The sequence below is a fragment of the Achromobacter sp. Root83 genome (assembly GCF_001428845.1).
Lineage (GTDB): Bacteria > Pseudomonadota > Gammaproteobacteria > Burkholderiales > Burkholderiaceae_B > Achromobacter.
Genome location: NZ_LMIU01000006.1, coordinates 56,701 through 169,138 on the forward strand (window position 1 = coordinate 56,701; position 112,438 = coordinate 169,138).

Sequence of the window (112,438 nt, forward strand, 5' to 3'; positions counted from 1 at the left end):
TCGCGGACTTTGGGGTGGTCGTCGCCGGCGTCGTCGACCAGCGGCAGCCCGGACGGGTTGAATATGCGGGTCTCGCCACCCAGGGCCTGGAGCAACCTCGCCGCTTCCTCGGCCACCAGGCGGCTGTAGGAACGCTCCCGCAACGACCCGTACAGCACCAGGAAACGCGGCGGGTGGGTTGCCCGTTGGGGTGAGAACAACTCCGCTGCGGACGGCTGTTCCAACAATGAAGGATCAATGTTGGGGACGTCTGCCAGGGGCTTAGACACGATGGCCTTCCGCATCGATGACCGGCGCGCCGTCCTCCTTGGCGTAGGCATCGAGTTGAGGCCGGGGCAGGATGTCCAGGACCACTTCGGACGGGCGGCAAAGACGAGTGCCCACCGGGGTGACGACGATGGGCCGATTCATCAGAATAGGGTGCTCCACGATGAAGCCGATCAGCTGCTCATCCGTCCACTTCGGGTCCGACAGCTCCAGCTCGTCATACGGCGTGCCTTTCTGCCGAAGCACATCCCGCACCGGTATCCCCATGGCGGCAATCAGCGACTTCAGCGTTGCGGCATCCGGCGGGGTCTTCAGGTACTCGATGATCGTCGGCTCTTCGCCGGTATTGCGGATCAGGCCGAGCACATTGCGCGACGTGCCGCAGGCCGGGTTGTGATAAATGATGATGGAACTCATGGAATACCTCTCTAGGTGCAAAATTGAAACGTCATTGTCCGTGTGACTGGGCGCGCAGCAGCATCAGCGCGGCAAAGGCGGTCAGGCCAATGGCTCCGGACAGCCATAAAGCGTTGGCTCCCCACGCGTCCAGCGCAAGCCCGAAAAGGAGCGGGGCCAGAGCCTGCGCGATCCGCGCGGGCATCATCAGCCACCCCTGGCGCGCCCCATACCCCTGGGCGCCAAACAGCACCAGCGGCAAGGTGCCCTTCGCGATAGTCAGGATGCCGTTGCCCGTGCCATGCAGGATCGCAAATACCGGTGCCATGGCCGGACCTGCCATCAGCAGAACCACCACGCCCGCGGGGTGCGCCAACGCGGCCAGGCGTGCCGACAGCAAGGGATGGACGCGTCGCAGAAACCCGAACTCGAGCACGCGGCCGGCCACCTGCGCGGGACCAATAAGCGCGCCTACCGCGACTGCCGCCGCGAGCGTGGCCCCCGCGGCCTCCAGCATCCGCGGCAAATGCGTTGCCATGGCCGTGCTGATGAACCAAGTCGCCGCAAAAACGAAGGCGAGGAGGGCGGTTGCGAACCCCGGGCGTTCAGGCGTGGAAGCAGGGGATGGCGCAGAAACTGCCTTGGTTGGCTCCGCCAGGGCTCGCTCGTCGACTTTCGTCTGAGTCAGCGGCTTCGGAAGCCAGGCATTCAGCGGCAAGCCAATCAACAGATGCAAGCCAGCCCAGCCGAAGCATGCGCTGCGCCAGCCGAACTGGGTTTCCATCCAGGCCGACAGCGGCCAGCCGACGGTGCTGGCAAAACCCGCAATCAGGGTAATGCCCGTGATGGCGCCACGCGCGTGGTGTCCATACAGGCGGACCAGGCTGGAAAAGGCAGCTTCGTACAGGCCTGCGCCCATCGCCACGCCGATGATAAGCCACGCGGCGACCATCGAAGGAAGACCCTGGGCCAGGCCAAGCAGGGCCAGTCCAAGCGCGAAAACCAGGCTGGTGATGACCAGGACGACACGTCCGCCGTGACGGTCGATCGCTTGCCCTGCCCAGGGACCCACCAGGGCCGATATCACCATTGCGCCGGAAAAGGCCGCGTAGACCGTCGGCGCCGGTACACCCAGTTCATCGGCCATCGGCGTTGCCAACATGGCCGGCAGGTAGTAGGACGAAGCCCAGGCCAGCGTTTGAGCCGTGCCCAGGGTACCCACAACCCTGACGGGTGCCCCTGTCACCGGATAGCCCCGACAGGTTGCCGAGGAACGGGAAAGTGTTTCATGAACGGCTCCCGATCAGCGCGCAGTGCAGGGCCCGGCGTCTGAACCATCGCAGCGGGAACCTTGGCAGCAGTATTCAGTGAGATAGCCGAGCAGCCCATTCATCCGCGAGTAGTCGGCCCGGTAGATCAGATTCCGGCCGTGCTGCTCGATGCTGACCAGGCCGGCGTGCGACAACTCCTTCAGATGGAAGGACAAGGTGTTGCGGGCGACGCCGAGCTGCTCGGCCAAGACGCTGGGCGTCAGACCTTTCAGGCCAGCGACCACGAGCGCGCGAAATACGCGTAAACGTTGGGCGTGGGCAAGGGCGCCGAGGGCAAGAACAGCTTGATCTTCATCCATGGTTCGATCTTACAACGATTGTCGAACTATTTAGCAGGTTGCGTCCTGCGTTCCGCTCAGCTTCGTCCATAACCTACTTTACATAATACACATTATGCGTAATTCCGATGGTGTTGGCGACTGTCCCCACGTTCCTCATGGATGCTCCATGTCAGCCAACCCTTCGGCCGAGCCTCAGTCACCCTGCAGGCCAGACAAATTCGGGAGCCCATGACGTCGCCTACCGGTCGTTGCTGTCTTCTTGAAGACTGCTCTCAACCTCACGAATTCGTTCTGCACGCGCCAACGCCCTGGCATGCCAGATTCACGTGAAGGTCCGTACTTTGCCTTGCCCCATTCGCGCAGAACACCCGCGGGGTCAACCATACCCGCCGCACCCGTGCGCATCATCCACCTTTGGCAGGCGCGCCACGCTCTAGGGCTTCCCGTCCCCCACAAGGCAATCTGACTGTATGCCGCCAGGAACAGAAAACGTTCGGCCGTGGCGATGCGTTGCCGCCACTTGCGCGCCGTACGCCACAGTAAACGGCCCCCGCCGCGGCACAGGACGATCGCCACCGCCAGCAGCAGGACCGCGCCCGCCAGGCCGGTCAGCCATTGCCTTGCCGATAGCAGCCGCAGCCGTTCGTGCCAGGACAACGGGATTTCCCCTGCCGCACGCTTGTCCACGACCGCGTGAATCTGGCCCCCTTCCAGGTTGGCCGTCCTGAATTCCCTCGAACCCAGGTCATACCAGCGGATCGACACGTCGCCCAGTGACTGCGTTTCCTGGTCCCCCGGCGCATAGAACCAGCGCTCGGTCCTTTTTCCTCCCGTAAAGTCGCCGTAGTCGTTCAGGTCGGCGGCCTGGGATTCGCGCTGGATCGCTGCGTCTTGCCGCGGTTGCACGGCCGGGATCTGGCTTGCCGGCAAGCCCAGGGCCTGGATGGAGATTCTGCGCTCGAGCATCTGCCCGGTCTGCAGCCGCAGTTGGCTCAGCGCCTCGCGCGCCACTTCCTGCGGCGGCCGATCGCCGGACACCAGGTAGAAGTGTTGTTCGGCTTCGAGTCCAGATGCCGGTAGAAACCCGGACAGGGGGAGGGCGCCGGCCGGCAATGCCACGCGCAGCGTGACAGGCATGATCGGCAACACGGGCGAATCCGCCGCATCGGGATAGACCTTGATCGCTTCCGGACTCAGGCGCAGTTCGCCTTCCGCCAGCGGGGTCAGCAGATAGTTCTGGGTGGCGCCACGCTGCGTGGACTGCCCTCCGTCCCGCTGCACGGTTGGCGTCAGCATCAGCAACGGCAGGATGGTGGCGCCAGGCATGTCCCATTGCGGGTATCGGGGATTCCAATTGACCTGCTCCGGCATCCAGACGGTGACCTTCATCACCAGGCTCTGTTTCGGCACCAGCACAGCCGGCGGCGGCGCCGCTGCATCACCGGCAGGCCTGAGCTCCAGGCTGGCCTGCCAGTCATCGGCCTGGCCGGCCACGGCGCATGGCAGCCACAGCGCGCAGGCAGCCAGAAGGCTCCGGGCGTTCACTCTTGCTCCTGTTGTTGACGCGCCTGGGCCTGCAAGAGAAAGAGCGCCCGGAGCATATCCTTGGGCGACGTCCGCACGTTGGACATCCAGTGCTTCAGTTCCTCCGCGCTCATGGCCTGCTGTCCCGCGGGCCCGCCCTCTTCCTTGCTCCGGTTGGCGTCCAGCTCGATCCGGATCGAGCTGTAGTCGTTGTTGTCGCCGTCCTGTTTCTCGCGCGTGCCAGGCTTCCTGGCAAGCTCATCCAGCACCGCCTTCACCTTCTTGGCGTTGGCGCTGGCTTGCTCAAGGCCGGGTTCGGCCTGCAAGGCTAGTTCGTAATACTTCAGCGCGGACTGGAACTGTTGCTGCCGCGCAAGGCTGTTGGCCAGGTAGAAGTACCCTTCCGCGCTGTGAACCTGCCGGAAGGCCGCCGTGGCCGCGGCGTAGTTTCCATCCAGATAGTAGGCGCGCCCCTTGCGGTAGCCGTCGGAAAACAGCGTGGCCGCCCTTTTGTAGTCGCCCTCCTCCAGCGCCTGCTGCCCAAGCTGGTCGGGCGTCCACCACAGGTCTTGCCAGCCCGCGTGAGCGTCGGGCGAGTATGCGCCGGCAAGCAGCAGCATCAACGGCGCCAGAATGCTCAACGCGGTCACTTGCCGGTACAGCAAAAACCCCAGGGGCAGCATCGCCAGCACCAGCCAGTAGCCCGAGTCCCGCCACTGCCACCGTGGGTCTTCCTTCTGCGCCTGGACCAATGTGCCGCGCACGTGTTGCGCCAGCCAGGCGAGATCCTGGCCGTCGGGGGTGATCGTGATGACAGGCACGCCCTCATTTTTCAGCGATACGAACTCGTCCACCGGCACCTGGGTGGTCTCCGGGCTGACGCCGGCGGGTGCGAAGCGCAACCCGCCCTCGTTCCCGGAGCCCACCACCAGCACTTCCAACGCGGGGCGCTGCTCCCGGAAGCGGATCAGGTCCAGCGGATCCTGCTCGGACAGACTGTCGGTCATCACGATGACGTTTACCGGCACGCTGGCGGTGGCGGCGGTCTGTTGGGCCAGATCCAGCGCCTGCTCCAACCCGCTGCGGCCCAAGGCGCTCCGCGGCATGATGTCAGGTTCGAGCGGCGGCAGGAAAAGATCGAAGAAACCGTCGTCGCGCGTCAGCGGGATGACCAGGTGGGCGGTGTCCGCATAGGCGATCACACCGAACGAAGACTGCGGCATCAGCCGCCGCAGGGCCTGGATCTTCTCCTTGGCGGCCCGGTTCCGATTGGGGGCGATGTCGCCCGCGTACATCGAGTTGCCGTTGGCCAGTATCACGATGACCGCTGCCTCGTCCTTCAGCTCGTCTGGCAGTTGCTTGTTCCAGGATGGGCCAGACAAGGCCAGCATGCCGATCGCCAGCATCAGTCCAATGGTCTCGATGGCGCCCCATGAACCTCGACCCGCGTGTTGGCGGATCAGCGCAGGGGCAAGCTTGGGGTCTATTACCTGGCGCCAGGCAGTGCGCCCGGAAGCGCGCCTGCGAAGTGCCACGGCCATGACAAAGCACAGCACGGCGCCCAGCAGCCACCAGGGTCTCAGGAAATGCAGTTCAGCCATGCCCGCCCCGCCGTCCGGTAAGACTCAATAACAGGATGAACAGGCCGAACAGGGCAGCCGCCAATGGGTAGGGATAGAGCGGCAGTCGGTACGACCAACCCAGGCGGGTGACGTTGCGCGGCGTCAAGCGGTCGATGGTGTCGTAGATGCCCTGCAATGACGCCGTGCCTTGCGTTGCGGCATGGAAGGTGCCGCCCGTCTGCGCGGCCATTTTCTTCAGCAGATCCAGATCGATGTCTTCATTCGTCCCGCCCATGGCGATGGTGTGCAGGGTCATGTGCTCATCTTTTGCAAGCCGCAGCGCGGTTTCGGGCGGCAGCGTCGAAGAGGTATCCCTGCCGTCCGTCAGCAGCACGACCATGCGCTCCTGTTGAGTGCCCGGCACCGAGGATGGCGCCATGCCCTGCAACATCTTGATGGTGCTGCCCAGCGCATCGCCGATACTGGTCTGCGGCCCGGCCATGGCGGGCGCCAGCTCGTCGATGCGCGCCATCAGCACCTGGTGGTCGCGGCTCAATGGCGCAAAGGGATAAGCCTGGCTGCCGAATACGATGAGACCGATATTGTCTTCGTCCCGCGCCCGGATGAAGGACCTGACTGCCTCCTGCATGGCCGACAGGCGGCTGACGCTTTCACCCTGGCCGTCCCGCATGTCTTCCGTGGCCATCGAGGCCGATACGTCCAGGACCAATACCAGGTCGCGCACGGACACCTCCTGGTAGCTGGGCGGCATGGTCAACTGCGGCCGGGCGGCGGCCAGGACCAGGCAGAACCAGCTCGCGCCGAACACGATCGCCCTGATCTTGCCCCGGCCCGGCGTGCGCGCGGCCGGTTGGGCATCAGGCAACAGGTTCGGCAGATTGGGAACGTGGACACTCTGGCGATGCGCGAGCCTTGGCGGCGGCAACAGGCGCGCGGCAAGCGGCAACGGCAGCACCAGCCAGAGCCAGGCCCATTGGAACTCGATCCTGTGCAGCCAGGGCAACATGCTATCTAACATCGGGAAGCCCCTCGAGCCATTGCGCGAAGGCGCGGGCCACGGCGTCGTTCACCCCTTCCGGCAACTTGTCCTGGCGCCGATGATGTCCGTCCAACATTGCCTTGCGGGCGGGCTCGTCCAAAGCGGCCAATTGTTCGAGCAAGCTACGATCGTCCAGCGCCGCCAGCCGTTCCCTGGCCGTGTGCACCAGGGAAACCCGCTTGATCAGTTCGAACCACGCGCCGCTGCGCGCGCCCTCCTTCGCATCCGCCGCCAGCGCCATTGCCTGTCGACGCCAACGCTCGCGCACATACTTGCGATACTTCAGCAGCACCAGCACCGCCAGTGCGAGCAGCGCGGCCGCCAGCAGGAGTTTCCATGCCAAGGTTTGGGGAAACATGCTTACCCGCGCCGGCAGGTCCAGCTCCGACAGCACCGGCATATCCATACCGGGAACGCTGCTGCGCACCGGTGCGCTCATGGGCTGCCTCCGGCAATATTCAGGGCCTTGCACAATTGCTCATGCGCCGGCAGGTAGGTCGAAAACGGGGTTGCGCCCACCCCCGCTTTGGCGAGGCGGTCCTGCAGGGCCGCGAGGTTCTGCCGGGCGCGCCCTTCGACCCCCTGGCGCCGAGGCGTCGAAGGGAACGTCAGTTCCGCTTCGATGGCCCCATAGGTGGCCAGGAACTGCCCCCGCTGCGGCCAGTTGTCCATGATCCCGTCGTAGACCGGGATGGCCAGCGTCTGTGTCTTCATGGCCACTTCGCCGATCAGATGCCAGGCGTCTTCCCGCAGATTGTGGAAGTCGCTGACCAGCACGGCCAGCGTATCGCGCGTGATCAGGGCGAGCAGGCGGCGCAGCCCTTGCGGCAACCGTTCGACGGCGCGGGTTTGCTGGCGGTCGGCCGACAGCGCCTGATTGGCGCGCGCCAGGCAAGTGAAGGCATGAATCAAGTGGCCCTTGTGATGGCGCGGGGGGCAGGACACCACCCGGTCTTCCTCGACGATCACCAGGCCGTAAGGCTGCTTGCGGTGATGGGCCATCCATAACAGCAGCGCGGCGAGCCTGGCGGCCAGCACCGACTTCAGTTGCGTCCGGGTGCCGAAGAACATGTCCTTGGTCTGGTCAACCAGCAGGAGCAAGGGCCGCTGCCGTTCTTCGTGGTACATCCGGACGAACGGCGCGCCGCCCATGCGCGCGGTGACATTCCAGTCGATGTCTCGCACGTCGTCGCCGTGGAAATACGGCCGGATCTGGTCGAACGCGCCGCCGCGGCCATTGACGCGCGATGGCCGGTTTCCTTGCAGCAGGTTCGAAGTCACACGGGGGAAGCTGACCGCGATCTGCCGCGCCAGGGCTTCATACGAAACCAGCTCACTCAGGTCGACGTAGACTCCTTCCTGGGCAGGCATGGGCATCAACCTGCTATGACCAGGCTCAGGATCCTGTCGATCACCTTTTCGACCGTGACCCCCGAGGCGGCGGCCTGGAACGAGAGCACGAGCCGATGGCGCAGCACATCGTGCGCGACCGCCTGGACGTCTGACGCATCGACGTAATCACGGCCATTGAGCCAGGCGTGGGCACGTCCGGCGCGCTCGATGCCCAGGGTCGCGCGCGGGCTGCCGCCCGCGGCAAGCCATTCGGCCAACTGCGCGTCATGGCGGCCGGGGTAGCGGCTGGCCTGGACGACGGCGACGATGTAATCCTTGATCTGTTCGCTGACATGGATATCGGCGATGGCCTCCCAGGCGCGATAGATCGCTTCCTTGTCCAGCTTGACGCGCTCTTCCTCCGCCGGTTTTTCCGCGCTTTTGCGGTCGGCGTACTTTTGCCGGTGTTCTCTGCGAACGAGATCAAGAATTCCCTTTTCGCTTTCCGCCGATGGGTAATCGACCAGCACCTTCATCAGGAATCGGTCGAGCTGGGCCTCCGGCAGGTTGTACGTGCCCTCCTGCTCCACCGGATTCTGCGTCGCCAGCGCCATGAACAGCCTGGGCAGTGCGTAGGTCTTGCCCGAGACGGTGATCTGCCGCTCTTCCATGGCTTCGAGCAACGCCGACTGGACCTTGGCCGGGGCGCGGTTTATTTCGTCCACCAGGACCAGGTTGCCAAACACCGGGCCCTGGCGGAACTGAAAGGCGTCTTGTGCTGAACCGGAATCAGGCACATAGATTTCCGACCCGGTGATGTCGGCGGGCAACAGGTCCGGGGTGAACTGGATGCGCTTGAAGGTCGCATCCAGGTTCGCGGCAAGACTGCGTATGGCGCGTGTCTTGGCCAGCCCCGGCATCCCCTCCAGCAGCAGGTTCGAGTCGCACAGCAGGCAGATAATGATGCTGCGCACGACCCGTTCCTGTCCGATGATGGAGCGGCACATCCGCGATTCCAAAGACAGTATCTCGGAATGAATGTCCATTTTCGGCTGTTCCCGCCTGGTCTGGATGTCGTGGCTACTCAACCCGCTCGATATCGCCCAGCGCCCACGATTTGTCGAAGAACGCCTCGGTGGGGGCATAGAAGCGGAAATACGTGAACCAGCCTTCGCCAGGATTGGTCTGCACCCAGTTCTGCTCGAAGCCCTTGACAGGCTTGGGTCCGTAGTAGATATCCACGGACCCGTCCGCATTCGCCTTCAGCCCTTGCTTGGTGGACGACAGGTCCGGCGATTTCTCATCGTTGACGATCATCTGACGCTCTTTCTCGTCGTAGACCGTCGAGGACCAGAACTGTTTGGCGGGGACATTGGCGGGAACGTGCAGCTTGTAGGTGTGTTCACCCGTCAGCCATTTTCCGTCCTTGTCCTGGTACGTCACGATATAGCGCTGCCCCACCCCAGGCGTCTGGGTCAGCATGGCCTTGGAAATGGAAACGGCTTCGTAGAACCACGAGGCGCGCTCGTCGAACTGGTCCCAGTTGTCGGCGCGCTGGTCCACGCTCACCGTGATGGCGTGCTTCCAATGGGTGTCGTTCCAGAACGCGGGTTCGAAACGCTTCGCGTAGTTGTTGGCCTTGGCCATGGCCTGGCCGACGACCGCGCCCTTTTCAAGAACGGCTTTCTGCTGCGCTGTCGGCTTGAACGGCTTGCCTTTTTCGATGCCCAGGAAGCGCAGATGTTCCAGCATGAACCGGTCACGGTCGTTGACGGCTTCTTCCTGCACCAACTGGTTGATGGTTTGCCAATACGCCATGCCTTCGCGGGGGGTTTGGCTCCATGCTTCTTCCGCGGCGGGCATGACCTTCCAGGGGGTGCCACCCTTGCCGTCGTTATAGAGTGATGTGCTGATCTGCGGCACCAGTGTCTTGACCGCTTCCGCCTTGTCCGCACCCAGCAGGCGCACGCCGAAAAAGACGTTGTTCGATGGCGACTGCACGACGAAGTAGCCTTCGGGCGCGATCTTTTCGTGGCCGGGAGGCAGAATCAGATATTTTGCGCCTTCGCCCTTGTCGGGTCCGACCACGCCCAAGTCCGACAGCACGCGCTGGTGGACGTCCATCACCATGCCCGCCATCAACCCCTTGGGCAGGGTCAGGACCAGCGGGCCCGTCTTCGAAATATCGGCAACGGCCGCGATGTAGGGGGTTGTGTAATTGGGCGTCAGGATGCCCTGTTTCTGTTTCTGGGTGACAAACGACACCAGCTGGCCATTCGCGGACTTGAATACCTTGTCCTGGGCGTTCTTCCATTCGATCATGCCGGCGGCGGGGATACCCCACATGTACGCCTGCGTTGCGCGCATGAAATCCATTTCGTCCAGCAGATGGGACATGGTTTTTTCGGTGGGATAGCCGCCGTCGAACTCCAGCTTTCCGATCGCCGAATCCACGGTTTCCATTTTTCCCGCCAAGGCCTGTGCGGACACGGCAAAGAGCGCTCCGCTGAAAAACGATGCCAAGAGTGTTTTGCTGGTCTTCATATCTAAACTCCTCGGGTTGGTTCGTATGTTCCGCCCTTGCGACAACGCATGACCGGACGGGGCGCGCAATGTCAATTTGGAAACTGCAGATTCAATCCCATGTAGATTTGCCAATCGGGTTGGCCGGAGCCGCGGCTGGCGACCGAGAACTGCGGTTCAATGAAAAAGTTATATACGGTCCTGTTGTGCTTGATCACCTGCCCTATGCCCAGGCCCAACGGCACGCTGTAGCCATCGTTCGACAGGTTGTAGGTCCAGATGGGCGTTGACCGTAGATAGGTGCCTCCCCCCAACTGGTACATGGCGAAGGGCTGAAGCGCCACCAGGTCGGCGTCCTCGCGCCGGCTTGAACCGGCGAAACTGCTTTGCCACGAAAGCAGATAACCGTACTGGAACTTCGGCGAGCTGGCGTTGAACAGGACGTTCACCAATCCGGCGGACCACTTTTCGCTGCCGACCGATTTGTCCGTGGCCGTCGGCGCCGTGATCTGTGGACCGAAACCAAAGCTGACAGCCGGGTTGCCCGTGTCCATCAGGTAGGCGGCGAACACATTGAGATCGCCGATGCCGGTCGTGTGATGGCCTTCGACCGGGAAGGAATTGACGGGCAACGACGCGCGCATCAGCCAGTTGCTTTTGGAAATGGAGAAAGGCTGGGCGTAGCGCAGCCAGAACTGGTTGGCACTTCTGCCGGTCTCGGTCTGGCGGCCGATGTAGTAGTTCTGCATGTTGAAGGCCGTCATATTGGCCAGCGGGTTATTCGCCTGGGCCGCGGCGTCGGCCTCGGCCTGGCCGAAGGCAGGCCGCAGTGCGGTCAGCCCGGCAAAGCATAGACATGCTGTGATCACGACGTCCTGGGTTTTCATCCACCTCTCCTGGAACTTCATTCATGGATTGCACACGCGCTATGAACCCGCTTCGCTTGGCCCCGCGTTGGCGATGCCGTGGCCGCTACAACAGCGTGAAGAGAAGTTTGGACAATGTGCTTTTCACTGGCCATTGCGTGGCAACCAGTACCAACAAGGGCAACGCCGCTGGCAGTGCGATCTTGAACAGAATGGACTTGCTGATCACGGCGGGGCGCATCGCGGCCACGGCCTGATACATCGCCTGAATGTCGGCGACCGGACCAAGCTCTGGCGCATCGAGCATCGGATTTTCAGCGATCTGTTCTTTACGGATCCACCGGGCGTCCACCAGCCTTCCGTGTTCGGCAAGCAAGACGCCGTAATCCAGCAGCGCCTGCCGCTTGGCGCCCGCCATCATTCCCGAAAACACCAGCAACGGAGCCATCCCGGTCAGTATCAGCAAAAGCAGCAAGGTGGCGACCTGCAGGTAAAGCGAGGGCACGGTAACGCCGTGATAGAACACGGTATGGGCCCATGCCCCGGCGACCACGGCCGACACCGAAAACAGGAACGGCGCATACACCATCGGCAGCCGATCCAGAAAGCCCAATCCGCCCATTCGGTCGGGGTGCATCACCACGAGCTTGAGCGGCAGGCGCGCAATGCGCAGCAACAGCACGCCCACGAGCGCCAGCCGCCAGACCCAAGCCAGCAATAGGACGGCAAAGATAGGCCGGCTTACCAGCAGGAACCACCATGCGCCAAATCCCAAGCCGCCGCTGCGGGGCCCCGCCCATTGAACCTCGTCCGGGTTTGGCGAAATCAGAAAAACCGCCGTCCAGGCGGCGGCCAGCGTTCCGATGATGACCCAAGGATATGCACGCTTCTTGAGCCGGACGACGCCGTCGATGACTGCATCGAAGCGCGGAGCCAGGGCCTCATCCACCAGCCCGGACCGTTTGAATTCGAGCAGGCAGAGTGCAAGATTCTTCTGCGCTATGCCTTCGGCCAGAACCAGTAACGGAATGGCCACGAGGCAGCGGATGTGTATCCCGTAATGGCCCAGCAGCGTCTCGGTCATGCTGCCGTCGTGCACGGCGGGACTGCCGGCCAGCCAAGACGCGATGGCCAGGGGCAGCCACGCTACCAGCGCATAGACCAAGGCGCGCCGCTTGAGCCCCGCTCCCCTTGCCGGAATCAGGCCGATCTGGCATTGAAGACGCGAAAGGCCGTCGCCGTCGACCAGTAGAAAGGGCTTGTCACGGTTGGCGGGTAATGAATCCTGAGGCATGGGCATCTTGAACTGAGCGTCCCCCCTATTCTCACTAGTGACCTGCGCCGAAGTCCATGCTAATTTTGGCAAAAACTCCCTCGCCGGTTACAGAGAGATCTCATGGAATTGCAGCGATTCGAGTCGTTCGAGGAATTCCAGAATGCAGTGGTCAACGCTGACCTGAGTGTCCGCCTTCTTGGTCCGCACGACGGGAAATGGCAGCTCGGCAACCTTGACGTGGACGGCATAACCGTCCAGCGGGGCATCGAAACCGTACCAAATCTGTGCGAGGCTGCGGGCTGGCCCTCGCATCTCATGTTCCTGATATCCGAGGGCCGTCCCGGCCCCACATGGCTGAATGGCGTTCCCTTCGCGCGCGACAAGATCGGCATCATCGCGCCGGGACGGGGATTCGTTTTCCGCGCCGTCGGCCCCAACACATGGATCACCATTGCGGTGCCCACGTCGTTTCCACTGTTTCTCGCGGATGATATGGCGGGCCAGGTGTTGCGCCGTTGGTGCCGGGCGACGGCCATGCAGACCGCACCGCCCCGTGCGATCGAGGGTTTGAGAAACGCGGCGCTCATTGCAACCGACCCGCGCACGCCGCCTGCCATCGGCCGGACGCTGATAGAACACGCCCTGTTGGCGTTGCTGGGATCGCGCGAATGGCGGCCGAGGCGCGTGGTGGGACGGCCTCGCGCCTCTCCCCACGAATTGACCGACACCATGCTGAAACGTTTTCGCGCGTGGGACGCCGCGGCGCAGCAGTCGTACCAATTGGACTGCCCGCAAGTCGGCGCAAGATCCCTCAACAGCTTCTTCCATCACTGTTTTGGGCTGGGGCCCATGCAATATCTGCACCTGAGGCAGCTCCATGCGATTCGCGCCGCCCTGCTCGATTCTCGTGAAAGCGCGGCAACGATTGCCGACCTTTTCGAACGGGGCGGCTATCCGTACTCGGCGTACGCGCTGGCGAGGTATCGCGCCCTCTTCGGAGAGCCGCCGTCGGAAACGCGGGCGATGGGACCTCTCGTGCAGGGAAGCGGGACGGCCTGAATCGACCCCAGGGTCAGGAACTCACCGCCGCGCCCACGGTCTGTTCGCTGGGTCCACGCCTATCTCCTACCTGCCCCCGCCCACAGGATCCACCATCGCTTCTCTTTGCGCAGCCAGCAAGGCGTCGCTCTGATCGATGCGGATGGTGCCGATGCGTGGAAACTCGAAGTCAATGATGATGTACAGCGCGACCGTCATTACCATCGCGTAGACCACTTGATGCAGCAGCGTCTTGCGCGGCGCCGCCGCGAGGTTCAGGCCTACCAAGCAGGCGGCGACCAAGGCGAGAAAGCCCAGGAATACGTATGTCGCAATGGGCGGATGGACCTTCTGCGCCACGGTTTGCGCTGACGCGACGTCGAACATGTCGTTGACCGCGCCGGCATAGGACACTGCAAATGGCGGAACGCTGTCACGCGCGGCCCGCATCGACGTGGCCCAGATCTCTTTCTGCAGATCCCCCACTTTTGCCGCAATCGCGTCGCGGTGCGCCAGGTCTGCAACGTTGCGGTAATAGTTGATGCGTTCATCCACATAACGCCGGAACTGGGCGCGCAGCACGGGCTGGTGGCCGGCGTCGAGCATGTCGATGCGCAGCCACGCCGTCCCGATTGCGTTGACCTCCTGCACCAGCAGATCGCGGCGGTCGGCCATACGCTGTGCGGCGCCCGAGAAGGTGAAGGCGACCAGCAGCCCCAGCAATGCAAATACCGAACCTTCAATGACGGCGGAGCCCGAGCCGCTTTTTTCATCGGATCCGCGGCCCAGCCATCGCCCGATCTGCATGGCCGCCAGCAGCAGCACGAAGAATACCAAGGCAATGCTCACAAGAACGAGGGAATAGTTCATTCGATTACCCTTGGACTAGCCATGACTGGCGAAAGAAATTAAGCATGTCGGAGATTTCCCTGCGCCGCTACTGCGACGGGCCTTCATCGCCACGCCGATCCTATCTGGATATAGAAGGCATTCTGGTCTTTGCTGTGCGCCACGTCTACGCCCACCGCCAGGCCCAGCTTGCTGGCGATCAGATATCGGAAGCCGGCGCCGACGCTGACGACGGTGGTCGCCTCCGAGAACGAACGCCAGTTTCCATAGGCCTTTCCCGCTCCGGTGAAACCCAGCAAGGACCAGCGTGGCGTGAGGTTCCAACGCAATTCCGTCTCTACCGCAACTGCATCGCGGTCCTGGTAGCGCCCGCGCGACACCCCACGCAGGTCCACGTAGGGTTGGGCGTAGAACGGCACCGTGCCGCGGGTGAACTGCCCATCGGCGCGCAAGCCCAGGGTCCACCTGGGCGCCAACGGTACCCATGAGTAACCGCGCGTGCCATAGGCTTCGAACGACTGGTCGCTTCCCAGCCAACTACGCGCGAACTCGGCTTGCAACCGCGCATAGGATCCGCGGTTGGGATAAAAAATGTTGTCCCGGGTGTCGTAATCCAGCACCAACCCGGCCTTGCCGATATGACCGGACATCTGTGCCGCCGACAGCTCGCTAGCCGTCGCTCCGGTAAATCGCGTATTGGATCGGAAATAGGTATATCGCGGCCCAAGGTACCATGGACTGTCGCCAAGTTTCGCCAGCGCTTGCTGAAGCAGAAAGGTACCCTTCACCTCATAGCTGCGGCCGTGATTGAACGCGCCGTAATAATCAAGATTCGCCCGTCCCTGGGCCAAGGCGCCCAGATACCGGTAGCGATCCCCAGCCCAGCTATGAAAATGGAAAAGCGCGCCTCCGCGTGTCCCGTTCTCCGTTGCCAATCCGCCGATACCGGTGATATTGGGCGGAGCTTTGCGCTCCCCAGAGGCTTGACCCTCCCCGCCGGAATCGCCCCTGGACTCAGAAAAATACAGCAGCATCAGGCCCCCGCCGTAGCCTACGGCAGGCTCGGTAATGATGACGGGTACTGGCAGAACGCCTCTGTGTTCCAGCAGGAATTCGCTCGCGTCGAACCCGCCATCGCTCGTGTCGCGGGATGGGGTTGGCTGTGGCCAGGCGGCCCCAGGCAGCAGCAACGCCGTTAGTAGAACCAAAGCTGATCGCATCGTTGCCGCCTATTCCTCACCGTGACCATCGTGAAAACGGGCGAACACCTGGCGATGGCCGCCCAATGCTGGTGGTCAGTTTGCCTTCGAGGCCGTCCAGCAGCTTATTGAGCATCCTGGCCTGCCGGTCGTTAAGGGGCTAAGTCGCCCAGCGCTGCCAATAGCGCATCCTGACGAGCACCCCGTCCAGCAGCAGGTGGGCCTGATCCACCGCGCGATTCTGCCATTGCCGTCGTCGAAGGGATGCAGCGAGACGAACCATAAATGGGCCAGGCCCGCCTTGATCAGCGGCGGCATGGCGCGCGCGCCGGCGCTGTCCTGCGTGGCATTCAGCCATGCCAGGAACGCTGCGACGTCGGCTTCCAGGCGTGCCGCCGGAGGCGCTTCGAAACGGACCCACTGTCGGCCGATCCCCCCGGACACCACTGGCATCGGACCGTCGGCATCGTCGCGCCAGGCGCCCGCGTTGATTCTGGACAGGCCGGAATAGCCGGTCGGAAACAGCGCGGCGTGCCATCCGAACAGGCGGCCGCGCGTGACGGGAGGATCGCAGTTGGCGGTGGCGTCCAGGATCATGTCGACCACGCCTTCGGCGTGGCGGTCCATGGGCGTCAGCGTGCCGATGTCCACCGCTCACGCAAGATATTGCCCGCAGGTATTGCGGTGAAAGAGGCGCGCAAACACCGCAACCCGCAGCGCACCGGATCGGCGATCAGATGCCGACAACGCGGCTTATCCCGCCCTGCGTGACGACCTGCACTCGCTGACCCGTGGAGATAGGCACATCCGCTTCCTGCGTGATGACGCGCGTATCGCCGCTGTCCAGGCGTATGGTGATTTCAAGGCCCTGCCGGCGCGCGCTGGCGTTTTCGACCGCATTGCCGGCCATTGCCCCGCCGACCGCGCCGCCAACGGTCGTGATCCGCCGTCCCGATCCCCCGCCCACCGCGTTGCCCGCCACGGCGCCCAGCGCGCCGCCGGCAATGACGCCCAGGCCTGACGTCTGCGCCGCCTGGATGGTCACGGGGCGCACCCCGATGACATATCCCAATGTCACCGTCTGGGCGCGCTGGGCCTGATCGAAGGTATAGACGCGCGATGAGGCCGAAGGATTGGCGCAGCCTCCCAGCATGGCGGCCAGGCCAAGAATGGCCGCCACGGCGATCACGCTCAGGGGGCCCCGCTCAATTGCCTGCTGATGCTCTTGCATGATGCGTTCTCCGGTATGACGCAATGAAGGATGGATGCGGGCTCATCGCGGTTGTGCGGGCGCTGCCGCGGGCGCGGGCGCCTGCGGGGCCGGCGGCTGCGCGCCGCTGCGCATGAAATTCCCGTTCGCGTCGAAGCCGCCGATCGGGCGGCCATTGAAGAACACGACCCGCCGCGCGGTCCATTGCAGCTGGTTGGGTCCGACCTGGTCGTAGCCGGCGACCTCAAAGTCATACTGCCAGCCCGCCACGGGCTTGCCATCTTCGCCGGTGTAGGTCCCCTTCTTGACCGAGTCCGCGTACCCCTTGTCGCGATAGCTGACGTAGCGCGTGGGCGGCATGGAATCGCGCAGCGTCGACATGTACTGGTACAGATCGTCTTCGCTGGGAGGAGTCCCATACTTGGCCAGGTCGTTCTGAGTCGCGACGGAGGACGCGCAACCCGCAATCAGGCATGTGGAGACAACCAGGAATAGCCTTTTCATCGGAATCGCTCCTTGATAAGCGTTCCCGCCGGCACTCAAGCAGCCAGCGGGCGTCGACTTGCTGGAACCAGCTTCATGAGGGGGTGCGGTTGGTAGCGCCACGGAATGCGGAACGCAGCAGGCTCAGTAGAAAGCCGCCAGTGAACATTCCCAGGATATACACGCCGATGACCAGTACCGAGGCGGGCAACGTGACGGTGGAAGACCAGAGCGACAATGTGACCGCGTCGAAATTCTGGATTTTGAACGAAAGTACGATTGCAGTTAGCAACACTATTAATACGATGTAAAGGTATCGCATGATTCACCTTTCGTATTGGTTGGCTAAATCGGCCTTAAGCCAGCTGGGGCTTGTCGTGCGAAAAAACTATGCCATTCATTCGGCCGGAAAACAACAAAAAATAGGGCCACCTGTGGTGCGCATTTGTAATCCCCTGATCGCCGGGCACGCCGGCGCGCCCTGTTCCGCCCCGGGTTACAACATGCAAAACCGTTGTACCTCGCGAAAAAGCGGTCCAGAATGTACACGCCATAAATCATGGTGACGTATGGCCGGCCCTTGAATGAATAGCCGCGGCTTGCGGTCTATCTCTTGCGGGCTGCATATAGGGGATAGTTCATGGAAGCGATCAAAGATTGTTGCATGGCAAGACACCCTCAGGACCCCGGACGCCGCACCTTGTTGAAGGCAGGCATAGGCGCCGGAACGGCAGCGGCGATAGCCGCGGTATCGCTGGTGCCGCGCGGGGCCGACGCGGCGTCGCTTACTCAGGCGCAGCGCGATGCAATGACCCCGGATCAGGTCATCGATATGATGAAGCAGGGCAACGAGCGCTTTCGCGCCGGCAAGCCTCAACAGCACGACTACCTGGCCCAGAAGCGGTCCAGTGCCTCGGGACAATTCCCCGCGGCGGTAATCCTCAGCTGTATCGACTCCCGGGCCCCCGCCGAGATCATCCTGGACACAGGCATCGGCGACACATTCAACGGGCGGATCGCGGGCAACATTTCAAATAACGATTTGCTGGGCAGCATGGAATTCGCATGCGCGGCGGCCGGCGCCAAGGTCGTGCTGGTCATGGGACATACCGCATGCGGTGCGGTCGCTGGCGCCATCGACAACGTAGAGCTGGGCCACCTGACGGGCCTGCTCAAGGTGATCAAGCCCGCGGTCGAGGCAACCAAGTTCTCGGGCGAACGCAACGGCAAGAATGCGGCATTTGTCGACGCCGTCGCGAAGACGAATGTTCAACATACCGTCGACGCCATACGCAAGAACAGCCCTATCCTGGCCGGCCTGGAAAAGGAAGGAAAAATCAAGATCGTCGGATCGATGTACGACCTGAGCAACGGCATGCTCACGTTCCTGACCTGACCGCTGGCGGCTGAAAGCCGGCGGTATTGGACCCGGCAGGTTTCAGCCCTGCCGGTTTGACGCGCTCGTTCTGATTCTGGAGGTCTCCATGACTGTAAGCATACGGGTCCGGCCTTGGCATTGCGCCATGGCGATTCTCATCTCGGCTGTCGCAGCACCCTCTTGGGCGCAGTTCACCGGCCAGGGCGCTCAGGTGCTCACGCCAACCGTGGCCGAAATCCTGGCCAAACCGGTCGATGGTCAGATGGTTCGAGTGCAGGGCCATCTGCTAAGCAAGATCAGATCGGAAACCTATATGTTCTCCGACGGCACTGGCGAAATCGTGATGGAGATCGACGACGACGATTTCCCCAAGCAGCCCATCACCGAGAAAGACAAGATCGAAGTTGTCGGTGAGGTCGATACCGGACTGCGCCGCCCTCCCGAAATCGAGGCCGAATCGGTCCGCGTACTGCCTTGAATCCAGCCGCACGGCGGCGCATCGGCCCTCCCCCAAGACAGGCCGTGCGCCGCGGCGCGCTGCAAGGGTCAGGTTCCCCTGACAAAGCCGACGTTATCGCCGATCACCGTGGTTGGACCGATAGGCAGCGGTTCCGGATTGACGATGTCCAATTTCACGAACTCGATCTTCTCTTTCCAAACCTTGCGCAGAAAATCTTCGATCGCGTGGATGGTGAGCTGCTCGCCTGGGCAACGCCGGTAGCCAAAGCCGAATGGCGCGAACCCGGCGAAATCGCACACCGGCATCGCCTTGCCGTCAGCCACGCCGAACACCGTGCCGAACGCGCTATTCTGCATTTCGGCCTTGCGCCCGTCCTTCACGGCGAAGGACGCCGGCTGAAACGGACAGCCCGCCAGACCCATCTTTTCGATATGCGCCTGATTGACATCCTTGCTGGTGGGCGCCGTTTCGTAGCGTGAGGGATCGAACGCTTCGGGGTTCTTCCACTGCACCGGATCCTTGCTGGTGCTGGTGTGCGGGCTGACGATATAGCCGTGACGTTCAAAACGGGGCGGCCGGGTTTCCTCCAGGGCCGAGATGCTTCCGCCATTGGGCGAAATCGTGCGGAAAAGCTCCATCACGAATCGCTCCAGGGGCGGAAAGGTGGTCCCTTGGGCATCGTCGTAATTCCCTTCCATGGTCTTTTTGAACCATGCCTTCGTGTCGCCGTCGCCCGTGTCGCGCGCCAGCTTCAACATGACGTTGTAAAGCGTATTTCCCCACTGGCTGAACGCGACGAAATTATGGAAGCACTCGAAGACCACGTCCTTGTGGCTGAAATGCTCGCTCTCCTCGCCGTTCTTCATCCAGTACCAGGCAAAGGTCTTTTCGGGATTCGGGATCTTGCCCGATGAAATGTCGGCCAGCTTCTCATCGATCCAGGATTTCAGGAAATCCAGATGCGCGCGCACCGTCATGTAGTTCTCGTACACGATACGCTGGGTCGGGTCGCGGTAAGCCAGCACCGTATTGAAGGCCTCACCGATCTGGCGCACCCGCTGCGGAATGCCTTCGTTCTTCACACCCAGGTGCAGGTCCCAGTACAGGTCCCAATACCCTTCAAGATACGGCCGCATCAAGGGCTTTCCGGCATTGGCTGGACTCAGCAACTTGTCGAAGAACGCCGTGATCTTATCGCCGTACTGGCTTCGGTACAGGTCGGGCGTTACGGCGGACATATAGATCCGCTTGCGCAGATTGTCGGGCCCCCGCTTTTCCAGACCCTGAAGAAACACGGTGACGCCATCCTGCGGCGCGGGACGCCAAGTCTTGCTGAGCAATCCCCACAGGTCATTGGGCAAGGCGTTTTCCTTGGTCAGCGTGACGTCGATCATGGGCAGTACTGGCCGCTCGCCCTGATAAACGCTGACGAGGAAGTGCGGAATAATAACGTTCTCGATGTACGCGGGATCGAAATCCTTGAGGAACTGCGCGCGCACGCGCGCCGCCGCGGAAGCCAGATCGACGGGCGCCAGAGGCTGCCCGGGTACGGGCGGGGACTGCGAGAAAACCGGTTGAGTGGATAACGTGGCGACGGCAGTCGCACCCGTGGTCAGGAATGTTCTTCTCTTCACGATGCTCTCCGAAACGGATTGACCAGCTAGAGACAAAAAACAAACGCGCGCACTGGCGGCGGACAGAGTCCGTTTAGAAATTTAAGTCTCGCCCGGAAGAAACGCAATGAAAGCGCGCGGCGCCGCCCCAATGCAAGAATGTGTCACCGGCGATGGCGCTGTTTCCGCCTCCCGGCCAGAGGGGTCGTTCCCCTTTAAGGTGTTCTTCAGACTAGTTGCCTATAAAGGGGAGTTCAAATCCACTCACCGCCGCAACGTACCGCTTGCGGGTCATTCCCTAATGAAGCAATCGGTCGTCTCCCTTACTCGCAAAGTGAAGTTCTATCAGTTGGTCGTATTCGATCAGATCGTCACGAGCGGCTCGTTGATCAAGGCTGCCGCAGCGCTGAATCTCACTCAGCCGTCGGTGACGAAAATCGTCCAGGAACTTGAACACCATTTCAAGGCGCCGCTGCTTATCCGCGGGCCGCGTGGCGTTACCGTCACCGAAATCGGCGAACTGGTGTCGCGTCACCTGCGTTCGATTCTTGCCGACCTGCGCAGGCTGAACGATGACGTCGACGCCTATCATCGCGGCACGTCGGGCTATGTCCTGGTTGGCACATTGAACTCCGCGTCCGTATCCGTCATCCCCGGCGCGCTCGATCTACTTCGCGAAGCCGCGCCCGGGGTCATCGTCTCTGTACGCCAAGGATCGCTGAACCAGTTGCTGCCGCTGCTGAGGACGGGCGAGTTGGACCTGGTGATCGGACGCATCCCCGACGGCTGGGATTGGCATGCCGATGCGGGCGAGCTCGCCGTGACGCGGCTCTACCGAGATGCGTTCTGTGTAGTGGCCGGCGCCAAACACGTTTTTGCGGAAACGGGTGCCACCGCCTGGGCGCGGATGCACGAATTCCCCTGGATGCTCCCGCCGCGCGGCTCGTCATTCCGACATGTCGCGGAAAGCCTGTTCACCCGCGTTGGCATGGCCCCGCCGGCCGTCGTGACGGAGTCGACGTCCCTGCTTACCGACATCAGCCTTCTGCAGAACAACCGTACGCTCGCCCTGATGGTCAAGGGCGTAGCCGACCCATTCATTCGGGGTGGCATGCTGCGGGCTATCGATGTCGGCGAGGTCCTGGATTACGGCGAGATCGGCTGCTTCTTTTGCTCAGGCAGGGAACAAGGCCCTGCCCTTCAGGCATTTCTTGAATGCCTGAACAAAAGTGCAAGCCGTGTCGACGCGTCCAGGATGATTGCATTCGAGGATGGAGGCCCGCGCGGGCGGATGGAGCCCGCGGCGGGACACCTGGCATGACGCAAGCGCCAGGGCGATGAGGGCACGCGCCACGCGCGAGGAACTTTAATAATCCTCCTATATCGGTAGTGGGCGATTGCGTTCAGGCTAGTGGTTCGTACGTTTTCGAATGCGCGCAACTCCGCCAGGACGCGCCCGCGCAGATTCCATGAATCGCTCCGACGTCTCTCTCTCGCGCAAAGTGAAGTTCTATCAATTGGCCGTGTTTGGCCAAATTGTCGAAACGGGCTCCTTGGTCAAAGCGGCAGCGAGCCTGAACCTGTCCCAGTCGTCGGTCACGAAAATCGTTCAAGAGCTTGAATACTATTTCAAGGCCCCTTTGCTGATCCGCAGCCGTCGAGGGGTGAGCGTCACCGAACTGGGCGGTTTGGTCTCGCGCCGCCTGCGCCCGGTTCTTGCCGGCGTGCGCAGGCTGCATGACGACATCGATGCCTATCATGGCGGCACGTTGGGCCGCATTACCGTGGGGTCGCTGAATTCGGAATCCGCTTCGATCATTCCCTGCGCATTGGATTTGCTACGGGAACGGGCTCCCAAGTTGGTTGTCTCGGTCCGCCGGGGCCAGATGGCGCAACTGTCGTCGCAACTGAAGGCCGGAGAGCTCGATATCATCGTTGGCCGAATTCCGGAAAACTGGCAATGGCATCCGGACGCAACGGAGCTTCTCGCGGCGCCGCTTTATCGGGAAATGTTCTGCGTCGTGGCGGGCGTGAACCATCCGCTTGCAAGGGGCGGCCCGCATACATGGCCGCAAATGCACGAATTTCCGTGGCTGCTTCCGCCGCCGGACACCCCGCTTCGGCAGCTTGCCGAGAGCTTGTTTTCGCGCGTTGGCATGCCCTTGCCCACGAGCATGATGGAATCGACTTCCTTGTTGGCCAATATTGGGCTGCTTCAAAACAACAGCACCCTGGCATTGACGGTAAAAGGCATCATCGATCCATTCATACGCGCTGGCATGTTGAGGATCATCGACGCGGGCGAAGTGCTGGATTACGGTGAAATCGGATACTTTCTTGCCGCGAACCGCGAGCCTGCCCGTGGTTTGACCGTATTCATGCAGTGCCTGAAGGACAGCGCAAGCCGTGGCTACCTGAATATGAAAAATTGACGGCCAAAACCGTCGCTTCGGCAAAACCATGAAGCGGCGCAGCGCAACATAGCGCCGCGCCGATAATCCCATTCAGACAAATCTGGACTGCTCCAGGACGGTCAGCTCGCGCCGAAAACGCGCGATGTCAGCGCGGGCCCGCGCCTCGTCGGCGGGATCCCTGCCCATTCCGGCATTTCTTTCGCGCATCATGGCTGCCGTCAGCAGATCCTGCACCTTGTCCCGGTCGAGCGTTTCGAATGCCCATAGAAGGGTATGGTCCGTGCCGACCAATGCAGTCACGGCGGCGTTTACGGCGCCGCGCTCGTCACGCGCGTAGGTCAATACATTCACGATATCGCGTTGTCCAGCCACGGAGAATGCGACAAGCCAATGCGGCATGCCGTTGCGGCGAGCGGACATTGTCCGCTTGCTGCCAGGCGGCGTATAGCTTTGCGCTTGCCTGCGGCCCATGGAGCTGGAGGGACGATCCGACGCCCAGCTCGTGTGATTCATGTTCGATTCCAAAGCAATTACCCGTTCATTTAATAAATCACCCGCGTAGGACTTCATGTCGTCTGACATTTTTATGCGCGGGCGCTGGCGCGGCGGATGGCCGGCTAAGGCCGCGGGGCCAGTGCCCCTCAGAAGGCCACACCAAAATCAATGGATTGCCATTATTCCACGGGGAATCGCTCCCAACTATTCTAATCGACTATACCGAAATTCCGTAATTCGATTTATCAGAGACAGGCCGCTTGTCTATAGTGATCAGCGTCTCTCGGCACAAGCATAGATAATAAAACGCCGATCCTCAAGACAGGCAGGAGGCAAGCAGCAAACCCCAACTCCAGGGGGCCCTCAATTATGGACAAATGATGGAAAGAAATATTCTGCTGACAATGACCGAGACGGTCGGCGTCCTTGCCGACTTGATTATCAAGCAGCACCTCAAGGTTGAAGCCCTTAGAACCGCAATAATCGGAATCACATGCACGGTTTCCAGTTCACCGGCTCTGCGCGAACCCCTGAACAGGCATTTTGAGCTGTCGATGCAGGACGACGCAAAACGTAGCGATGAAATCGGCTATTCCCCGGAAATGCAGCGGCTCAGAAACGAATGGCTGTCGGTACTCATGCCCGTGGACGCCGGAAAAAAAATGCAACCGCGCACCTGAACACCCCACCCTCTTCTCCAACGCTTCGCCACAAATAATACGCGGCAACATAATCAAGGCTGATAGGTATAAATAATATGTTCAATAAACTAAGCGTCCGCACGTTCGCGGCATTGCTGTTGTGCCTGCTGGCAGGCGCAATGGTCGTATCAAACGCCGTCGCCTGGAGAAGTCTCGACACAAGCAACGAAAACCTTGCCGAAGTCAAAGAGGCATACAAGGGACAGTCGGCCGAACTGAGCGCCGCGTACCTCCAGTTGCTTCGGGCCCGCGTCAATCTGGCCAGCGCCTTCAATGACCTTCTGGCGGGCAAGGAAGGCCAGGTTGCCGCCGGCATCCAGGCCAGCGAGAGCGCACTTCAGTTACTGGAACAGAACTTCAGCGCGTTCATGAAGAACGCGCGCAAGAACGCCTCGGCGACGTCCCCTCAGATCGCGCAACTCGAAAAAGCGTACCACGCCTATATCGACGCGGTCGCTTTGCAGATGAACGCCTTGAAGGCCAAGGACACCGACCGCTACCTTGCGCTGGACGAAACGTCCCGCAAGCGCGGGCAGGTATTCAGCGCGCATAACGCCGAAGTGCTGGAAATCATCGACCAGCGCACCGAGCATATGGCCGCAACCGCATCGCGCGAGCACGCCAACGCGCGCATCGTCACCATCGCAACCCTTGTGTTGGGCCTGGCCCTGGCATTCGCCGGCTGGATATTTGTGAACCGCATCGTCCTGCGTCCCCTCGTGGAAGCCGGGCACCATTTCGACCGGATTTCCGAAGGCGACTTCACGGGACGCATCGAAAACAAGACCCAAAATGAAATCGGCCACCTCTTTGTCGCCATCCGCCAGATGCAAGAGAGCCTCACGCGCACGGTATCGTCGGTACGCCACGGCGTCGACGAAATCAACACCAGCGTGCGCGAAATCGCAGCCGGCAACATGGATCTTTCGGGCCGCACCGAACAACAGGCCGCGTCGCTGGAGCAGACTGCCGCATCAATGGAGCAACTGTCGGTGACCGTCAAGCAGAACGCAGACAACGCCCGGCAGGCCAATCAACTGGCCTCCAGCGCGGCGTCGGTCGCGGAACGCGGCGCAACCGTTGTCTCCGAGGTCGTCAGCACGATGCAGAACATTTCCGCCAGTTCGCATCGCATCGCGGAGATCGTTTCTGTCATCGATGGCATCGCGTTTCAAACCAACATCCTGGCGCTGAACGCCGCCGTGGAGGCCGCGCGCGCGGGAGACCAGGGCAAGGGATTCGCGGTGGTGGCCGGAGAAGTCCGCAGCCTTGCGCAACGCAGCGCGCAGGCGGCGAAAGAAATCAAGACCCTGATTCTGGAGTCCGTCACCGCCGTGGACGGCGGATCGCGCCATGTGGAACTTGCGGGCGTCACCATGACCGAAATCGTGACCTCCGTGTCCCGAGTGACCGACATCATGGGTGAGATCTCGGCTGCCTCGCAAGAGCAGTCCCTGGGCATTGACCAGGTCAATCGCGCCGTCACCCAGATGGACCAGATGACGCAAAAGAACGCGGCCTTGGTTGAGCAGGCGGCGGCAGCGGCCAGTTCCCTGGAAGAACAAGCCAGGGCCCTGGCCGGCGCCATGGACGTCTTCAAGACGCATTCCAGCGAAATCATCGATGTGGCCGCCAAAGACCTTCGCGTCGTGCAGCCCGGGGGCTCCCAGGAAAAGGCCCTGGCGCGGCCAAGCCTGCCGATCAATCGGGACGCCGCTGCAGGCAGCGGCAGGCACACGCGAAGCACGATGACGCCCGGACCCGCCGCAAGGCTGACAGCAGCCACCCCATCCACCGGAAGCGACGATTGGGAATCCTTCTAGACCGCAACAACGCTCGCGATGACGGGCGGGCGCCGAAACGGCGGTGATCTACGCTTCCGTTTCCGTGTGATAGCTTCTGCCGTCCAGAAAAGCCTGTAAGCCGTCCATGCAGGCGGCCCCGCCGAACATGCCGAGTCCGCCGCCAATCCGGGCGGCGGCTTCGATAGAGGGGTTGGAAATATTGGCCCTGACCGTCGCGAATCTCAGCCGGCTACCCAGGCGCTCGTTGCGCTTGGAATCCGCCGACCAGATACTGACACCTCCCGCGTCACGCAACGCGTTGGCGCGGCCCAGCACCTGGTCTTCTCCCCGAAAGCTCTCGACATACAGCACCGGACCGCAGGGTTCCATCTGAGGGTCAGCCGGAACCGCCGCCCTGACCTCAACCAGGCTGGGTTCGATGTAAGCCCCCACGGACAGGGGGCCTTCCGGGATTCGTCCCTGGATAAAGACCCGGCTAGACGCGCGCAGGCTTTCGACATGCGCCGCGATCCGGTCACGCTGGTCTTTACCGATCATGCACCCCATTTGCGACCGAGGGTCCTGCCCCGGACCCACACGCACCGCTCGGAAGGCATCGCCCAACAGCGAGACAAAAGCGTCGTAAGCGCCCTCTTCTATCAGTACGTGACCGATGGCGCTGCGCAATTGTCCACTTTGTCCCGCGCTGGTCAGACTCGCGGCCGTGACCGCGCTGACCGTGGCTTGGGTGGCTTGGTCCTGGAACACAATGGCGAGCGCCTTTTTATCCAGGTTAAGCGCAAAGGGTTTGAAATTGGCCGCTGCGCTGCTTGCCAGATTTCTGCCTGATGTCGCGCCGCCCGTAAACCAGACCAAGTCTACATTCGCGGATCTGCAAAAGGCATCCGAAAAAGAGGCGCCGGATTCGATCACCGAATTGACGATGCCCTCCGGCAGACGAGGGTCGATCGTCAGGCATTCCAGCGCCAGATTATGGGCCAAGGCGGTTTGGCAATGGGGCGAGACAACAACGGCGCAACCGCTAGCAAGCGCCTGTCCCAGCACATTGGCCAATGCGGCAATCGGCGCGTTCCAGGGCAGGATTGCGGCAACGACGCCTATCGGCTGAAAGGTCAAGACGCTGCGATATCCCTGTGCGGTGTCGATGGTGCGCCCGAAAATGTTCCGCGCCAGACCCGCGTAATACTTCAGATCGGATTCTGCTGTTTGGATCTCGGCAAGCGCCTCGCGTCTGAGGCAACCGCTGAGCGACACCATGCAATCCGCGATTTGATGCCTGCGCCGGCCTAGACAGGCGGAGAACTCCATCAGGACGTCAGCGCGCATGGCGCTGCAGTGGGCCCACTCGGTATCGAAAAAGGCGTGGCTCGCGGCATCGATGGCGGCTTCGATTTCCGCATGCTCGGCCTTCGCGTACTTTGAAAATGGTTCCGACGAGGCCGGATCATGAGCCAGGCCGTAGGCACGCTTGCCATCCAATCCGTCTATCCATCTGCCATTGATGTAGTGCTCCGCGACTCGCATTGTGTCTCCACATTCAAGTATTCGGTTGGCGTACCTGGCAAGAAACTGTAGCCCAATCGGATTGACTTACCACGGCGTGAAGGATTCGAAAAAAGAATATCAATATTGACTGACGGAATAACCTGCTTCGGAACAGGCTAAGAAACCAGGAAAACATCTGCTCGGCCCTTGAAAACCAAGGATATTCAACGGGCGGATAGCATCATTCCGTTTATGAATTGTTCACGCGCTGCGGTTATTACTAGCATAAGAACGCAAGCTGAACCTGGATCAAAAAGAACAACAACCCCGGGAAGAGCCGCCCCTACCTTGAGGCACCCATCATGAGCAGCTCGTCCGTCCGCATCGAATCCCGCAATCTGGACCGCTTTGATATTCCGGATTTTGTGTTCGAAAGCGCGCCTGCCGGCATTATCATCATGACCATCGACGGGCAGATAATCGCCCTGAATCCCGCCGGAGAAAAACTCTTCGGTTATGAATCCCAAGAGCTCTCGGGAAAGCACATATCGTTTCTGATTCCGGATCACGCCGTCCTGAAAGCGCAGGAGTTCAAGCGAAACAGGCCGGCGCGCAGCGCACGGCATGTCGTGGGCAAAAGCCGAGAACTCACCGGCAGGAACAAGGGCGATTGCGAATTCCCCCTGCACATGAGCATCGGCGAGTTCACCGTGCGGAACCAGAGCCTGCTCATGGGGATCTGCCACGACACCACCGAAGGCTACCGCGCGATTGAACGGATACGCTTTCTGTCGAGCTACGACGCTTTGACGGGCTGCGCAAACCGGACCTATCTGCACGCGCACATCGCAAGAAGCCTCAAGGAACTGACGGCAACCGGCCGGCAGTTGGTGGCCGTGCTGATCTACCTGGAAGGCATGAAAGAGGTCAACGTAGCGATCGGACACAGCATAGGCGACAAAGTCCTTTGCGAACTCGCCGACCGGCTCAAGCGCCACGCGCACGGTGGGGACATCGTGGCAAGGATCAGCGGCGCCGAGTTCGTCTATCTATCCGTCCATCCCACCAATAATCTTCGCCCGAAGGTGCTGGCCCGGCAGTTGGCCAAACGCCTCGCCGAACCCGTGCTGCTGAACGGGGCCGAATTTCACGTCAAGGCCAACATCGGATTGAGCGTGCAGGGTTGCGCCAGCTTGAATCGCACGCCGACTCCCGACGAAATCATCAGCGACGCCACGGTGGCGATGTTCCAGTCGAGCGGCAACGAGGGCAGCGCGCAGGTCTTTCACCCCACGATGCGCGAAACGCTCCAGCGGGAGCAGTCCCTGCTGGAAAACCTGCGCAAGGCGGTACAGGACGGCTCGTTCGAGCTTCATTATCAGGTGCAGGTATCGCTCACGACCGAGCGCATCACGGGCATGGAGGCCTTGCTGCGATGGCATGACGGCGATAACGGCATGATATCTCCGGACGTATTCATTCCATTGGCTGAGCGTTCGGGGCTCATGCGCATGATCAACGACTGGGTGCTGCACCGCGCCTGCGCCGACAACAAAGCGCTCATTGACGCCGGCGTGCTGGACGTGCCGGTCGCCGTGAACATAAGCGCCAGTTCATTCATGCGCGAGAACTTCGCCGATATCGTGATCGGCGCGATCAAGAATGCTTCAATTCCGCCCAACAGGCTGGAACTCGAAGTCACCGAGACGGTCGCCTTCGACGACCTCGCCAAGGCCAGGAATCACATTTCGACCCTGCAGGGCCGCGGCGTGCTGGTTTCGATCGACGATTTCGGAATTGGATACTCGTCTCCGAGAACGCTGCTTGAACTGTCGTTCAACAAGCTGAAGATCGATCGCGGTTTCATTGCTGAAGTCATCAATGATGCCAAGCACCAGGCCATCGTCAAGGGCTACCTTCTGCTTGCGAACAGCATGAACATTCCCGTCGTGGCCGAAGGCGTGGAAGACCAGGCGCAGCTTGAATATCTGCGCTCCCAGGGCTGCGACTATGGGCAAGGGTATCTGTTCTCGAAACCCCTGCCCCTGGACAGGCTGATCCGTCTGGTCCTGTCCCGCAAGGCCGTGGCGCCCACGCTCGACCCCGCCGCGGCAGCTTGAAATGAGACCGGCAAAGGACAGTCGTACACACCCTACTCTCGAAATCGCTACAGGCCCGCCCGGCGATGCCGGCTCCTTCCGGTCATTAACCCGGACTTACATCGCGTACGCCGCGGTTGTCCTGGTTTCGCTGTTGGCCATCGTATATTTTGGAATAAACGCGACCTGGCTGTCGTACGTCGACAAGGAACAAACCCGCCGTAGCCTGCGCGTCGTCGGGGCCGGCTTGCAAACCATGGAAGAGCTCACGCGCGAGGCCACATTGACCTTGGAGGCATGGGAAATCGAAGCCCGGGAACCGCTCGGGTTGGGCCTGGCGCGCTTCGAGACCGATACCGCGATTACCCATCTGGAAGAACTGCTGACGTCAGCGCAGTGCGTGTGGTGCAGAACCGGCAAGGCAAGGATGATCGAATTGGCATCCGCGCTGGCCGCCTTCCGGCTGCATGCGGACGAGTATCTGAGCATGAGCGCCCGCCCAGAAGGCGGCCGAAACATCGATTCGCTCATGCAGGCAATTACGTCGGTCCAGCCTCCCATCATGACCATTGTGGCCAACCAGATCAGCGCAGCCTGGAGCGCGCCCATCGACATCAGCGAAGAACTGGCACTGCTTGCCTACCTAGGCGAACTGTACGAACGCGCGGAACAACTCAGATCCAGTCTCATGCCCGCACTGATGGGGCGCAGGCATTTATCCGAAAGCGAATTGGTCCACGCCCACCGCGCGCTGGCCCGCACCCAAAAACTCGTGGCCATCATCGGGGCGGCCGTGCAGCACCGCCCGGACCTGCAGACGCTGGCGGATGCCTCGATCCAATCGCGCGCCTATGTCCAGGGCCAGGCATATATGGCGGGTCTGCTGGAAAGCCTGACACAATCCCCGCCGGGCGATGCCACTATCGTCGAGATGAACCGCCAGTACGCCACTACTATCGGGGCCCTGGCCACTCTCCGGAACGGCCTGCTTAGAGATACCTTGATAAAGGTGGATCAGCACGCAACGCTGCTGGAAACCCAATTCATCCTTGCCGTCGTGGCGGCCGTTGCGCTTTCGGTATGCCTGATCTGCGGATTGATCAGCTTCTGGAACAGGATCGTGCATCCATTTCGGGTTGCGAACAAGATCATCCGCGGATTTATTCGGGAAGACGCGGGCATCCAGATGCCTTCCCCCACCAACTATAACGGCGTCACCCGAGAGTTGTTCAGTACATTGTCCTCGCTGAAGGAGCACATAGACTTCAAACGAGACCTGGAAACCCGCCGAGACGAATTGATTGAAAATTTAATCAAACTGTCTGAAACCGATCATCTCACCGGCCTGTTGAACAGACGGGCATTCGAAAAATGCGTCGCGGAATTCATTGACGGCTGGCGCGACTCCAGCAAGCTGCTCGCATTCATACTTTTTGATATCGACCATTTCAAAGAGGTCAATGACAGCTATGGCCACATGGCGGGCGACAGTGCCCTGGCCGCCATAGGAGAAATATGCCGGGAAAGCTGCCGCAAGATCGACATCATGGCGCGCGTCGGCGGTGAGGAGTTCTGTGTGGTCTGCTTCGTCGGCAGCACCACCGAGGCGGACGGAATCGCGCATAGGCTGCGGCTGAATATCCAGAACCGGCAGATTATTTACAAACCCGGAAGCTCGTTCCAGATCACGGCGAGCTTCGGTGTTGCTGTTTCGCGCATACACGAAGAATGCAATACCAGCATTCTCTTTGGCAAGGCGGACCAGCTCTTATATTCGGCCAAAGCGTATGGACGCAATCGGGTGATACTCAACGAGGGCAAAAAGCCTCATCCATAGCCCGGCCTGCTTGCCGAATCTCGCAAGTCGCACAGGTTCTCTGGCTTGCCGCCCCTGCGGCACTCGCTATCCCCCACAACCCCTGACTCGGTCCTATTTCGCCTGATTGGCGGGATGCGCGCGTACGTTGGGGGTATTCCATCCACTCAACGCGTACCTACGCAGAAAATCCGCCTCGGAATGCGGGATTGGTCGGCGGTGCCCGCATCTCGTCATTGCACGATTTCCGCGGTAGTCCATCGCGTATTTTCCAGTTTTATTTTTTTGACGGGGCAATTTCAAGCCCAACGCCGCCCCAAATATTCTTATAGGGAATAGAGATATGCATTTTATCAATTAGTGGCAATGAGCCGTAAAACCTAGAATTTTCTGGACAGAAGAAAATTAGCGTAATTGGCAGCATCTTGAAATATTCAGGCACAACAAACATCGCAGCCGGTTCGAGCTTTCTGAATATCGACCCAACGGCGTTTTCCCCAACATCCCATAACAAAGAGAACGGCATGCAATCAGCCATGATCAGAAACCTAGCCGTCGATACCCATTTGAATAAATGCTGGCGTCCCATACCCCCGATCAGGTCTCGCAGTTCCCGGAAGCAATATAACGAGCGTTATTTTCTGTATTCGATTTTCTGGACTTCTACGTCATGAAACACTCGACCGTTTCGCTCGCCCGGAAGGTGAAGTTCTATCAACTGGTTGTTTTCGACCAAATCGTCGCGAGTGGTTCTCTGGTCAAGGCCGCCGGCGCCTTGAATATCACTCAGCCTTCTCTCACGAAAATCGTTCAAGAGCTTGAGTATTTTTTTCAAGCCCCCCTGCTGGTGCGCGGAAACCGCGGTGTCACCGCGACCGAACTGGGTGAACTCATATCGCGCCGCGCCCGTTCCATGCTCGCGGACCTGCGCGCGCTGAACGACGACGTCGAAGCCTATCGCCGTGGCACCTCGGGCTACATGCTGGTGGGCTCCCTGACATCCGCGTCCATGTCGGCCATTCCGCAGGCGCTGCATCTGGTCAGGCAGCGGGCCCCAAGCCTGCTCATATCGTTGCGCGTGGGGCAGATGAACCAGTTGCTGTCCGTGCTGCAAGTAGGAGAACTTGATATGGTCGTCGGACGCATCCCCGACGATTGGGGTTGGCGCGCCAATGTTGGCGATCTTACGGTCGTGCCCTTGTACCAGGAAAGGCTGTCGGTGGTGGCCGGGGCCAAGCACCCGCTGCACGCCCTGGAGACCCGGCCCTGGGACCTCATGCATGCCTATCCCTGGATCCTGCCGCCTCGGGAATCCGTGTTTCGCAACTGCGCCGAGAATGTATTCGCCAAGGCCGGAATGACACCGCCCACCGACTTCATCGAGTCCGCCTCCATCCTCACGAATATCGCCCTGATGCAGGACAACCAGACGCTCTCGTTGCTGCCGGCCGCCGTCGCGGGGCATTTCGTGCAGAGCGGGATGATCAAGGAGGTCGACGTGGGCGAGGATCTTGCCTACGGCCAGGTGGGCTGCTTCTTTGCCGCGCACCGCAAGCGCGAACCCTCACTGAGCCTGTTGCTGGAATGCCTGAAGAAAGTGACTCAGGCTGTCGAGCGTGAAGACGCCCCATTTCCTACGGCGGCATCTTTGTCGCTGATGAATCACTGAAGGCGCGGATTCACGCCGTGGCGCGGTGGCATGCGATGCGGGGAAGACGCTGACGCGCCATCTGCAAGTATGTGCTGATATCAAAATCCGATATAGCTGGATTCGCTATTTGAATTATTTTTACCGATAGAAACGCCATATTATCCCAAAAAAATGCAGCCGCTATTTTGCGGACATCCCATGGGGACATTTCTTCCAATAATGAAAAATCTCCAGCCAGCAATTCACCATCTATTATTTTGATATGTCATTTCGCCACATTTCCAAGCTTACCCTGAAATCGCGCATTATTCTTGGGTTCGCGCTTGTCCTTTTGATGATGTGCGTTTTGACGGCAATCGGGATTACCCGTGTCAATGCCATATCCAATTCACTGGCCACCATCGGCGACGTAAACAGCGTCAAACAACGCTACGCGATCAATTTCCGTGGCAGCGTCCATGACCGGGCGATCAGCCTTCGGGACGTGGTGCTGGCTGCGCCGGACAGCACGGATTCCCATGTAAAAGACATCGCAAGCCTGGCGGCCGCCTATGCCGCGTCCGCGCAACTGCTGGACAGGATGTTCGCCGAGCGCACCGATATCACAGAAGAAGAAAAACAGATCCTAGCCAGTATCAAGGACACCGAATCACGCACGCTGCCGCTGATCCAGCGCGTTATCGACCTTAGAAAGGCCGGCGCGCAAGAGGCGGCTGTCACTCTGATGCTGCAGCAAGCCCGGCCCGCATTCATTGAATGGCTGGCCAGGATAAATCAGTTCATCGACCTGCAGGAACGCATGAATCAGGCCGAGTCGTCCACCGCACGGAGCGTCGCCGCCGGCTTTCAAACGTTCATGATAGGCATCACCCTGCTCAGCGCCGCCCTGGGCATATTGATCGCCGGATTGATCATCCGTTCGCTGCGGCGCGCGCTGGGCGCCGAGCCCAATGAACTCAGCGCGATCGCCTCTAATATTGCGCGAGGCAATCTGCTGGTCGGCATAGACACCCGGCGCGCGCATTCCGGTGGCGTGATCCGTTCCATCTCGAACATGCGGGACAGCCTGGTAAGCATCGTCTCGGACGTCCGGCGCGGCACCGACCTCATCGCCAACGACGCTGCGGCGCTCGTGGCCGGCAACCGAGACCTCAGTGCAAGAACCGAGACCCAGGCAGCCTCGCTCATGCAGACCACGTCCTACATGGGTGAGCTGACGGCGATTCTGGATACGAACGAAAGCAATGTGACTCAGGCCACGCGCCTGGTGGCCTCCGCGTCGGAAGTGGCGGTAAGAGGCGGTTCCGTCGTGGCCGAAGTCGTTCTGACCATGAGCAAGATTGACGACTCGTCCCAGCGCGTCTCTGAAATCATCGGCGTCATCGACAGCATCGCATTTCAGACAAACATCCTGGCCTTGAACGCCGCCGTAGAGGCCGCGCGCGCGGGCGAACAAGGACGCGGGTTTGCGGTCGTGGCCGCCGAGGTGCGCTCGCTCGCCCAGCGCTCGGCATCCGCCGCCAAGGAAATCAAGGTCTTGATCACCGCCGCCGTAGAGAACGCCCAGGCCGGGCGCTCCTTGGCGGATCATGCCGGCGCGACGATGAAAGAGGTCGTCGCCAGCGTGAAAGAGGTGTCGGCGATCATGGGCGAAATCGCCGTGACCAGCGGAGAACAAAGCACGCGCATCGCCGGCGTGAATGAGGTCATCGGCGGGCTGGACCGCAATACTCGCGAAAACGCCAAGCTTGCCGACGACGCAACGGACCTTGCCATTGCCATGCGCGAACAGGCGTCGCATCTGCGCAAGCTGGTGGGCTTATTCAACCACATCGAAGGGCCAGTCCTGCAGCAATGAAGGCGCCTGAATTCTCCGCCCTGGACGCTTCCGCTCCAGGCGCCCTGCTGCATTCACGATCCACCCCTTTGGGAGCAAGTCCGTTGGAAAGCAATGAACAAGAATTAATGTTGACATTGGCCCAGACAGTCGAAAAGCTGGCTGAAACCCTGATGAAAACCTACGTCGAAATCGAGGCATTGAGAACCGTCGTGATCGGACTCAGTACGGTTTTGCATGACACGCCCGAACTTCAGGCCGCATTCGTGGATTCCATGTCCGGCGCCATCGAAGGCAATCTTGTTCATGGTTTGGGGTCCCCCATGACCGAGGACATGCTGAAAATTCGCGACCAATGGCTATCCAAACTGATGGCGGACCCCATTTGGCAGAAGATCCAGGCCAACAAACCCGCTTGACATCCCTGCTTGCGCACTCGCGCCTGCCCACCGTCGCAACCCACTCTAAACCATGACATGGCCACCGAAATCTATGCGGAGAGCATTGCCAACATAAGGCATGAAATCAGTATAAATTCAGTATTCCTGATGTATTTACTGGAAAGTGGCGCTGAAAATGGTGGTCGGCAGCACAAGCTCGGCAGCACCATCTACCAGATTCACGTCGCCACATTGCTGCTGGAGTCCTGGGAAGGAAAGATCGGCAACGAAGAGCCCATTATTGCCGACAACGGTGCACGTCTGCTCAGTCCTCAACTGGAAGAAATGCTGCCGATTTCAGGCATGCATCTTGCCTTCACGCGTACGTTGACCGAACGCATCGGAGAAGAAATCGCCTTGCCTCGCACGCCGATGCCCGGCATTCCGTTCACCCGCCGCGATGAAAGCGAAGCCTGCATTCCATTCAAGCTGGGCCGCATTAGACGAGTGCTGAACACGATCGGCGCGTGCGCTCAGGAGGTCATGCATTTCATCCGCAAACAGGCTGAATACAGCTTGGCCGGTTCGGAATACCTGCATCAGATGGCGCAGATTCAATCCAATGCGCGCATGCAGGATGCCCTGATGAACGATGTCATCGAACGCTTCGATCATCTTGGGAATTTCACGCAGACGTCGGAGGTTCAAGCCATCCTGCGGTCCATGAATGACGATTGTGTCCTATTCCGGAAGCACTGCATGTTAGCGGGATTCGACTTTCTTACGCTAAGTGGCAAACTGGCGGCGCAGTAAGGGTTGGGCGCGCCGCAGGTCCGCGCCCCCCAGCCCGCGGATAACAGCCCGCGACCCACAGCCCAGCGGCCGACACTGTACTGCCATGCCAGCCTCTAGACGTTATTGATCGAGATATTCAGAATTTTCCGCTTCAGGTCGGCCGCCATTTCCATGGCCTGGTACATTCTTTGGCCATAGTGCTGAAGCTTGTTGTACGCCGCAAAATGCATGTCCGACACCGCATTTATCTGGACATCGAGGTCGGCGTTATGCTGGAAGTCTGCTTCCGATTGCAGCCCATGAATGCGTAGCCGTGCTTTCTGTTCGCTCAATTCCCGCAATCGGTCATCCAATTGCCGCACCCTTTCAGCCTGTTTGCGCGCGTAGCCCTCAAGTTCGGATACCCGCCGTTCTATTTGGCGCCGCTGCTCGTTTTTCCAGCCATCTTCCCAGGACTGCACCCACAGGCTCCAGTCACGGGTTATTGCGCCCGTATAGCTGGACAGCCCGTTTCTTCGGAGATAGGGGCAGTCCAGAATGCTCAGGCCCTGGCTTGCTGCCGCAGCGCCCTCTTCTTGGATAGCCGCCAGCATTGCCGCACCCTCCAGTTTATCGATGCTCTAGTATCAACTGGCCATGGAGGGCCGCGCAACCGATTATGACCTTTATGCCAAGAAACTATAGCGTGCTAATCCCGCGCCCTGAATATCGAGAGCGGACCGCCCGGTTTGCAGCAGGGATTCGGGTTCGGGCGCGCCGGTTCAAGCGCGCCTGTGCAGCCGATATACGGATGCGGGCGGCAGATTAAGCGGAACAAACCGCTCGCGCCGGGCAAGCAAGCCGCAATCGTCGAGCACACTGGATGAAATCGGACAGCGCACCCCATAGGTGAAGAAATGCATGGACCCGCCAGGATGCATGGCCTCGAACACCGCGGTCAGCAGTTTATGGTGGAGCGCCCCGCTCATGTTGCGCAAAGGAAGTCCGCAAATGGCCGCGCCTATTCCATTCAGCTCCGGGTGGCTGTGCCGTGAGAGGTCCTGCGCCGACACCTGAAGCACTGCGGCTTCGGGGAATTGCGTGCGCAGGCTTGAACTCATCTCAGAATCCTGCTCGACCAGGACCAGGCTGGAAGGCGCCACGCCTTTACGCAGCATCTCGCGCGTGAAGACGCCCGTCCCGCAGCCGAGTTCAAGGACTTTGCCCGCTTTGGGCTGGATTGACGCGGTAATGGCGGCTGCCAGCGCCGCGCCAGAGGGGGCTACCGCGCCTATCGCCGCGGGATTGGACAGGAGCGCCCTGACGAACTGCTTGCGCTCTTGCAGCCAAGTCATCGGCGAGGTGGGCACGGATTTGTGCTGGGCACCGGTTTTGTAAGACGGCGTGGAATGCATTGGTGCTTCTATCTCCGGAATCGACATTCTCAAAGAGAAGTTACCTGGGCCAGGCGGCTCACGCCGGCAACGGTGCGTAAGCACCCTTATCAAATGGAGAGGCCCGTGCCCGGGCCTCGGGTAGCCTCGCGGCCCCATTTTGCATAGCGCCGGCCGGTGCCGATGAGAGCCGCCGGGGGCAATCGACGCAGACAGCTTGCGTTGCAAGTCCCCTGCCCCACATTGCCCGGCGAATCCCGCGCGTCCGCCAGTCTCAGACGCCGACGACGGAAACCGCCTTCGTGACGAGATAGGCCTCCAGCGCTTCCGGTCCGCCTTCGGACCCATAGCCGGAATCCTTGACGCCGCCGAACGGCAGTTCGGCCGACGGCGTGGCGGGCTGGTTTACCCACAGCATGCCGACTTCGAGGCGGCGCGAAAGCTCGTGCACGGTTTTGATCGACCGCGTGAAGCCATAGGCGGCCAGCCCGAAAGGCAGGCGATTCGCTTCACGAATTGCCTCGTCCAGGGTTTCGAAGCTGCGGATCGCGGCGATCGGGCCGAAGGGTTCCTCGTTGAAGATGTCGGCTTCGAGCGGCACATCGGTAAGGATGGTGGGCGCGAAGAAGTTGCCGGCGCCGCCCACCCGCTTACCGCCGGTGGCGAGGCGAGCGCCCTTTTCGCTGGCGTTCTTGACGATCTTGTCCATGGCCGCCAGGCGGCGGTCATTGGCCAGCGGACCGAGCGTGGTGCCTTCGGTCAGACCGTCGCCGAGCTTGAGCTTTTCGGCGTGCGCGACGAATGCCTGCTCGAACGCCGCCTTGACGTTCTTGTGCACCAGGAAGCGCGTCGGCGAAATGCAGACCTGGCCCGCGTTACGGAACTTGGCGCCGCCGGAGCATTTCACGGCCAGTTCCACGTCGGCGTCCTCGGCGATGATGACCGGGGCGTGGCCGCCAAGCTCCATCGTGACGCGCTTCATGTGGCGGCCCGCCAGCGCGGCCAGTTCCTTGCCCACCGGCGTGGAGCCGGTGAAGGTGACCTTGCGGATGACCGGATGCGGAATCAGGTAGCTGGAAATCTCGGACGGCGAACCGAATACCAGTCCGACCACGCCCTTGGGTATGCCGGCGTCCACAAAGCAATTGAGGAGGGCTGCGGGAGACGCCGGCGTCTCTTCCGGCGCCTTCACCAAGAACGAGCAGCCCGTCGCGAGCGCGGCGCCCAGCTTGCGGACGATCTGGTTGACCGGGAAGTTCCAGGGGGTGAACGCGGCGACGGGGCCGACGGGTTCCTTGATGACCAGTTGCTGCGCCGCCGGATTGCGCGATGGCACGATGCGGCCATAGACACGCAGTGCTTCGTTGCCGAACCAATCGATGATGTCGGCGCCGGCCAGGACCTCTCCGCGCGCTTCCGCCAGCGGCTTGCCCTGTTCCTGCGTCAGCAGGCGCGCGACGGAGTCCGCGCGCTCGCGCAGCAGCGCGGCCGCCTTGCGCATGACGGCGCAACGTTCATGGGCGGAGGTGTCGCGCCAGGTCTCGAAGCCACGCTGCGCCGCCGCCAGCGCAAGATCGAGGTCGTCGCGGCTGGCACTGGCGACCTGGCCGATCTTGAGGCCGGTTGCCGGGTTTACTACGTCAATACGCGCGCCGCCCCGGGCTTCGCGCCATTCATTGTCGATCAGTAAAAGGGTATCTGGGTAATCGTTCATGGGTGCTCCGTGGTAGAAATGCGGCCGTCACGTTCCAGTCGATTCGGGCGAGCGCGGCAAAAACTGCCAAGCGCCTGCCGGTATCGTAAGTGTTTGAGGAGGCTACGGGAAGTGGGGCTACAGTGCCGCCGCGCGCGAGGCCAGTTTGCGGTTGCCTTCGCTGGCGGGCTTCAAGGCCATGCGTTCCGCGGTCAGGACCTTGGCCATTGCCCGGAAACCGCCGCGCAAGGCCGCTTCCACCAGGGTCAGGGCCAGGACGTCGCGCTGCGCATGGCTGCCGCCGAAACGATGCGCGATGAGGCGCGTGTCGCGCAGCAGGTCCACGGTCAGCGAATAGTCTTCGCGCACGAAGGCGATCAGCGCGTGCGCCACGGGCAGCCCGACGTCGCGTGTCATCATCGCGTTGGTGCCGCTGTCTTGCGCCGCGGCTTCCATGGCCTCGATCAGTTGCTGCGCGGCGGCGCCATCGCCCGCGCCCAGGTACGCCATCAGCGCATGCACATCGTTGAACGCGTAATAGCCCGTACCGCCACGGTCCCGCCACACCTGCGCCAGGTCGCTCCAGCGCGCCCCCACGTCCACGCCCCGCAGCAGCAGGCGCCACAGCATGGCGGAAGCGTCGACCAGATCCAGCACCTGGCCGGTGGACGATTCCCGCAGCCGGCCGTCATAGAGCGCAAGGACCTCGGCCGTCTCCTCGCGGTCCAGGTGAAACAGGGCCAGGTGCCACCAGTTGTGGATGGACAGCATATTGTCCGCGGACCAGTCGTCGCGGCGCCCATTCAGCCATTCGATGCCTTCTTCGACCCGCCCCTGCATTTCCATGACGTGGGCCACGGCGTGGACAGCCCAGGGATCGCGGGCGTTCAACTCAAGCGCGCGCCTGCCCTGGGCCTCGGCCTGGGCATAGAAATTGGTTTCCTCCAGTCCGAAGGCATGCATGCCCAGCACATAGCCGTAGGCGGGCATCTGGCTGTTCCAGACCGGCAGAATACCGGCCACGCGGTCGCGCAGCATCGCCGAGCGGCCGAGCAGAAAGTCGCCGATATGGCCGACCTGCAGGGCCAGCGTATCGTGCGGGTGCTCGATGAGAATGTCGGCGTAGCGGCGCAGGGCATTCGAGAATTCGCCGTTCAGCCAGGCGCGGGCCGCGGCGGTGTGGCGGCGTTCACGTTCATTGGCGATGTCGTGCAGCGCCTCGGCCGCCTCGACGCTTTCGCGCAGCATGGGCTCGACGCAGCGGTCGCTGGCCGTGATCAACATGCCGGCGCGGAGGACGTGGCCCATGACAAACATGGGGTTGTCGGCCAGCGCCTGGTCGATCAGCCCTACCGGATCGCCGTAGTATCCGTGGAACAGGGATTGGGCCTGCTCGTAGGCCTCCAGGGAGGACTGCTCATCCGTGGATACGGGATTGCCGCGCATATCGCTAAGCGCCATGATGACCTCCCTGATTTGACCCGAGCCTTTTCCCGCGCCATGGCGAATCTGCCGATGTAAGCACGGATATCCACACGGCGGCAACGCGCAGGTGCGCTAGTGCAGCTATACGGCTTGCCGCAGGCCCTTGCTCATTTCCCTTTGGTCATATACGTCAGGACGGGCGAGCCGTCCGGCTTGCGGTGCAGGAACGCCATGAGGACATGGCCGGCCACCAGGCCGATCAACGTCCAGCCCAGCAGTCCATGCCAGTCATTGGCGAGCTCGACCAGGCTTTCGATCTCCTGGTCTCTGCGGCTGAAGATTTCGATGCCGAACGGGGAATATCCGCGCCCCCGGCCGTAGGCGCGCAGCAACCCAAGCGTAGGAATGGCGATCATCAGGAGGTACAGGACCACATGCCCCATGCGCGCAGCCAGACCGGTCCGAGGCCGACGGCGCGCGTTGGCCAGGGCCCACGCCCCTCGCGCCAGCACCAGCACGAACAGCAGCAGGCCCAGCGACGTATGCGGGAACCAGAAGAAGTCTTCAACCGGCGTGTCGGGCAGAAGTTGGCGGACCGCAGCGCTGGTGAACTGCCAGGCCAGGATCACCGCCATGATCCAATGCAGGGCGCGGCTGACGGCCCCGTAGCCATCCGGGCGGTCCATGATGGCGCCTCTTCGCGCATCGGGTGGCCTCGCGCCCGCCATGGCTATGGCTCGAATCCGATCGCCGCCATTGCGCGGCCCGCCGCTTGCGGCGCATACCCGGCCCAGGGTGCGTTGCCAGCATCAAGGCGAGTGTGGATATTGCTGATCGTCCAGTGCGCGCCCCCGGTCAGTTTTTCCAATTCGTCCCAAGCCACGGGGACGGAGACCCCCAGGCCGGGCCGGGCGCGGGCGGACCAGGCCGCCACGGTAGTGGCGCCAAAGCCATTGCGCAGATAGTCCGCAAAGATCTTGCCCACGCGGTTCTTCGGGCCGCTCTTCGCCACGAACAGTTGTGGCAGCGTCTTTGAAAGATGCACGACGATCGCATGGGAAAAGCCCTTGATGGCGTCCCAATCGTATTGTTTGCGCAGCGGCACCACCACGTGCAACCCCTTGCCGCCGCTGGTCTTCAGCCAGGCCTGCAAGCCGATTTCCTGGAGCAGCACACGCACGAGGTTCGCGGCCTGCTGTATCGAGGCCCATTCCACGCCCTCTCCCGGGTCCAGGTCGAACAGCATCCGGTCCGGCTTGCCGATGGAGGTCTTGACGGCATTCCAGGTGTGGAATTCCACGACGTTCATCTGGACGGCGGACATGATGGCTTCCTGGGTGGGCACCTCGAGCAAGGGCGGGTGGTCGGGATCCAGCTTGGGCGGCAGCGCCTTGACTCCGGGCATGGCCGCTTCCAGATGCTTCTGGAAGAAGAACTCCCCCTGGATCCCGCCGGGCGCGCGCAAGAACGACACCGGCCGTCCTTTCAGATGTTCGAGCAGCAGGGGCGCTATCAGCCCGTAGTACCGGGCAAGATCCAGCTTGGTGAGCTTGGTGGAGGGGTCGATCACCCGGTCCGGGTTGGTGAGCTTGCCGGTCTTTGGACGCCCGGACGCCGCCGGACGCGATGCGCGTGCGGCGGCCTTGGCGGCAGGCGCAGGATCCGGCCGCGCCGCCTCGACCTTCTCGACGGGAACCGCCCGCTCGCGCGAGATCGCCCGCACCGGCTTATCCTGACGCAGCCCGCGAAACACGGAATGGCGGATATGGCCCGAGCTTGTCCAGTCGCCGAATGAGACTTCGGCGATCAGTTCGGGCTTTACCCAGTGCACATCCCTGCCAGCGGCGCCGCCCGTCACGGGTTTCTCGCCGGTTTCAAGGCGTGCAAGCCGTTTTTGCAGGTCGGCCAGCCCCTTGTCGTCGAATCCGGTGCCGACCTTGCCGGCGTAGCGCAGTTTGCCATCGGCCTCGTGCACGGCCAGCAGCAGCGCGCCCAGCCCCACGCGGGCGCCCTTGGGCGCCGTATACCCGACGATCGCGAATTCCTGGCGCTTTGCGCACTTGACCTTGACCCAGCTATCCGTGCGGCGCGATACATAGGGCGCGGACTGGCGCTTGGCCATGATGCCTTCCAGGCCCATCTTGCAGGCGGACGCCACCAGATCGGCCGGCGGCACGTCGAAGGCCTCGCTGAACCGAAGGCGCGGGTCGCCCTCGGCGGTTTCCATCAATTGCGCCAGCAGCGCCCGGCGCACGCGCAACGGTTCCCCCCGCAGATCCCGTCCGCCGATGAAAGGCAGATCGAAGGCGTAGAAGATGATGGCCTGGGTCCGTTCGCCATCGAACGCGTTCTGCAGGGCCTGGAAGCTGGGTACGCCGCCATTGTCCAGAATGACGATTTCCCCATCGACCCAGGCCCACTTGGCAGGCAGCCCGCGGAAAGCTTCGACCAGATGCGGCAGCTTCGCGCTCCAGTCATGGCCATTGCGGGTGTAGAGGCGCACGTCGTCGCCGTCGATGCGGACCATCAGCCGATAGCCGTCGAACTTCATTTCATACAGCCAGTCTTCGGCGTGGCGCGGCACGCCATCCACCAAGGTGGCCAATTGCGGCTTGAGCAGCTTGGGCAGTTCGGCCGCCTCGCCGGGCAACACGTGCGCCTGGGGCTGCGCCTCGGACGCCTCGGGCGCCTCGGGCACCTGCCCGCCTCGGGCCTTGTTCGCGCCAGCCGCCGCGCCTCGCAGCGGCACCACACTGTCGGGCATCTCGTCCACGACGCTGAATTCGCGCTCCGCGCGCGCGTAGTCGTCCCTGTCCTTGATCAGTAGCCAAGGCGGCTGCTTTTCGGTCTCTTTTCCCTTCAGGCGGACCAGCGCCCATCGGCCCTGCATCTTGACGCCTTGCAGGTCGAATTTCAGGTGCCCTTCCCGATATCCCTTGCGCGGATCGCCGACGGGCGCCCATTTCCCTTCGTCCCAGATGATCACCTTGCCGGCGCCGTATTGCCCTTTGGGGATCTGGCCTTCGAACTGGTTGTAGGCGATGGGGTGATCCTCGACCTGGACGGCCATGCGCTTGACCGCCGGGTCGTAGCACGGGCCCTTGGGCACCGCCCAGCTTTTCATGGCGCCGTCCAGTTCCAGCCGGAAGTCGTAGTGCAGCCGGCTGGCCCAGTGCTTCTGGATCACGAAGGCGCGCGCGGCCTCGTTCGCCTCGCCGCCGCTCTCGGGTTCGGAGGTCAGCCCGAAATTGCGTTTTTCGCGGTATTTCTTGAGGGAGTCCGCCATTGTCACGCCGCCTTGCGCGTCTTGCCCGACGCGTTGGTGGCCTTGGTGGCCTTGGTGGCTTTAGCGCTCTTGGCGGGGCTCTTGGCGGCGCCCTTGGCAGGAGCCTTTTTGGCGGCCGTCTTGCGTGGAGCGGCCTTTTTCGCGCTGCCGGCGTCGGCCGGGGCGCTTGCGGGAGCGGCCTTCCCGGCCGCCTTGCCCCCCTTCAGGCTGCGCTGCAGCAATTCGGTGAGGTCAATGACGTTGTCGGCATAGGCCGGAGCGTCTTCCTGGGGAGCGATGACGGTCTCGGTTTTGCCCGCCCGCGCCTTCTTTTCCACCAGTTCCATCACCGCGGCCTTGAATTCGTCCTTGTACTGTTCGGGATCCCAGTCGCCGGACATGTCATCCACCAGCATCTTGGCCATCTTCAATTCACTGGCGCTGGGACTCATGCCCTTGGCGCCGGCCTTGGGCAGATCCAGGCCGTCCGCCGGCCTGACCTCGTCTCCCCAGCGCATCAGGTTGAGCACCAGCGCGTCGCCGGATGGAATGAGCGCCGCCAGATGCTGCTTGGTCTGGATCACCACCCGCGCGATGCCGATCTTGCCGGTCTTGGCCAACGTGTCGCGAAGCAAGGCGTACACCTTATGGCCTTTGTTGATGGGAGCCACGTAGTACGGCCGCTCAAGATAGACGAACGGCACGCCCGCCGCATCCACGAACTGCTGGATCTCGATGGTCTGCGTCGTCCGCGGGTAGGCATCGGCAATCTCTTCGGGCGACACGATGACGTACTGCCCGTCTTCATATTCCACGCCCTTGACGATATTGTCCTTGTCGATCTCTTTGCCGGTGCGCTTGTTGATGCGCTTGTAGCCGACGGGATCCATCGAGCGTTTGTCCAGCCAGTCGAAGTCAACGCCCGACTCTGTCGTGGCGGTATGCAGCCCCACTGGTATGTGGACCAGGCCAAAGGAAATCGCCCCTTTCCAAATTGTTCTTGACGCCATGACAGCCTCCGTTGCGCGGATCGATCAGCCCAGCCGCTTGACCACGCGGGCGACTTTCGCGATTCCGCCCGTACCGCTGGCAGCGCGGCCCACCAACGCGGTCCCCGCCGCCGTGATTACCGCGCGGCGCAGGACGGTGCGGCTTCGCATCCCGGCCAGCATGAGCAGCACGCCCACACCGAATACGATCAGATGCTCGCCCGGAAAGTCCGGACGGGCATCGTCGATTTCCTTCAACCGGCTTGCCAGCGACCGGGACCCGGATCGCGTCCGGGACGCGGACCGCGAGTCGGAATAGGGAAGATCGGCAGTGGTATCTGTCTGCATGGAAGCTCCAGTGTCGGTGATATTTATCCTTGCGCGGCGGCAGGCACGGGTGCCTGGCGGCTATTTCGAGTACTTGAACTCGGGCAACGCTTTTAACGTCTCTTTGGTTGCGTCGGGCAATTGAAACTGGTCACCCGCCACCTGCATGTTGGCCAGGGGGACCGTGACAAGATGGTTGCCCACGCCAAGCAGGCCGCCCACCGACAGCACGGCGTACGGCGCCCAGTCGGGCGGCCCCAGGATCAGGTCATCGATCGTGCCGATCTTTTCCTTCTTGCTGTTGTAGACGGTAGCCCCGTTGATTTTCGAGGCGCGGTAGCCGGCTTCGACCTTGGCGACATCCACGCGCACCTCGGTCACCGACTGCGGCGCGCCCTGGGCCGACACCGTCGCTACGTTCGACATCACGCCCAGCAAGACGGCCCATCCCAGTGTTGCGGTCTTTTCCATCATGGCTGATCTCCTTGATGACCTCGGGAATCCGCCTTCCCGCCGGCCGGTGGTTCATCCGATGCGTCGGCGTCCGTCAGTTCAATATCTTCCTCGCGGACCTCGTTGCCTTGGGCGTTTTCACTGGCATTGGAGGGCTCGACGGGCGCTTTCCCCCCTTGGCCCGGGCGGGACTGTTCCGGGGCGATCGCCGGCTTGGCGGCCCCGGGTCCGGAATCCACGGTTGGGGTTTCCGGCCGAATGGGAGTTGCTGGAGTCATTTTCGTCACCCCTGAATTCGCTGTGGCCAGCAGGATGGTGGCCGCCGAAGCCAACAGCAATTTCCATACCCGGGCGGGTGGCCCCGGCCCGCCGCCGCCCATGCAACGACGCTGCCGAGCAACGTAATTCAATTTGTAACGTGCCCACATTGCCGGGCGGATCGGCAATATATTCAGAGGCATCTGGCGGCCGCTGATGGCGCCTTCGCTCGTGGCACCGAACTACCGGAGTGCGATGATGGCCGACAAGAAACAGGAAAAGGACGAAGCCGGCCTGCCCGCGCAGACCGGTTTGTCCCGCAAAGAGTACGACAAGGAACTGGCTCGCCTGCATGTGGAGCTGGTCAAGCTGCAGGAGTGGGTCGTACACACTGGCGCCAAGGTCTGCATCGTGTTCGAAGGCCGGGACGGCGCCGGTAAGGGCGGAACGATCAAGGCCATCACCGAGCGGGTCAGCCCGCGCATCTTCCGTGTGGTGGCGCTGCCGACACCCACGGCGCGCGAAAAAAGCCAGATGTATATACAGCGCTACATCCCGCATTTTCCGGCGGCCGGCGAAGTCGTGATCTTCGACCGTAGCTGGTACAACCGGGCGGGCGTGGAACGGGTCATGGGTTTCTGCACGCAGGAGCAGGCGGAATCCTTCCTGAAAGGGGTGCCGCTGCTCGAGCGGATAATGATCGATTCCGGAATCCTGCTGTTCAAGTACTGGCTGGAAGTGAGCGAGGAAGAGCAGACCCGCCGTCTGCAAGCGCGCATCAAAGACGAGCGCAAGATCTGGAAACTGTCAAAAATGGATCTGGATTCGTACAGCCGCTGGTACGACTACTCCCGCGCGCGCGATGACATGTTCAGGGCTTCGGACACCTCGGCGTCGCCCTGGTTCGTCGGGCGGTCCGACGACAAGAGGCGCGTGCGCCTGAACATCATCAGCCACCTGCTCGCGCACATTCCCTACACGGCGACGCCCAGGGAAAAGATAAAGTTGCCAAAAAGACAAAAAGCCAAAGGCTATATCGAGCCCGACCACCCCTTCAGGTTCGTGCCGGAAAAGTTCTGACCCGCGGAGAATCCCTCATGGCTGCCCTGTTGATCAATCACGTGGACGACAGCACGTCCGACGATGACATCCGGACATTTCTATTGAAGTACGGCTTTCCGTCGCTGGACCGCGTTCAGCGCGTGCCCAGCGAGGGCGGGCGCCCCGCGGTGCTGGTCACGTTCAACTCGGCGACCGAACCCGAGCTGCAGGCGCTGCTGCCACGGATACACCAGGTGTTCTGGAAGAAGCACACGGTCACCGCCCTGGTCATGAGGGCGCCGATCGAGTGACGCCGCGGGTGGACAGTTGCCGCCGCCCGCCCCCCGCGCGCCGGGGCACCCGCACGGTCGCGGGCAACTTCGGCCTGACCCGTCCCGTAGCGCCCCGCGCCTGTGCTTGCTTGCCCGCCCCCCGGGTCCGGGTGCGCTTTTTGGCCATCGCGGTGCAGGCAGCGGCCAGCGCCAGTAGCTTGTCCTCGTCCAGCCGCTCGGCATCGACCAGCCCCTCGTCGGCGCCGTTCAGGGCGATCAGCAGGTCGTCCAGTTTCAGATGCAGTGCCCGGGCATCCTTGTTCTGGCTCTGTTGAATGAGGAACACCATCAGGAAGGTGACGATGGTTGTGCCGGTGTTGATCACGAGCTGCCAGGTCTCGGAGTAGCCGAAGGCCGGACCGGATGCCGCCCAGACCAGCACCGTGACCAGCGCCAGCCCAAATGCCGCCGACGATCCCGCCCACTTCGTGACATGCGCCGCGAAATGGTCGAAAAAGCGGGCTAGCGGATTTGATCGCGTGGCCGTGGGCGAGATGTGATCCGCCAAACGGCCCTCCGCGCCCTGGGACTTGGCGTGCTTTTTCGGGGGCATCGACCCCGCCGATGAGCGTGCGTCCATTTGCCGTCTACCAGGCGGCGCGGGGCCGGTAGGCTTCCTTCACGTACCTCGCCAGTTCGGCCTCCACGGAGGACATGGACACCGATGACGGCGTGTCGGGATGGAGCAGTTGTTCCGCCGCGGCAAGCGTGCGCAGTGCGCAGCGTTCGCCGCTGCTCAAGAGCGGGGCGGAGGGAGAGGTGGCCGTGTAATTGAACTCGTTCATGACGCTGCTCCAGGAAAAAATGAAAGGCGCTACGGAACGTAATGAGCAAGTATCGTGCCACCGGCTCGGGCTGGCCTCAGTATCTGACGCTGACGCGGGCCCACACGCTGCGGCCCGGCTCATTCACCCCCGTATTGGCCGCATAGCCAAAGCCGGCGTTGCCCGCCAAATTCAGGTGTTCGCTATAGGTCTTGTTGAACAGGTTGTCGACACCCAGCGACAGCCGTACCTGTTTGTTGACCGCATAGCCCCCGTTGATGGAAAACACGCCAAACCCCGCGCTGGGACCGAAATCCTTGCCCACCACGTTGCCTTCATTCAGGGCATAGCGCTTTTGCGGCGCCACGATGCGCCACAGCGCGCCCGCGGACCACGTGCCGTCGTCATAGGTCGCGCTGAGCTTGGCTTCCAGCGGCGGCATCTGCGGCAGAGCCCGGCCATCCGAGCGGTTCTGCCCCCAGGCATAGGCAAGCGTGGCGCCCAGCTTCCATTCCGGCGTCACGGCGTAGGACGCGCCGAGCTCACCGCCGAAGATCCTGGCGTCCACGTTGGTCGCCTGCGACGACGGCCCCATCATTCCGCCAGACTGGTAGTTGAACAGGATGAAGTCATCGACGTAGCCCGCGTAGCCAGAGAACCACGCGTCCAGGGTCTCGGTCTTGTACTGGGCGCCGAAGTCCAGTTGCGTGGTCTTTTCGGGTTTGACGCCCTCGAACGCGTTGACGGAGCCCGCGGGGCCGCTGTCCGGGGAGAACAGCTCCCAGTAATCCGGAAAGCGCTCGACGTGACCCAGGCCGATGTAGACCGTGGCGGGCAGCGCCGCCAGGTCCTTCTCGTAGCGCAGGAAGCCGCTGGGCAGCGTATCGCGGCGGCGCTCGCCGGCCGTGGGGTTGGGCATGGGCATCATCATGCCACCGGCGGTCTGACGGAAGTCTTTGGCGGATGACCAGTCCACCCGCGCGCCGCCGATGACGCGGCTGTCCGGCGCGGCGCGCCAGGTGATCTCGCCAAACAGGCCGGTATTGGAGAAATCGGCGTCCTTGACCCAGGCCTGGCTGCGATACGGCATGCTGTCCGTGCCGCTGCGCGAGCGGTGGCGGCTCTGCTGGAAGTCCAGCCCGGCGTCCAGGCTGACGTCCTGGGACAGATCCCAGGTGCTGGCAAACCGGCCGCCCCAGGTGGCGCGGTCCACGTCGGCGGCCATCGCCATCGGCATCGCGCTCATCGGGTCCGGCGCGCGCAGAGTGTAGTTGTCCATCACATGGTCGGCGTAGTTGTAGTAGAGCTGCGCCTGCACCTTGTTCAGCACCGTGCCGATGTTGCGCTTCTCAAAGCGCACGCCAAAGCTCTCGCGCTTGAACCGCGACCCGTCCATGCTGCGTCCAGCGTAGCGCGCCTCTCCGTCGCCCGTGCCGGCGGTCAATTCGTACAACGTGTCGGCGTCCGGCGTGAAACCCAGCGTGACGTCGGCGTTCCATTTATCCCAACGCGACGGCACGGTGTCACCATTGCCGTCCTTGTAGTCCTGGGAATGGGAATGGTTGGCCGTGACGCGGGTGTAGACCTTTTCGTTGCCGACGGTCAGGTCCGCCGTCTGGTCGTTGCGGCCGAACGATCCACCCACCAGGCTGCCGTCGAAGCGCACGCCGTCACCGGTGAACCGGGGCGTGTCGCGATCGAACCGGATCGTGCCGGCGGACGCGCCCGGGCCCCACAGCACGGTCTGCGGCCCCTTGATGACCGTAAGCTCGTCGAAGTTCTCCGGAGAAATGTAGGAGCTGGGCGCGTCCATGCGCGCCGGGCACGCGCCGGGCATCGAGGTGCCATTGGTCAGGATGTTCAGGCGCGAGCCGAACATGCCGCGCAGCACCGGATCGCCATTGGTGCCGCCGTTGCGGATCGCCGAAAAGCCGGGAATGGTCTTGAGGTAGTCCGTGCCATCGCTGGCGGGCAGCGGTTGGCGCGGCAGCTTCGGGTCCGTGGTGAACGTCAGCGGGGCGCTGGGCGCCACGCCCACGATCACGACCGGGTCCAGCGTGGAAACGCCATCGGCGGCTTGCGCCCAGGCGGGAAACGAGGCGGCCATCGCAGCGGCCAGGCAGGTCATGCGGAGGAATTCGTGCTTCTTGCTCATATCGGGATCTCGACCGTCTTGGATCGTTGGACTGGGTCATCCGGTGTCCCGCGAAAACCGCCGGCGCGCAGGCGCGCGCCCGCGCAAGACGCCCGTGAACGGGGCCTTGTCGAGCGCGGTGAGGAGGATTTCGTTGGCGGACGGCACCGTGCCCGCCAGGAAAGGCGGCGCGCGACGCGAACCGGTGACGCTTAGGAAGACAACGTCAGGCGAAGAACGGCGGAGCGCGCGATCGCTGCAGCAATCGCGCGAGCGCGCTGGAGAAATGGGGGGTGGTGGCGGGCGCCGTGGCGCCGGGTTGCACCGGCGCGGGAAGCAGCCAGGCGAACAGCCAGAGCGCGGGGAGCGTGGCGCCGCCCAGCATGGCGCAGCCGGCGGCACAGCAGTGCGGCAAGGCGCCGCTGTGTTGTGCCGCGCCCTGCTTTGCGCTGTCAACGTCCAGCGTGACGACGCGCGGGCCGCTAGCCGTGCAGATGATGGTAGTGGCGCCCGCGTTGCCGGAAACAGCACGAGGCGCCGCCACGGCGGAGGATGCGATCAATGCCTGGAAGACGAAAAGGGCCGCCGCGAACAGCGCGAACCATCGTCTCCCTGCAGTGCCGCATGTGTGCATCGGTATCCCCTTGACGGCGCAGATGGTATCACCCGGGCCGGGCGAAAATGGCGAAAATGGGGCCAGCCTGCCGCCCTGCCCCATCTATCTGCGCTGCCGGTTGATGCAGATCAACGGCGGCTGCCCGCCGGCCGGGCCAGGCGCCAGCGCAACACGTCCACCGCCACGAACGCCAAGAGGCTTGCTCCCATCACCGGCAGGCACCAACCCAATGCCACGGCCGCGCCCAAGGCCAGGATGCGCGCGGGCCACGACAGGTCCCGCCATGCGTGCGTGAGCGTGCGCGGGCCGGTGCCCGGGCCCGGCCTGCGCAGCCACCACATCCGGTAGCCCAGGACGATCATGGCCGACAGCGCGATGCCGATGGCGGCCATCAGCAATTGGTTGGGCCAGCCGAACAGGATGCCCATGTGCATGTCCACGCCCCACCGGATCAGCTTGGCGATGAGCGGAAAGGTGTCGAAATCCGCCCGGCTCGTGATGGCGAACGTGGCCGGGTCGACGGCGATGGTATCGACCTGCGTGGGCCATGACCGGTCCACTTCGCGCACCAGCCACGCTTGGCCGGCCGCGCGCGGCGGCCGGATCTCCAGCTGCGTGCTGTCGATGCCGCCCAGCCGGGCGGCTTCAAGCACGCGGTCGAAACCGGGCGCCACGCTCGCGGGGGCCGGCGCCATCGCGGCGGGATCGTGCATGGCGCCATGGTGATGGGCGTGTTCGCCCGCGGCCGCCATCCCGGCGCCGGCGGCCCCGGGAAGCTTCGTGGATACCGATGGCGTGATCCAGCCCAGTTGGGCCCGTAGCTGGTCGACGCGCGCGCCAGCCCAGTTGGACCAGGTGAGTCCGGTGGCGGACAGGAACAGCAGTCCAATGCCCACCCACAAACCCAGCAACCCATGCCAGCGCCGGGCGCGCAGGCGCGGGCTGCGCGCGGCGTCCGCGGGGTTGCGGCCGCGCCGGGCGAACCACAGCACCAGTCCGCCCACCGCCGCCAGCCACAGCCAGGAGGCGGCCAGTTCGCTGTAGTTGCGGCCCAGCTCGCCCAGCATCAGGTTGCGATGCAGATAGTCCAGCGTGGTGCGGAAAGGCAGCGTGCCGCTGGTGCCATAGACGATCATGTCGCCCTTGATCTCCAGGGTGACGGGGTCCACGAACAGCGCTCGGCTTTCGGAATCGCCCAGGCCGGGTTGCGAGAACATCACGCGGGTAGTGTCGCCCGGCGCGGGCGCGGGGCGCACCGCGAACAGGCGCGGACCGGGCCCGATGCGTGCCTGGGCGGCCTCGACCTGACTGGCCAGCGGCTGGAATGGCCCGGTGGAAGCCGTACGCAACTGGTCGGCATAGAGCAGGTTTTCGATCTGCGGGGTCAGCACGAACAGGGTGCCGGTGACCGCCGCCACAAGGATGAAGGGACCGACAAACAGTCCGATGTAGAAATGCAGCCGGGTGATCAGCGCCAGCAGCGCGCTGCCGCTAACCGGCCGCGCACGCGTTGCCGCGGCGGGGGTATCCAGGGTTTGAGTGGACATGAGGGTCTCGAGAACGACGGACGCCGCCAGGAACGGGCGGCATTCGTGCGCGCGGGGCGCGCACGGCGACGGAAGGTCATCCGAGAATTCGAGGGGGGGCGCGCTGACCCAGCGGCGGCCCCGCGGCCGGCAGCGGCGGACGCGGGCTGGCCACCATCGGCGGCGGCTGGGCGAACCCGCGCAACAGCACGGGAGCCAGCGCCAGAACGGGCGGCAGGTGCAGCACCTGATGCGCGCTCAGCCCAAAGGGACACTCCTGGCCGGCTCCGCTTTCCGCGGGATGGCCGCCATGTTCGTGGTGCCCGTGATGTGGATCGGCCTGCGCCTGCTGGTCGGCCAATGCGCGCAGGCCCATGAACGACGCGCCGCCGGCCGCGCAGAACCCCAGGGCCAGGCGGCCTTGCTTCAAGGCGTCCGTGTCGGGCATGTATCCCGCGGGCACCCAGGCGCGCGCCATCAGCAAAAGCAGCAGCAACAGCCGCCCCAGAGTGGCGGCACAGGCGAAGCGAGGGGATGGACAGGACAATCCGGTGGGCATGCGCTCTTTCCTGGCGGCGGCCGATGCCGGCGCCAATGCGCATTCTACGCGCCGCGCCGACGCGCGGCGGCGTCCAGTAAGACAACTGAGAATTATTATTGCTAGAATTCCGCCTGACACATCCCTTAAATGGGACCACATGCCTCGCTCTCGGGATAGTTTTTGAATGGCCAAGCCATCGCGCTCCAAACTTTGGTTCCTCGTTCACAGTTGGCTTGCCCTGCCAATCTGGATATTCGTCTTCTTTGTCTGCGCAACCGGCACCATCGCCGTCATCAGCCAGGAAATCGTCTGGCTCATCAATCCGGCCGTCCGCGCCCAGGCGCCCGACGCCGATACCCCGCGCATGGGATACCAGGACTTGATGGATTCCATTGCCAGGCAGGAGCCCGAGGCTTCGGTGCAGCGGCTGTCGTGGCCCGAGGAATCCCAGTTTGCGCTGACCGCGTCGGTCAGCTATCCGGGCGCCAAGTTCACGTCGATCTATGTCAATCCCTATACCGGCGAGGTACAGGGGCCGGCATTGAACTTCGACCTGCGCCAATTCATGCGGGCGCTGCACGGCTGGCTGCTGATTCCCTTCAATAATGGCTATAGCTGGGGCTGGTACCTGGTATCGATCCTGGCCTTGCCGATGCTGGCCTCGCTGGTGACCGGGCTGGTCGTCTACAAGCGCTTCTGGCGGGCCTATTTCCAGAAGCCGCGCCTGCGGGTCGGCCAGGGGCCGCGCATTTTCTGGGGTGACTTCCACCGCCTGTCGGGGCTGTGGTCCGTCTGGTTCATCCTGCTGATCTCCGTCAGCGCGATCTGGTTCCTGGTGCAGGCGGTGCTGGCCGATACCGCCACCACCATTTCCACGCAGGGCGTACCCGCCATCGTCGCGCGCGACCAGGTGCCCACCGTTACCCAGGGCGGATCGGTCAAGCGGCTGCCGCTGGACGAGCTGGTCGCCATCGCCGAGCGCGAACTACCCGGCCTGGAAACCCAACACGTGTTTTTCCCCGGCAACGCCTATGACCCGCTCACGATCGCGGGCCGCGGCGCCTATCCCCTGATGTTCCAATTCGCCAAGATCAATCCCTACAACGGGCACGTCGAAGAAGTGCGCCGCCTGTCCGACCGCAACGGCCTGGAGTTCTTCACCGAATCGATGCGGCCGCTGCATACGGGAGACTTCGGCGGTTTCTGGCTCAAGCTGGTGTGGTTCCTGTTTGGCCTGCTGCTGACGATGATGTCGCTCAGCGGCCTGCTGATCTGGACCAAGCGCACCGCCCAGGCCACCGCCAAGGCGCTGCGCCCGGCGCGCGCCGACCGTACCGCCGCACGCGAGGTGACCGAATGAGCAAGACCGCAACCCTGAACGCCGCCGCGCCCAAGGCCAGTTTCTGGCGCCGCTGGCGCTTTCACCTGAGCGCGCTGGCCCTGATCCTGCCCATCATCTACGTGCCCAAGTATTTCGACGACCTGGCGCTGTCGCGCGGCCTGATGGGCCTGGGCCAGCGTTCCGCCGGCCATGTGCAGGCCGGGCCCTGGAAGCTCGAGCTTGCGGAATGGGAAGTCGGCGCGCCCAAATCCGACCCGGCCGGCATGGTCAAGACCTTCACCATGGCCCAGTGCGACCAGTGCAAGGATCAGATCCGCGCGGTCTATGTGCGCGTGGGCAAGCCGCGCAGCCTGCGCGCCGCGGGCTCGATATTCTTCGGCAGCCCACACCGGGCGTTCGCCACCGTGCCCATCCCGCCACGCACCGCGCCCGACGCCGACCTGTGGATCACCGCGGAAGGCTGGGACGGCAGCGTGCATCAAGTCGCGTGGCCCATCGCGACGGCCTCGCCCGCCACCGCCGAGTGGCTGAAGAAACAAGGAGCTACCCAATGAATTCCTTTTCCATGAATGCCGCGCGCGCGGCGTTGCTGGGCGCCCTGATGGGCGCCAGCGCCGGTGCCCTGGCCCACAATCCCATGGCCGAATGCAAGCCGGCCGGTAACGAGCAGATCCAATGCACCGGCGGGTTTTCCGACGGCAGCGGCGCCGCCGGCGTGACGATGGATGTGATCTCCTACGACGAGCAGATCCTCGTGCCGGGCAAGCTGGACAACGATTCCAAGCTCACGTTCAAGCGCCCGAACGGCGAGTTCTACGTGCTCTTCGACGCCGGCCCCGGACACGTCGTGGAGATCGATCACGTGGACATCCAATAGGATATGCACACACAAGTCATCCGCCCCGCGGGCGCCGGCCATGAAACGCTTGCCGTGCTGGGCGCCTGCCTGGTCATCGTCGCGGCCGCCGCCGGGTACATCGGCCTGCGCCCCGCGCCGCCCGAAGCCGCCGCCATCTCCGCCAGCCAGATCGATGCGCGGCGCGATCTGACGCCCGCCGAACAGGGCATCTATGCGGACCTGCGCGTTGCCTTCGACGAGATCGGTTTCGCCATCCAGGCCGGTGAAGCGCTGCCTTCCGAAGCCGACCTCGCCGCCCAGGGCCTGCCTCCGTTCGTGGCCGACAACAGCACCGCGGTGCGTGGCGGCCATGCCTGGCGCGTCGAGCGTCAGCCGGGCCACGCCCTGTACGTGGGCCAGACCGCCGACCCGGCCTTGGCCGGCTCGTTCCTGCTGCGCATCGACGCCGGCGGCGCAAAGGATGCCCACGGGCACGCCCATGCCGCCCCCGCGGGCGGACAGGCGGATGTCTGGATCAGCCGCGACGCCGGCGCCCGCGTGCCCGACCCTGCCGATGACGCCGCCCTGGCCGCCGCGGGCTGGCGGCAGATCGTCGCCCAGTTCGACAGCGGCGTGACCCGCCAGCGCAAGCCCTGATACGCCGCCCCCGCCCCGCTTCCTGCCGATTCCCGATACCGAGCCTCGAGATCCATGCCCGTATTTTCGTCTTTCCCGCCGTTCCTGCGCCGTTGCGCCCTGGCCGCGCTGGCGCTGCTGGCCTGCGCCCTGCTCGCGCCGGCCCACGCCCAGGAGGCCAAGCGCCTGCGCATCGGCGTGACGCTGCATCCCTATTACAGCTATGTCGCCAACATCGTCGGCGACAAGGCCGACGTGGTGCCGCTCATCCCGGTGGGATTCAACCCGCATGCCTACGAGCCGCGCGCCGAGGACATCAAGCGCATTGGCACGCTGGACGTCGTGGTGCTCAACGGCATCGGCCACGATGACTTCGCCGACCGCATGATCGCGGCCAGCGAAAAACCCAAGATCCCGGTGATCGAAGCCAACGCCCAGGTGCCGCTGCTGGCGGCCGTGGGCATGGCCGCGCGCGGCGGCGACTCGGGCAAGGTGGTCAATCCGCACACGTTCCTGTCCATCACCGCGTCCATCGCCCAGATCAACACCATCGCCCGCGAAATGGGCCGCATCGACCCGGCCAATGCGCAGGCCTACACCGCCAATGCGCGCGCCTACGGCCAACGCCTGCGCAAGCTGCGCGCCGACGCGCTGGGCGAACTGGTTGCGGCCCCCAACGCGGACCTGCGCGTGGCCACCATCCACGGCGCCTACGACTACCTGCTGCGCGAATTCGGCCTGGAGGTGACCGCGGTGGTGGAGCCCGCGCACGGCATCGAACCCAGCCCCGCGCAGCTCAAGGGCACGATCGAGCAACTGCGCGCGGCGAACGTCAAGGTGATCTTTTCGGAATTGAACTTCCCGTCCGCCTATGTCGAGACCATCCAGCGCGAGACCGGCGTGAAGCTGTACGCGCTGTCGCATATTTCGTATGGCGAGTACAGCGCCGAGCAGTTCGAAAAGGAAATGAAGCAGAATCTGGCCACGGTCGTGCGCGCCATCGAGGAGGCCGGCGCGTGACGGCCCATCTGGCGGGCGCGCTCGGGCCGACGCTGGCCTTCGAGAACATTTCCCTGACCCTGGGCCGCACCGACATCCTGACCGGCGTCGGCTTTACCGTCGCGCCCGGCAGCGTGCATGCGCTGGTGGGGCCGAACGGCGGCGGCAAGAGTTCGCTGGTCAAGACCCTGCTCGGACAGATGCCGCATCGGGGCAAGCTCAGCGTGTCCTGGCCGGGCGAACGGCCCGGCGTCATCGGGTACATCCCGCAGGCGCTGGAGTTCGACCGCGGCCTGCCCATGACCGTCAACGATTTCATGGCCGCGATGTGCCAGCGCAAGCCCGCGTTCCTGGGCCTGTCCCGCGCGCGCTCGGGCGATATCGGCGAAGCGCTGGCGCGTGTCGGCATGCAGGACAAGCGCAACCGCCGCATGGGCGCGCTGTCCGGCGGCGAACGCCAGCGCGTGCTGCTGGCCCAGGGGCTGGTGCCGAGTCCCGCGCTGGTCGTGCTGGACGAGCCCATGTCCGCCCTCGACGAAGCCGGCGTGCGCGTGTTCGAAGACCTGCTGGACGGCTGGCGCGCGCAGCGCGTGACCGTGTTGTGGATCGAACATGACCTGGAGGCCGTCGGCCGTCTGGCCGACCGCGTCACCGGCCTGAACCGCCAGGTGCTGTGCGACGGTCCGCCTGCCCAGGTGCTGACGCCCGACCGCCTGCTGGCCTTGTTCTCCACCCGGCCCCGCGTCGAACGCATGCCGCAGGAGCAGGCAGCATGAACGCTTTTTTTGATAGCTTGCGCGCGCTGGTGCAACGCGGCGCCGAATCCGGCGTGCTGCCCGAATCGCTGGCCTACGGGTTTGTCGTCAATGCCCTGCTGGCCGGACTGATCATCGGGCCGGTGCTTGGCGGGCTGGGGACGCTGGTGGTGGTCAAGCGCTTCGCGTTTTTCTCGGAGGCCGTCGGCCACGCGGCGCTGACCGGCGTCGCCATCGGCATCCTTCTTGGCGAGCCCTACACCGGCCCGTACGGCAGCCTGTTCAGCTACTGCCTGATCTTCGGCATCCTGCTGAATTTCCTGAGCAACCGCACGCGGCTCACGCCGGACACGCTGATCGGCGTGTTTCTGTCGGTGTCGCTGGCGCTGGGCGCCAGCCTGCTGCTCGTGCTGTCCGGCCGCATCAACATCCATATCCTGGAAAACGTGCTGTTCGGCTCCGTGCTGACCGTCACCAGCAATGACCTGTCGGTCCTGACCTGCGTGGCGCTGCTGGCGCTGGCGCTGGCCTTGCCCAACTACAACCGGCTGATGCTGGCCAGTTTCAATCCCCAACTCGCCGCCGTGCGCGGGGTGCCCGTCAAGGCCATGGATTACCTGTTCGTGATCCTGGTGACGCTAGTCACCGTGGCCTCGGTCAAGGTCATCGGCGCCATCCTGGTGGGGGCGCTGCTGGTGATACCGGCGGCCGCGGCGCGGATGCTGGCGCAATCGCTCAAAGGCTTCTTCGCGATCTCGGTGTTGCTGGCCATGATCAGCACGCTGGCAGGCATCATGTTGCCAATCGAGCTTGAACTGCCGGTGCCCTCGGGCGCGGCCATCATTCTGGTCGCGGGAATATTGTTCGCGATCGCGGCCCTGGCGCGCAGCCTGGTGCCCGGTCTGAAAGGAAATGCAGCATGAGTCTGAAGTCGCGGTACGTGAAGTTGCGGTATACGATGCGCCACGCCGCGCTGGCGCTGGCGTGCATGGCCGCTCTGGGCGCCGGCGTCGCGGCGCAGGCGCAAGAGCCCGCGAAATCCGGCCGCGCCGCCCGCGCGGCGCAGGCCGAGGCGCCGCCGGCCACACCGGCCGCCGCGACCGTCCTGGCCGCGCACCCGGTGGTCTACGCGCTGACCAGCAGCCTGGCCCAGGGCACCGGCGTGCGCGTCGAACGGGCCGCCCCCGCCAATCTGCCGCCGACTCGCCTTATGTCGTATTTCAACGGGCGAGGCGGCGCGGCGCTGCAAAAGGCGGCGGCCTCGGCCGACGCCGCCGTGGGCCTGCGCTCGATCTGGCCCGATGACCCGCTTTATGCGGTGGCACGCAGAACCAATATCCGCATCGTCGAAATCGACGCCGCGCGCCCGCTGGATGGCGCGCTCAACGGCATCGCCCTGCAAAGCGATGCGCGGCCCGGCGGCCAGTTCGCCGCCTATCCCTGGCTCAGCATCGTCAACCTGGGGCGCATGGCCGACATCGTCGCGGCCGATCTGGGGCGCCTGTCCCCGGCGGATGCGCAGCGCATCGGCGTGAACCTGGCCGAGATCAAGCGCAGCCTGGTGGAACTGAATGCCAAGAGCCAGGCCGGGCTGGCCCAGGCCGAAAACGTGGCGGTGATCAGCCTGTCCGAACGCCTGCCCTACCTGATCGCGGAGTTCAATCTTGACCTGATCGAGACCGACGCGCGCGACGATACCGCCTGGACGCCGGAAGCGCTGGCCGGATTGACGGGCAAGCTGAAGGAAAACGGCGCCGCCGCCGCCCTGCTGCATCGCGAACCCACCCCGGCGCTGCGGCAGGCTATCGAGGCCGGGGGCGCCCGCGTGATCGTGCTGGCCACCGATGGCGCCGATCCGGTCGCCGAACTTCAGGCCAACGCGCAACAGCTGCTCGAGGCCCTGGCGCCCGCCGCCGCATCCCGGCCGAACTGATACATGCCGCGCGGCGCGGCGCCATGCCGCCCGGCTACACGCCGCTATCGGCCGCCTGGGCCGACGCCGCTTCCCTCAGGCACTCGATCAACTGCACGCTGCTGGCCGACAGCCCCCCGCCGCGCATCGTGATGATGCCGACGGGCGGCAAGTCCAGCGACAGCGGCACGTTCAATATCTTGCACAGGCCCTGGCGCTGAAAGCGCCGCGCCGCTGATCGCGCCAGAAATCCCACCGCGCCACGCTCGCCGATGAAGGTCAGCGTGGCCAGATAGGATGAGGTTTCCATCAGATCGGCGGAAGGCTGCTGCCCGTGCCGGTGGAACTGCTGTTCGAGTTTTACGCGCAGTGACGCCCAAGGCGGCGGCATGACGCAAGGCAGCCCCGCCAGATCGGCCCAATCCGGCGCGGCCATGCCTGCCACGGGGCTCGCCGGGTGAGCGACGACCACCATGGGTTCTTCGAACAAGGCCTCGGTCGATAGATCCGGCGCGGCATAGCCGGGCTCCAGCCGGCCGACGAAAAGATCCAGTTCGCCCAGACGCAACTTGGGCAGCAGGTGGGTCAGGTCCCCTTCCTCGATCTGCACGGTCGCCCGTGCCGAGCGCGCCTTCAGCGCCTGGACCGCACGCGCAAGCAGCACGGGCATGGCGACCGCCATGGAGCCCACCCGCGTCTTGCCTGCCGCGCCGCTCGCCGCCGCGTCGATTTCGTCCCGCGTGCGTTCGTACTGCGCCAGCACGCCGCGGGCGAAGCGCACGACCGACTCGCCCGCGCCCGTGGGTTCCGTGCCGCGCACGGACCGGTCGAACAGCGTGAATCCCAGCATGGATTCGAGTTCGGACAGCATGCGCGACACGGCGGGCTGGCTGACCGCCAGGAATTCCGCCGTGCGGCCAAGGTGGCGGAACTCATCCAGCGCGACCACCAATTGCAGGTGCCGAAGCTTCAGGTTCGAGCGGAAAACGCGGTCCAAGTGTGCCATGCCAGGGTCTATACATACCAAATACGTTATCAATCCATGAGTCAATTCTATTAGATTGTTATGTATAAGCCCATGAGAATAAGCACGGTTCGCCAGTAGCCTATCCGGCGAATCCTAAAAAAACGATATCCGGAGACAAACCCATGAAGCACACCCCTACCCCTGATCCGCAGCGGCGCAGGCTGCTGGCCGGCGTGGCCTGTGCCGGCGCCGCCGCCTTGCTGGCTCCGTACACCGCGCGCGCCGCCGACTATCCGTCGCGGCCCATCACGTTCATCTGCCCCTGGCCGGTCGGCGGCACGGCGGATCAATCCATGCGAGCGCTTTGCCAGGTCGCGTCCGAGGTGCTCGGGCAGTCCATCGTGGTCGAAAACCGCGCGGGCGCCTCCGGCATGATCGGCACCAAGGCCCTGTCGCAGGCCCAGCCCGACGGCTACACCATCGGGCAGATTCCAATTTCGGTGGCGCGCTTTTCCCAGCTTGGAATGCTGCAGCTCGATCCCCGCAACGAACTGACCTATCTTGCCCGCACCTCGGGCCAGACCTTCGGCATCGCCGTGCTGGCAAGCTCGCCGTTCAAAACCCTGAAGGATGTGGTCGCGCACGCCAAGGCCCATCCTGGCCAGGTGACCTACGGCCACGCCGGCATCGGCGGCGCGACGCACGTGGGCATGGAGGAATTCGCGCTGGCGGCCGGGGCGCAATTCAATGCGATTGCCTACAAGGGAGGCTCGGCCGCGCTGCAGGATGTGCTGGGCGGCCAGATCGACCTGCTGGCGGATTCCAGTTCCTGGGCGCCGCACGTCGAATCCGGCAAGCTGCGGCTGCTGGCCACGTGGGGCGAATCGCGCGCAACCCGCTTCAAGGACGCGCCCACCCTGAAGGAACTCGGTTACGACGTCGTGGTCGAGGCGCCGAACGGCATCGGGGCGCCGAAGGGGCTGGACCCCGCCGTCGAGCGCAAGCTGCGCGACGCCTTCCGCACCGCCGTCAACAGCGCCGCGTTCAAGCAGGTTGCCGATCGCATCGATGCGCCGGTGATGTACCTGGACGGCCCGGACTACAAAGCGTATGTCGCGTCCGTCTACGCGCAGGAAACCGGGCTGATCGCGCGTCTGAAACTGAAAGAACTGCTACAGAAAGGCTGATTCCACGGTGAACCCCAACCCCTTGATCCGGCTTCACGCCAACGACAACGTGCTGATCGCCAGGCAGGCCCTGGCGCTCGGCATGACCATCCCGGCGTTGGGACTACGCGTGCGCGCGCAGGTGCCGGGCGGCCACAAGATCGCCGCCTGCCGTATTCCGGCGGGCACGCCGGTACGCAAATATGACGCCATCATCGGCGTGGCCGCCCGCGATATCGAGGCCGGCGACCATGTACACGCGCACAACCTGGAACTGGTCGATTTCGAACGCGACCCGGCGTTCTGTCGGGACGCTCGGCCCGTGGCGTTGCTGCCGCAGGCCGAGCGGGCCACCTTCCAGGGGTATCTGCGTCCCGATGGCCGGGTGGGCACCCGTAATTTCATCGGCATTCTGGCGTCGGTGAACTGTTCCGCGACGGTCATCCATCACATCGCCGAGCACTTCACGCCGGAACGCCTTGCCGCCTATCCCAATGTGGACGGCGTCGCCGCGTTCGCGCAGACGAGCGGCTGCGGGATGTCGTCGCCCAGCGAGCATTTCGACGTGCTGCGGCGCACGCTGGCGGGCTATGCGCGGCATCCGAACCTGGCGGGCGTGCTGATCGTGGGCCTGGGCTGCGAACGCAATCAGGTCGCGTCGCTGGTCGAGTCCCAGGACCTGTCGCTGGACCCGCGGGTGCACACGCTGGTCATGCAGGATAGCGGCGGTACGCGGGCGACCATTGCCGCGGGCATACGCGCCATCGAGGAAATGCTGCCGCAGGCCAACGCCGCGCGGCGCACCGCCGTGCCGGCCAGCCATCTCAAGATTGGCCTGGAATGCGGTGGGTCGGACGGGTTTTCAGCCATTACCGCCAATCCGGCGCTGGGGGCGGCCATGGACATCCTGGTGCGCCACGGCGGCACCGCGATCCTGTCGGAAACTCCCGAGATCCACGGCGTCGAATACATGCTGACCCGCCGCGCCGTCAGCCCGGAGGTCGGCCAGAAGCTGCTGGACCGCCTGGCATGGTGGGAAAAATACACGGCGGGCCACAACGCGCAATTCAATGGCGTGGTCGGCCACGGCAACCAGCAAGGCGGCCTGGCCAACATATTTGAAAAATCGCTGGGCTCCGCCATGAAGGGTGGCACCACGCCGCTGCAGGCCGTGTACGAATACGCCGAACCGATCGACCGTGCCGGACTGGTCTTCATGGATTCGCCAGGCTATGACCCGGTGGCCGTCACCGGGCAGATCGCCAGCGGCGCCAATCTGATCTGCTTCACCACCGGCCGCGGCTCGATGTTCGGATCCAAGCCCGCGCCCACGCTCAAGCTCGCCAGCAACAGCGCCATGTACGCCCGCCTCGAGGAAGACATGGACATCAATTGCGGCGCGGTGCTGGACGGGGAACTGGACATCGCGCAGATGGGCCAGCGGATCTTCGAGCACATCCTGCGCGCGGCCTCCGGCGAGCCCACCAAGAGCGAAGCGCTGGGGCTGGGCAACCACGAGTTCGTGCCCTGGCATCTGGGCATTGTCAGTTGACACCACACCTACGGATTCCGTATCCCATGCATTCCACGCTAGCCCACCCCGCGCTGCTGCGCGACCAGAACCTCATCGGCGCGCAATGGCGCCCGGCGCAGTCCGAGGCGCGCCTGCCCGTGAGCAATCCCGCGCACGACGCGGTCTTCGCGCATGTGCCCGACAGTGGCGCGGCGGACGCGCGCGCCGCCGCCGACGCGGCCCACGCGGCCTTTCCCGACTGGAGCTGCCGCCCCGCGCAGGAACGCGCACGCTTCCTCAAGCGCTGGCATGCCCAGATCCTGCTCCACCAGGAAGACCTGGCGCGCTTGATCTCCGCCGAACAGGGCAAGCCGCTAGCCGAGAGCCGGGGCGAGGTGCTGTATGGCGCGTCCTATGTGGAATGGTTCGCCGAAGAGGCCAACCGCATCCAGGGCGACATCCTCAACGCCGCCGTGCCCGGACGGCGCATGATGGTATTGAAGGAACCGGTGGGCGTGGTGGCCGCGATCACGCCGTGGAATTTCCCGCTGGCGATGATCGCGCGCAAGATCGCGCCGGCCTTGGCCGCCGGCTGCACCGTGGTGGGCAAGCCCGCCGAAGACACCCCGCTGACCGCGCTGGCCCTGGCCTATCTGGCGGAACAGGCTGGTCTGCCCGACGGCGTGCTGAACCTGGTGACGGCATCGCGGCGGAACACGCCCGCCGTCGTGGATGCCTGGCTGGCCGACTGCCGCGTGCGCAAGATCACCTTCACCGGCTCCACGCCCGTGGGCAAGCATCTGGCTCGGGAATCCGCGGATACGTTGAAGAAGCTGTCGCTGGAACTGGGCGGCAACGCGCCCTTCATCGTGTTCGACGACGCGGACCTGGATGCCGCCGTCGACGGCCTGATGGCCTCGAAGTTCCGCAATGGCGGACAGACCTGCGTCTGCCCGAACCGTATCTATGTGCAGGCCGGCGTGCACGATGAATTCGTCGCCCGGCTGGTCCGGCGGGTGGCGGCGCTGCGGGTTGGCCCGGCCACCGAGGACGGCGCGCAGATCGGCCCCATGATCAACGCGCGCGCGGTCGATAAGATCGACCGCCATGTCCGGGACGCGGTCGCGCAAGGCGCCCGCATCGAAACCGGAGGGCAGCGCGTGCGCGGCGCCGACGGCCCCAACTACTACGCACCGACGGTGCTGTCCGGCGCCACGCCCGCCATGGCGCTGTCATGCGAGGAGACCTTCGGCCCGGTCGCACCGGTTTTCCGATTTACGTCCGAGGAAGAAGTCATCGGCCATGCAAACGACACGCCCTTCGGCCTGGCGGCGTACTTCTATTCCAGCGATACCCGGCGGATCTGGCGCGTGGCCCAAGCACTGGAAACCGGCATCGTCGGCATCAACGAAGGCGCCGTCGCGTCCGAAGCCGCACCCTTCGGAGGCGTGAAGGAATCCGGCTACGGGCGCGAAGGCTCGTCCTATGGATTGGACGACTATCTGCACACCAAGTACCTGTGCCAGGGCCAGCTTGGCTGAGCCCCTGCCCTATCCCCTTTCACGAGCGCACACACCCATGCCGGCACACAATCCCTTCAAATCCGCGCTTGCCGCGCGACAGGCCCAGGTGGGCCTGTGGCTGTCCATGGCCGATCCCTACATGGCCGAGGTCTCGGCCACCGCGGGCTTCGACTGGCTGCTGATCGACGGCGAGCACGCGCCGAACGATCTGCGCAGCACCCTGGCCGCTCTGCAGTCCGTGGCGCCCTACCGCTCCCAGCCCGTCGTGCGCGTGGTGGCGGGCGAAACAGCGCGCATCAAGCAACTGCTGGACATCGGCGCGAAGAACCTGCTGGTGCCCATGGTGGATACCGCCGAACAGGCCCGCGCCCTCGTCGCCGCGACACGCTATCCGCCCGAAGGCGTGCGCGGCGTGGGCAGCGCCGTGGGCCGCGCGTCGCGCTGGAGCGAGCGCGCCGACTACCTGGATATTGCCGATGACGAGGTCTGCCTGCTGGTGCAGGCCGAAACGGCAACCGCCCTGGCGAACCTGGAAGCGATCTGCGCGGTGCCCGGCGTGGACGGCGTATTCATCGGCCCTGCGGACCTTGCCGCCTCGATGGGTTATCGCGGCCGGCCCGGCTCGCCCGAGGTGCAGGCTGCCATCGAACGCGCGATGCGCGTGATCATCGACAGCGGCAAGGCCGCCGGCACGTTGACGTCCGACCCGGCGCTGGCGCGTCGCTACCTGGACCTGGGCTGCACCTTCGTGGCGACCGGCGTGGACGTGCTGCTCTATGCCAATAGCGCGCGCCGTCTGGCGGCCAGCTTCCTGTCAGCGGACACCGAACCCGCCACGCGGCCCGCTTCGGCGGCCTACTGAGCGTGGCCGATGGCGACGGACCCGGCCTGCAATCTAGTCTTGCATGGCCGGGCTTTCAGGCATAAATTGGTTGATACCGCTTTTCGACCGGCATTCAATATCTACCGCTGCGAATCGCGCGCGAAGGTTGTTTTCTGTCTTTTGTTCCCCAAAGGAGCGATGCGATGCGAGTAAAACACCTGCTAGGCCCAGCAACCGTAGCCCTGTCACTGCTGTTCGCCCCACCCTCGATGGCCGCCGAACCCGAAGCGGCGCCCATCATCACCGGAAAGCACTGGACGGAATCAGACGCCAATCTGAAGAAGGCTTACCTCCTGGGCATGGCGAACGTCCTGCAAGTCGAACAGGCGTATCAGCAACGCCGGGCCGTCCCGGACACCCAGACCCTGGTTCCAAAATTCTCCAGGGGACTCCAGAATCAGACGCTGGACTCCGTGCGCGACAGCGTGGATCGCTGGTATGCCGCGAACCCGACCCAATTGGATCGTCCCGTCGTGGAGACCATCTGGTTCGAGATCGTCGTGCCTGCCACGAAGACCAAGCGCACCCCCTAGGAGCCGCCATGAAAATCATCCGTACGATAGCCCTGGCCATCGCGATGGCATCGCTGGCCGCCTGCACGAACATGACCAAGGAACAGCAAGGCACCGTGACGGGCGGGCTGATGGGCGCCGCAGCCGGCGCCGGCATTGCCGCCATCGCGGGCGGTAGCGCATGGACCGGCGCGGCCATCGGCGGTGCTGCCGGCGGTATTGCCGGCAACATCCGCGGCGCCAATCAGTAAAAAAAAAAGCGCCGCGCGCCAAGGCGTGCGGCGCTTTGTCTTGCATCCCCCGCAGGCTTGGGGCAAGACGACCGGGCTCCTGCCCTGTCAGCCTCCCGCCAACCCAGCTATCATTGGTACAAATCCGGCCTGGCGTCGCTGCCGCCGCCGCGCTGCCGCGGGTATCCGGCATCTCGACAAAAGCCGGGCTGACGCATTGCCGGGGCAGGAACGCAGCGTGTATGTTCTACTACTGCCGTTTGCCCTGGCCGCATTCGGTATTTTTCAGTCGTTGGCCCTGCTTGCCGCGATGTCCGGACAGCCGTTCGCCGGGCCGAAAAAGCAGCAAGAAAGCGCATGCAAACGGTGCTGTATGGCCGACAGATGGCGGCGTAGCGGTCACGCTCGCGGCTCAAACCTTTTTTTTGTGTAGCAAATGGGACTAGAACAATTAGCCGCGATCCGGGAATTGCTGATCAAGCAGGCGCCTGAAAAGGCGGCTCCCAAGAAAGAATCGCGTCCGCAGGGCGCGGACAAGCCGCGTCGTCCGCAAGGCGCCGGCAAAGGACCGCGTCCGCAAGGCGGCGACAAGGGCCAGCGCGCGCAAGGCAGCGACAAGGGCCAGCGCCCCCAGCGCGCCGAGCGCCGCGAGACGCCGGTGGATCCCGTCGTGGTCGCCATCTCGCGGCTGCAGCGCCACTTTCCGAAGGCGTTTCCCAAGAATCCCGCTCCCAAGCTTCCGCTGAAGCTGGGCGTGCTGGCTGACCTGGTGCAACACGCCCAGGCCTTGCAGCTCGACGAGGAACAGATCAAGGAAGCCGTCAAGACCTGGTGCGATGGCCGCCGCTACTGGACCTGCATGGTCGAAGCGGCCCCGCGCGTGGACTTGAACGGCGAACCCGTCGGCGCCGTGACGGCCAACGAAGCCCGCCATGCCAAGCGCATGGCGTCGCGCAACGCCTCCCGGAATGCCGCTCGCGCGAAGGCCGAGAAGAAAGCCGCGGCGGCGCCCGCCACGGCGATCGACGCGTCCGCGGTGCCCGCAGAGGCGGTCGACGCGCCCGTGACACCCGCAACGGCTGCCGAGGGTATCGATATGCCGACGACGCCGGCGGCGGCTGTCGAGGGTGCCGATGCCACGACGACGCCTGCGGCGGCTGCCGACGCTGCCGATGCCACGGCGACGCCTGCGGCGGCCGTTGAGGCCACCGACGCCCCCGCAGCCGCTGACCCGGCAGATCCAGCAACGGACAAGCCCGCTTAAGTCCGCGTCCGGACCGGCGGCACGACAGGCTTGCGGCGGCACGGGATACCTATCCGTGCCGCCGCAAGCCTGAACCGTTGTGCCCAGCGCTTAGCGGCCTCTCTCGAGCGCCGCCAGCGCCTGTTTCAGGTGTTCCAGTCCCGCGGGGGTATACGACAGGGACAACGCACGCTCATGGCCGGCGCTATCCATCTTCAGCAGCGACTTCCTGAGGATTTCGACGATCTTGTCGCCGTGGGCGGGGTGGAAGGCCTCGTACTGGTATTGCAGGAACACCAGGCACAACGCGTTTTCCATCACCTGCACGTCCGCGTCCTGCTTGATGCCCTGTTTCATCAGGATCGCCGTTACGCGGTCCGCGACGCTGTCCGGGTAGCCCGCGCCCTTGATGATGTCTTCAGCGATGCGGGCATGATGCCGCATCAGCGCCTTGCGCCACGACAGATAGCCGATGCGCCCCTCCGGGTAGCTGTGGCGCGCGATCTCCCACCGTCCGATATGCTGGCTTTTCGACGCCAGCAGCAGCGGCTCGGACGCATCGGGCGCCAGCTTCAGCACCCAGTCGTGCAGCTTCTCGGCCAGAAACAGCTCCTGCGGACAGGTCTGGCCTTCCCAGGTGAACAAGTTGGGGTCCGCGCCGTTGTATTGGTCAAAAAGGCGCAGCGTCTGCTGCAGACGATCATTCATGCGTTGCGTTTCCATAGTGAATCGCCAGGAACGGCGCGCTGCCGGCGGAGGGGTTGATCATACCGCCGCCGTTGACCAGATCGACGGCTATGCCGAACGCTGAGCGAGACAGGACACGCTTGGCATCCCAGTTGAGCCGCCGGGTCAACAGCGGTTTATACGCGTTCGCGGTACGGCTAACGTATGTCGCCGGCAGCCCGCCACGGTAGGAGCTGCTGAGCTGAATTGTCTATTTTTGCCGGTTTATCAACCGAACAAGGCTTCGATCAAGGCATTGATAACAATGCACTTTTATTGGATTTCCGACTGAATCCTCGGATTTATTTGCCGGTTTATTTGCCGGTTTATTTGCTGGTTTCAGTTTCATGTGGACCGCTGCGCGTCACTTTGCGTGCGCGCTCCCCGCACGCGCTCCTTGCCAGCCTAACGCGGCAGTGCCGGGGTCAGCGGGCCCACGGGCGGCTGGCCGGGACGGGGCGGAATCGGAGGGAGCCTGGGCTGGGCCGGCCCTTTCAGGCCGGATTGGCCCTGCGGCTGGGAAGAAGACGCGCCCGCTGGCGGGTAGCGTGAGCCGGGACATGACGTGCCCAAGCAATCCCGGTCGATCTTTCCCGGGTCGACCTTTTTCGGACACGACGTGCCCAGGCAGGTGTCCGGCAGGGTACGCGCGGATTGCGGCGGCCGCGGCACGGTGGGCAGCGCGTCCCGCGCGTACGCCGGCGCGGTGCTCAACCCCGCCAATGCAGCCAATGCCGCCACGGCGATCAATGATTTCATCGCTACGCTCCACCGGGACTGTGTCTGCCCAGTGTGCGCCCATCCCCCGCCCCTCGCAAGGCGGGGACTGGCCGTGGCGCCTGCCTCAATCCAGGCGGATATCGGCGCTTTTCACCACCTTGGCCCAGCGCTCGCGCTCGCTGTTGAAGAACTGCGAGAGTTCGGCCGGATTCCGGGTGACGATCTCGGCGCCCTGCTCGTTCAGTTGCGCCGCGACCTCGGGCTGGCTGACGATCTGCGCCATCAGCGTGGACAGGCGGGCCGCCACCGGGTCGGACATGGTGACGGGCGCCATCACGCCCTGCCAGGTACCCGACTCGAAGCCCGGCACGCCTTGTTCCGAAATCGTCGGAATGTTCGGCACGAGCTGCATGCGCTCTTTCTTGGAGATCGCGATCGGCCGCAACTTGCCGGACTTGATGTGCGGCAACGTCGCCAACAGGCCGTTCATGATGATCTGCGTCTGTCCGCCGATCGTATCGGTCACCGCCTGCGAGCCGCCCTTGTAGGGCACATATTCCCACTGGGCGCCCGTGGCCTGCTGCACGGCCACGGCGGCCAGGTGCGGCGCGCTGCCGATCGCGGTGACCGCGAAGTTCAGGCGCTGCTTCTTGGACAACGCGACCAGCTCCTCGACCGTCTTGGCCGGCACATCGGGATGCACCGCCAGCACGTGCGGCGAATAGGCCAGCATGCCGACGGCGCGCAGGTCCTTGGACGGATCGAAGGTCAGCTTGGTGTACACGGACGGGCTGATCGCCAGCGCGCCGACGTCGCACAGCAGCACGGTATGGCCTTCCTGCGCCGACTGCACCACCAGGCCGGCGCCCACGTTGCCGTTGGCGCCGGGCTTGTTCTCGACCACGACGGTCTGCTTGAGCACCTCGGCGAGCCGGGGGGCCAGGATCCGGGCAATGATGTCCGACGAGCCGCCGGGCGGGTAAGGCACAACGATGCGTACGGGCCGCGTCGGCCAATCCGACGATTGCGCCCATGCCGGCACCAGGGGCGTCAGGCAAAGCGCCGCGGCGCTGCCCAGGAACTGTCTCTTGCTCGGGTTCATGCTGTCTCCACGCTGTTTGATGCGTTTGTTGAATTGCCCGCGGCCATGCCCCGGCCGCGGTTGGGGCCCTATGCCGCGCCGCGCGTCTCCACGTACAAGGCATAGAGCGAATGGCTGCTGGCCATGAAAAGGCGATTGCGCTTGGCCCCGCCGAAGCACAGATTGGCGCAGCGTTCCGGCAGCCTGATGTGGCCGATGGGCTTGCCCGCCGGGTTGAAAACCATCACGCCGTCGAGCTCTTCGGACTTGGCGTCCGGCGATCCGTTGCTGCCCCACCCGCACCACAGGTTGCCGGCCTCGTCGCACTTGATGCCGTCGATGGCGCCGGCGCCCTGCGCATCGATGTGCAGGCGCTTGCCGGACAAGGCGCCGTCGCTGCCCACGTCGTAGGCCCAGACCACGCGGTAGGGTTGATGGCGCGACTCGACGATGTAAAGCACCTTTTCGTCGGGCGAAAAGCAAAGACCATTGGGACCGGCCAGGTCGCTGAGTGCCAGCGTCACGCGGCCGCCGGCCGGATCGATGCGATACACGGAATGCGGCAGCTCGGGCGCGGCCTTGTCGCCTTCCCAGTGCCCGCCGATACCGAACGGCGGGTCGGTGAACCAGACCGCGCCGTTGCGCTGGCAGACGATGTCGTTCGGCGAATTGAAGCGCTTGCCGTCGTAGCGGTCGGCCAGCACGGTAATGCTGCCGTCGTACTCCGTGCGCGTGACGCGCCGCGTCAGATGCTCGCAGGTCAACAGCCGCCCCTGGCGGTCGCGCGCCAGCCCATTGCTGAAATTGGCGGGGTGCCGGAAGACGCTGATCGCACCGGTGGTTTCGTCCCAGCGCAGGATGCGGTCATTGGGAATGTCCGACACCAGCAGGTAGCGGCCGTCGCCGAACCAGACAGGACCTTCCAGCCAGCGGAAACCCGTGGCCAGTTGTTCCACGCTGCTGCTGTAGATGCGGTACTTGGAAAACTCCGGATCGAGGATCCGCACCGACGGATCCGGATAGCGCTGCTGCGGCGTGAAGTTGAAGGATTGCGCCTGAACGAGGCTGGCGGGCCCCACTGCGAGCGCGGCGCCCAGCAGCCGGCGCCGGCCGGCCTGGACCTTGGGGTCTATATCCATCGGCTGTCTCCTCTTTGGTTTTTTTTCGATGGCGCTACGGGATGACGCAGGCGGCCCTCAGGTCACGGGGCCGGGATTGAACAGCGCCAGGGCGTTGTGCAGCTTGAGCTTTTCCGCACAGGTCTGCTGCTTGCCGCTGGCCACGTCCAGCATCAGGCGGAACAGTTCCCAGCCCACGTCCTCGATCGAGGCCTGGCCGGTGGCGATCACGCCCGCATCCACATCCATCAGGTCGTGCCAGCGGCGCGCAAGACTGGAGCGCGTGGCGACCTTGATGACCGGCACCTGGGCCAGCCCGTAGGGCGTGCCGCGGCCGGTGGTGAAGATGTGCAGGTTCATGCCCGCGGCCAGTTGCAGCGTGCCGCAGATGAAGTCGCTGGCCGGCGTGGCCGCGAAGATCAGGCCCTTGCGGGTCAGGCGGTCGCCGGGCGACAGCACCCCATGGATGGGCGACGATCCCGACTTCACGATCGAGCCCATGGCCTTTTCCACGATGTTCGACAAGCCGCCTTTCTTGTTGCCGGGGCTGGTGTTGGCGCTGCGGTCGGCCATGCCGCGCTGCAGGTATTCGTCGTACCAGGCCATTTCCCGGATAAGCGCATCGGCCACGTCGGGCGTGGCGGCGCGGGCGGTGAGCTGGTCTATGCCGTCCCGCACTTCAGTGTTCTCGGAGAACATCACCGTGCCGCCCGCGCGCACCAGCAGATCGGTGGCGAAACCCACCGCCGGATTGGCGGTCACGCCGGAAAACGCGTCGCTGCCGCCGCACTGCACCCCCACGGTCAGGTCGGACACGGGGCAGGTTTCGCGCCGGCGCGCGTTCAGTTTTTGCAAGTGGCGTTCGGCGGTGCGCATGATCAGCGCGATCATCGATTCAAAGCCGATGTTCTCTTCGTCCTGGAGCACGATGGTGTCCACGCCGTCTGTGCCCATGCCCTCGCCAGCCCGGATCGGAATGGCGTTGGGAGCCAGCAGGCGTTCAGGCTGCAGTTTCTCGCAGCCCAGGCTGACCACCATGGAGGTGCCGCCGAAATTCGGGTTGCGGCCGATGTTGTGCAGCGTGCGGATCGGAATGGCCGCGCCGGGCGCGTCGATCGCGACGCCGCAGCCGTAGGTGTGTTCCAGCCCCACGACGTCGTCCACGTTGGGGTAGCGCGGCAGGAGTTCCTGGCGGATGCGCGCGACCGCGTGCTCGACCACGCCCTGCACGCACTGCACCGTGGTGCTGATGGCCAGTATGTTGCGGGTGCCCACCGTACCGTCGGCATTGCGGTAGCCCTCGAATGTGTAGCCCTCGAGCGGCGGCAGCGGCACGATGCGCGTAGACACGGGCAGGTCCTGCAAGGTGCGCGCCGCGGGCATGGTGGTCACGCGCTCGTTGATCCAGCTTCCACGCGGCAGTGCCTTGGCCGCGAAACCGACCACCACGTTGTAGCGCACGACCGCATCGCCTTCGGCCAGGTCCGCGAGCGCGACCTTGTGCCCCTGGGGCACCGTATCCACGAGTTGCAGGCCATCGGGCAGCACCGTGCCCGCGGGCAGCCCGCCCTCGTTGGCGACGATGGCCACGTTGTCCTGGGGATGAATCTTGATAAGCACTGGCGCCTGCTCTGCCGCAACCTGCATGAAAAATCCTTTTGCCGATGGATGCCGCGCTGCGGGCATCCGATACGTTATCGTACAACTAGAAGAATATCGCCGAAAGGCATCAGAAATAAATTTCGGGTTTCCCCTTGTAAACATGGCGCATCATAGGGAAAGACATCTTGAATCGCCGGAATTCATGTTGTACGATGACTCACCTTTTATCACCGCATCCCGTCCGCGGCACCTTTCCTCCGCCTGCGACGGCAACCTAGGGATGAGCGCAACATGACGACTCCGCAGGAACTCAAGGCCATTGTTTCGGAAGGCTTGCTGTCCTTCCCCGTGACCGACTTCGACCAGAACGGCGATTTCAACGCCAAGAGCTATGCGGCCCGCCTGGAATGGCTGGCCCCCTACGGCGCCACCGCCCTGTTCGCGGCGGGCGGCACGGGCGAGTTCTTCTCCCTGGCTCCGCAGGAATATTCGGACGTCATCCGCACCGCCGTCCAGACCTGCGCCGGCAAGGTGCCAATCCTGGCCGGCACCGGCGGCCCGACGCGTACCGCCATCGCCTACGCCCAGGAAGCCGAACGCCAGGGCGCCAAGGGCGTGCTGCTGCTGCCGCACTACCTGACCGAAGCCTCGCAGGACGGCATCGCCGCGCACGTCGAACAGGTCTGCAAGTCGATCAACATCGGCGTCATCGTCTACAACCGCGCGCAATCCCGCCTGTCGGCCGACAGCCTGGCCCGCCTGGCGGACCGCTGCCCGAACCTGGTCGGCTTCAAGGATGGCNGGCGTCATCGTCTACAACCGCGCGCAATCCCGCCTGTCGGCCGACAGCCTGGCCCGCCTGGCGGACCGCTGCCCGAACCTGGTCGGCTTCAAGGATGGCGTCGGCGACATCGAATCCATGGTGCGCATCCGCCGCAAGCTGGGCGACCGCTTCTCGTACCTGGGCGGTCTGCCCACGGCCGAGGTCTACGCAGCCGCTTACCGCGCGCTTGGCGTGCCGGTGTACTCGTCGGCGGTGTTCAACTTCGTGCCCAAGATGGCCATGGAGTTCTACCGCGCCATCGCCGCCAACGACAGCGCCACCACCAACCGCCTGCTGGACGATTTCTTCCTGCCCTACCTTGAAATCCGCAACCGCAAGGCCGGTTATGCCGTCAGCATCGTCAAGGCCGGCGCCAAGCTGGTCGGCCACGACGCCGGTCCCGTGCGCGCCCCGCTTACCGACCTGACCGGCGAAGAGCTCGAGATGCTCAACGCCCTGATCAAGAAGTCCGGCGCGCAGTAAGCCCCGCGCCGATAACGCCCGCCTGCCCCCGATCCGGGGGCATTTTTGTCCCCGGGCCATCCCGGGACAAAAACGCCCTCTTGTTGGATCGGGGAGCGCATTTTTTGGAGATGACCATGAACCTGACCGGCCAAATGTTGATCGGCTCGACCGCCGTCCTTGGCGCGGGCGCTGCCCAGCACGCCATCAATCCCGCCACCGGCGAGCGCCTGGACCCCGGCTATCCCGCCGGCTCGTCCGACGACGTGGCGCGCGCCGCCGAACTGGCCCGTGCCGCTTTCGACCCCTACCGCGCAACGCCGCTGGAAACGCGCGCGCAATTCCTGGAAAGCATTGCCGAGGGCATCCTGGCCTTGGGCGACGCGCTGATCGAGCGCGCGCACCAGGAAACCGGTTTGCCGCTGGCGCGTCTGCAGGGCGAGCGCGGCCGAACCGTGGGCCAGTTGCGCCTGTTCGCCCGCGTGGTGCGCGACGGTTACTTCCTGGACGCCACCATCGACCCGGCGCTGCCCGAGCGTCAGCCCCTGCCGCGCGCGGACCTGCGCCTGGCCAACGTGCCGCTGGGCCCCGTCGCCGTGTTCGGCGCCAGCAACTTCCCGTTGGCCTTTTCGGTGGCCGGCGGCGACACCGCATCGGCGCTGGCCGCCGGCTGCCCCGTCGTCGTGAAGGCCCACAACGCCCATCCCGGTACCTCCGAAATGGTCGGCCGCGCGATCCAGCAGGCCGTCGCCAAGCACGGCCTTCCCGAAGGCACGTTCTCGCTGCTGTTCGGCGCGGGCAATGAAATCGGCACGGCGCTGGCCACCCATCCGGCCATCACGGCCGTCGGTTTCACGGGATCGCGCCGTGGCGGCCTGGCGCTTGTCGCCGCCGCCAATGCCCGCCCGGTGCCGATTCCCGTGTACGCCGAAATGTCCAGCATCAACCCCGTGTTCCTGATGCCCGCCGCACTGGAAGCCCGCGCCGAGAGCATCGCGCGCGGCTTCGTGGATTCGCTGGCGATGGGCGTGGGCCAGTTCTGCACCAACCCCGGCCTGGTGATCGGCATCGAAGGTCCGGCACTGGAGCGGTTCCGCCAGGCAGCCGCCGAAGCCGTCAAGGCCAAGGGCGCGGCCACCATGCTGACCCCGGGCATTTTCTCGGCCTATGAACAAGGCGCGGGCGCCTTGGCCAGCCATGCCAGCGTGTCCACCGTGGGACGCGGCGAACCCTCCAACCCTGCCTGCAACGCCGCCGGCGCCGTGGTGTTCGGCGCCAGCGCCGATCGGTTCCTGGCCTCTCGCGAACTGGAAGCCGAAGTCTTCGGCCCGGCATCCCTGGTGGTGGCGTGCAAGGACGCGGCGCAGATGAAGGAAGTGGCCGAGCATCTGGAAGGACAGCTCACCGCCACCCTGTTCGTCGACGACGCCGACGTGGCGCAAGCGCAGGCGCTGCTGCCGGTGCTGGAACGCAAGGCCGGCCGCATCCTGGCCAACGGCTACCCGACCGGGGTGGAAGTCAGCCATGCCATGGTGCATGGCGGACCGTTCCCGGCCACGTCCAATCCGGCATCGACGTCGGTGGGCGCAACCGCGATCCGCCGCTTCCTGCGCCCGGTCTGCTACCAGGACCTGCCCGACGCCCTGCTGCCCGACGGCGTCAAGCGCGCCAATCCCCTGGGCCTGACCCGCATGGTCGACGGCACCCTGTCGGCTGCCTGAGCCAGCGCGCAAAACGCCGCGCCGCGACCCTTGCGAGGGTTGCGGCGCGGCGTTTTCTTTGGCGGCGCTCAGGGGACTCGGCTGCCGCCGAGCCCTGCATGCAGCGCTTATTGCGTCTTCAGCTTCCCATCGGCGACGATCTTGGCCCACTTGGCCTGTTCGCCCGCCTGGAACGAGGCGAACTCGGCCGGCGAATTCGGCGTGTAGGCCAGGCCCAGGCCCTGCATCTTGGCGCTGACCTCGGGCTTGGCCACGATGCCGGCGATCGCCTTGTTCAGTTTGTCGACCACCGCGGGCGGCGTATTGGCCGGCACATAGATGGCCTGCCAGCTGCTGACGTCAAAGCCGGACACGCCGGCTTCCTGCATGGTCGGCACATCCGGCAGCACCGCGGTCCGCTTGGCGGACGTGACCGCCAGGGCGCGCACCTTGCCGCTTTGCACATAGGGCAGCGCCACCAGCGCGGTTTCGAAGGAACTGGGAATCTGGCCGCCGATCAGGTCCTGGATGGCCGGCGCGCTGCCGCGGTACGGCACGTGGGTCAGGTGGGCGCCCGTCAACTGCTTGAAGACTTCGCCCGACAGATGTTGCGACGTGCCCTGCCCGGCCGACCCGAAGGCGATGGTATCGGGGTTGGCCTTGGCGGCCGCCACCACTTCCTGCACCGTCTTGTAGGGCTGGTTCGCGCCCACCAGCAGCACATTCGAAATGCTGCCCAGCAGGATCACGGGCGCGAAGTCCTTGGCGGCGTTGTAGTTGATGCTGGGCAGCAGGGAAGGATTGATGGCGTGCGTGGCGATCGTGCCCAACAGCAAGGTGTAACCATCGGGCTTGGCCCGCGCCACGGCATCCGCGCCCAGCACGCCGCCCGCGCCGCCCTTGTTCTCGACGACCACGGTCTGGCTGAGCGTCGTGCCCAGTTCCTGCGCGATCAGGCGGCCCAGGATGTCGGACGTGCCGCCGGCGGCAAATGGCACCACCAGTGTGATGGCCTTGGCGCGCGGCCAATCGTCGGCGGCATGCGCGGCGCTGGCGCCAAAGGCGGCAACAGCAAAAACGGCGGACATACGGCGCAGCAGGGGAAATGCCTTCAATCTTGTCTCCTAGACGTTATGGAATAGCCGGATCATCTTGTACGTTGTCGTACGACTATTTGCATGGAAGAATACTTCCCGGATCCTCGCCTTTCAATCTAGGGAAATTACGGTATTCGTTCTATTTCCGTGTTGTGTCGTACGACAACAATAAATCCCGGAGGGCATTGCCTGCTTATCTTGTATGTTGTACGATGACATACATCTACTGATTCAGATCCAGGCACAGGCCTATCTGGCCCGGCTTTTCACTACCCTTCTCTTGATTGGATGACTGGCATGACGACTCCCCAGGAACTTAAAGAAATCGTGTCGGAAGGACTGCTCTCCTTCCCGGTGACCGACTTTGACCAGAACGGCGATTTCAACGCCAAGAGCTATGCGGCCCGCCTGGAATGGCTGGCCCCCTATGGCGCCACCGCCCTGTTCGCGGCAGGCGGCACCGGCGAGTTCTTCTCCCTGGCTCCGCAGGAATACTCGGATGTCATCCGCACCGCCGTCCAGACCTGCGCCGGCAAGGTGCCGATCCTGGCCGGCACCGGCGGCCCGACGCGTACCGCCATCGCCTATGCCCAGGAAGCCGAACGCCAGGGCGCCAAGGGCGTGCTGCTGCTGCCGCACTACCTGACCGAAGCCTCGCAGGACGGCATCGCCGCGCACGTCGAGCAGGTCTGCAAGTCGATCAACATCGGCGTCATCGTCTACAACCGCGCGCAATCCCGCCTGTCGGCCGACAGCCTGGCCCGCCTGGCGGACCGCTGCCCNGCAGGTCTGCAAGTCGATCAACATCGGCGTCATCGTCTACAACCGCGCGCAATCCCGCCTGTCGGCCGACAGCCTGGCCCGCCTGGCGGACCGCTGCCCGAACCTGGTCGGCTTCAAGGATGGCATCGGCGACATCGAGTCCATGGTCAGCATCCGCCGCAAGCTGGGCGACCGCTTCTCGTACCTGGGCGGCCTGCCCACGGCCGAGGTCTACGCAGCCGCGTACCGCGCGCTTGGCGTGCCGGTGTACTCGTCGGCGGTGTTCAACTTCGTGCCCAAGATGGCCATGGAGTTCTACCGTGCCATCGCCGCCAACGACAGCGCCACCACCAACCGCCTGCTGGACGATTTCTTCCTGCCCTACCTTGAAATCCGCAACCGCAAGGCCGGTTACGCCGTCAGCATCGTCAAGGCCGGCGCCAAGCTGGTCGGCCACGACGCCGGTCCCGTGCGCGCGCCGCTCACCGACCTGACCGGTGAAGAGCTCGAGATGCTCAACGCCCTGATCAAGAAATCCGGCGCGCAGTAAGCCCCGCGCACGCCGTTGCAACGCCCTCCCGCCCGAGGGCGTTTTCTTTTTGGTGCAAAGAAAAGTTGGCGGAATCGGCGCTGTATGTTGTCATACGGCTAAGGATTTCCCAGCGAACCCGCGTTTTTGCACGCTATGCCGTCCGGGCCGGACACCCTGAGGCGGCGAATCAAGCAGGCACACCCGCGTACACTTGCGGCTGCATGCGCGGGCTGCCCGCCCGCGCATGCGGCAATTTCCCTATAAGAGAGACAATGCAAACTCCCGCCCGGCCCCCCCGCTCGCGCCTGACCGACGTCGTCATCGAAGAACTGACCAAGCGCCTGGACGCCCGCCTGTACCGCGCGGGCGACAAGCTGCCCTCCGAACACGCCCTGTGCGACGAGTTCGACGTCAGCCGCACCGTCATCCGCGAAGCCGTGGCCTCCATGCGCCTGAGCGGCCGCCTGGTCAGCAAGCCGGGCATCGGCGTCTTCGTCACCGAAGACCGCGAAAAGCCCATCGATTTCGTGATCGAACCCGCCGCGGACCCGCGCTGGGCGCTGCACATCATGGAATTGCGCGCGGGGCTTGAGGTCGAGGCCTGTGGGCTGGCGGCGGAACGCCGCAGCGCTGCGGACCTGAGCGGCATCGTCGAAGCCTTCGATGCCTTCAACCGCGCCACGCGCGACATGGAAGCCGCCGTCAAGGCCGACTATGAATTCCACCTGGCGATCGCCCGCGCGTCGAACAACCCGCATTTCCCCGCCTTGCTGAAAGCCGCGGTGCGGGATGTGATGCTGGATCTGAACATCAAGCACGGCGGCAAGACGCCCCAGGAACTCGAAACCTACGAGACACGCAACGTGCGCGAGCACGAAGCCATTCTGACCGCCATCATGCGCCGCGACCCGGGCGCCGCGCGGGCCGCCATGGCCCGCCACCTGGGCGACAGCATCGCGCGCTACCGCAAGCTGCTGTCCCACGCGCCGGCGGAATAAGCCCCTAGGCACACTCTTCCCGTGGTGCGGATTACGGGAATCCCCTTACTTGTTTACTTGTATGATGGCTGCCATCATACGTCGTACTAGATAGCAAGATTCGCGGGTCTTGAAGACTGGCCCCGCGGCCGTAGCATAACGTCGCCTCCGTACCGCCGATGAGCCCAATTCTTTCCCTCCGCAGCAAGTTCCACCGCTACGCCACGCGCATCCATCGGCGCCCCGCCTGACCGCCCCTCGGCGGCCTGTCACCCACCTCTTTCTTAATCCGTCCGAACGCGCGACGCGCCCTCTCCGGCATGACCGGGGCGGCCCCCGCACGCTTGGCCGTTCCCCACCCTCCGCTGTTTCAACCACTTTCCGACCCCAGGAGAAATCTCCATGCGTAAGTTTCTGAGCGCCGCCGTCGCGGCCACTTTGCTGTGCGTCGCGTCTGGCGCACAGGCCGGCGTCACCTTCGACGCCGTCAAGAAGAAGGGTTTCCTGCAATGCGGCTTCGCCGGCATTCCCGGATTCTCCGTGCTGGACAGCAAAGGCGAATGGACGGGGCTGGACGTGGACATGTGCCGCGCCGTGGCCGCCGCCATGTTCGGTGACGCCGCCAAGGTCAAAGGCAACGTCCTGACGGCGCAGGCCAAGTTCACGGCCCTGCAGTCCGGCGAGATCGACATGCTGTCGCGCAACACCACGCAGACGCTGACCCGTGACACCACCCTGGGCCTGATTGGCGTCGGCGTGAACTTCTATGACGCGCAAGGGCTGATCGTCAAGAAGGCCATGAACGTGAAGAGCGTGAAGGAACTGGACGGCGCCACGATCTGCGTGCAGCCCGGCACCACCACCGAACTGAACCTGGCGGACTACTTCCGCAGCCGCGGCCTGACGTTCAAGCCGGTGCTGGTCGAGAACTACGACGAGAACTTCCGCCTGCTGGAATCCGGCCGCTGCGACGCCTACACGAACGACAAGTCCAACACCGCCGCCAACATGCGCACGCGCCTGGCCAAGCCGGACGATTGGGAAATCCTGACCGAAAACCTGTCCAAGGAACCCCTCGGCCCCATGGTGCGCCAGGGCGACGAACAGTGGTTCAACATCGTGCGCTGGTCCCTCAACGCCATGCTCGAAGCCGAGGAATACGGCATCACGTCGAAGAACGTGGACGAGATGCTCAAGAGCACCAACCCCAACGTGCAGCGCATCCTGGGCGTGACGCCGGGCATGGGCAAGAACCTGGGCCTGGACGACAAGTGGGCCTACAACATCATCAAGCAGGTCGGCAATTACGGCGAAAGCTATGACCGCGCCATGGGCAAGGAAAGCCCGCTGAAGCTGGAACGCGGCCTGAACAAGCTGTGGACGCAGGGCGGCCTGATGTACGGCTGGCCGGTGCGCTGAACCCGCGCAGCCGCCCGTGCGCGGCTCCGTCCCGGCGACGGAGCCGCTTTTCTCTTTACCCCGCATGTCCGGCCGACCGCCGGGCCTGCCTTTGCCTCTTTACGCAGCAACCATGAACAGCATCGTCAACGCCCGCCTCAAACAGATCAAACCCTCGCCCAGCATGGCCGCCAAGATCGTCGTGGACGAACTGCGCCGCCAGGGCCGCGAGATCGCCGACTTCACGCTGGGCGAACCCGACATGGCCACGCCCGCTCACATCGCGCGCGCCGGCCAGGACGCCATTGCTGGCGGAGACATCCGCTACACCAGCCCCAACGGCACCGTCGGCCTGCGCCGCGCCATCGCCAACAGCCTGGAACTGGGCCTGGGCGTGCGCTACGGCATGGACCAGATCACCGTGGGCGCGGGCGCCAAGCAGATCATCGGCGCCGCGCTCACCGCCAGCCTGGAGCCAGGCGACGAGGTCATCGTATGCGCGCCCTACTGGGTCTCCTACCCTGACATGGTGCTGCTCAACGATGGCAAGCCCGTGGTCGTGACCGGGCCCGAATCGCAAGGCTTCAAACTGGATGCCGCCACGCTGGAAGCGGCCATTACGCCCCGCACGCGCTGGCTGATCCTGAATTCCCCCAGCAACCCCAGCGGCGCTGTCTACAGCAGCGCCGAGCTGCGCGCGCTGACCGACGTGCTGCTGCGCCACCCCCATGTCTGGATTCTCAGCGACGAGATCTACGCGCCCTTCTGCTACAGCGGCCAGGCGCACGCGTCGCCCGTGCAGGTCGAGCCCCAGTTGATCGCGCGCACCCTGATTGTCAATGGCATGTCCAAGTCCTATGCCATGACCGGCTGGCGCGTGGGCTACGGCGCCGGCCCGGCCGACCTGATCAAGGCGATGAGCACCGTGATGTCGCAAAGCACGTCGTGCCCCAGCGCCATTTCGCAGGTAGCCGCGCAGGCCGCCCTGGAGGGCGACCAGTCCAGCGTCGCAAGCATGGTTGATATCTTCAAGGCGCGCCGCGACCTGATCGTGCGCCGCTTGAACGAGATCCCGGGCATTTCGTGCGCCATGCCCGACGGCGCCTTTTACGTATACGCCAACGTGCAGGGCCTGATCGGCCGCACCGGCCCCGACGGCGAACTCAAGACCGACCTGGACGTCAGCCTGTTCTTCCTGCGCGAAGCCGGCGTGGCGGTCATCGACGGCGGCTCCTATGGCCTGTCGCCCTATGTGCGTTTCTCGTTCGCCACGTCCACCGAGGTCATCGAGCAAGGCATGGACCGGCTGGCCGTGGCCGTGCGCGCCCTGATGGCGGGCTGAACCGTGGCCCAGCACAGCGTTCAATCCCCGGTGCGGCGGCCGCCGCACCGGTTCTCATGGAATGACCCGGCCACCCGCGCGCTGGTCTACCAGATCCTGGCGTTGACCGTCGTCGGCGCCGGCATCTGGTTCCTGGTGCACAACACGCTGCACAACCTGTCGCTGCGCAACATCGCCACCGGCTTCGGCTTCCTCAACCGGGAAGCCGGCTTCGCCATCGGCGAATCCGTGATCGCCTATGGCCCAGCCGATACGTACGGCCGCGCCATTGCCGTCGGCGTGCTGAACACCTTGCGCGTCGGCCTGATCGCCCTGGTGGCCGCGACCGTCCTGGGCGTGATCATCGGCGTGGGCAGGCTGTCCAAGAACTGGCTGGTGGCCAGGATCACCTCGGTGTACGTCGAGGTGATGCGCAACGTGCCGCTCCTGCTGCAGCTCTTCTTCTGGTATGCGCTGATCACCGAAAACATGCCGGGTCCGCGTCAGGCGCACAACCCCATGCCGGGTGTGTTCATCTCCAACCGGGGCTTGAAGGTGCCCGGGCTGGAGGGCGCATCGCTGGACTGGATGCTGACCGCGCTGGGGCTGGCCATCGCGGCCATCATCCTGCTGGGCCATTGGGGCAAGCGCCAGCAGGAGGCCACGGGCCGCGTGTTCCCGCTGGGGCGCGCCGCGATCGGCCTGCTTGCCGGACTGCCCGTCATCGGCTGGCTGGCCAGCGGTGCGTCGCTGACGCTGGATATGCCTGAGCTGAAGGGCTTCAACTTCGTGGGCGGCCTGACGCTGACGCCGGAGTTCGCGGCCCTGCTGCTGGGGCTGACGGTCTATACCTCGGCCTTTATCGCCGAAGTGGTGCGTTCCGGTATTCAGGCGGTCAGCAACGGCCAATGGGAAGCCGCCGGCTCGCTGGGCCTGCCGCGCCGGCAGGTGCTGCGCCTGGTGATCCTGCCGCAGGCGCTGCGCGTGATCATTCCGCCCATGACCAGCCAGTATCTGAATCTGCTGAAGAACAGTTCGCTGGCGGTGGCGATCGGCTATCCCGACATCGTGTCGGTGGTGAACACCACGCTGAACCAGACGGGCCAGGCCATCGAGGGCATCCTCATCATCATGGGCGCGTACCTCACCGTCAGCCTGTCGATCTCGATATTCATGAATTGGTACAACAAGCGCATCGCGCTGGTGGAGCGTTGAGATGAGCAGCACTACGCAAACCCTGGCCGCCCAGCTTCCTCCGCCCCGGGGCCAGACAGGCGCCTGGGCGTGGGTCCGCGCCCGCCTGTTATCGTCGCCGCTGAACATCCTGATCACGGTGCTGCTGGCATGGTGCCTGCTGCTGGCGGTGCCCGCGCTGGCGGAATGGGCCTTCATCAAGGCCAATTTCGATGCGGCCAATGCCCAGGAATGCCGCGCCACGGGCGGCGCCTGCTGGGCGTTTATCATCGAAAAGCACCGGCTGATCCTGTTCGGCACCTACCCTTTCGACGAGCAATGGCGCCCGCTGATCGCGACGCTGATCCTGATCGCGGTCATCGTGGCCAGCGGCATGCGCCGCTTCTGGAACGGCAAGCTTGCACTGATCTGGACGCTGGGCCTGACGGCCGTGGCGCTGTTGATGTGGGGCGGCGTGTTCGGCCTGAGCTATGTGGAGAATTCGCGCTGGGGCGGACTGCCGCTGACGCTGATCCTGGCCACCTTCGGCATCGCCTTCGCGTTCCCGGTCGGCGTGCTGCTGGCCTTGGGCCGGCGCTCGAAGATGCCCGCCATCAAGGCCTTGTGCGTCGTGTACATCGAGCTGATCCGGGGTGTTCCGCTGATCAGCCTGCTGTTCATGTCGTCGGTGATGCTGCCCCTGTTCCTGCCGGAAGGCTTCACCATCGACAAGCTGCTGCGCGCGCAGATCGCGATCATCATGTTCGCGGCGGCGTACATCGCCGAAACCGTGCGCGGCGGTCTGCAGGCCATCCCGAAGGGGCAGTACGAAGGCGCCGATTCGCTGGGCCTGACCTACTGGCAGCAGATGCGCAAGATCATCCTGCCGCAGGCGCTGAAGATCGTGATTCCGCCGCTGGTCGGCATCTTCATCGCACTGTTCAAGGATACGTCGCTGGTCGTGATCATCGGCATCTTCGATCTGACGCTGGCGGCCAAGGCGGCCCTGTCCGACGCGGCATGGCGAGGCTTCGGGGTGGAGGCATATCTCTTCATCTCGCTGATCTACTTCGTCTTTTGCTATTCCATGTCCAAATACAGCCAGGCGCTCGAAACGCGGCTGGCCACCGGGCACGCCCGGTAAATCTGAAGGAGATCAGGCATGTCGGATGCCATCATTCGTTTGCAGGGCGTGAACAAGTGGTACGGCCAGTTCCACGTCTTGCGCAACATCAACCTGGACGTCGCGCCAGGCGAACGCATCGTGGTGTGCGGGCCCTCGGGCTCGGGCAAGTCCACGATGATCCGGTGCATCAACCGGCTGGAAGAACATCAGCAGGGCCAGATCATCGTCGACGGCACCGAACTGACCAACGACCTCAAGCAGATCGAAACGATCCGCCGCGAGGTCGGCATGGTGTTCCAGCATTTCAACCTGTTCCCGCACCTGACGGTGCTGGAAAACCTGACGCTGGGGCCCATGTGGGTGTTGAAGCAGTCACGCGCGCAGGCCGAAGCCGCGGCCATGCAATACCTGGAACGGGTCCGCATCCCGGATCAGGCCGGCAAGTTTCCCGGCCAGTTGTCGGGCGGCCAGCAGCAGCGGGTGGCGATTGCGCGTTCTTTGTGCATGAACCCCAAGGTCATGCTGTTTGACGAACCGACCTCGGCGCTGGATCCCGAAATGGTCAAGGAAGTGCTGGACGTGATGGTGACGCTGGCCCAGGAAAGCGGCATGACGATGATCTGCGTGACCCACGAAATGGGCTTTGCGCGCAAGGTCGCCAACCGCGTGATCTTCATGGACCGAGGCGAGGTCATCGAAGAGAACAGTCCCGACGAGTTCTTCGACCATCCGCAAAACGAACGGACCCAGCTGTTCCTGAGCCAGATCCTGCACTGAGTCCAAAGCCGCCCGTTGAGGGCGGTTTTTTTTCGAGCCCGCCGCGCTGGATGCCGCCCCGGTCCGCAGGCATCGCGGTCGCCTGGCCTCAGTACCGGTGGCGGATCCCCACCGCGTACTGCGACTGATGCCAGGACGGATCGTCCCAGGCGCCCCGCATATAGCCGTAGATGGCGTACAGGTTGGTGCGCTTGGACAGGTCGTGCACATAACCCGCCGAGTAGATCTGCTGGCTGTGCGTGGCGCCTTCGCGATCCAGCACGCCGCCGCCCGGCAGGCTGCCCTGCCAGGACGCCATCACGGTGCTGGCGCCCGAGCGCCACGCCGCGCCCGCCATCACGCCGTGCACCGTGCTGCCCGGAAAATAGGCGCGCTGGCCAGGCGACGGCACGGCCGGAATGGTCGAGCCATTACGCATCACGGACCACGCCGCGTACAGCGTGAACGCGTCCACCATGGCGCGTCCCGCCAAGGTGTAGGCTTGCGGCTGCCGCGCGCTGCCGGCCCGCGCCATGGCGGCCGACTGGACCGTGCCGTCCGCCCAGCGCGCCCCTTCGTAGGTGGCCGTGACCGAGTAGCCCGGCTGTTCATAGATCAGGGCGGCGCTGTAGAGCTTGCTGGTGGACCCGGTCTGGAACCCCCCGCCGCCGTCGTAGTCCAGGCTGGCGTCCACGCCCGCGCGCAGTCCGCCCGCGGACGGACTCCAGTAAGCGACGGTATTGTCGGCGCGATTCGCGTTGTACGGCAGCAGCGCGGTTTGCGCGCCCGTGATCAGGTAAGACGCCAGGAACGCGTCGTAGTCGGCCAGCGTGGCGGACGACACCGAAGTCTGGCGGCCCAGCCGCAGATCCCCGAACCCGCCCGACACCCCGGCCCAGGCAGCGCGGCCGAACAGGCGGCCGCCCTGCGCCGACTTGCCATTGTTGGCCAGGAAGCCGCTTTCAAGCTGGAAGTTGGCGCGCATGCCATTGCCCAGGTCCTCGCTGCCGCGCAGGCCCCAGCGCGACCCGGACTGCACGCCCGACTGCATGTTCAGCGCCGTGCCCCGGTCCTGTGTCGAAAAACCCGCCAGGCTCAGATCCACGACGCCATACAACGTGACCGGGCCTTGCTGCGCGGCCGCCGCCCCGGGGGTTATCAGGGCGGCGAAGCACAGCGCCGTCTTGCGAAGCCGCATCGCGGGACTCACAGGTACTTGAGCCAGGCGATATCGCGGCGCTGCGCCTTCAGCCGCCCGAACCAGCGCACGGGCCAGTACAGCGCCACCGCCAGCAGCAGCGCAATCAGCCACACCGAGGACACGTTATCGACGCCAAGGTATTTGCCCTGGTTCAGGCCCCAGATGCCCTCGCCCGCCAGGTACAACGCCTTCAGCACATACAGGTGCAACAGGTAGAAGAACATCGGCGCGGCGCCGAAGACGCACAGCACGCGCACCCAGCCGGCGGATTGCGCGCGCTCGATCAGCACGAGCAGGCACAGGCCCACGCCCAGCGTCAACAGCAGAAACATCAGCGAGGGCGGATATTTGGTGATGTTCACGAAGCTCATCACCGTATGCAGCGCATCGTCCTGCACGGCCCACTGCTGGGCCTGTCCATAACCATTCAACGCGCGCAGCGCCACAAAGCCCGTCACGGCGGCAAGACCCGCCGTCCACAGCCGGCGCTGGCGCCCGGCGGCCGGCATGCCGGCCTGGAACCAGGGCCCGGCCGCAAAGCCCAGCGCGATCACGCCGATCCACGGCAGCAAGGGATACGAGGTGCGCAGGCGCAGCGTGTCGCTCAGCACGATCCAGCCGCGGTCATGCAGCACCGCCCAGGGCACGTGCATGGCCTCGCCCGCCGCGAAATGCAGGCCGTCCAGCATATTGTGGCCAGCCACCAGCGCCACCCCGACGGCGGCCAGTGCCGCGCGCGGCAGCCACAGCAGCGCGGCCAGCGCCAGCATGGAAAGGCCGATCACCCAGATCACCTGCAGGTACACGACGGACGGGGGAAACTGGAACGTCCAGGCAAAGTTCACCACCAGGATTTCCAGCGCGATCAGGAAGGCGCCGCGTTTGGCCAGAAACGCCGCCGTGGCGGCGCGGCTGCCGGATTTTGCCCCGTAGAGCCAGGCCGACAGGCCCGTCAGGAACACAAACACCGGCGCGCACAGATGCGCCAGCAGGCGCGAGAAGAACAGGTCCGGCGAGGTTGCCGACACATCCATCGGATCGCCGACCTGATGGTGAAGAAAGAAGGTTTCGCGCACATGGTCGAGCAACATGATGACGATGACCAGACCGCGCAAGGCGTCGATGGAGCGCAGGCGCGTGTGGCCGGCGGCGGGGGAAAGCGGAATCGGGGAAGCCATGTAGGGATGCAGGGGTGGATAGCCGGCTGGCACGCTCCGTGCGAAGCGCGACGGCCAAAAAGACTGCGGATTGTAATGTAATAACATTACCAATCCAAGACAGCGCATCGCATTCCTTTCGCGCGTTCCCGTTCCGGCACGCCCCGCAGGCCGCGCCTGCACGGAAAAAGGGCCGTCTCTCAAGACGGCCCATCCACGCGCGGTTACTGTCGCTTATTCCGGCTGTATCCCGGCCTGCTTGACCTTGTCTCCCCAGACCTTCTCCTGCTGCGCCACGAACGGCCCGAACACCGAAGCGGGCGCTGGCGTGGGCTCCGCCCCCATCTGCGTCAGCTTCTTCTTCATGTCCTCGGACGACACGACCTTGTAGAGTTCGTCTCCCAGGCGTTGCGCCACCGCCGGCGGCAGCTTGGCCGGCCCGAAGATTCCGACCCAGGCGGCCAGGTCGAAGCCCGGCTGCCCAAGCGCCTCGGACACGCTGGGCAGGTTCGGGGCCAGCGAACTGCGCTTCTCGGTGGACACCGCCAATGCCTTCAACGTGCCGGCCTGGATGTGCGCGGCCGCCGATGCCAGGTCCACGAACATGAAGGTGGCGCGCCCGCCAATGATGTCGGTCATCGCCTGTGGCGTGCTCTTGTAGGGAATGGCCGCCGCGCCCAGTCCGGTCATCTTGTCGAAAGACGCCGCCGAAATCTGGCCGGTGCTGTTGCCGTAGGCGTAGTTCAGGCTGGCGGGATTGGCCTTGCCGTAGCGCAGCAGCTCATCGACGCTGCCGATGGGCAGCTTGGCGCTGACCGCCAGCACGAAGGGAAAATTGCACACCTGCACCAAGGGCGTGAAATCCTTGATCGGGTTGTAGCGCAAGCTTTTGAACAGGTGGGGGTTGGACGAATGGGTGGTGTTCGTGGCCAGCATGATGGTGTAGCCATCCGGCTGCGCGCGCGCGACAAGATCGGTGGCGACCTGGCCGGAGGCGCCGGGGCGATTCTCGACGATCACCGGTTGCCCCAGCGCGGCCTGCAGCCGCTCGGCGATCAGACGGGCGACGATGTCGCTGGCGCTGCCCGCGCCAAAGGCGGTGATCAGCTTCACGGGCTGGGACGGATAATCCGCCGCCTGCGCGGCGGGTCCGGCCAGGCTTAGCGCGAGCCACGCGGCCGCGCAGAACGGCTTCAGTACTGAACGCATCATGTCTATCTCCTTGGTGAGACGCCGCCTTTGTGCCGGACGGTCGTTGGGAAGGCCGCTGGGGCCTGTCGTCGCTTGCGCCCGCCGGCATTCAGCCGCTGGCTGGCACGCTGGCAAGAATGCGCATGGCCTGCTTCAGGTGCGGGCGGTCCAGCATTTCGCCGTCCAACTGCAACGTGCCCACGCCGGGCGCCTGCTCGAAGGCCTGGACGATGCGCCGCGCGCGCGCCACGTCGGCGGGATCCGGCGTGAACGCCTGATTGATGGGCGCCACCTGATCGGGATGGATCGCTATCTTTCCGGTGAAGCCCGCGCGGCGCGCCCGCGCCGAATCCTTCAGCAGCCCTTCCCCATCGCGGAAATTCCCCCAGATCGTGTCGATGGCGGGCACGCCGGCCGTATTGGCGCCCAGCAGGCACAACGAACGCGCCAATTGATAGGTGAAGTCGTATTCGCCGTCCTCGCGACGGTTGCTGGCCGCGCCCAGCACCGCGGCCAGGTCCTCCGCGCCCCAGGTCAATCCACGCAGCCGCGGACTGCAGCCGGCATAGCTGCCCAGATTGAACATGGCGCCTGCGGTTTCGGTCGCGACGGGCATGATCCCGATGGCGCCCGGGTCCAGTCCATCCCGCGCCTCCAGCGCGGTCAGATAGTGGTCCAGCACAACGATGTCCCGCGCGCCTTGGCCTTTCGGCAACAGGATGGCGTCCGGCCCGGCCCGGACCACCGCCGCCAGATCGTCCAGCGCCAGGCCCGAATCCAGCGGATTGATGCGTACCCATAGCTGCGGGCCCGTGGCGGGACGCGCCGCCAGATACTCCCGCACCATGCCGCGCGCCGCCGGCAGCCGCGTGGCGTCCACAGCGTCTTCCAGATCCAGGATCAGCGCGTCGGCGCCGCTGGACGGGGCCTTGGCCAGCTTGCGCTCGCTGTCCCCGGGAACAAACAACATCGATCTCAATGCCATCTTCCTGCTCCTCACTGTCCTTGAAATTTGGGTGCCCGCCGTTCCGCGAACGCCTGCGTGCCTTCCGCGACATCGGCCGAATCCTGCAACAGCCGCAGGAACAACTGTTCCAGCCGCAGACCGGTTGCCAGGTCGGCGTCCCGGCTGCGCAATGCCAGTTCCTTGGCCGCCTGAACGGCAAGCGGCGCATTCGCGGCAAGCCTGCGCGCATACGACATGGCCGCCGGCAATAGTTCCTCTCGCGGCACCACCCGGTTCACCAACCCCCAACGGCTGGCGGCGTCCGCATCGAAGGCGTCGCCCAGCAGCAGCATCTCCATGGCGATGGCGTGCGGCAACTGCTGCGCCACGCGCTGCGTGCCGCCGTTGGCCGGGAATACGCCGCGCTGCACTTCCGTCAGGCCGAAGGTGGCCGTGGGCACGCATACGCGCAGGTCGGTGGCCAGCAGCAGCGTCATGCCGCCGCCCAGGCAATGGCCGTTGACGGCGGCGACGACGGGCTTCCAGACTTCCAGCCCGCGGTTCAACAATTGGCCCTGCTGCGTGTTCATCAGCGCCGCCAGGCTGGGCGGCGCGCCGACGAACGACTTCAGGTCCGCGCCGGCGCAGAAGGCCCGCTCGCCCGCCCCGGTGATCACGGCCACGCGGATGCCGTCGTCGTCCCTGACGCGGCGCCAGGCCTGGGACAAGGCGTCGTAGTGCGCGTGGTCCAGCGCGTTGCTTTTTTGGGGGCGGTTGATCGTGATCACCGCCACGCCGTCCTGTTCGTCAAAGTCGATGGACATGTCAGGCTGCTTCCCCCGCCGTGGACGCCGGGCGCGGCGCCAGCGCATCCAGATACCGCCGGATGGCGGCCTCGCCGTATCCCAGCTCGGCCAGGACCTGCCGCGTGTGCTCGCCCACTTTGGGTGGCGGCAACGAAGGTTCCGGCCGCTCGCCGTCGAAACGCAAGGGCTGGGACACCACGTTCAACGCGCCGTGCGCGGAATCGTCGAAGCGATAGACCATTTCGCTGGCGGCCATGTGCGGATGCGCCAGGACCTCGCCCACGCTCTGGATCGGCGCGCAGGGAATGCCCGCGCGCCCCAGGCGCTCGATCCAGGCATCGCGGCTGTCCGCGCGCATGATGTCGGCCACCAGGGCCAGCACATCCGCCCGGTTGCGCACGCGGTCGGCATTGGTCGCATAGCGCGGGTCGTCTGCCAGGCCGGGCCGGCCAACCTCGTTGCAGAAGGTGCGCCACAGCGTATCGTTGGCCACGCCCAGCAGCACGGGACGGTCGCTGGCGTCGAACACCTGGTAGGGGCACAGGGATTCGTGGGCCGACCCCCAGCGGCGCGGCTCGCTGCCCCGTTCCCAGTAGCTCTGCATCACATAGCCCATGAAGCCGACCGAGGTGTCGAACAGCGACGCCTCGACCTGGCAACCCTTGCCGGTGCGCAGCCTGCGCACCACGGCGGCCAGGATGCCGGTGGCGGCGTGCATGCCTGTCGCCTGGTCGATGGGAGAGATCGGACTGCGGATCGCGGGTCCGTCCTCTTCGCCGGTGATGGACATCATGCCGCAGAAGGCCTGCAGGATGACGTCGTAGCCCTTGCCCCGGTTCAACGGCCCCTTGCTGCCGAAGCCCGAGATGCTGCAATAGACCACGTCGGGGCGCAGCGCGGCCGCGCTGGCATAGTCGATGCCCAGCCGGGCCGCCACCCCGGGGCCGAAGCTTTCCACCACGATGTCCGCCGTGGCGATCAGGCGTTGCGCCGCCTCCCGCCCTTCGGGCGATTTCAGATCCAGCGCCACGCTGCGCTTGTTCCGGTTCACGCTCAGGAACACCGTGCCGTCATCATTGCGGAACGGCGGCCATCGGCGCGTGTCGTCTCCCTGGAGCGGCTCGACCTTGATGACTTCCGCTCCCATGTCACCCAGATACTGCGTGCACAACGGCCCGGCCAGCACCTTGGAAAAATCCACCACCCGCAGTCCTTGCAAGGCATCCATCGCAACCATCTCCTGTATGCGCATGCTCCATGTTGCTCAGAATGCAACGTTGGCGCCGCCCTTGGTTTGAATCATGGCCCGGGCCTCGTCGGGCGTGGCGATCTCGAGCGAAAGCTCTTCCAGGATGCGGCGGATCTTCGCGACCTGCTCGGCATTGGAGGCCGCCAGCTTGCCGCGTCCCGCATACAGGCTGTCTTCCAACCCGACCCGGACGTTCCCCCCCAGCAGCGCACTGGAGGTGACGAACGGCATCTGGTGGCGGCCAGCCGCCAGTACCGACAGGTAGTAGTCATCGCCGAACAGGCGATCGGCGATGGTGCGCATGTGCAACAGGTTGTCGTGATCGGCGCCGATGCCGCCCAGGATGCCGAAAATGCACTGCAGAAAGAACGGCGGCTTGGCCAGGCCCCGGTCGACGAAATGCGCCAGGTTGTACAGATGGCCGACGTCGTAGCACTCGAACTCGAATCGCGTGCCCAGGTCCGACAATTCGTGCAAGCCACGCTCGATCTGCGCAAAGGTGTTCGACAGGATGAAGTCGCGCGTCATTTCGAGATAGGGCTTTTCCCAATCGAACCTGAACTCGCTGATGCGCTCGCCCGCGCCCGCGATGTTGAAATTCAGGGATCCCATGTTCATCGACGCGACCTCGGGCTGCGCCCATTTGGCCGGCGCCAGCCGCTGGTCCAGGGACATGCCCAGGCCGCCCCCCGTGGTGATGTTCAGGATGGCATTGCTGCGAGCCTTGATCTCGGGCAGGAATTGCGCGAACAGCTTGGGATCCTGGTCCGGCCGGCCGGTTTCGGGGTCACGCGCATGCAGGTGCAGCATCGCGGCGCCGGCCTCGGCGGCGGCCACCGCATCATCCGCGATCTGCCGGGGCGTGATCGGCAGGTATGGCGACATCGACGGCGTGTGGATCGAGCCCGTGACGGCGCAGGTGATGATGACCTTCGGGGATTTGCGCATGCTTGTCTCCTTCTGGATTCTGGCGGCGCGCCTGCTGGCGGGCGCGTCTTTCGATCAATACGATTTGGGCAGGCCCAGCACCTTCTCGGCGATGTAGCAAAGAATGAGCTGCGGCGACACGGGCGCGATGCGTGGCAGCATGGCCTCGCGGAAATAGCGCTCCACGTGATATTCCTTCGCGTAGCCCATGCCGCCGTGAGTCAGGACGGCGGTTTCGCAGGCGCGAAAGCCCGCCTCCGCGCAAAAGAACTTCGCCGCGTTGGCCTCGGCGCCGCACGGCTGCCCCTGGTCATACATCCACGCGGCGCGGCGGTACAGCAATTCGGCCGCTTCCAGTTCCACCCACCGTTCGGCCAGCGGATGTTGCACGCCCTGGTTCTGGCCGATGGGGCGATCGAACACCACCCGCTCGCCCGCATACGCGGCGGCCCGCCGCAAGGCCGCCCGCCCCAGGCCGGTGGCTTCGGCCGCCAGCAGGACGCGCTCGGGATTCAAGCCATGCAGGATGTAGGAAAAGCCATTGCCTTCCTCGCCGATGCGGTCTTCGACCGGCACCTCCAGCCCGTCGATGAACAGCTCGTTGGAGTCCACCGCCTTGCGCCCGAGCTTTTCGATCTCGCGCACGCTGATGCGGCTGCGGTCCAGGTCGGTATAGAACAGGCTCAGTCCCTGCGTGGGCGCCGTGACCTGATCCAGCGGAGTGGTTCGGGCCAACAGCAGGATCTTGCCCGCCACCTGCGCCGTGGAAATCCAGATTTTCTGGCCGTTGACGACGTAGCGGTCGCCCCGGCGTACCGCCAGCGTGCGCAGCTTCAGCGTATTCAGGCCGGTATTGGGTTCCGTGACACCAAAGCAGGCTTTCTGTTCGCCGCTGATGATGGGGGGCAGCCAGCGCGCGCGCTGCGCATCGCTGCCATGCACCACCACGGGGTGCAGGCCAAACACGTTCATGTGTATGGACGAGGCGCCTGCCATGCCGGCGCCGGACGCGGCCACGGTTTCCATCATCAGTGCCGCTTCCTGGATGCCAAGTCCCGCGCCGCCGTACTCAGCCGGCATCGCCACGCCCAGCCAGCCGGCGCCCGCCATGGAGGCATAGAAGTCCTGGGGAAAGCCGCCCTCTTTGTCCTTGCGGGTCCAATAGTCGTCGTCAAACCCGGCGCACAGATCCTGCACGGCGCGGCGGATGGCGTCCTGTTCTTCGGTCAGCGCGAAATCCATGGGCAACCTCAAATGGGAAAATCAGCAAAGCCCTACGCAAGCGAGATGGCTCAGGCGGCCTGCGCCGCGGGTTGCCGCAGCATCAGCGCGACCCGGCGGCACGTCGCCACCAGTTCGTCCCGCTGGTTATAGGCACGGTGGCCGAACACTACGATGCCGTTTTCCGGCCGCGAACGGCTGTCGCGCAGTTCCAGCACTTCGGATTCGACCCGCAAGGTGTCGCCCGTGAACACCGGGCCCGGAAAGCGCACCTCGTCCCAGCCCAGGTTGCCGACCGTGGTGCCCAGCGTGGTGTCGCCGACCGATATGCCCACCATCAGCCCAAGCGTGAACGCGCTGTTGACCAGCGGGCGGCCGAACTCGGTGGTCTTGGCGTATTCCGCGTCCAGGTGGATCGCGGCGGGATTTAGAGTCATGGTGGTGAACAGCACGTTGTCGGTCTCGGTGACCGTGCGCCGCACGTCGTGCGTGAAGCGTTGTCCGACTTGGAATTGCTCGAAATACAACCCAGCCATCGTCGTCTCCTGTTGCGCTTGCGGGATACCCTCTTCCCGTCTGGCCATGGACATCCATGCCGGTTGCGCTAAACTGAACGCTAACATACTGTATGCATCCATACCATATTGGGAACAACCCGAGGAGACACCCCATGCACGTCGGCAACCTGACAAACCGGCAGGTCGTACTGAAGGCGCGGCCGCAGGGCATTCCCCAGGCCGAGCACTTCGAGATACGCACCGCGCCCGTCCCGGAACTGAACGATGGCGAAGTGCTGGTCCGCAATCTGTACCTGTCCGTGGATCCGGCGATGCGCGGCTGGGTGAACGCGGCCGCCAACTATTCAGATCCGGTCGCCATTGGCGAGGTCATGCGCGCCTTCGCGGCCGGACGGGTCATTGCGTCCCGCAACCCGCGCTACCCCGAGGGCAGCCTGGTCATGGGCCTGCTGGGATGGCAGGACTACGCGGTCACGGACGGCAAGGCCATCCGCCGCCAGGTGCTCGAAGCCGACCTGCCGCTGTCGCTGTCATTGGGCGTCCTGGGCCTGAACGGCGTCACCGCCTATTTCGCGCTGAACGCCTGCGGCGAGCCCAAGGCCGGCGAGACCGTGGTGGTGTCCACCGCGGCCGGCGCCGTCGGTTCGGTCGTGGGCCAGCTCGCGCGCCATCTGGGCTGCCGAGCCGTCGGCATCGCGGGCGGCGCGGACAAGGCGCGCCTTTGCGTCGAGGAGTTCGGCTTCGACGCCGCGTTGGACTACCATGGGCCCGACATGGCGCAAGCGCTGGCGCAGGCCTGCCCGGACGGCGTGGACGTCTACTTCGACAATACCGCCGGACACATCAGCGACACCGTGATCCCGCTGATCAACCGCCACGCCCGCATCGTGATCTGCGGCACCGCGTCCGTGAGCAGTTGGGAGCCCTGGCCCAGCGGCCCCCGTGTCGAGCGGCACCTGCTGAACAAGGCGGCGCGCATGCAGGGCTTTCTGGTGTGGGACTACGAGCACCGCTACGAGGAAGCCATTGCGGTGCTCGCCCCGCTGGTGCGCCAAGGGCGGTTGCGCTACCGCGAAGAGATCCTGGACGGCATCGAAGCCGCGCCGGGATCGATCGCCGATCTGTATCAGGGCAAGAACATGGGCAAACGCCTGATCCGGCTGGAGGATGCTTGAATGGCCACGAAGGTTGCAGAAAACGCGGGGCAGGAAAACTGGGACCAGCGCCTGGGCTTTCTGATGCACGACGTATCGCGGCTGCGCCGCAAGGTCTTTGACGAAGTCATGAAGCCCGAGGGCATCACGCGTTCGCAATGGTGGGTGATGGCGCATCTGTCGCGCCATGACGGCATGTCGCAAAGCGACCTGGCCGATGTGCTGGACCTGGGTCGCGCGGCGCTGGGCGGGCTGGTCGACCGCCTGGAAGCGCTAGGTTTCGTGCGCCGCGGCGCGGACGACCAGGACCGCCGGACCAAGCTCGTGCTGCTGACGGCCGAAGGCCGCGCCATGATCGAGCGCATGCGCGTCAAGAGCGACGCCATGAGCGAGGCCATCCTGCAGGGGCTCGATGCAGGGCAACGCCATCAACTGGCCGACATGCTGGGGCTCGTCAAGCGCAATCTGCTGGCCTTCGATACGTCCCGCGCATGAACCTGATCAAAGGCCGCAACGTGGCGCTGGCCCTCGGCATGCTTGCCACACCCGCGGGCGCCGCGGTGATTTATGACAATCACGGCCTGGTGGTCGAAGTAGCCACCGCCAGCCGCAGCGACTGGAACACGGGCCAGCGCCAGAACACCCGCGCGACCACCATCGCGTTCCGGGGCGAGGCGCTGTGCGGCCCCGGCGTCGGCGCCCTGCTCCATCCCGCCAACGACGCCGCAGCGCGCGCGTTCTATTGCGCGGGGCCCGCAAAGGCGCTGGAAACCGACGCGGTGCTGGCGTTCTTCAATAGTTCCAGCGCCCCGGCGGTGCTGACCCACTTGCAGGTCGTCGACGGCGCGCTGCGCGTGAACCCGCTGGCGCTGTCGGACACGCCCGGCCGCAACCGGATCAACGGCACGTTGTTCCAGGACGCGCGGCTGCCCGGCTGGACCCGGGTCGATACGGCCTGGAACGAAACGGTGATGATCCGCCATGCGCCGCTGAAGGCGCTGAACCTGGGCGCGGGAAAACTGCTGGACGTGGCGGACGGCGTGGCCTACCTGGCCGTTCCGCCCGGACGCGACGTGGTCGTGGTCCAGCCCGCTACCCGCGTCAAGGACGCGCACGGCTATCTGCAGTTCGTGCCGGAGGTGACCAAATTCGTGGATGCCCCCCTGGCGTTTCGCGCCGTCCGCATGAGCGACGGCCGCGAACTGGCGCGGCTGGATTTCAAGGACACCTGCTTGCGCCTGCCCGCGCTGGAATTCGACAGGCCGGACCCGCTGCACCCGTCCTCGGCCAAGACGGACATTCCATTCGACAAGGTGCCCGGCTGGCGCGCCGGCGCCTTGCGGTTCGAGCAGGCGCAGGGCCGCGCCACGCTGCGCCTGCAGCCGGGCGTGGCGCTGCCGCGCAAGCCGGGTTGCACACCAGGCTGATGGCCGGGTTCTGCGCCCGGCTTGCCGCGCGCGGCGTTCAGATCAGGAACTGGCGATAGGCCTCGTTGCCGGTTTCCTCGAAATGCACATACCCCAGTTGCCGCAGGAACGCGTCCAGCGCCGCGTCGTCGGCCAGCGGCGCCTGGATGCCCACCAGCGCGGAACTGAAGTCCGCGCCCTGGTTGCGGTAGTGGAACAGGCTGATGTTCCAGTTGGGCGCCATCGCGGACAGGAACTTCATCAGCGCGCCCGGACGTTCGGGAAACTCGAAGCGGAACAGGCGTTCGCCGCCCGCCAGCGGCGAACGCCCGCCCACCATGTAGCGGATGTGCTGCTTGGATACCTCGTTGTGCGTCAGGTCGGCGGCGGGAAAGCCCTGCTCCTGAAGCGCCGTCAGGATCTCGGCCGCTTCACCGCGCCGCGCGATCTGCACGCTGACGAAGATGCGGGCCGTCCGGGCATCGGCGATGCGGTAATTGAATTCCGTCACGCTGCGTTGCCCGACGACCCGGCAAAAGCGCCGGAAGCTGCCGCGCTCTTCCGGTATGGTCACCGCGAACACGGCCTCGCGCGCCTCGCCCACCTCGGCCCGGTCGGCCACGAAGCGCATGCGGTCGAAGTTCATGTTGGCGCCCGACGTGATGGCCACCAGCGACTGGCCTTCGGCGCCTTCGCGTTCGACGTATTTTTTCAATCCCGCCACCGCCAGCGCGCCCGCCGGCTCCAGCACGCTGCGGGTGTCCAGGAACACGTCCTTGATGGCCGCGCACACGGCGTCGGTGTCCACCAGGATCACCTCGTCCAGATACTCGCGACACAGGCGGAAGGTTTCCTCGCCCACCAGCTTGACTGCGGTGCCGTCCGAGAACAGGCCGACCTCGGCCAGGATGACGCGTTCGCCCACCCGCAGCGACTGCGCCATCGCGCAGGAGTCCTCGGTCTGGACGCCGATGACCTTCACGCCGGGATTCACCGCCTTCACGTACGCGCACACACCCGCCGCCAGGCTACCCCCGCCAATAGGCACGAAGATGGCGTGCAGGGGCTCGGGATGCTGGCGCAGGATCTCCATGCCAACCGTGCCCTGGCCCGCGATCACGTAGGGGTCATCGAATGCAGGAATGAAAGTCAGGTCCTGCTGTTGCGCCAGCGTCTGCGCATGGGCGAAGGCGTCGGTGTAGGAATCCCCGGCCTGGATCACGGTAACGGTAGGGCCGCCATGGGCGCGCACGGCATCCACCTTGACCTGGGGCGCCGTCTGCGGCACCACGATGATGGCGCGCACGCCCAGCTTGGCCGCCGAGATCGCGACGCCCTGCGCATGGTTGCCGGCCGAGGCGGTGATCACGCCGCGGTCGCGCGCGGCCTGCGGCGTGTTGCGCATCTTGTTGTAGGCGCCGCGCACCTTGAAGGAAAACACCGGCTGGTTGTCTTCCCGCTTCAGATGGACGGTGTTCTTCAGCCGCGCCGACAGGCCCCGAGCGGGGTCCAGTTCGGTTTCGCGGGCGATGTCGTAGACCCGGGCGGTCAGGATCTGCCTCAGGTATTCCATCGGCGAGGCGTTGCCGGCCTGGAATTCCGAAGTGGCGGTGGACGGTGTGTCGGACATGGGGTTCTCTGCTTGGGTAGGCTTGCCCGGCAGAGGCGGCCACAAAAAACCCGCCTCTTGGGGCGGGTGGCTGTGACTGTTGCGGTCGCGCGCTAACCCACCATTCTGGGAATGATGGTAATAATCAGCGAAATGCGGACGGCGCGGAAATTCATGGGGCGTAGCTTGCTCCTGGCGCGCCGCTTTGTCAAACCGCGTCCGTGCGGCCGTTGTCCGCCAGCCCAGGCGCGGACGCCGCCACTTCGGGCGGCAGCCCGTCACCGGCGCGGTGCCGGGCCATCTGGGTCACGATGCCGCGAAACATGCGCTCGCGCCCGGACGCATCCGGCACGCGCCGCACGAACAGATAGTCGTAGTGCGCCAGCATGCGCCGCAGCAACGCGGCGTCCAGGCCAAGCAGCAACTGGCGCAGGTCATCCGGCAGATCCTCGTCCGGGTGCGTGAGGAACAGGCCAAGCTGCATGCGCGTGAGCGGCTTGGTCTGGTAGAGATCGCGGTTGGCCTGCTCTGATGCGGCGCGGTCGCCTGTCGCCACCAGCGTCGTGCATTTGAGCACCTGCAGGAACACCTGGAACTCGGAGCCCGGTTCGGCCAGTTCGATGCCCTGGTCGAAGTCCGACACGGCCTCGGCCAGCCTGCCGCGGTTCAGCTTGAGCTGCCCCAGCACCGCGAAGGCAGACGCGTAGGCCGTGCCCTGCGCGAACGCCTCTTCGGCCAGCGCTTCGGCCAGGTCCAGGTGGCCCCGGCCGACAAAGCACAGCAGCTTGGCGGCCGCCAGCATCAGCATGGGGTTGTCGCGGATGTGCGGCAGCGCCTGGAATACCTGGGCCTCGATCCGCGGTTCCAGCTCGGCGGGCTGGCTGTCCAGATCCAGCACCAGCCGCGCGTACAGATGCGAGGCCGACATCAGCGCGGTCTGCGGATCGTCGGGGTGTTCGGCCCGCAGCTTGTCCAGTTCTTCGGCGGATTCCAGCCAGCTTTGCGGCGAGCGCGACAGCAGCAGCGCGGCGCGGTGCATGCGCAATTCGAAAGGCTCGTCGGTCGGGCCCGCGTGTTCGCCCCGGGCGCGCGTCTGGCTGCGCCAGATCTCGCTCTTGATAGATTCCGCGCAGGCGGCCGCGGCGCGCACCAGGTCCGGCGCTTCGCCGGGGCGGATCACCAGACGGTCGGCGCGCAGCGTGTGGCCGCCGGCGGCTTGGCGCAGCGCTACGGCGCAATGCACGCCCGCGTCGTCCTGGCGCAGGCCGATCTCCACCCGGAACGGCGCGGCCGCGCCGGCTTGCGCGCCCGGATGCAGGCTGACGCCCCGCTCGCTGGGCAAGCGCTCTCGCAAGGCGTCGGCCAGCGCGGTCAGGAAGGCATGGATGGACGGGTCTGCGCGCAGGCGCTCGGGGCCGGCCACCGGGCCGATGGCCACGTAGAGGGATTCGGGCAGGTCGGGCGCGGCAGCGGCGATCCAGCTATAGCCTTCGCCGTAGCTGGTGGCGATGTAGCGCGGCGCCCGGGCGGCATCGCCAAGCTTGGCCCGCAGGCGGTTGATCAGCAGATCCACGCTGCGTTCCAGGGCATCCGCGTCGCCTCGCTGGGTGACGTCCAGCAGGCGCTGACGCGGCAGAATCCTGCCCGCGTGCCCTATCAGGAGTTCGAGCGCGGCGGATTCCGCCGGCGTGAACGTGATCGACCTGGCCCGGCCGTCAGAGGCGTAACGAAACCGTGCGTCGAATATCAAGTCGCCAAACCGCATCTGCTCTCCTGGCCGAGGGCGTCCGACAAGGTCCATCGTCACGCCAACCCTGGTGGTCGAAGGGCCCAACGGCCCCGGGGAGGGGAAATGCTATTCGATAGGCGCCGGAAAATGCCAGTACCCGGGACGAGGGAATTGGTCGACGGCTTGGGCGCAGTTATGCGTCCCCATATAAATAATGGAAAATCCACCGGCCTGGAAACCAAATACGACCCGTTTCGCCGCGCAACGCGTAGCACGGTATTACAATGGAAGGTTCGTGGCAGCCGCACTTCCCAAGGCGAACCCGATTTGGCCGGTCATCCGGACATGTCGCGGTCCAGCCAAAAAATAGGGCCGGCGGCGGTCATGTTGGGCGGATGCTCGGCCTCTCGCGTCCACCCATACGAACCCACTCTCGACAACATCTACCGGCTTACGCCGCATAGCATGTTCGGGTTTGCGCGTTAAGCGCCTGAGCCGAACAGATTCAAGGATCATGTCTCTTACTCCGAAGATTATCTATACCCTCACCGACGAAGCTCCGGCGCTTGCAACCCGTTCGCTGCTGCCCATCGTCCAGGCATTCGCCAAACCCGCAGGCATCACGGTCGAGACCCGCGACATTTCGCTGGCAGGCCGCATCATCGCCCTGTTCCCGGACTACCTCGAAGACAGCCAGAAGCTGTCCGACGCCCTGGCTGAGCTGGGCGCCCTGGCCGTCCAGCCCGACGCCAACATCATCAAGCTGCCCAACATCAGCGCCTCGATGCCCCAACTGAAGGCGGCCATCAAGGAACTGCAGGATCAGGGCTACAAGCTGCCGGACTATCCGGACGCGCCCGCCAACGACACCGAACGCGACGTCAAGGCGCGCTACGACAAGGTCAAGGGCAGCGCCGTGAACCCGGTTCTGCGTGAAGGCAACTCCGACCGCCGCGCCCCGCTGTCGGTCAAGAACTACGCGCGCAAGCACCCGCACAAGATGGGCGCCTGGTCCGCCGATTCGAAGTCGCACGTTTCGCACATGAGCGAAGGCGACTTCTACGGCACCGAAAAGTCGGCCCTGATTTCGGACGCCGGCGACGTCAAGATCGAACTGACCGCCGCCGACGGCACGAAGACCGTGCTGAAGGAAAAGACCCCGGTCAAGGCTGGCGAGATCATCGACGCCGCCGTGCTGTCGACCGCCAAGCTGAAGTCCTTCCTGCAGGCGCAGATCGACGACGCCCGCGCCACCGGCGTGCTGTTCTCGGTGCACCTGAAGGCCACGATGATGAAGGTCTCCGACCCCGTCATCTTCGGCCATGTGGTGTCCGTGTTCTACAAGGACGTGCTGGCCAAGCACGCCGACGCGCTCAAGCAAGCCGGTTTCGACCCCAACAACGGCATTGGCGACCTGTATGCCAAGATCCAGTCGCTGCCCGCCGACCAGCAGGCCGCGATCACGGCCGACATCGACGCCGCCTACAAGACGCTGCCGCCCCTGGCCATGGTGAACTCCGACAAGGGCATCACCAACCTGCACGTGCCCAGCGACGTCATCGTCGACGCGTCGATGCCCGCCATGATCCGCGACTCCGGCAAGATGTGGAACGCCGAAGGCAAGCTGCAGGACACCAAGGCCGTCATCCCGGACCGCAGCTACGCGGGCGTCTACCAGGCCGTCATCGACGACTGCAAGCGCAACGGCGCCTTCAATCCGGTCACGATGGGCAGCGTGCCCAACGTCGGCCTGATGGCGCAGGCCGCCGAAGAATACGGTTCGCACAACAAGACCTTCGTCATCCCGGCGGCCGGCACGGTGCGCGTTACCGATGCTTCGGGCCGCGTGCTGCTGGAGCAAGCCGTCGAAGCCGGCGACCTCTGGCGCATGTGCCAGACCAAGGACGCCGCGATCCAGGACTGGGTCAAGCTGGCCGTCTCGCGCGCCCGCGCTTCGAAGACGCCCGCCGTCTTCTGGCTGGACGAAAAGCGCGCCCACGACGCCCAGGTCATCGCCAAGGTCAAGCAGTACCTGAACGACCACGACACCAGCGGTCTGGATCTGCGCATCCTGAATCCGGTCGAGGCCACCAAGTTCTCGGTCAAGCGCATCCGCGAAGGCCTGGACACCATCTCGGTGACCGGCAACGTGCTGCGCGACTACCTGACCGACCTGTTCCCCATCATGGAACTGGGCACCAGCGCCAAGATGCTGTCGATCGTGCCGCTGGTCGCCGGCGGCGGCCTGTTCGAAACGGGCGCCGGCGGTTCGGCCCCCAAGCACGTGCAGCAGTTCCTGGAAGAAGGCTTCCTGCGCTGGGATTCGCTGGGTGAATTCATGGCGCTGGCGGAATCGCTGGACCATCTGGGCCGCACGTACAAGAACCCGACCGCTCAGATCTTGGCCAAGACGCTGGATCAGGCGACCGCCAAGTTCCTGGACGAAAACAAGTCGCCCGAGCGCAAGGTCGGCGGCCTGGACAACCGTGGCAGCCACTTCTACCTGGCCATGTACTGGGCCCAGGCCCTGGCCGCCCAGACCGATGACCGCGCGCTGGCTACCCAGTTCGCGGCCGCGGCGGGCGCGTTCTCGGAAGGCGAAGGCAAGATCCTGGACGAACTGAAGGCCGCCCAGGGCAAGCCGGTCGACATCGGCGGCTACTACCAGCCGAACGAAGCCCGCGCCAGCCAGGCCATGCGCCCCAGCGCCACGCTGAACAAGGTGCTGGCCTCCATCGGCTAAGCCCCTGCCCTGTTGGCTGGCGAAAGCTGGCCATTCAAAAAAGCCGGCAGCCCTTCGGGGTTGCCGGCTTTTTGTTTGAATCAGACGAAGGGACATACCCGCACCACACCGCAAGCCCATTAGGCGACGGTACGCTGGACCACCTATTTTCGTGAGCCTGCATAACGAGCCCTGTCCAACGCTTTGCAGGCAGGCGTGTTACTGGAGGTGCACTGTGAGCAAGATCATTGAATCCTTGCGCGGCGATCTCGCCGCGCTACACAAAGCCGGATCGATAGACAAGATCACGATGCGCGCGTTCGACGCCATCTGTCCGCCCCCGGTGCGGGAATTCAGTCCCGCTGACATCAAGCGGCTACGTGAAGGATTACGATTCAGCCAGCCGGTCTTCGCCCTGCATTTACACACGACGCCATCTACCATCAGAAAATGGGAGCAAGGCGACACCCACCCCACCGGGCCGGCGCTCAAGCTGCTGAACATTCTTGCGGACAAGGGCTTGCAAGCCCTTCTCTGACGCATCAGTTCCGGTTCGCGGCGGTCCCCGGCTTCAAGCGGTCGAGCCGCAGCCTTCCGCGCTCGTCGGTCAGCCGGCGCATGGCGCCGTAGGCCGCGCCCATCGCCGCCATGCCGCTGGCCCCGCACAGCAGGAACATCAGCAGGATCTGGTATTTGGCGGCGTCCACCGGGTCCATGCCCGCGATGATCTGGCCGGTCATGATGCCGGGCAAGGTGATGATGCCGGCCGCCGACATCTGGTTGATGCTGGGCACGATGCCGCGCCGCACGGACTCGCGCAGCAGGGACGAAAACGCCTGATGGACGGTCGCGCCCAGCGCCAGCCGGGCCTCGATCGCCAGCTTTTCCCGCCGGACGCCGGCCAGCATGCCGTCCAGCGCCAGGCTGGCCGCGTTCAGCACGCTGCCCAGCACGATGCCGACCAGCGCGACCGTGTAGCGCGGGTCGTACCAGGGATCCGGGCGCAGCGCCGTGTTCAGGACAAACAGCGCCGTGACCAGGGTGGTGGACGCCACGGCCAACGTGCCGACCCAGCCGTTGCCATGCCCGGTCAGCCGCGCCTTGGGCCGTGCAGCGACTTCGCGCGCCGCCAGCGCCATCATCACGGCCACCACCAGCGCCGTCAGCCAGGGCGCGGCATGCGCGAAAACGACGCGCAGGATCTGGCCGACCAGCAGCAATTGCACCACGGTGCGCACCGCCGCCCACAGTACCTGCCGCTGCAGGTTCAGGCGCAACGCGAAGGAAATCCCCGCGCTCAGCAGCACCAGCAACGACGCGATCACCAGATCCAGCGCCTGCAGCCTGATCACGTCCATAGCGGCTCCAGGTGACCGTGCTCCATGCGCCACGTTCTGCGCGCCAGCCGGGCGGCCTGTTCGGCGCTATGGGTGACCAGCAGAATGGCCGCGCCGGTGGCCAGGACGCGCATCAGCTCCTGCTCCACGAGTCCGGTCGCCGCCTTGTCCAGGGCGGCGGTGGGCTCGTCCAGCAGCAGCACCCGCGGCGCCTGCAGCAAGGCGCGCGCCAGCCCCATGCGCTGGCGCTCGCCGGTGGACAGTTCATGCACCAGGGCATCCAGCTTGGATTCGGCCAGGCCCAGGCGGCCCATGATGTCCAGCGCCGCGGCGCGGTCCGTGTAGTGCGCGGACACATGGTCGTCCCACCAGCCGGCCTCGGCCTGGCAGTAGACGACGCGGCGGCGCCATTCGAAACCGCGCATGGCCGAACGCCTGCGCCCGTCCAGTTCGGCTTCGCCATGGCCGGGATCCAGGTCGGCGATCTGGCGCAGCAGCAGGGATTTGCCCGACCCCGACGCGCCGACGACGGCCGCGCACTCGCCCGCGGCAAGATCCAGGCTGACGGGCGCCAGGCGCTGGCTGTACAGGCCCCGCAGCCTGAGCAGGGGCGCGTCGGTGGAAGCTGGAAGGGGAACTGGCGCGGGAGACATGGGGCAGATCATATAGAAAAGCCCGCGGCAAGGCGGGCTGTCCATCCAGAGAGCAGCCCGCCGCAAGACGGGCCGTCCTTGGGATCCTGCCCCGGAATCAGAGCATGTGCGCCAGGAATTCCCGGCTGCGCACGTGCCGGGGCGCGCTGAAGAAGTCGGCCGACGGCGCTTCCTCGACGATGCGGCCGTCGTCCATGAAGATGACCCGGTGGGCCACTTCGCGCGCGAAGCCCATTTCGTGGGTGACCACCAGCATGGTCATGCGTTCGTCGGCCAACTGCTTCATGGTGCGCAGGACTTCGCCGGTCAGTTCCGGGTCCAGCGCCGAGGTCGGTTCGTCGAACAGCATGATGTCCGGCTCCATGGCCAGCGCGCGGGCAATCGCCACGCGCTGCTTCTGGCCGCCGGACAGGCGCGTGGGATAGTTGTCACGCTTGTTCAGCAGGCCAACCTTGCGCAGCAGCGATTCCGCCTTCGGAATGATCGCGGCGCGCGACATGCCCTTGACGGTGATGGGCGCTTCGATAATGTTCTGCAGCACCGTCATGTGCGGGAACAGATTGAACGACTGGAACACCATGCCCATCTTGCGGCAGATGCGCCGCACGTCGGCGTCGCTGGCGTACTGGCTGCGTCCGCCGGAGACGGCGGCGGCCATGACCTCGCCTTCGATCTCGATGCTGCCTTCGTCGATGGTCTCCAGGTGGTTCAGGCAGCGCAGGAAGGTGCTTTTACCCGAGCCGGACGGACCGATCACCGCCACCACTTCACCCTGCCCCAAGGTCAGCGACACATTGTCCAGCACGCGGTTCGCGCCGAAGGACTTGACGATGTTGCGGGCCTGGATCATCACGGGGCGGCCGGCCTGCCCGGGCTGGCCGGTCGGGGGATTACTGGTCATATTTGGCATAGCGCTTTTCCATGTGCTGGAAGAACCACGTCAGCAGCAGCGTCATCAACAGGTAGAAGGCGGCGGCGACGAGGAACGGCGTGGTCGTGAAGTCGCGCTGCACGATGCCCCGCGCCGTGCGCAGGATATCGTTGAGCGCCAGCACGTAGATGAGCGAGGTGTCCTTGACCAGCGTGATGGTCTCGTTGCTCATGGGCGGCAGCACGCGTTGCACCATCTGCGGCAGCACGATGCGGCGCAGCGTCTGCAGATAGGTCATGCCCAGCACCTTGCTGCCTTCGTACTGGCCGCGGTCCACCGACTGGATGCCGGCGCGGAAGATCTCGGCGAAGTACGCCGCGTAGTTCAGCGCGAAAGCCACCACCGCGGCCGGGAAATCAGGCAGCCGGATGCCGATCACCGGCACGAATGGCAGCGCGAAGTAGATGAACAGCATCTGGAGCATGAGCGGGGTGCCGCGCATCAGCCAGATATAGCCATTGACCAGCCGGCTCAGCAGCGGCCACTTCGAGATCCGCGCAAGGGCCAGCACGAGGCCCAGCGGCACGGCCAGCGCCAGCGTGATGAAGAACAGCGTCAAGGTCACTTTCGCGCCTTGCGCCAATGGCCCCAGAAGGGAGAGTACGTAGTCCATGCAGTGGGTTCGCGCCGCGCGGGCAAGAGGGAATCATGGGCAAGCCCGCCTGGCCTTGCGGCGCCGCGGCGGGCTGCGGGACTGCAACGGGCGCGCGCCCCGGCTGGCGGGCCGCGGGCGCCTGACCGATTACTTGATGATGTTGGCGCCGAACCACTGGGTGGCGATACGGCCGGCGGTGCCGTCCTGCTTCATCGAATCCAGCGTCTTGTCGAGCTTGCCCAGCAGTTCGGTGTCGTCCTTGCGCACGCCCACGCCGTAGTCTTCGGTGCCGAAGTTCTCTTCCAGCACGCGGTATTCGCCCGCGCGCTTGCTGATCAGGTAGCGGCCGACCACTTCGTCGACGACGATGGCGTCCAGGCGGCCCGCGGCCAGGTCCATCAGGGCCGTGACGTTGTCGCCGAACTTCTTCACTTCCTTGATCTGGGCGGCGACCGGGTCCTTGGCGATGGCGTCGGTGGCGCTGCTGCCGTCCTGCGCGCCGATGACCTTGCCGGCCAGGTCGTTCTTGACCTTCACGGGCGACGCATTGCCCACGATGATGATCTGGTGGTTGGCCATGTAAGGCGCGGTGAAGCTGATGTTCTTCTTGCGCTCTTCGGTGATCGTCAGGCCATTCCACAGCACGTCGACGCGCTTGCCGTTGAGTTCGGCTTCCTTGGCGCTCCAGTCGATCGGCTTGAATTCCACCTCGATGCCCAGACGCTTGCTGGCTTCCTTGGCCATGTCGATGTCGAAACCGACGATCTGGTTGCTGGCGTCGCGAAAGCCCATGGGCGGGAAATTATCGTCCAGGCCGACGACGACCTTCTTGGCGGCGGCCGGCGCCTGGGCGCCCGCGGCGGGCGCGTTGTCGCTGGGACCGCAAGCCGTGAGCAGCGTGGTTGCGGACACAAGAAGAACAGCAGTCAGTTTTTTCATCGTTATGGGTGCGCCTGGCGCAGGAATGAAGAATGCCGGGAAGGCTCGGCAACAAGCCGCGAGCCGCTATTTTAGCGTCCCCGCCGCGAAGTGCCGGCGGCGGCGCCCCGGCGCGGCAGGGACCGGGCGGATCGCGCGCCCGGGACCGGCGGACCGGACGGCGCATACCGGGGCGCACAGGCGCGGCATGCTAGGCTTGCCCCCCCGTCCCCGTGGATTCCGCATGAGCCCCGCCATCCGTCTTGGTCCGCTTGTATTCCCCGCAGAGCTCGCGGTGCTGATCGCCGCCGCCGCGATCGGGCTGCTGGCCGGCCGCCTGCTGGACCGCAGGCCCCGGCCGAACCGTCCCGCCGACGTGTCGGCCGTGCTGTGGCGCTCCCTGATCGCGGGCCTGCTGGTCGCGCGCCTGGGCTTTGTCTGGCAGTACCGGGACCTTTACATGCAGGATCCGCTTCAGATCCTTGACCTGCGCGACGGGGGCTGGTCGGGCCTGCCGGGCCTGGCCGCCGCCTGGATCTACGGCGCGGGCGCGATGATCCGGCGCGCCGCGCCCCGGCCCGCGGTGCTGGGCGCCCTGCTCCTGGCCAGCCTGGCCTGGTTCGGCGGCGGGCGTTTGACGGCGCCCGCCAGCGTGCCGCCCCCGGCGCTGGCCACGCTGGCGCTGGAGTCTCTGGACGGAACACCGTCCACGCTGGCGGCCTTTCACGGCAAGCCCACGGTGATCAACCTGTGGGCAAGCTGGTGCCCGCCCTGCCGCCGCGAGATGCCCGCTTTCGCCAGCGCGCAGGCCGCGAACCCGGATGTGAATTTTGTCTTCCTGAACCAGGGCGAAACCGCCCCGGAAATCCGCCAGTATCTGGACCAGCACGCGCCAGCCCTGCGCAATGTCCTGCGCGACCCCGCCAGCGAGGCCTCGCGCAAGATGAGCAACCGGGGCCTGCCCGCCACCCTGTTCCTGGACGCCGGCGGACGTCTGACCGACCTGCGCGTGGGCGAATTGTCCACGGCCACGCTGGCCCAGCGCCTGGAGGCCATCCGGACGGCCCAGGATCGGGATTCCCGGCGCCCGGTTGCCATCCGGACGGAGAAAGACCCGGATTAGCGGACCGCGCGGCCGCCCTCAGGTCATCGCTGCCGTCCTCAGGCCATCGCGGCCAGCATCAGGTCCAGGTTCTGCACCGCCGCGCCGGACGCGCCCTTGCCCAGGTTGTCGAACACCGCCGTCAGCAGCACCTGGCCGTGCTGTTCGTTGCCGTGCACGCCCAAACGCAAATCGTTGGTTCCGTTGAGCGCCTGCGGATCCAGATGCGTCTGCGCCGCCGCCTCGTCGCGCGCCACCACCCGCACATGCGCCGCGCCGGCGTAGTGCCCGGCCAGGCAGTCATGCAGTTGCTGGCTGTCCACGCCCGCCGGCAGCAGGCGCAGGTGCAAGGGCACGGTCAGGACGATGCCCTGGCGGAACGCGCCATACGCGGGCACGAAGACGGGGCGCTGCGTCAGGCCGGCGTGCCGTTCGATCTCTGGCGTGTGCTTGTGCGCCAGGCCCAGTCCATATAGCTGGAATGCCGGCCCCTTGGCGCCTTCCGGGCCTTCGTAGGCATCCACGCTGGCGCGGCCGCCGCCCGAGTAGCCGGACACGGCGTGCACGACCGCAGGATAGTCCGCGGGAACAAGACCCGCCTGGATCAGGGGCCGGAGCAAGGCGATCGCGCCGGTGGGATAGCAACCAGGATTGCTCACGCGCAGCGCCTGGGCGATCCGTTCGGCCTGACCGGCGCTCATCTCGGGAAAACCGTACACCCAGCCCGCGTCCGTGCGGTGGGCGGAACTGGCGTCGACGATGCGGACCTTGGGATTCACGACGGAGGCCGCCGCCTGCCGCGCCGGCTCGTCCGGCAGGCACAGGATCGCGACGTCGCAGGCATTGATGGCCTCGGCGCGGCGCTGCGGATGCTTGCGGTCGGCCTCGGGCAGCGTAAGCAGCCGCAAGTCGCCGCGGCCGTTGAGCCGTTCATGGATCTGCAGGCCGGTGGTGCCCTGGTCGCCGTCGATAAATACAAGGGGTTGGGTCATGACGCTGTCCGCCTAGGTGGGGAGTTTCCTGGTCTTTCAGGAGAGGCCTTCATCATCGATCGGCTCATCAGATAAGAAAAGTCGAATATCATGACCGATCAATTCAGATTTCCTGAATGACAACTCCGGCAGGCAAGGCGCGCCCGCGTGCCTGCCGCGCGGCGCGAGCCCACTCGAGAACACCCATGCGAGAAATCAGTCTGGACCGGCTGCGCACCCTGGTGGCCATCGCCGACCTGGGATCGTTCGCGGATGCCGCGCGCGCCCTGCATCTGGCGCCGCCCACCGTCAGCCTGCACGTGGCGGATCTGGAGTCCCGCGTGGGCGCGCCCTTGCTGATGCGCAAGCGCGGCCAGGTCCGGCCCACCGCCATCGGAGACACCCTGCTGGAACGCGCCCGCCGGCTGCTTGCCGAAGCCGATCAGGCCCTGGACGATGTGCAGCGCCAGGTGCAGGGGCTGGCGGGCCGGGTGCGCTTGGGCGCGTCGACCGGCGCGATCGCGCATCTGCTGCCGCAAGCGCTCGAAACCCTGGGCCGCGACCACCCCGGCATCGACGTGCAGGTGGCGGTGCTGACGTCCCAGGAAACCCTGCTGCGGCTGGCGGACGGATCGCTGGACGTGGGCCTGGTGGCCTTGCCGCAGCCCCCGCTCGATGGCCTTGTGCTGCGCCCCTGGCGCCGGGATCCCGTGATGGCCTTCCTGCCCGCCGGCTGGCAGGCGCCCGCCCGCGTCACCCCCGCCTGGCTCGCCGGCCGGGCGCTGATCCTGAACGACGCCAGCACGCGCCTGTCACGCCTGACGGGCGAATGGTTCGCGGCCGCCGGGCTGAACCCGCGCGCCCGCATCCAGCTCAACTACAACGATGCGATCAAGAGCCTGGTGGCAGCGGGCTATGGCGCCACCTTGCTGCCGCACGAGGCCACCGCGCCCCAGCCCGACCCGCGCATCGCCATGCGGCCGGTGCGGCCCGCGCTATGGCGTCCGCTGGGCATCGCGCACCGCGCCGGGCAGGTGGAACGCGCCACCCAGCACGTGCTGGACGTCTTGTGGGAACTGCGGGCGGCGGGCGCCGGACGCGCCGCCGCGCCTTAAATGCACGCCACGTTGCACGGAACCCGCGGCCAGTCCTGCACCGCGTTCCAGCCGCAGCCCGCTTTCAAGTGTCAAGCGCGCGTAGACGACGCGCGGCGGAAGAACGCGGTGCGCTGGCTTTCTTCGCGCAGCCGCCGGGCGCGGGACCGGAACAGGTCTTTGCGGCCCACGATGCCCAGCAGGCGGCCGGTGGCGCGGTCCACGATCGGCACCCGGCCCGCACCGGACAAGGCCATACGGTCGGCGATCTGGCTGGCCAGTTCCTCGGGATAGCCCTGCACCAGCTCGCGCCCGGCCAGCGCTTCGGCTAGCGTCCGGTCGTCGTTTTCGCTTTCCAGCGCCCACGCCAGGCTGTCGGCGCGCGTCACTTCGCCCACCACGGCGCCCTGCTCGTCCAGCACGGGATAGCTGGTGTGGACAGGTTGCGCGGTGGTGAAGTGCTCGATGGCCTGCGCCACCGTCAGCGTGGCGGGCAAGGTCTGCACGGGTGTGGTCATCACGTCGGCCACGCGCAGCAGATCGAAGGGGTCCACCCGGTACTCGCGGCTGATATGGTGGCCGCGCCGCGCGATCTTTTCGGTCAGGATCGACCGTTTCAGAAGCAGCACCGTGACGCCGTAGGCAAACACGCAGGCCGACAGCACCGGCAGCAGCGCGCCGATATTGCCCGTCAGCTCCACCGCGAACAGGGTCGCGGTCAGCGGCGCCCGCATCGTGCCCCCCATCATCGCGGCCATGCCCAACAGGGCCCAGAAGCCCGGATCCGCCTGCGGCAGCCAGGGCGAGGCCAGCGCGCCCAGGGCGCCGCCGAAGATCAGCAAGGGCGCCAGCACGCCGCCCGACGTGCCCGAACCCAGCGCGATCGACCAGATGGCCACCTTGACCACCAACAGCACCAGCACCGCCTGGAAGGCCATGTCGCCCGCCAGCAGATGCCGGATGTTGTCATAGCCCACGCCCAGCGCGGCGGGTTCGATCAGCCCGCCGATGCCGATGGCCAGACCGCCGAAGGCCGGCCACCACATCCAATGGATGGGCAGCTTCTCGAACAGATCCTCGGCGGCATACACCAACGAGGTCAGCACCCCCGACCCCAGTCCCGCCAGCACGCCGATCGCGGCGCACGCCAGCAAGTGCCACGGCGTGAAGGCCAGCGCGCCCGAGTACGCAAAAATGGGGCCCGGCTCCAGCACGTAGGCGCGCGTGGCGGCGGCCACCAGAGCCGCCATCGCCACCGGCAGAAAACTGCGCGGCTTCCATTCGAACAGCAACAGCTCCACCGCCAGCAGCACCGCCGCCAGCGGCGTGCCGAAGATCGCGGTCATGCCGGCGGCGGCGCCCGCCACCAACAACGTCTTGCGTTCGTTGTCGTCCAGGTGAATGGTCTGGGCCAGCAGGGATCCGATCGCGCCGCCCGTCATGATGATGGGTCCTTCCGCGCCAAAGGGGCCGCCGGTGCCGATCGACACGGCCGAAGACACCGGCTTGAGGATCGCCACCTTGGGCTGGATGCGGCTTTTGCCGATCAGGATGGCTTCCATGGCTTCGGGGATGCCGTGGCCGCGAATTTTTTCCGAGCCGTAGCGGGCCATCAACCCGATGATGAGGCAGCCCACAACGGGGATGGCTACGGACCCAAGGCCCAGGCGTCCGGTCGTGATCGGCAGGTCCGCAAAGGAAAACAGGCCGTGGTAGGCCAGGTTGGTGCACAGCGCGATCAGGCGCAGCAGCATCCATGCGGCCGCCACGCTGGCCAGTCCAACGGGTATGGCCAGCGCCATCAGCAGGACGACGCGGCGGTCTGTGGTGAAGTCGCCCAGCCGGTTGACGGCGCGGGCGGAGGAAGAAGTAGGAGGCATGTTCGACGAAAAGGTGGGACTAGGCGCAAGAAGTTTGCGAAATGTCATATATATCGTAGCACGACATATATTAGAATCAGCCGGGTGAATCCGCCCCGCTCCCCTGCCCGCCTGTCTTCCGCCGACTACGAACTGCTTGCCGACTTCCGCTACGCACTGCGCAAGTTCGCGGTGTTCAGCGAAAGCGCGGCCGCCGAACTGGACCTGATGCCGCAGCAGCATCAGGTCTTGCTGGCGATCAAGGGCACCCGCAAATTCACGCCCGGACGGCGCGGCCTGTATGTGGGCGAAATCGCCGAGCGCCTGCTGCTGCGCCCGCACACCGCCGCGGAACTGGTCGGCCGTCTTGCGCGGCTGGACCTCGT

The 112,438-nt window shown here is 64.8% G+C and carries 109 protein-coding genes and 3 pseudogenes (2 of these 112 running past the window's edge); 49 read left to right on the forward strand and 63 right to left on the reverse strand.

Annotated features, from left to right (window positions below; translation table 11 throughout):
• The 13 genes from arsH to ASE30_RS08555 all read right to left on the reverse strand — a co-directional run.
• Positions 1-269: the 5' end (the start) of an arsenical resistance protein ArsH gene (gene arsH / locus ASE30_RS08495; protein ID WP_057283995.1), read on the reverse strand. It extends 454 nt beyond the left edge of the window; only the first 269 of its 723 coding nucleotides appear in the window; the start codon lies at positions 267-269; the stop codon falls past the left edge of the window.
• Positions 262-684 (reverse strand): arsenate reductase (glutaredoxin), encoded by a 423-nt coding sequence (arsC, locus tag ASE30_RS08500; RefSeq protein ID WP_057283865.1) that lies wholly within the window; start codon positions 682-684, stop codon positions 262-264. The genes arsH and arsC overlap by 8 nt, the downstream gene beginning before the upstream one ends.
• Positions 685-715: 31 nt before the next feature.
• Positions 716-1,909, reverse strand: a complete 1,194-nt coding sequence (locus ASE30_RS08505; protein ID WP_057283866.1) for an MFS transporter — start codon at positions 1,907-1,909, stop codon at positions 716-718.
• Positions 1,910-1,966: 57 nt separating this feature from the next.
• Complete coding sequence (locus tag ASE30_RS08510; RefSeq protein WP_057283867.1) at positions 1,967-2,293, reverse strand: helix-turn-helix transcriptional regulator; 327 nt, start codon at positions 2,291-2,293, stop codon at positions 1,967-1,969.
• 174 nt (positions 2,294-2,467) lie between these two features.
• Positions 2,468-3,769, reverse strand: coding sequence for a BatD family protein (locus tag ASE30_RS08515; protein WP_156407586.1), 1,302 nt, complete (start codon positions 3,767-3,769; stop codon positions 2,468-2,470).
• Between the two features lie 47 nt (positions 3,770-3,816).
• Positions 3,817-5,400, reverse strand: a complete 1,584-nt coding sequence (locus ASE30_RS08520) for a VWA domain-containing protein (protein ID WP_057283869.1) — start codon at positions 5,398-5,400, stop codon at positions 3,817-3,819.
• The gene (locus tag ASE30_RS08525) at positions 5,393-6,400 is read right to left on the reverse strand and encodes a VWA domain-containing protein (RefSeq protein ID WP_082601517.1); all 1,008 of its coding nucleotides are present in this window, start codon (positions 6,398-6,400) and stop codon (positions 5,393-5,395) included. The genes ASE30_RS08520 and ASE30_RS08525 overlap by 8 nt, the downstream gene beginning before the upstream one ends.
• Positions 6,390-6,860, reverse strand: coding sequence for a DUF4381 family protein (locus tag ASE30_RS08530; RefSeq protein ID WP_082601518.1), 471 nt, complete (start codon positions 6,858-6,860; stop codon positions 6,390-6,392). The genes ASE30_RS08525 and ASE30_RS08530 overlap by 11 nt, the downstream gene beginning before the upstream one ends.
• Complete coding sequence (locus tag ASE30_RS08535) at positions 6,857-7,792, reverse strand: DUF58 domain-containing protein (protein WP_162259913.1); 936 nt, start codon at positions 7,790-7,792, stop codon at positions 6,857-6,859. Before ASE30_RS08535 ends, ASE30_RS08530 begins: the two co-directional genes overlap by 4 nt.
• A 5-nt stretch (positions 7,793-7,797) precedes the next feature.
• Positions 7,798-8,799, reverse strand: a complete 1,002-nt coding sequence (locus ASE30_RS08540) for a MoxR family ATPase (RefSeq protein ID WP_057283873.1) — start codon at positions 8,797-8,799, stop codon at positions 7,798-7,800.
• A gap of 34 nt (positions 8,800-8,833) precedes the next feature.
• Positions 8,834-10,297: a DUF1254 domain-containing protein gene (locus ASE30_RS08545; RefSeq protein WP_082601519.1), complete on the reverse strand. Its 1,464-nt coding sequence runs from the start codon at positions 10,295-10,297 to the stop codon at positions 8,834-8,836.
• A gap of 71 nt (positions 10,298-10,368) precedes the next feature.
• Entirely contained in the window at positions 10,369-11,163 is a 795-nt protein-coding gene (locus tag ASE30_RS08550) for a hypothetical protein (protein ID WP_057283874.1), read from the reverse strand.
• Positions 11,164-11,248: 85 nt separating this feature from the next.
• Positions 11,249-12,436, reverse strand: coding sequence for a hypothetical protein (locus ASE30_RS08555; RefSeq protein WP_057283997.1), 1,188 nt, complete (start codon positions 12,434-12,436; stop codon positions 11,249-11,251).
• 102 nt (positions 12,437-12,538) lie between these two features.
• Between ASE30_RS08555 and ASE30_RS08560 the strand changes: the two genes are divergently transcribed.
• Entirely contained in the window at positions 12,539-13,477 is a 939-nt protein-coding gene (locus ASE30_RS08560; RefSeq protein ID WP_057283875.1) for an AraC family transcriptional regulator, read from the forward strand.
• A 66-nt stretch (positions 13,478-13,543) separates the two neighbouring features.
• Here the strand turns inward: ASE30_RS08560 and ASE30_RS08565 are convergent, their stop codons facing one another.
• The 6 genes and pseudogenes from ASE30_RS08565 to ASE30_RS08590 all read right to left on the reverse strand — a co-directional run bounded on the left by ASE30_RS08565 (position 13,544) and on the right by ASE30_RS08590 (position 17,519).
• The gene (locus ASE30_RS08565; RefSeq protein ID WP_057283876.1) at positions 13,544-14,326 is read right to left on the reverse strand and encodes a hypothetical protein; all 783 of its coding nucleotides are present in this window, start codon (positions 14,324-14,326) and stop codon (positions 13,544-13,546) included.
• Between the two features lie 83 nt (positions 14,327-14,409).
• Positions 14,410-15,525, reverse strand: coding sequence for a BamA/TamA family outer membrane protein (locus ASE30_RS08570; RefSeq protein ID WP_057283877.1), 1,116 nt, complete (start codon positions 15,523-15,525; stop codon positions 14,410-14,412).
• Positions 15,526-15,566: 41 nt separating this feature from the next.
• Positions 15,567-16,155: pseudogene (locus ASE30_RS08575) on the reverse strand (Fic family protein); the annotation flags it as partial.
• An 82-nt stretch (positions 16,156-16,237) separates the two neighbouring features.
• Positions 16,238-16,735, reverse strand: a complete 498-nt coding sequence (locus ASE30_RS08580) for a glycine zipper 2TM domain-containing protein (protein WP_057283879.1) — start codon at positions 16,733-16,735, stop codon at positions 16,238-16,240.
• Between the two features lie 42 nt (positions 16,736-16,777).
• A complete protein-coding gene (locus ASE30_RS08585) occupies positions 16,778-17,218 on the reverse strand; it encodes a hypothetical protein (protein ID WP_057283880.1) in 441 nt (146 codons plus the stop codon).
• Between the two features lie 73 nt (positions 17,219-17,291).
• Positions 17,292-17,519 carry a DUF1049 domain-containing protein gene (locus ASE30_RS08590; protein ID WP_057283881.1) on the reverse strand — a complete coding sequence of 76 codons (228 nt, stop codon included), beginning with the start codon at positions 17,517-17,519 and terminating at the stop codon, positions 17,292-17,294.
• Positions 17,520-17,861: 342 nt separating this feature from the next.
• On the opposite strand from ASE30_RS08590, the gene ASE30_RS08595 reads away from it, so the two are divergent.
• Positions 17,862-18,593, forward strand: coding sequence for a carbonic anhydrase family protein (locus ASE30_RS08595; RefSeq protein WP_156407587.1), 732 nt, complete (start codon positions 17,862-17,864; stop codon positions 18,591-18,593).
• Positions 18,594-18,720: 127 nt separating this feature from the next.
• Entirely contained in the window at positions 18,721-19,053 is a 333-nt protein-coding gene (locus ASE30_RS08600; protein WP_235515226.1) for a NirD/YgiW/YdeI family stress tolerance protein, read from the forward strand.
• Between the two features lie 68 nt (positions 19,054-19,121).
• Here the strand turns inward: ASE30_RS08600 and ASE30_RS08605 are convergent, their stop codons facing one another.
• Positions 19,122-20,705, reverse strand: a complete 1,584-nt coding sequence (locus ASE30_RS08605; protein WP_200964412.1) for a hypothetical protein — start codon at positions 20,703-20,705, stop codon at positions 19,122-19,124.
• A gap of 70 nt (positions 20,706-20,775) precedes the next feature.
• Between ASE30_RS08605 and ASE30_RS08610 the strand changes: the two genes are divergently transcribed.
• Both ASE30_RS08610 and ASE30_RS08615 read left to right on the forward strand, forming a co-directional pair.
• Positions 20,776-21,969, forward strand: coding sequence for a LysR substrate-binding domain-containing protein (locus ASE30_RS08610; RefSeq protein WP_200964413.1), 1,194 nt, complete (start codon positions 20,776-20,778; stop codon positions 21,967-21,969).
• Positions 21,970-22,117: 148 nt separating this feature from the next.
• A complete protein-coding gene (locus ASE30_RS08615; protein ID WP_057283884.1) occupies positions 22,118-23,080 on the forward strand; it encodes a LysR substrate-binding domain-containing protein in 963 nt (320 codons plus the stop codon).
• 72 nt (positions 23,081-23,152) lie between these two features.
• On the opposite strand, the gene ASE30_RS08620 is transcribed toward ASE30_RS08615, so the two are convergent.
• The gene (locus tag ASE30_RS08620; RefSeq protein ID WP_156407588.1) at positions 23,153-23,644 is read right to left on the reverse strand and encodes a hypothetical protein; all 492 of its coding nucleotides are present in this window, start codon (positions 23,642-23,644) and stop codon (positions 23,153-23,155) included.
• A gap of 293 nt (positions 23,645-23,937) precedes the next feature.
• On the opposite strand from ASE30_RS08620, the gene ASE30_RS08625 reads away from it, so the two are divergent.
• On the forward strand, positions 23,938-24,237 hold the full coding sequence (locus ASE30_RS08625) for a hypothetical protein (RefSeq protein WP_162259914.1): 300 nt from the start codon (positions 23,938-23,940) through the stop codon (positions 24,235-24,237).
• A 77-nt stretch (positions 24,238-24,314) separates the two neighbouring features.
• Positions 24,315-26,081 (forward strand): methyl-accepting chemotaxis protein, encoded by a 1,767-nt coding sequence (locus tag ASE30_RS29795; protein ID WP_057283887.1) that lies wholly within the window; start codon positions 24,315-24,317, stop codon positions 26,079-26,081.
• Positions 26,082-26,129: 48 nt separating this feature from the next.
• On the opposite strand, the gene ASE30_RS08635 is transcribed toward ASE30_RS29795, so the two are convergent.
• A complete protein-coding gene (locus ASE30_RS08635; RefSeq protein WP_057283888.1) occupies positions 26,130-27,587 on the reverse strand; it encodes an aldehyde dehydrogenase family protein in 1,458 nt (485 codons plus the stop codon).
• 323 nt (positions 27,588-27,910) lie between these two features.
• On the opposite strand from ASE30_RS08635, the gene ASE30_RS08640 reads away from it, so the two are divergent.
• Both ASE30_RS08640 and ASE30_RS08645 read left to right on the forward strand, forming a co-directional pair.
• Positions 27,911-29,668 carry a bifunctional diguanylate cyclase/phosphodiesterase gene (locus ASE30_RS08640; RefSeq protein ID WP_057283889.1) on the forward strand — a complete coding sequence of 586 codons (1,758 nt, stop codon included), beginning with the start codon at positions 27,911-27,913 and terminating at the stop codon, positions 29,666-29,668.
• A 133-nt stretch (positions 29,669-29,801) separates the two neighbouring features.
• Positions 29,802-31,484 (forward strand): diguanylate cyclase, encoded by a 1,683-nt coding sequence (locus tag ASE30_RS08645; RefSeq protein ID WP_057283890.1) that lies wholly within the window; start codon positions 29,802-29,804, stop codon positions 31,482-31,484.
• Between the two features lie 256 nt (positions 31,485-31,740).
• Here the strand turns inward: ASE30_RS08645 and ASE30_RS28910 are convergent, their stop codons facing one another.
• Positions 31,741-32,001, reverse strand: a complete 261-nt coding sequence (locus tag ASE30_RS28910) for a hypothetical protein (protein WP_156407589.1) — start codon at positions 31,999-32,001, stop codon at positions 31,741-31,743.
• Positions 32,002-32,133: 132 nt separating this feature from the next.
• Here ASE30_RS28910 and ASE30_RS08650 point away from each other — a divergent pair, with 132 nt between their 5' ends.
• From ASE30_RS08650 to ASE30_RS08665, 4 genes are all read left to right on the forward strand, one after another.
• Positions 32,134-33,132: a LysR substrate-binding domain-containing protein gene (locus tag ASE30_RS08650; protein ID WP_057283891.1), complete on the forward strand. Its 999-nt coding sequence runs from the start codon at positions 32,134-32,136 to the stop codon at positions 33,130-33,132.
• A 244-nt stretch (positions 33,133-33,376) separates the two neighbouring features.
• On the forward strand, positions 33,377-34,972 hold the full coding sequence (locus ASE30_RS08655) for a methyl-accepting chemotaxis protein (RefSeq protein ID WP_057283892.1): 1,596 nt from the start codon (positions 33,377-33,379) through the stop codon (positions 34,970-34,972).
• Positions 34,969-35,370: a hypothetical protein gene (locus tag ASE30_RS08660; RefSeq protein ID WP_156407590.1), complete on the forward strand. Its 402-nt coding sequence runs from the start codon at positions 34,969-34,971 to the stop codon at positions 35,368-35,370. Before ASE30_RS08655 ends, ASE30_RS08660 begins: the two co-directional genes overlap by 4 nt.
• A gap of 57 nt (positions 35,371-35,427) precedes the next feature.
• Positions 35,428-36,144: a hypothetical protein gene (locus ASE30_RS08665; protein WP_156407591.1), complete on the forward strand. Its 717-nt coding sequence runs from the start codon at positions 35,428-35,430 to the stop codon at positions 36,142-36,144.
• Between the two features lie 95 nt (positions 36,145-36,239).
• Here ASE30_RS08665 and ASE30_RS08670 read toward each other — a convergent pair whose 3' ends face one another.
• The 9 genes from ASE30_RS08670 to ASE30_RS08710 form a co-directional block, all read right to left on the reverse strand.
• Positions 36,240-36,719, reverse strand: a complete 480-nt coding sequence (locus ASE30_RS08670) for a CrpP-related protein (RefSeq protein WP_057283895.1) — start codon at positions 36,717-36,719, stop codon at positions 36,240-36,242.
• Positions 36,720-36,887: 168 nt separating this feature from the next.
• Entirely contained in the window at positions 36,888-37,520 is a 633-nt protein-coding gene (locus tag ASE30_RS08675) for a class I SAM-dependent methyltransferase (RefSeq protein WP_057283896.1), read from the reverse strand.
• A gap of 253 nt (positions 37,521-37,773) precedes the next feature.
• Positions 37,774-39,213 (reverse strand): NAD-dependent succinate-semialdehyde dehydrogenase, encoded by a 1,440-nt coding sequence (locus ASE30_RS08680; protein WP_057283897.1) that lies wholly within the window; start codon positions 39,211-39,213, stop codon positions 37,774-37,776.
• 117 nt (positions 39,214-39,330) lie between these two features.
• Positions 39,331-40,653, reverse strand: coding sequence for a tetratricopeptide repeat protein (locus ASE30_RS08685; protein ID WP_057283898.1), 1,323 nt, complete (start codon positions 40,651-40,653; stop codon positions 39,331-39,333).
• Positions 40,654-40,784: 131 nt separating this feature from the next.
• A complete protein-coding gene (locus ASE30_RS08690; RefSeq protein WP_057283899.1) occupies positions 40,785-41,303 on the reverse strand; it encodes a cytochrome b in 519 nt (172 codons plus the stop codon).
• A 44-nt stretch (positions 41,304-41,347) separates the two neighbouring features.
• Positions 41,348-43,903 carry a DNA ligase D gene (gene ligD / locus ASE30_RS08695; protein ID WP_057283900.1) on the reverse strand — a complete coding sequence of 852 codons (2,556 nt, stop codon included), beginning with the start codon at positions 43,901-43,903 and terminating at the stop codon, positions 41,348-41,350.
• A gap of 2 nt (positions 43,904-43,905) precedes the next feature.
• The gene (locus ASE30_RS08700; RefSeq protein ID WP_057283901.1) at positions 43,906-44,892 is read right to left on the reverse strand and encodes a Ku protein; all 987 of its coding nucleotides are present in this window, start codon (positions 44,890-44,892) and stop codon (positions 43,906-43,908) included.
• Between the two features lie 24 nt (positions 44,893-44,916).
• Complete coding sequence (locus ASE30_RS08705) at positions 44,917-45,219, reverse strand: hypothetical protein (RefSeq protein WP_057283902.1); 303 nt, start codon at positions 45,217-45,219, stop codon at positions 44,917-44,919.
• Positions 45,220-45,279: 60 nt separating this feature from the next.
• Entirely contained in the window at positions 45,280-45,672 is a 393-nt protein-coding gene (locus ASE30_RS08710; RefSeq protein WP_057283903.1) for a PRC-barrel domain-containing protein, read from the reverse strand.
• Positions 45,673-46,167: 495 nt separating this feature from the next.
• On the opposite strand from ASE30_RS08710, the gene ppk2 reads away from it, so the two are divergent.
• Both ppk2 and ASE30_RS08720 read left to right on the forward strand, forming a co-directional pair.
• On the forward strand, positions 46,168-46,989 hold the full coding sequence (gene ppk2 / locus ASE30_RS08715; protein WP_200964414.1) for a polyphosphate kinase 2: 822 nt from the start codon (positions 46,168-46,170) through the stop codon (positions 46,987-46,989).
• 17 nt (positions 46,990-47,006) lie between these two features.
• Positions 47,007-47,261, forward strand: coding sequence for a hypothetical protein (locus ASE30_RS08720; protein WP_057283905.1), 255 nt, complete (start codon positions 47,007-47,009; stop codon positions 47,259-47,261).
• On the opposite strand, the gene ASE30_RS08725 is transcribed toward ASE30_RS08720, so the two are convergent.
• The 6 genes from ASE30_RS08725 to ASE30_RS08750 form a co-directional block, all read right to left on the reverse strand.
• The gene (locus tag ASE30_RS08725) at positions 47,239-47,835 is read right to left on the reverse strand and encodes a low affinity iron permease family protein (protein ID WP_082601524.1); all 597 of its coding nucleotides are present in this window, start codon (positions 47,833-47,835) and stop codon (positions 47,239-47,241) included. The two genes, ASE30_RS08720 and ASE30_RS08725, sit on opposite strands and share 23 nt — an antisense overlap.
• Positions 47,836-47,869: 34 nt before the next feature.
• Positions 47,870-48,067: a hypothetical protein gene (locus ASE30_RS08730; protein ID WP_057283906.1), complete on the reverse strand. Its 198-nt coding sequence runs from the start codon at positions 48,065-48,067 to the stop codon at positions 47,870-47,872.
• A gap of 76 nt (positions 48,068-48,143) precedes the next feature.
• Positions 48,144-50,201: a TonB-dependent copper receptor gene (locus ASE30_RS08735; protein ID WP_057283907.1), complete on the reverse strand. Its 2,058-nt coding sequence runs from the start codon at positions 50,199-50,201 to the stop codon at positions 48,144-48,146.
• Positions 50,202-50,406: 205 nt separating this feature from the next.
• A complete protein-coding gene (locus ASE30_RS08740) occupies positions 50,407-50,814 on the reverse strand; it encodes a DUF2946 family protein (RefSeq protein WP_057284000.1) in 408 nt (135 codons plus the stop codon).
• Positions 50,815-50,924: 110 nt separating this feature from the next.
• Complete coding sequence (locus ASE30_RS08745) at positions 50,925-52,343, reverse strand: PepSY domain-containing protein (protein WP_057283908.1); 1,419 nt, start codon at positions 52,341-52,343, stop codon at positions 50,925-50,927.
• Positions 52,344-52,419: 76 nt separating this feature from the next.
• On the reverse strand, positions 52,420-52,881 hold the full coding sequence (locus tag ASE30_RS08750) for a DUF2946 family protein (RefSeq protein WP_235515227.1): 462 nt from the start codon (positions 52,879-52,881) through the stop codon (positions 52,420-52,422).
• 166 nt (positions 52,882-53,047) lie between these two features.
• On the opposite strand from ASE30_RS08750, the gene ASE30_RS08755 reads away from it, so the two are divergent.
• From ASE30_RS08755 to ASE30_RS08790, 8 genes are read left to right on the forward strand one after another with little or no spacing between them, the layout of a single operon-like run.
• A complete protein-coding gene (locus tag ASE30_RS08755; RefSeq protein WP_057283910.1) occupies positions 53,048-54,223 on the forward strand; it encodes a PepSY domain-containing protein in 1,176 nt (391 codons plus the stop codon).
• Positions 54,220-54,759, forward strand: a complete 540-nt coding sequence (locus ASE30_RS08760; protein WP_057283911.1) for a hypothetical protein — start codon at positions 54,220-54,222, stop codon at positions 54,757-54,759. The genes ASE30_RS08755 and ASE30_RS08760 overlap by 4 nt, the downstream gene beginning before the upstream one ends.
• Entirely contained in the window at positions 54,756-55,082 is a 327-nt protein-coding gene (locus ASE30_RS08765) for a hypothetical protein (RefSeq protein WP_200964416.1), read from the forward strand. Before ASE30_RS08760 ends, ASE30_RS08765 begins: the two co-directional genes overlap by 4 nt.
• Positions 55,083-55,085: 3 nt before the next feature.
• A complete protein-coding gene (locus tag ASE30_RS08770) occupies positions 55,086-55,700 on the forward strand; it encodes a DUF6162 family protein (RefSeq protein ID WP_057283912.1) in 615 nt (204 codons plus the stop codon).
• 54 nt (positions 55,701-55,754) lie between these two features.
• The gene (locus ASE30_RS08775) at positions 55,755-56,699 is read left to right on the forward strand and encodes a metal ABC transporter solute-binding protein, Zn/Mn family (protein WP_057283913.1); all 945 of its coding nucleotides are present in this window, start codon (positions 55,755-55,757) and stop codon (positions 56,697-56,699) included.
• Positions 56,696-57,454: a metal ABC transporter ATP-binding protein gene (locus tag ASE30_RS08780; RefSeq protein ID WP_057283914.1), complete on the forward strand. Its 759-nt coding sequence runs from the start codon at positions 56,696-56,698 to the stop codon at positions 57,452-57,454. The genes ASE30_RS08775 and ASE30_RS08780 overlap by 4 nt, the downstream gene beginning before the upstream one ends.
• The gene (locus ASE30_RS08785; protein WP_057283915.1) at positions 57,451-58,356 is read left to right on the forward strand and encodes a metal ABC transporter permease; all 906 of its coding nucleotides are present in this window, start codon (positions 57,451-57,453) and stop codon (positions 58,354-58,356) included. The genes ASE30_RS08780 and ASE30_RS08785 overlap by 4 nt, the downstream gene beginning before the upstream one ends.
• Positions 58,353-59,366, forward strand: a complete 1,014-nt coding sequence (locus ASE30_RS08790) for a metal ABC transporter solute-binding protein, Zn/Mn family (RefSeq protein ID WP_057283916.1) — start codon at positions 58,353-58,355, stop codon at positions 59,364-59,366. Before ASE30_RS08785 ends, ASE30_RS08790 begins: the two co-directional genes overlap by 4 nt.
• Positions 59,367-59,400: 34 nt before the next feature.
• Here the strand turns inward: ASE30_RS08790 and ASE30_RS08795 are convergent, their stop codons facing one another.
• Positions 59,401-60,351, reverse strand: a complete 951-nt coding sequence (locus tag ASE30_RS08795; RefSeq protein WP_057283917.1) for a LysR substrate-binding domain-containing protein — start codon at positions 60,349-60,351, stop codon at positions 59,401-59,403.
• A 143-nt stretch (positions 60,352-60,494) separates the two neighbouring features.
• Here ASE30_RS08795 and ASE30_RS08800 point away from each other — a divergent pair, with 143 nt between their 5' ends.
• The 7 genes from ASE30_RS08800 to ASE30_RS08830 all read left to right on the forward strand — a co-directional run bounded on the left by ASE30_RS08800 (position 60,495) and on the right by ASE30_RS08830 (position 67,403).
• Positions 60,495-61,499: a tripartite tricarboxylate transporter substrate binding protein gene (locus ASE30_RS08800; protein WP_057283918.1), complete on the forward strand. Its 1,005-nt coding sequence runs from the start codon at positions 60,495-60,497 to the stop codon at positions 61,497-61,499.
• A 7-nt stretch (positions 61,500-61,506) separates the two neighbouring features.
• A complete protein-coding gene (locus tag ASE30_RS08805; RefSeq protein WP_057283919.1) occupies positions 61,507-63,030 on the forward strand; it encodes a UxaA family hydrolase in 1,524 nt (507 codons plus the stop codon).
• Between the two features lie 26 nt (positions 63,031-63,056).
• Positions 63,057-64,532 carry an NAD-dependent succinate-semialdehyde dehydrogenase gene (locus ASE30_RS08810; RefSeq protein WP_057283920.1) on the forward strand — a complete coding sequence of 492 codons (1,476 nt, stop codon included), beginning with the start codon at positions 63,057-63,059 and terminating at the stop codon, positions 64,530-64,532.
• Positions 64,533-64,569: 37 nt separating this feature from the next.
• Positions 64,570-65,376, forward strand: coding sequence for an aldolase/citrate lyase family protein (locus ASE30_RS08815; protein ID WP_057283921.1), 807 nt, complete (start codon positions 64,570-64,572; stop codon positions 65,374-65,376).
• A 164-nt stretch (positions 65,377-65,540) separates the two neighbouring features.
• The gene (locus tag ASE30_RS08820) at positions 65,541-65,930 is read left to right on the forward strand and encodes a hypothetical protein (protein WP_082601525.1); all 390 of its coding nucleotides are present in this window, start codon (positions 65,541-65,543) and stop codon (positions 65,928-65,930) included.
• Positions 65,931-65,938: 8 nt separating this feature from the next.
• Positions 65,939-66,160: a hypothetical protein gene (locus tag ASE30_RS08825; protein ID WP_057283923.1), complete on the forward strand. Its 222-nt coding sequence runs from the start codon at positions 65,939-65,941 to the stop codon at positions 66,158-66,160.
• Positions 66,161-66,575: 415 nt separating this feature from the next.
• Positions 66,576-67,403 carry a ProQ/FinO family protein gene (locus tag ASE30_RS08830; RefSeq protein WP_235515228.1) on the forward strand — a complete coding sequence of 276 codons (828 nt, stop codon included), beginning with the start codon at positions 66,576-66,578 and terminating at the stop codon, positions 67,401-67,403.
• 90 nt (positions 67,404-67,493) lie between these two features.
• Here the strand turns inward: ASE30_RS08830 and ASE30_RS08835 are convergent, their stop codons facing one another.
• From ASE30_RS08835 to garD, 5 genes are all read right to left on the reverse strand, one after another.
• Positions 67,494-68,090 carry a DUF4202 domain-containing protein gene (locus ASE30_RS08835; protein WP_057284002.1) on the reverse strand — a complete coding sequence of 199 codons (597 nt, stop codon included), beginning with the start codon at positions 68,088-68,090 and terminating at the stop codon, positions 67,494-67,496.
• A 423-nt stretch (positions 68,091-68,513) separates the two neighbouring features.
• A complete protein-coding gene (locus ASE30_RS28455; RefSeq protein WP_200964417.1) occupies positions 68,514-68,867 on the reverse strand; it encodes a hypothetical protein in 354 nt (117 codons plus the stop codon).
• 85 nt (positions 68,868-68,952) lie between these two features.
• Positions 68,953-69,930 carry a tripartite tricarboxylate transporter substrate binding protein gene (locus tag ASE30_RS08840; RefSeq protein WP_057283925.1) on the reverse strand — a complete coding sequence of 326 codons (978 nt, stop codon included), beginning with the start codon at positions 69,928-69,930 and terminating at the stop codon, positions 68,953-68,955.
• Positions 69,931-69,998: 68 nt separating this feature from the next.
• Entirely contained in the window at positions 69,999-71,048 is a 1,050-nt protein-coding gene (locus tag ASE30_RS08845) for an SMP-30/gluconolactonase/LRE family protein (protein ID WP_057283926.1), read from the reverse strand.
• A 57-nt stretch (positions 71,049-71,105) separates the two neighbouring features.
• Positions 71,106-72,674, reverse strand: a complete 1,569-nt coding sequence (garD, locus tag ASE30_RS08850) for a galactarate dehydratase (protein WP_057283927.1) — start codon at positions 72,672-72,674, stop codon at positions 71,106-71,108.
• A 246-nt stretch (positions 72,675-72,920) separates the two neighbouring features.
• Here garD and ASE30_RS29465 point away from each other — a divergent pair.
• The 3 genes and pseudogenes from ASE30_RS29465 to ASE30_RS08860 all read left to right on the forward strand — a co-directional run.
• On the forward strand, positions 72,921-73,430 hold a 510-nt coding region (locus tag ASE30_RS29465), incomplete at its 3' end, for a dihydrodipicolinate synthase family protein (RefSeq protein ID WP_235515229.1).
• 1 nt (position 73,431) lies between these two features.
• Positions 73,432-73,935: pseudogene (locus tag ASE30_RS29470) on the forward strand (dihydrodipicolinate synthase family protein); the annotation flags it as partial.
• 116 nt (positions 73,936-74,051) lie between these two features.
• Positions 74,052-75,635: an aldehyde dehydrogenase (NADP(+)) gene (locus tag ASE30_RS08860; RefSeq protein ID WP_057283928.1), complete on the forward strand. Its 1,584-nt coding sequence runs from the start codon at positions 74,052-74,054 to the stop codon at positions 75,633-75,635.
• Between the two features lie 107 nt (positions 75,636-75,742).
• Here the strand turns inward: ASE30_RS08860 and ASE30_RS08865 are convergent, their stop codons facing one another.
• On the reverse strand, positions 75,743-76,729 hold the full coding sequence (locus ASE30_RS08865; RefSeq protein ID WP_082601526.1) for a tripartite tricarboxylate transporter substrate binding protein: 987 nt from the start codon (positions 76,727-76,729) through the stop codon (positions 75,743-75,745).
• A gap of 279 nt (positions 76,730-77,008) precedes the next feature.
• Between ASE30_RS08865 and ASE30_RS29890 the strand changes: the two genes are divergently transcribed.
• From ASE30_RS29890 to ASE30_RS08900, 8 genes and pseudogenes are all read left to right on the forward strand, one after another.
• Positions 77,009-77,493 (forward strand): dihydrodipicolinate synthase family protein (locus ASE30_RS29890; protein WP_369819308.1); only part of this gene is annotated, 485 nt, incomplete at its 3' end.
• Between the two features lies 1 nt (position 77,494).
• Positions 77,495-78,023: pseudogene (locus ASE30_RS28930) on the forward strand (dihydrodipicolinate synthase family protein); the annotation flags it as partial.
• Between the two features lie 254 nt (positions 78,024-78,277).
• Positions 78,278-79,003, forward strand: a complete 726-nt coding sequence (locus tag ASE30_RS08875; protein ID WP_057283929.1) for a FadR/GntR family transcriptional regulator — start codon at positions 78,278-78,280, stop codon at positions 79,001-79,003.
• A gap of 381 nt (positions 79,004-79,384) precedes the next feature.
• Positions 79,385-80,401 (forward strand): amino acid ABC transporter substrate-binding protein, encoded by a 1,017-nt coding sequence (locus ASE30_RS08880; RefSeq protein WP_057283930.1) that lies wholly within the window; start codon positions 79,385-79,387, stop codon positions 80,399-80,401.
• 112 nt (positions 80,402-80,513) lie between these two features.
• Complete coding sequence (locus ASE30_RS08885; RefSeq protein ID WP_057283931.1) at positions 80,514-81,722, forward strand: aminotransferase class I/II-fold pyridoxal phosphate-dependent enzyme; 1,209 nt, start codon at positions 80,514-80,516, stop codon at positions 81,720-81,722.
• 30 nt (positions 81,723-81,752) lie between these two features.
• Positions 81,753-82,916 (forward strand): amino acid ABC transporter permease, encoded by a 1,164-nt coding sequence (locus ASE30_RS08890; RefSeq protein ID WP_200964423.1) that lies wholly within the window; start codon positions 81,753-81,755, stop codon positions 82,914-82,916.
• Position 82,917: 1 nt separating this feature from the next.
• Positions 82,918-84,018 (forward strand): amino acid ABC transporter permease, encoded by a 1,101-nt coding sequence (locus tag ASE30_RS08895; protein WP_057283933.1) that lies wholly within the window; start codon positions 82,918-82,920, stop codon positions 84,016-84,018.
• An 18-nt stretch (positions 84,019-84,036) separates the two neighbouring features.
• On the forward strand, positions 84,037-84,777 hold the full coding sequence (locus ASE30_RS08900; protein ID WP_057283934.1) for an amino acid ABC transporter ATP-binding protein: 741 nt from the start codon (positions 84,037-84,039) through the stop codon (positions 84,775-84,777).
• A gap of 88 nt (positions 84,778-84,865) precedes the next feature.
• Here the strand turns inward: ASE30_RS08900 and ASE30_RS08905 are convergent, their stop codons facing one another.
• The 9 genes from ASE30_RS08905 to ASE30_RS08945 all read right to left on the reverse strand — a co-directional run bounded on the left by ASE30_RS08905 (position 84,866) and on the right by ASE30_RS08945 (position 93,990).
• Positions 84,866-85,954 carry a porin gene (locus tag ASE30_RS08905; protein ID WP_057283935.1) on the reverse strand — a complete coding sequence of 363 codons (1,089 nt, stop codon included), beginning with the start codon at positions 85,952-85,954 and terminating at the stop codon, positions 84,866-84,868.
• 8 nt (positions 85,955-85,962) lie between these two features.
• Complete coding sequence (locus ASE30_RS08910; RefSeq protein ID WP_057283936.1) at positions 85,963-87,135, reverse strand: DUF1624 domain-containing protein; 1,173 nt, start codon at positions 87,133-87,135, stop codon at positions 85,963-85,965.
• 213 nt (positions 87,136-87,348) lie between these two features.
• Entirely contained in the window at positions 87,349-88,326 is a 978-nt protein-coding gene (locus tag ASE30_RS08915; protein ID WP_057283937.1) for a tripartite tricarboxylate transporter substrate binding protein, read from the reverse strand.
• Between the two features lie 88 nt (positions 88,327-88,414).
• Positions 88,415-89,290, reverse strand: a complete 876-nt coding sequence (locus tag ASE30_RS08920) for a CoA ester lyase (RefSeq protein ID WP_057283938.1) — start codon at positions 89,288-89,290, stop codon at positions 88,415-88,417.
• Positions 89,291-89,301: 11 nt separating this feature from the next.
• A complete protein-coding gene (locus ASE30_RS08925; protein WP_057283939.1) occupies positions 89,302-90,075 on the reverse strand; it encodes an enoyl-CoA hydratase/isomerase family protein in 774 nt (257 codons plus the stop codon).
• 1 nt (position 90,076) lies between these two features.
• Positions 90,077-91,285, reverse strand: coding sequence for a CaiB/BaiF CoA-transferase family protein (locus ASE30_RS08930; protein ID WP_235515230.1), 1,209 nt, complete (start codon positions 91,283-91,285; stop codon positions 90,077-90,079).
• Positions 91,286-91,321: 36 nt separating this feature from the next.
• Positions 91,322-92,254 (reverse strand): 3-keto-5-aminohexanoate cleavage protein, encoded by a 933-nt coding sequence (locus tag ASE30_RS08935; protein WP_057283941.1) that lies wholly within the window; start codon positions 92,252-92,254, stop codon positions 91,322-91,324.
• A 54-nt stretch (positions 92,255-92,308) separates the two neighbouring features.
• Positions 92,309-93,475: an acyl-CoA dehydrogenase family protein gene (locus ASE30_RS08940; RefSeq protein WP_057283942.1), complete on the reverse strand. Its 1,167-nt coding sequence runs from the start codon at positions 93,473-93,475 to the stop codon at positions 92,309-92,311.
• 50 nt (positions 93,476-93,525) lie between these two features.
• Entirely contained in the window at positions 93,526-93,990 is a 465-nt protein-coding gene (locus ASE30_RS08945) for a MaoC family dehydratase (RefSeq protein WP_057283943.1), read from the reverse strand.
• 134 nt (positions 93,991-94,124) lie between these two features.
• On the opposite strand from ASE30_RS08945, the gene ASE30_RS08950 reads away from it, so the two are divergent.
• The 3 genes from ASE30_RS08950 to ASE30_RS08960 are packed head-to-tail and all read left to right on the forward strand — an operon-like array spanning position 94,125 to position 96,553.
• Positions 94,125-95,147: an NADP-dependent oxidoreductase gene (locus ASE30_RS08950; protein ID WP_200964418.1), complete on the forward strand. Its 1,023-nt coding sequence runs from the start codon at positions 94,125-94,127 to the stop codon at positions 95,145-95,147.
• Positions 95,148-95,621, forward strand: a complete 474-nt coding sequence (locus ASE30_RS08955) for a MarR family winged helix-turn-helix transcriptional regulator (RefSeq protein ID WP_057283944.1) — start codon at positions 95,148-95,150, stop codon at positions 95,619-95,621.
• Positions 95,618-96,553, forward strand: coding sequence for a hypothetical protein (locus tag ASE30_RS08960; protein WP_057283945.1), 936 nt, complete (start codon positions 95,618-95,620; stop codon positions 96,551-96,553). The genes ASE30_RS08955 and ASE30_RS08960 overlap by 4 nt, the downstream gene beginning before the upstream one ends.
• A 37-nt stretch (positions 96,554-96,590) precedes the next feature.
• Here ASE30_RS08960 and ilvA read toward each other — a convergent pair whose 3' ends face one another.
• Together ilvA and ASE30_RS08970 are read right to left on the reverse strand one after the other, a co-directional pair.
• Positions 96,591-98,105, reverse strand: a complete 1,515-nt coding sequence (ilvA, locus tag ASE30_RS08965; protein ID WP_057284005.1) for a threonine ammonia-lyase, biosynthetic — start codon at positions 98,103-98,105, stop codon at positions 96,591-96,593.
• Between the two features lie 244 nt (positions 98,106-98,349).
• Positions 98,350-99,906, reverse strand: coding sequence for a helix-turn-helix domain-containing protein (locus tag ASE30_RS08970; protein WP_057283946.1), 1,557 nt, complete (start codon positions 99,904-99,906; stop codon positions 98,350-98,352).
• 478 nt (positions 99,907-100,384) lie between these two features.
• Here ASE30_RS08970 and ASE30_RS08975 point away from each other — a divergent pair, with 478 nt between their 5' ends.
• Both ASE30_RS08975 and ASE30_RS08980 read left to right on the forward strand, forming a co-directional pair.
• The gene (locus ASE30_RS08975; RefSeq protein WP_057283947.1) at positions 100,385-102,613 is read left to right on the forward strand and encodes an NADP-dependent isocitrate dehydrogenase; all 2,229 of its coding nucleotides are present in this window, start codon (positions 100,385-100,387) and stop codon (positions 102,611-102,613) included.
• Positions 102,614-102,827: 214 nt separating this feature from the next.
• Positions 102,828-103,130: a DNA-binding transcriptional regulator gene (locus tag ASE30_RS08980; RefSeq protein ID WP_057283948.1), complete on the forward strand. Its 303-nt coding sequence runs from the start codon at positions 102,828-102,830 to the stop codon at positions 103,128-103,130.
• Between the two features lie 4 nt (positions 103,131-103,134).
• Here ASE30_RS08980 and fetB read toward each other — a convergent pair whose 3' ends face one another.
• The 5 genes from fetB to ASE30_RS09005 form a co-directional block, all read right to left on the reverse strand.
• Positions 103,135-103,950, reverse strand: coding sequence for an iron export ABC transporter permease subunit FetB (fetB, locus tag ASE30_RS08985; RefSeq protein WP_057283949.1), 816 nt, complete (start codon positions 103,948-103,950; stop codon positions 103,135-103,137).
• Entirely contained in the window at positions 103,941-104,582 is a 642-nt protein-coding gene (locus ASE30_RS08990) for an ATP-binding cassette domain-containing protein (protein WP_082601528.1), read from the reverse strand. Before ASE30_RS08990 ends, fetB begins: the two co-directional genes overlap by 10 nt.
• 97 nt (positions 104,583-104,679) lie before the next feature.
• A complete protein-coding gene (locus tag ASE30_RS08995; RefSeq protein WP_057284007.1) occupies positions 104,680-105,432 on the reverse strand; it encodes an amino acid ABC transporter ATP-binding protein in 753 nt (250 codons plus the stop codon).
• 40 nt (positions 105,433-105,472) lie between these two features.
• Positions 105,473-106,126: an amino acid ABC transporter permease gene (locus tag ASE30_RS09000; protein WP_057283950.1), complete on the reverse strand. Its 654-nt coding sequence runs from the start codon at positions 106,124-106,126 to the stop codon at positions 105,473-105,475.
• 129 nt (positions 106,127-106,255) lie between these two features.
• Positions 106,256-107,047, reverse strand: a complete 792-nt coding sequence (locus ASE30_RS09005) for an amino acid ABC transporter substrate-binding protein (RefSeq protein WP_057283951.1) — start codon at positions 107,045-107,047, stop codon at positions 106,256-106,258.
• A gap of 223 nt (positions 107,048-107,270) precedes the next feature.
• Here ASE30_RS09005 and ASE30_RS09010 point away from each other — a divergent pair, with 223 nt between their 5' ends.
• Positions 107,271-108,149, forward strand: a complete 879-nt coding sequence (locus ASE30_RS09010; RefSeq protein WP_057283952.1) for a TlpA disulfide reductase family protein — start codon at positions 107,271-107,273, stop codon at positions 108,147-108,149.
• 38 nt (positions 108,150-108,187) lie between these two features.
• Here the strand turns inward: ASE30_RS09010 and argC are convergent, their stop codons facing one another.
• Positions 108,188-109,120, reverse strand: a complete 933-nt coding sequence (gene argC / locus ASE30_RS09015) for an N-acetyl-gamma-glutamyl-phosphate reductase (RefSeq protein WP_057283953.1) — start codon at positions 109,118-109,120, stop codon at positions 108,188-108,190.
• A gap of 185 nt (positions 109,121-109,305) precedes the next feature.
• Here argC and ASE30_RS09020 point away from each other — a divergent pair, with 185 nt between their 5' ends.
• Positions 109,306-110,214, forward strand: a complete 909-nt coding sequence (locus ASE30_RS09020; protein WP_057283954.1) for a LysR family transcriptional regulator — start codon at positions 109,306-109,308, stop codon at positions 110,212-110,214.
• Positions 110,215-110,285: 71 nt separating this feature from the next.
• On the opposite strand, the gene ASE30_RS09025 is transcribed toward ASE30_RS09020, so the two are convergent.
• Positions 110,286-112,073 (reverse strand): chloride channel protein, encoded by a 1,788-nt coding sequence (locus tag ASE30_RS09025; RefSeq protein ID WP_057283955.1) that lies wholly within the window; start codon positions 112,071-112,073, stop codon positions 110,286-110,288.
• A gap of 84 nt (positions 112,074-112,157) precedes the next feature.
• On the opposite strand from ASE30_RS09025, the gene ASE30_RS09030 reads away from it, so the two are divergent.
• Positions 112,158-112,438: the 5' portion of a MarR family winged helix-turn-helix transcriptional regulator gene (locus tag ASE30_RS09030; RefSeq protein WP_057283956.1), read on the forward strand. Its footprint extends 172 nt past the window's final position; only the first 281 of its 453 coding nucleotides appear in the window; the start codon lies at positions 112,158-112,160; its stop codon lies off the right edge, out of view.

Bases quoted from the DNA above. Each gene is read 5' to 3' on its own strand.
- ASE30_RS08755 (WP_057283910.1), top strand. From the start codon at position 53,048: ATGGCCAAGCCATCGCGCTCCAAACTTTGGTTCCTCGTTCACAGTTGG.
- ASE30_RS08840 (WP_057283925.1), bottom strand. From the start codon at position 69,930: ATGAACCCGAGCAAGAGACAGTTCCTGGGCAGCGCCGCGGCGCTTTGC.
- ASE30_RS08690 (WP_057283899.1), bottom strand. From the start codon at position 41,303: ATGGACCGCCCGGATGGCTACGGGGCCGTCAGCCGCGCCCTGCATTGG.
- ASE30_RS08970 (WP_057283946.1), bottom strand. From the start codon at position 99,906: ATGCGGTTTGGCGACTTGATATTCGACGCACGGTTTCGTTACGCCTCT.
- ASE30_RS08730 (WP_057283906.1), bottom strand. From the start codon at position 48,067: ATGAACGAGTTCAATTACACGGCCACCTCTCCCTCCGCCCCGCTCTTG.
- ASE30_RS28455 (WP_200964417.1), bottom strand. From the start codon at position 68,867: ATGAAATCATTGATCGCCGTGGCGGCATTGGCTGCATTGGCGGGGTTG.
- ASE30_RS08825 (WP_057283923.1), top strand. From the start codon at position 65,939: ATGAAAATCATCCGTACGATAGCCCTGGCCATCGCGATGGCATCGCTG.
- ASE30_RS08555 (WP_057283997.1), bottom strand. From the start codon at position 12,436: ATGCCTCAGGATTCATTACCCGCCAACCGTGACAAGCCCTTTCTACTG.
- ASE30_RS08940 (WP_057283942.1), bottom strand. From the start codon at position 93,475: ATGGATTTCGCGCTGACCGAAGAACAGGACGCCATCCGCCGCGCCGTG.
- ASE30_RS08905 (WP_057283935.1), bottom strand. From the start codon at position 85,954: ATGCGGCTTCGCAAGACGGCGCTGTGCTTCGCCGCCCTGATAACCCCC.
- ASE30_RS08700 (WP_057283901.1), bottom strand. From the start codon at position 44,892: ATGGCGTCAAGAACAATTTGGAAAGGGGCGATTTCCTTTGGCCTGGTC.
- ASE30_RS08760 (WP_057283911.1), top strand. From the start codon at position 54,220: ATGAGCAAGACCGCAACCCTGAACGCCGCCGCGCCCAAGGCCAGTTTC.
- ASE30_RS08585 (WP_057283880.1), bottom strand. From the start codon at position 17,218: ATGAAAAGGCTATTCCTGGTTGTCTCCACATGCCTGATTGCGGGTTGC.
- ASE30_RS08930 (WP_235515230.1), bottom strand. From the start codon at position 91,285: ATGGATGCCTTGCAAGGACTGCGGGTGGTGGATTTTTCCAAGGTGCTG.
- ASE30_RS08595 (WP_156407587.1), top strand. From the start codon at position 17,862: ATGGCAAGACACCCTCAGGACCCCGGACGCCGCACCTTGTTGAAGGCA.
- ASE30_RS08610 (WP_200964413.1), top strand. From the start codon at position 20,776: ATGAAAGCGCGCGGCGCCGCCCCAATGCAAGAATGTGTCACCGGCGAT.
- ASE30_RS08675 (WP_057283896.1), bottom strand. From the start codon at position 37,520: ATGCATTCCACGCCGTCTTACAAAACCGGTGCCCAGCACAAATCCGTG.
- ASE30_RS08660 (WP_156407590.1), top strand. From the start codon at position 34,969: ATGAAGGCGCCTGAATTCTCCGCCCTGGACGCTTCCGCTCCAGGCGCC.
- argC (WP_057283953.1), bottom strand. From the start codon at position 109,120: ATGACCCAACCCCTTGTATTTATCGACGGCGACCAGGGCACCACCGGC.
- ASE30_RS09025 (WP_057283955.1), bottom strand. From the start codon at position 112,073: ATGCCTCCTACTTCTTCCTCCGCCCGCGCCGTCAACCGGCTGGGCGAC.
- ASE30_RS08540 (WP_057283873.1), bottom strand. From the start codon at position 8,799: ATGGACATTCATTCCGAGATACTGTCTTTGGAATCGCGGATGTGCCGC.
- ASE30_RS08955 (WP_057283944.1), top strand. From the start codon at position 95,148: ATGGCCACGAAGGTTGCAGAAAACGCGGGGCAGGAAAACTGGGACCAG.
- ASE30_RS08710 (WP_057283903.1), bottom strand. From the start codon at position 45,672: ATGATGGAAAAGACCGCAACACTGGGATGGGCCGTCTTGCTGGGCGTG.
- ASE30_RS08920 (WP_057283938.1), bottom strand. From the start codon at position 89,290: ATGGCATTGAGATCGATGTTGTTTGTTCCCGGGGACAGCGAGCGCAAG.
- ASE30_RS08765 (WP_200964416.1), top strand. From the start codon at position 54,756: ATGAATTCCTTTTCCATGAATGCCGCGCGCGCGGCGTTGCTGGGCGCC.
- ASE30_RS08845 (WP_057283926.1), bottom strand. From the start codon at position 71,048: ATGGATATAGACCCCAAGGTCCAGGCCGGCCGGCGCCGGCTGCTGGGC.
- ASE30_RS08640 (WP_057283889.1), top strand. From the start codon at position 27,911: ATGAGCAGCTCGTCCGTCCGCATCGAATCCCGCAATCTGGACCGCTTT.
- ASE30_RS08900 (WP_057283934.1), top strand. From the start codon at position 84,037: ATGTCGGATGCCATCATTCGTTTGCAGGGCGTGAACAAGTGGTACGGC.
- ASE30_RS08910 (WP_057283936.1), bottom strand. From the start codon at position 87,135: ATGGCTTCCCCGATTCCGCTTTCCCCCGCCGCCGGCCACACGCGCCTG.
- ASE30_RS08620 (WP_156407588.1), bottom strand. From the start codon at position 23,644: ATGTCAGACGACATGAAGTCCTACGCGGGTGATTTATTAAATGAACGG.
- ASE30_RS08670 (WP_057283895.1), bottom strand. From the start codon at position 36,719: ATGCTGGCGGCTATCCAAGAAGAGGGCGCTGCGGCAGCAAGCCAGGGC.
- ASE30_RS08590 (WP_057283881.1), bottom strand. From the start codon at position 17,519: ATGCGATACCTTTACATCGTATTAATAGTGTTGCTAACTGCAATCGTA.
- ASE30_RS08720 (WP_057283905.1), top strand. From the start codon at position 47,007: ATGGCTGCCCTGTTGATCAATCACGTGGACGACAGCACGTCCGACGAT.
- ASE30_RS09000 (WP_057283950.1), bottom strand. From the start codon at position 106,126: ATGGACTACGTACTCTCCCTTCTGGGGCCATTGGCGCAAGGCGCGAAA.
- ASE30_RS08705 (WP_057283902.1), bottom strand. From the start codon at position 45,219: ATGCAGACAGATACCACTGCCGATCTTCCCTATTCCGACTCGCGGTCC.
- ASE30_RS08520 (WP_057283869.1), bottom strand. From the start codon at position 5,400: ATGGCTGAACTGCATTTCCTGAGACCCTGGTGGCTGCTGGGCGCCGTG.
- arsC (WP_057283865.1), bottom strand. From the start codon at position 684: ATGAGTTCCATCATCATTTATCACAACCCGGCCTGCGGCACGTCGCGC.
- ASE30_RS08635 (WP_057283888.1), bottom strand. From the start codon at position 27,587: ATGCGAGTCGCGGAGCACTACATCAATGGCAGATGGATAGACGGATTG.
- ASE30_RS08745 (WP_057283908.1), bottom strand. From the start codon at position 52,343: ATGTCCACTCAAACCCTGGATACCCCCGCCGCGGCAACGCGTGCGCGG.
- ASE30_RS08725 (WP_082601524.1), bottom strand. From the start codon at position 47,835: ATGCCCCCGAAAAAGCACGCCAAGTCCCAGGGCGCGGAGGGCCGTTTG.
- ASE30_RS08795 (WP_057283917.1), bottom strand. From the start codon at position 60,351: ATGGCACACTTGGACCGCGTTTTCCGCTCGAACCTGAAGCTTCGGCAC.
- ASE30_RS08815 (WP_057283921.1), top strand. From the start codon at position 64,570: ATGCCGGCACACAATCCCTTCAAATCCGCGCTTGCCGCGCGACAGGCC.
- ASE30_RS28910 (WP_156407589.1), bottom strand. From the start codon at position 32,001: ATGGCTGATTGCATGCCGTTCTCTTTGTTATGGGATGTTGGGGAAAAC.
- ASE30_RS08535 (WP_162259913.1), bottom strand. From the start codon at position 7,792: ATGCCTGCCCAGGAAGGAGTCTACGTCGACCTGAGTGAGCTGGTTTCG.
- ASE30_RS08530 (WP_082601518.1), bottom strand. From the start codon at position 6,860: ATGAGCGCACCGGTGCGCAGCAGCGTTCCCGGTATGGATATGCCGGTG.
- garD (WP_057283927.1), bottom strand. From the start codon at position 72,674: ATGCAGGTTGCGGCAGAGCAGGCGCCAGTGCTTATCAAGATTCATCCC.
- ASE30_RS08785 (WP_057283915.1), top strand. From the start codon at position 57,451: ATGAACGCTTTTTTTGATAGCTTGCGCGCGCTGGTGCAACGCGGCGCC.
- ASE30_RS08665 (WP_156407591.1), top strand. From the start codon at position 35,428: ATGGCCACCGAAATCTATGCGGAGAGCATTGCCAACATAAGGCATGAA.
- ASE30_RS08995 (WP_057284007.1), bottom strand. From the start codon at position 105,432: ATGATCCAGGCCCGCAACATCGTCAAGTCCTTCGGCGCGAACCGCGTG.
- ASE30_RS08880 (WP_057283930.1), top strand. From the start codon at position 79,385: ATGCGTAAGTTTCTGAGCGCCGCCGTCGCGGCCACTTTGCTGTGCGTC.
- ASE30_RS08545 (WP_082601519.1), bottom strand. From the start codon at position 10,297: ATGAAGACCAGCAAAACACTCTTGGCATCGTTTTTCAGCGGAGCGCTC.
- ASE30_RS08925 (WP_057283939.1), bottom strand. From the start codon at position 90,075: ATGTCCATCGACTTTGACGAACAGGACGGCGTGGCGGTGATCACGATC.
- ASE30_RS08615 (WP_057283884.1), top strand. From the start codon at position 22,118: ATGAATCGCTCCGACGTCTCTCTCTCGCGCAAAGTGAAGTTCTATCAA.
- ASE30_RS08560 (WP_057283875.1), top strand. From the start codon at position 12,539: ATGGAATTGCAGCGATTCGAGTCGTTCGAGGAATTCCAGAATGCAGTG.
- ASE30_RS09010 (WP_057283952.1), top strand. From the start codon at position 107,271: ATGAGCCCCGCCATCCGTCTTGGTCCGCTTGTATTCCCCGCAGAGCTC.
- ASE30_RS08895 (WP_057283933.1), top strand. From the start codon at position 82,918: ATGAGCAGCACTACGCAAACCCTGGCCGCCCAGCTTCCTCCGCCCCGG.
- ASE30_RS08655 (WP_057283892.1), top strand. From the start codon at position 33,377: ATGTCATTTCGCCACATTTCCAAGCTTACCCTGAAATCGCGCATTATT.
- ASE30_RS08565 (WP_057283876.1), bottom strand. From the start codon at position 14,326: ATGAACTATTCCCTCGTTCTTGTGAGCATTGCCTTGGTATTCTTCGTG.
- ASE30_RS08525 (WP_082601517.1), bottom strand. From the start codon at position 6,400: ATGTTAGATAGCATGTTGCCCTGGCTGCACAGGATCGAGTTCCAATGG.
- ASE30_RS08735 (WP_057283907.1), bottom strand. From the start codon at position 50,201: ATGAGCAAGAAGCACGAATTCCTCCGCATGACCTGCCTGGCCGCTGCG.
- ASE30_RS08975 (WP_057283947.1), top strand. From the start codon at position 100,385: ATGTCTCTTACTCCGAAGATTATCTATACCCTCACCGACGAAGCTCCG.
- ASE30_RS08770 (WP_057283912.1), top strand. From the start codon at position 55,086: ATGCACACACAAGTCATCCGCCCCGCGGGCGCCGGCCATGAAACGCTT.
- ASE30_RS08740 (WP_057284000.1), bottom strand. From the start codon at position 50,814: ATGCACACATGCGGCACTGCAGGGAGACGATGGTTCGCGCTGTTCGCG.
- ASE30_RS08550 (WP_057283874.1), bottom strand. From the start codon at position 11,163: ATGAAAACCCAGGACGTCGTGATCACAGCATGTCTATGCTTTGCCGGG.
- ASE30_RS08580 (WP_057283879.1), bottom strand. From the start codon at position 16,735: ATGCAAGAGCATCAGCAGGCAATTGAGCGGGGCCCCCTGAGCGTGATC.
- ASE30_RS08775 (WP_057283913.1), top strand. From the start codon at position 55,755: ATGCCCGTATTTTCGTCTTTCCCGCCGTTCCTGCGCCGTTGCGCCCTG.
- ilvA (WP_057284005.1), bottom strand. From the start codon at position 98,105: ATGGAATACCTGAGGCAGATCCTGACCGCCCGGGTCTACGACATCGCC.
- ASE30_RS08830 (WP_235515228.1), top strand. From the start codon at position 66,576: ATGGGACTAGAACAATTAGCCGCGATCCGGGAATTGCTGATCAAGCAG.
- ASE30_RS29795 (WP_057283887.1), top strand. From the start codon at position 24,315: ATGTTCAATAAACTAAGCGTCCGCACGTTCGCGGCATTGCTGTTGTGC.
- ASE30_RS08935 (WP_057283941.1), bottom strand. From the start codon at position 92,254: ATGCGCAAATCCCCGAAGGTCATCATCACCTGCGCCGTCACGGGCTCG.
- ASE30_RS08950 (WP_200964418.1), top strand. From the start codon at position 94,125: ATGCACGTCGGCAACCTGACAAACCGGCAGGTCGTACTGAAGGCGCGG.
- ASE30_RS08800 (WP_057283918.1), top strand. From the start codon at position 60,495: ATGAAGCACACCCCTACCCCTGATCCGCAGCGGCGCAGGCTGCTGGCC.
- ASE30_RS08990 (WP_082601528.1), bottom strand. From the start codon at position 104,582: ATGTCTCCCGCGCCAGTTCCCCTTCCAGCTTCCACCGACGCGCCCCTG.
- ASE30_RS08650 (WP_057283891.1), top strand. From the start codon at position 32,134: ATGAAACACTCGACCGTTTCGCTCGCCCGGAAGGTGAAGTTCTATCAA.
- ASE30_RS08835 (WP_057284002.1), bottom strand. From the start codon at position 68,090: ATGAATGATCGTCTGCAGCAGACGCTGCGCCTTTTTGACCAATACAAC.
- ASE30_RS08810 (WP_057283920.1), top strand. From the start codon at position 63,057: ATGCATTCCACGCTAGCCCACCCCGCGCTGCTGCGCGACCAGAACCTC.
- ASE30_RS08570 (WP_057283877.1), bottom strand. From the start codon at position 15,525: ATGCGATCAGCTTTGGTTCTACTAACGGCGTTGCTGCTGCCTGGGGCC.
- ASE30_RS08875 (WP_057283929.1), top strand. From the start codon at position 78,278: ATGCAAACTCCCGCCCGGCCCCCCCGCTCGCGCCTGACCGACGTCGTC.
- ASE30_RS08625 (WP_162259914.1), top strand. From the start codon at position 23,938: ATGGAAAGAAATATTCTGCTGACAATGACCGAGACGGTCGGCGTCCTT.
- ppk2 (WP_200964414.1), top strand. From the start codon at position 46,168: ATGGCCGACAAGAAACAGGAAAAGGACGAAGCCGGCCTGCCCGCGCAG.
- ASE30_RS08600 (WP_235515226.1), top strand. From the start codon at position 18,721: ATGGCGATTCTCATCTCGGCTGTCGCAGCACCCTCTTGGGCGCAGTTC.
- fetB (WP_057283949.1), bottom strand. From the start codon at position 103,950: ATGGACGTGATCAGGCTGCAGGCGCTGGATCTGGTGATCGCGTCGTTG.
- ASE30_RS08945 (WP_057283943.1), bottom strand. From the start codon at position 93,990: ATGGCTGGGTTGTATTTCGAGCAATTCCAAGTCGGACAACGCTTCACG.
- ASE30_RS09005 (WP_057283951.1), bottom strand. From the start codon at position 107,047: ATGAAAAAACTGACTGCTGTTCTTCTTGTGTCCGCAACCACGCTGCTC.
- ASE30_RS08680 (WP_057283897.1), bottom strand. From the start codon at position 39,213: ATGAACGATTACCCAGATACCCTTTTACTGATCGACAATGAATGGCGC.
- ASE30_RS08960 (WP_057283945.1), top strand. From the start codon at position 95,618: ATGAACCTGATCAAAGGCCGCAACGTGGCGCTGGCCCTCGGCATGCTT.
- ASE30_RS08820 (WP_082601525.1), top strand. From the start codon at position 65,541: ATGCGAGTAAAACACCTGCTAGGCCCAGCAACCGTAGCCCTGTCACTG.
- ASE30_RS08510 (WP_057283867.1), bottom strand. From the start codon at position 2,293: ATGGATGAAGATCAAGCTGTTCTTGCCCTCGGCGCCCTTGCCCACGCC.
- ASE30_RS08685 (WP_057283898.1), bottom strand. From the start codon at position 40,653: ATGGCGCTTAGCGATATGCGCGGCAATCCCGTATCCACGGATGAGCAG.
- ASE30_RS08860 (WP_057283928.1), top strand. From the start codon at position 74,052: ATGAACCTGACCGGCCAAATGTTGATCGGCTCGACCGCCGTCCTTGGC.
- ASE30_RS08885 (WP_057283931.1), top strand. From the start codon at position 80,514: ATGAACAGCATCGTCAACGCCCGCCTCAAACAGATCAAACCCTCGCCC.
- ASE30_RS08750 (WP_235515227.1), bottom strand. From the start codon at position 52,881: ATGCCCACCGGATTGTCCTGTCCATCCCCTCGCTTCGCCTGTGCCGCC.
- ASE30_RS08790 (WP_057283916.1), top strand. From the start codon at position 58,353: ATGAGTCTGAAGTCGCGGTACGTGAAGTTGCGGTATACGATGCGCCAC.
- ASE30_RS08915 (WP_057283937.1), bottom strand. From the start codon at position 88,326: ATGATGCGTTCAGTACTGAAGCCGTTCTGCGCGGCCGCGTGGCTCGCG.
- ASE30_RS09020 (WP_057283954.1), top strand. From the start codon at position 109,306: ATGCGAGAAATCAGTCTGGACCGGCTGCGCACCCTGGTGGCCATCGCC.
- ligD (WP_057283900.1), bottom strand. From the start codon at position 43,903: ATGGCGGACTCCCTCAAGAAATACCGCGAAAAACGCAATTTCGGGCTG.